Genomic DNA, 115,343 nt, shown 5'->3' on the forward strand with positions numbered 1-115,343 from the left:
GATCTGACGGCCGCCGCCCTGCTGGAGCCGGCCGCCTGTATCGCCGCCGCGGCGATCAAGGCGAACGCCCGTCCCGGCGAGCGGGTCGCGGTGGTCGGCACCGGGACGCTCGGCATGTTCGCCGTGCAGTTCCTGCGGGCCGGATCGCCGGGCGAGCTGCTGGTGGTGGGCACCCGGCGGGACCGGGAGGCGCTGTCGAGGGACTTCGGGGCCACCGACTTCCGTACGAAGAACGCCGAAAGTCCAGCGCTCCCGGACGACTTCGACGTCGTCATCGAGACCGCCGGGTCCGCGTCCGCCGCACGCACCGCCGCCTCGCTGCTCAGGCGCGGCGGACGCCTGGTCCTGACGGGCATCCCGGCGCCGGGCGCCGAGGGCCTGGACCCGACGGACCTGGTCGTACGGCAGCTGGAGGTGCACACCGTCTTCGGGGCACCGCCGGACGCCTGGGCGCACACGGTCCGGGTGTTCGCGGCCGGGTTGCTCGATCCGCTGCCGCTCGTCACGCACGAGCTGCCGCTCGACGCGTTCCCGCAGGCGATCGAGCTCGTCGGCTCCGGTGATCCGAAGGTCGGCAAGGTCCTCCTTCGCCCCTAGACGTACGCCGGTACGGGAGCAACCTGACGGCTCCCGTACCGGCGTACACCCAAAGCCTTTTCCCACCCAGAGCCGCGAACTTCGTCCGAAATACCGAACAAGAAGGACAGCTTGTGACCGACGCTTCCGCCACGGCAGCCCGTCGACCCGGTGAGCAGGCGCTCGCCGCCCTCGGCCTGGGCGCGCCCGACCTCTCCCCCGCCGACGCCTCGCCCCACGCCTTCCCGGGCGGCGGCCGCTGGCGCACCGAGATCCCCTCGTGCGAGGGTCCCGAAGCGCTGGCGGTTGTCCTGAAGGAAGCCTCGCGGCTGGACGTTCCCATCCACCGGATCAGCCAGGGCAGCGGCGTGTGGATGCTCACCGACGCCGAGATCACCGAGATGGTCGAGGCGACCGGTGAGCGCGACATCGAGCTCTGCCTGTTCACGGGCCCGCGCGGCACCTGGGACATCGGCGGCTCCACCCGCACCGACTCCCGGGGCGCCGGACTGCGCGCCCGGGGCCACGACGCCGTCGCCGGATGCGTCGAAGACGCCGTCCGGGCAACGGAGTTGGGCGTCAAGTGCCTCCTCGTCGCCGACGAGGGCGTGCTGTGGACGCTGCACCGGGCACGGGCCGCCGGGATCCTCCCGGCCGACACGACGCTCAAGGTGAGCGCGCTGATCGGCCCGGTCAACCCGGCCGCCTACGCCGTCTACGAGCGGCTCGGCGCCGACTCGATCAACGTGCCCAGCGATCTGACACTGGACCACCTCACCGAGATCCGGCGGATCTCCGCCACCCCCATGGACATGTACATCGAAGCCCCCGACGACCTCGGCGGTTACGTCCGGATGTACGAGGTCGCCGAGCTGATCCGGCGCGGCGCACCGCTCTATCTGAAGTTCGGCCTGTCCAAGGCCCCCGCGATCTACCCGTACGGCCACCACCTGCGGGAGGTCACCCTGGCCACCGCCAAGGAGCGCGTGCGGCGCGGCCGGCTGGCTCTGGACCTGCTCGCCCGGCACGGGGTCGACGGGGACATGGCTCCGCTCGGCTCGCGGCTTCCCGGCGATCTCCGACGTTTCGAAACATATTCATAAAGGTTTCGGCGCCCTCTTCACACAAGGCGACGTAGTCAAACAGAATCCCACACACCCAGCCGTGCTGAGACATCAAGGAAGATGACCATGCGCAACCGCAGAGCCGCTCTCGCCGCGATAGCCACCGCCGCCTCCCTCGCCCTGACCCTGACCGCCTGCGGTCAGGACAGTGAGGGCGGCAGCGAGGAGGGCAAGGGAAGCACCGAAGGCGCCACCATCGGCATCGCGATGCCGACCAAGTCCTCCGAGCGCTGGATCGCCGACGGCAACAACGTCGAGAAGCACCTCAAGGACATGGGCTACAAGACCAAGCTGGTCTACGGCGAGGACGACCCCGACCAGCAGGTCGGGCAGATCGAGAACCTGATCACGCAGGGCGTCAAGGCGCTGATCGTCGCGGCCATCGACAACAAGTCGATGAACAACGTGCTCCAGCAAGCCAAGGAAGCCGACATCCCGGTCATCTCCTACGACCGCCTGATCCTCGGCACCGAGAACGTCGACTACTACGCGTCGTTCGACAACGAGAAGGTCGGCGAGCTCCAGGCCACCTACATCGTCGAGAAGCTCGGACTGAAGGACGGCGCTGGTTCGTCGTCGAAGGGCCCCTTCAACATCGAGCTGTTCGCCGGCTCCAACGACGACAACAACACCCGCTACTTCTTCCAGGGCGCGATGAACGTCCTGCAGCCCTACATCGACAAGAAGCAGCTCGTCGTCCGCTCCGGCCAGACCGAGCTGACCCAGGTCACCACCCTGCGCTGGGACGGCGGCACCGCCCAGAAGCGCATGGACGACATCCTCACCTCGGCCTACAAGTCCGAGCGGGTCGACGCGGTGCTCTCGCCGTACGACGGCATCTCCATCGGCATCCTCTCGGCGCTGAAGTCCGACGACTACGGCTCCAAGTCCAAGCCGCTGCCGATCGTCACCGGCCAGGACGCCGAGGTCGCCTCGGTGAAGTCGATCATCGCGGACGAGCAGTCGATGACCGTGTACAAGGACACCCGCGAGCTCGCCAAGGTGGCCTCGAACATGGTCGACGCGGTGCTCAACGACAAGAAGCCCGAGGTCAACGACGAGAAGACCTACGACAACGGCTCGAAGGTCGTCCCGGCCTACCTGCTGGAGCCGGTCAGCGTCGACAAGGCCAACTACCAGAAGGTCGTCGTCGACTCCGGCTACATCAAGGAAAGCGACCTCAAGTAACCGCCGACACCCACTGATTGGAAGGCACGACCATGGCGGGACCCGTCCTGGAAATGCGCTCGATCGTCAAGACCTTTCCCGGCGTCAAGGCGCTGTCGGACGTCACTCTGACCGTCCGGCAGGGCGAGGTCCACGCCATCTGCGGGGAGAACGGCGCCGGCAAGTCGACCCTGATGAAGGTCCTCTCCGGCGTCCACCCGCACGGCACGTACGAGGGCGAGATCCTCTTCGAGGGAGAGGTCTGCGAGTTCAAGGACATCAGGGCCAGTGAGCATCACGGCATCGTGATCATCCACCAGGAACTGGCGCTGATCCCCTACCTCTCCATCGCCGAGAACATCTTCCTCGGCAACGAGCACGCCACCCGCGGGATCATCAGCTGGACCGAGACGCTGCGGCACGCCACCGAGCTGCTGCGCCGGGTCGGTCTGAGCGACCACCCCGACACCCGCGTCGCCGACATCGGCGTGGGCAAGCAGCAGCTCGTGGAGATCGCGAAGGCGCTCTCGAAGAAGGTGAAGCTGCTCATCCTCGATGAGCCGACCGCGGCCCTGAACGACGAGGACAGCGGCAAACTCCTGGATCTGATCCTGGAGTTGAAGAAGCAGGGCATCACCTCGATCATCATCAGCCACAAGCTCAACGAGATCCGCAAGGTCGCGGACTCGGTGACGATCCTGCGCGACGGCCGGACCATCGAGACCCTCGATGTGAAGGCCGAGGAGACCACCGAGGACCGGATCATCAGCGGGATGGTCGGCCGGGACCTGGAGCACCGCTTCCCCGACCGCACTCCGCACCAGCCGGAGGAGGGCGCGGCCCCGGCCCTGGAGATCCGCAACTGGACCGTGCACCATCCGATCGACCAGCAGCGCAAGGTCGTCGACGATGTGTCGATCCAGGTGCGGCGCGGGGAGATCGTCGGCATCGCGGGTCTGATGGGCGCGGGCCGCACCGAACTCGCGATGAGCGTCTTCGGCCGCGCCTACGGCCGGTACGCGGGCGGCACGGTCCTCAAGGACGGCAAGGAGATCCGTACGAAGACCGTCCCCGAGGCGGTCAGGAACGGTATCGCCTACGTCACCGAGGACCGTAAGCACTACGGCCTCAACCTCATCGACACCATCAACCGCAATATCTCGCTCAGCGCTCTGGGCAAGGTCGCCAAGCGGGGCGTGGTGGACGAGCACGAGGAGCGGCAAGTCGCCGAAGAGTTCCGCAAGTCCATGAACATCAAGGCGCCCACCGTCTTCGAACCGGTGGGCAAGCTGTCCGGCGGCAACCAGCAGAAGGTCGTCCTCAGCAAGTGGATCTTCGCGGGTCCCGATGTGCTGATCCTGGACGAGCCGACGCGCGGAATCGACGTCGGCGCCAAGTACGAGATCTACACCGTCATCGACCAGTTGGCCGCCCAGGGCAAGGCGGTCGTCTTCATCTCCTCCGAGCTGCCGGAGCTGCTCGGCATGTGTGACCGCATCTACACGATGGCCGCGGGGCGGCTGACCGGTGAGTTCTCGCGGGCCGAGGCCTCGCAGGAATCACTGATGCGTCAGATGACCAAGGACAAAGAGGTATCCCGATGAGCACGGATGTGACCGCCAAGACGCCGGCCCCGGCGCCGCCCGGCAAGGGCGGTTCGGCCACCGGCGACAGACTGCTCCACCTGGTGGTGGACGGCATGCGCCGCAATATGCGGCAGTACGGCATGCTGATCGCCCTCGGTCTGATCGTGGTGCTGTTCGCCGTGTGGACCGACGGCGACCTGCTGCTGCCGCGCAACGTCTCCAACCTGGTGCTGCAGAACAGCTACATCCTGATCCTCGCGATCGGCATGATGCTGGTCATCATCGCGGGCCATATCGACCTGTCGGTCGGATCACTGACGGCGTTCATCGGCTCGATGGCCGCGGTGTTCATGGTGAAGAACGACCTGCCATGGCCGGTGGCCGTGGTGCTGTGTCTGGCCATGGGCGCCGTCGCGGGCGCGGCACAAGGGTTCTTCATCGCCTACGGCGGCATACCATCCTTCATCGTCACCCTCGCGGGCATGCTGATCTTCCGCGGTCTGACCGAGATCTTCCTGGAGGGCCAGACCCTCGGCCCGTTCCCGGAGGGCCTGCAGAAGGTCTCCAACGGCTTCATGCCCGAGATCGGCCCGGACACCAACTACCACAACCTCACCCTGCTGCTCGGTCTCGGACTGATCGCGTTCGTGATCTTCCAGGAGTTCCGTGACCGGCGCCGCCAGCAGGAGTTCTCGCTGGACGTCCCGCCGCTCAACCTCTTCCTGCTGAAGCTGGTCGCGATCGGCGCGGCGATCCTCACGCTGACGATGCTGCTCGCCAGCTACAAGGGCGCCCCGTACGTCCTGCTGGTCCTCGGTGTGCTGCTGGTCGGCTTCGGCTACGTCATGCGCAACGTGGTCATCGGCCGCCACATCTACGCCATCGGCGGCAACCTGCCCGCGGCCAAGCTGTCGGGTGTGAAGGACAAGAAGGTCACCTTCCTGGTCTTCCTGAACATGGGCATGCTCGCGGCCCTGGCGGGTCTGGTCTTCGCCGCCCGCTTCAACGCGGCCTCGCCCAAGGCCGGCCTCAACTTCGAGCTGGAGGCCATCGCCGCCTCGTTCATCGGCGGCGCGTCGATGAGCGGCGGTGTCGGCACGGTGCTCGGCGCGATCATCGGCGGTCTGGTCCTGGGCGTGCTGAACAACGGTATGAACCTCGTCGGCATCGGCACGGACTGGCAGCAGGTCATCAAGGGACTTGTGCTGCTGGCGGCGGTCGGATTCGACGTGTGGAACAAGCGCAAGGTCGGTTCGTAAGTCAGCTCGGGCCCCGCCTCAAGGCGGGGCCCGCTTCCTTTGCAGGAGCCGCAACATGGAACTGAGCAGACGTACCGTCATCGCCGGGGCGGCAGCCGCCGGTGTCACCGCCGCGATGAGCGGCACGGCACATGCCACAGGGGGACACAAGCCGGTGAAGTCGCTCTTCGGCAAGCTCGCCGACGGCACGAAGATCTACAGCTGGTCCCTGGAGAACGGAGGGACCCGGCTGAAGGTCCTCTCCTACGGTGGCATAGTCCAGTCCCTGGAGATCCCCGACCGGCACGGCCGCTGCACCAATGTCTCGCTGGGCTTCGACAACATCGAGGACTACGTCTCCTCCAGCCCCTACTTCGGCGCCCTGATCGGCCGGTACGGCAACCGCATCGGCAAGGGCAGGTTCACCCTGGACGGCAAGGCCTACCAGCTGTCCGTCAACGACGGCGAGAACAGCCTGCACGGCGGGTCCAAGGGCTTCGACAAGGTCGTCTGGGACATCGAGCCGTTCACCAAGGGCTCCGACGTCGGCCTGTACCTCCACTACACCTCCGTCGACGGCGAGATGGGCTACCCCGGCACGCTGAAGACCAAGGTGACGTACACCCTGACCCGCTCCGGCGACTGGCGCATCGACTACGAGGCCACCACCGACAAGGCCACCGTCGTCAACCTCACCAGCCACGTCTACTGGAACCTGGCCGGCGAGTCGAGCGGCACCATCTACGACCACGAGCTGTCCATCGCCGCCTCCCGCTACACGCCGGTCGACTCGGGGCTGATCCCCACGGGGGAGTTGGCGAAGGTGGCCGGCACTCCCTTCGATTTCCGCCGCACCAAGACCGTCGGCGAGGACATCCGGGTCGCGCACCAGCAGTTGCTGTACGGCAAGGGCATCGACCACAACTGGGTGCTGGACAAGGGCAGCACGGCGAAGCCCGAGTGGGTGGCGACCCTGCGGGACCCCTCCTCCGGCCGCACCCTGAAGATCGCCACGACCGAGCCGGGCCTGCAGTTCTACTCGGGCAACTTCCTCGACGGCACCCTCGTCGGCCCCGGCGGTTCCATCTACCGTCAGGGCGACGCGCTGTGCCTGGAGACGCAGCACTTCCCGGACTCGCCGAACCAGCCGTCGTTCCCGTCCACAACGCTGCGACCTGGGCAGACGTACCGGACGACCACGGTGCACTCGTTCAGCGCGTGACCCTGTGTCATAGCGCGTTCACAACTACCCGACAATTTCACAGGGGTTGAACAGCGCCTCACAGGCATCCGTACCTAAGGGTGGCCCGTGCTCCCCCGCACGGGCCACCCACAGACGGAGGTTGCCTTGGCTGAGAACGTCACCTCGCTGTTCCGCAGCACGGCGGCGCACAGCCCCTCGATGGCCGCGCTGGCCCGTGAAGGCGGTGACGGGGGCGGTCCGATCGATTTCTGCATCCCGTGCAACCCGTACTTCCCCACGCCCGCCATGTTCGACGACATGGCGGGCCGGTTGCGCGACATCATCACGTACTACCCCAGCAGCGCCGACACGATCACGGCCGAGCTGTGCAACCTCCTCCAACTCCCCCCGCAGGCCGTCGCGATGGGCAACGGCTCGACCGAGCTGATCACCTGGATCGACCACCTGCTGGTCCGTGAATCCCTCGCCATCCCCGTCCCCACCTTCGGCCGCTGGACCGACCAGCCCATGGAGACCGGCAAGCGGGTCGACATGTTCCCGCTCCAGGAGTCCAGCGGCTTCGCCCTCGACCTCGCGCAGTACGCCGAGTTCATCCGGGCCCGCGGCACGCGTGTCGCCGTGATCTGCAACCCCAACAACCCCGACGGCGGCTTTCTGCACCGGCACGCGATCGTGCAGTTCATGGACGCCATGGCCGACCTCGACCTCGTCGTCATCGACGAGTCGTTCCTGGAGTTCGCCGACGCGGAGGCCGAGCCGTCGGTCGTGCAAGAGGCGATGCTGCGGCCCAACGTCATCGTGCTGCGCAGTCTCGGCAAGAACTTCGGCCTGCACGGCATACGGTTCGGGTATCTGGTCGCCAACCCGGCGCTCGCGGGGCGGGTCCGCTCCATGCTCCCCAAGTGGAACCTCAACGCCTTCGCCGAGCACGTGGTGTTCATGCTGAAGAACCATGGTCCGGAGTACGCGGAGAGCCTGCACCAGGTGCGCCGGGACCGTCTGGACATGGCGAGCCAACTGGCTGCCCTCCCCGGCCTCACCGTCTACCCCTCCCAGGGCAACTTCCTCTTCGTGCGGCTTCCCGTCGGGGCCGAAGGCACCGTCGTCCGGGACCGGTTGCTCACCGAGCACCGGATCCTGGTCCGTGAGTGCGGCAACAAGATCGGTTCGTCCAGTCGCTTCCTGAGACTCGTAGTGCGCCCCCAGGTGGACGTGCGTCGCCTGGTGTCCGGCCTGGAACAGGTGCTCTACGGGACCAGGAGGGGAGCGGCCGCCGTGCCCGAGCTGGCTACAGGGACCAGCTACAGCTCGGGTACGGCGGCCGTGGACAGGTTGGTCGGCTCGTCGAACGGTGCCGGTATTCCGATGCCCGCGCCGATGCCTCCGGCGGCTGTATCGGTTCCGGCGCCCGTGCCTGCGGCGCCCGTACCGACGCCTGTGCCTGCGCCCGCGCCCATGCCCGCGGCGGCGGCTGTTGGGCCTACGCCGCCTGGTGTTCCGGCCCGCGGTGGGCTTACGGCGGCGCAGGTCCGTGGGACCACCGGGCCGGGGCTTGCACCTGCCCCGGCTACCGGGTGGCCCAATGCCGGGTGGCCGAACGCGGCCGGCATGGGATGACCGACCTCAGGTCGGATTCAAGCGCCACTGCTGGCAGTTGTTGTTCAGCCACGTCCACTGGCGGACATCCGTTCCGTCCGCTGTGCCGCAGTTCGCCACGTCTGCGACCTTGCCCGTGGCCTGGTTGACGATGCGGACGTAGCCGTCTGTCGTTGTCACGAAGCGGAAGCGCTGGCACGTGTTGTTCAGCCAGGACCACTGGCGTAGGTCCGTGCCGTCTGCCGAGGAGCAGTCGGCCGTGTCCAGGACCTTGCCCGTGGCCACGCTGACCAGGCGGTGGGTGTCGTCGCCCAGGTCCTCCAGGCGCCAGCGCTGGTTGGTGGCGCCGCTGCACGTCCACTGTTGGACATTCGCGCCGTCCGCCGTCGAACCACCCGCCACGTCAAGGCACTTGCCGCTGTTGCGGTTCGTGAGGGTGTACGTCGTGGACGCCGAGGACGGCTCACCGGACGGGCCCGCGAGACTGCTGCCCAGCGCCACCGGCGTGCCGAGGTTCGGGGAGCCGTCGGAGTTCCATGTGAACTTCTGCGCCCTGGTCGTACGGCCGTTGTCGCAGCCCTCCGACGCCGAGTCGTTGGCGTGGTAGACGATCCAGCTCTCCGTGCCGTCCGGGGAGGTGAAGAAGCCGTTGTGGCCGGGGCCGTACACGCCCGCCGAGTCGTTGCGCTGGAAGACCGGCGTGGACTTCTTCGTCCAGGAGGAGGCGGACAGGGGATCGGAGCCGGTCAGTCTCAGCTGGCCCAGCTTGTAGTCGGGCGTCCAGCAGCCGCTCGCCGAGTAGATCAGGTACGTCTGGCCGCCCCGCTGGAGAAGCTCCGGGCCCTCGTTGACCGTGCCGCCCGACCGTTCCCAGTCGTACGTCGGCGTCGAGATCGTGGAGAAGCCGGTGGCCAGGGTGTACGGGTTCGACATCCGGGCCGCGACCAGGTTCTGCGTGCCTCCGCCGGCGCTGCCGAACAGATACAGCTGACCGTTGATCGTGCCGACGGTCGGGTCCAGCATCCAGGCCGAGTTGAGCTGGTTCCGGTATGTGTAGGGGCCCATGGGGTCGGAGCCCGCGCTCTCCAGCACATGCGTGCGCTGCGTCGGGATGTAGTCGGAGACGTTCTGCCCGGCGACGTAGTACAGATACCAGCGGCCGTTGAGGTAGTGCAGTTCCGGCGCCCAGATGTTGCAGCAGCGCGATGCCGCGTCGCCCTGCCACACCTGCACGCTGGGTGCGGTGGCCAGGCCGGCCAGCGTCGTGGACTTGCGGATGGTGATCCGGTCGGTCCAACTCGTCGTCACCAGGTAGTAGTTGCCGTTGTGGTACGAGATCCACGGGTCGGCGCCCTTGACCGACTTCACGGGGTTGCTGAACGAGGCGGCACTGGCGGGCGTCTGGCCCAGGGCGAGCACGAAGACCAGCACGGCCAGCAGGGTCAGTATGCGACGGGCCATCCGCTGCTCCAGTTCAGGAGGTTGATGCCGAGCTTGGGCGTGCCGTTGTCCTGGCCGTCGTAGTAGTGGTAGACGATCAGGTCGCCGTCGACGTCGTTCATGATCGACTGTCCGCCGGGGCCGATGTACCGGCCGTGCGACTCCAGCACGGGCGTCCCGCCGTTGTTCATCATCGCCACGCCGTTCTTGTCGTAGTACGGCCCGGTGACGCTGGTGGCGCGGCCGACCTTGACCTTGTACGTCGAGCTGGCGCCCGCGCAGCAGGTGTCGTACGAGGCGAAGAGGTAGTAGTAGCCGTTGCGCTTGACGATGTACGGCGCCTCCACCGCCTTGGTGCCGGTCGGGCGGGAGGCGAGCGAGTAGCGGGTGGTGTTGGTGGAGAGCTGCTTGCCCGTGGACGGGTTGATCTGGATCATCTTGATCCCGGTCCACCAACTGCCGAAGGACAGCCACCACTTGCCGTCGCCGTCGACGAAGAGGTTCGGGTCGATGGCGTTGTAGTCGCTGGAGGAGCTGGACGTGTAGACGGTGCCGTAGTCCGTCCAGCTGCCCGGCAGGCCGGTGCTGGAGCCCGCGAGCCCGATGGCCGAGGTGTTCGAGCCGAACTTCGAGACGGAGTAGTACATCAGGTACTTGCCGCCGTGGTACGAGATGTCCGGCGCCCAGGCCTCCGGCACGGAGGAGTACGTCGACCACCAGCTCGGGCGGGAGGAGAAGGCGTCGGCACCGGCGCTGAAGGCGATGCGGTTGCTGGACGTCTTGCTCGCCATGCCGCCGCCGGTGGCGTAGAGCAGGTACTGGCCGGACGAGGTGCGGATCATCGTCGGGTCGTGGACGACCGTGGAGCCGGTGACCGTGCCGGGGTTGGGGTAGGCCGACGCGCTGGAGGGGATCAGGGCCAGCAGGGCGGCTGCGGGAAGGGCGAGGAGTGCGGTTCTGCGAGAGGTGCGGCTCACGCGGATCCTCCTTGCGGTGGGGGGAGTTCGGGCGCCCGATATTTCGAACGCTGATCGCAACTTCGGACGGACCGTAGAATCGAACCCCTTGCGCGTCAATGGTCCGCGCAGCAACTTCCGTAAAACGCCTCTGCCCTCAACGGCGCCACAGAGTAAGCCACCTTGCTTGCCGGGCAGGGTGCCCGGTCCTTCAGGGCCGAGGTGAATGCCCGCTCCCACGTAGCGGGGCAGGGGAAGCCGAGTCGCCGCCGGGGCGATTCGGCGGCTCGGGAGATACGGCGGTGAGGCCGGCCTTGAGCTGTTCGTGGTGCCAGCGGGTTGAGGCCCTGTGGTCGGGGTTGCTCTGGGAGGCACAAGCGTGTCGGTCACTCTCGCGGGTGATGTTGATCGAAGGCGTACGCGGGAGGGGAACGGGGTGGCTAGGTTCGTGGCATGTCGCGTTTCCGGATGTATCCGACGCCCGCGCAGGCCGAGCAGATGCTCACGCACTGCGCGCACGCCCGGTACGTCTGGAACCTGGCCGTCGAGCAGCACTCGCGCTGGCGCCGGTGGCGTAAGAGCGCGCCCGGTTTCGCGGAGCAGTGCCGCCAGCTCACCGAGGCCCGGCGGGTGAACGAGTGGCTGGGTGCCGGGAACGCGGACGTGCAGCAGCAGGCACTGAAGGATTTCGCCAAGGCCAAGAACGCCCGCTTCACCTCCGGGTTCGGTGAGCCGACCTGGCGCAAGAAGTTCCGTCACGAGGGCTTCCGGGTCATCGGCACCGACCGCGTGCCCGAGTACAACGAGGACGGCTCGCCGAAGCTGAACGCCAAGACCGGCAAGCAGGTCCTGGGGCGGTCGGTGGTCGTGCAGAAGCTCAACCGCAGGTGGGCTCAGGTCAAGGTGCCCGGCTGTGGCTGGGTCCGGTTCCGCCTCAGCGCCAAGGGCAAGGGTGCGAAGCTGCCCCACGCGAAGACGTTCCGGGTCACCTTCCGCAACGGGCAGTGGCACATTGCCTTCGCCGTCATCCCGGGCCTGACTCCTGCGCCCGGCACGGGAGAGGTCATCGGCATCGACCGGGGCGTCACGATCACCGCTGCCCTGTCGGACGGCCGGAAACTGAACTGCCCGCAGCTCACCGTCAAGGAACGCGCCCAGATCCGTAAGCACGAGCGGCGCGCAGCACGGGCGAAGAAGAACAGCCCGCAGAAGACGGCCGAGTACGCGAAGGCCGCCAAGCTCAGGGCGCGGGAGGCGAACCGGCGCAAGGACTGGTGCGAGAAGACCAGCACCATGCTCGCCCGCTCCTATGACGTGATCCGGTTCGAGAAGCTGAACATCAAGAACATGACCCGCTCGGCGAAGGGAACTATCGAGCAGCCCGGCAAGCACGTGGCGCAGAAGTCCGGCCTGAACCGGTCGATCCTCGCCCAGGGTTGGGGTCTGCTGCGTCAGCGCACCGAGCACAAGACCCCGGCCGGGTCGAGGACGTTCCCGCCTCCTACACCAGCCTGCGGTGCAGTGCCTGCGGTTGGATCGAGAAGAAGTCGCGCAAGAGCCAAGCCGACTTCGTGTGCGTGTCCTGCGGGTTCACCTGCAACGCGGATGAGAACGCAGCAGTCAATGTCGCGGCAGGACAGGGCGGGATTCCCCGCCCCCGGCACTCAGCCGGTGCCGGAGGGGTGACAACGGCCGCTAGCCGTTCGAGCGCCCGTGAACCTCAACCCACCTGGGTTGGAATCCCCCTCTTTAAGAGGGGGAGGATGTCAATTCGGTACGTCGACCTCCGCGCGGACGGTCTTGCCGGGAGGCTCCCGCTCCAGCACCTCCCAGCGGGCGGCGAACGCCTCGACGAGGACGAGTCCACGGCCGTACTCGTCGAGAGGGCATGGAGGTCTTACGTCCGCGGGGGCGGGCGGACGCCGTTCGGCGCAGGTGTCGCTGACCTCGACACGGACACTCCCGGTGACGAGCGACAGCCGTAGCTCGAAGTCCCGCCCGGGAACGCGGGCGTGGGTCACGGCATTGGTGGCCAGCTCGGCGACGATCGCGGCGACGGCGTCCGACACGTCGGTGCCGTGCGGGATGCCCCAGACGTGCAGCTGGCTCTGGGCGAGGTGGCGGGCGAGGCGGGCGCCGCGCGGGGTGGCGGTGAGGCGCTGGGCGAACACACTTACGGTAACCGGCGGTTGGGGGGTGCGCGGTGCAGGCATGCGCTCAATCTGGCGGCCGCGCGGGGCGCTTCACCAGGTCGGCGGCGCGTACGGTGCGGGAGCGTACGCGGTGACGGGGTGGACAGTACGCATGACTGACCGTAACCATGACCGGGGGAGGTGATCGGCAGTGGTCGATGGCGCGGGTGGCGAACCGGAGGCGTCGGACAGTCTGCGGACGTTCGGGGCGGTGGTGCAGGCGTTGCGGGAGCATGCCGGGCTGAGCCGGGAGGAGTTCGGGGAGCGGGTGGGGCTCTCGAAACACATGGTGGCGTCGATCGAGCAGGGGCGGCGGATGCCGGATCCGAGGTTCGGCGAGCGGGCGGAGGGGGTGCTGGGGAACACGGGTGCTCTGAGGAAGGCGGAACGGCATCTGGCTCGGCAGCCGGGGTTGGCGGCCTGGTTTCGACGGTGGGCGCGGCTGGAGGCCGCGGCGATCACGCTGTGTACCTACGAGTGCCGGTTGATCCCTGGGCTGTTGCAGACGGAGGCGTACGCTCGCCAACTGTTCAACGATGAGTTGCCGCCGCTGACCGACGAGCAGATCGAGGCCCAGTGGGAAGCACGGGCCGAACGGCAGCGGCTGCTGCGGGAACGGCCGAGCACCGAGTTCAGCTTCATCCTCGAAGAGCACCTGTTCCTGCGGCACACGGGCGGCGCCGACGTCACACGGGAGCTCATCGACCACGTGCTGGAGACCAGCACCCTGCGGAACGTCGAGATCCAGATCATGCCGGTGATGCGGGAATCGCATGCCGGACTGCATGGCCCCATGCAGTTGCTGGAGACCCCCGAGAACAAGTGGTTCGCGTACATCGAGGGTCCGGAATGCGGTCAGTTCATCTCCGACCCAAAGGTGGTGGGTGTGCTCCAGAGGAGGTATGCCAGGATGCGTGCGCAGGCTCTCTCACCCGAAGACTCCGTGAGCCTGTTGCAGCAGTTGCGAGGAGACGTATGAGCACCAGCGAACTGACGTGGTTCAAGTCGAGCTACAGCAGCAGCGGCTCCGGCGACTGCGTCGAGGTCGCCGTCACCGCCGCCACCGTGCACGTCCGCGACTCAAAGGACCGGCGGGGACCGCAGCTCACCCTCTCCCCCACCGCCTGGGCGGACTTCCTCGCCGGTCAGGCGGAGGGGCACTCCTTCCACGCGATGTGATACACGGTGCTGATGTCACCGTCGGTCGAGTCCATGGTCATGAAGCTGACCTTGTCCGGCGAGGAGGAGCCGGCGCTGACCCGGAGCTCGGTGTTGATGTTGAAGTTGCGCTGGACTCCGCAGGGCGCCCAGACGAGTTGGGCCCAGTCCGTGCTGTCCGTGGCCTGCCAGTTGTCGTTGAGGGGGCCGCTGAAGGGGTGGTTGCGGTACGCCGTCTGCGGCGAGCCCTGGAAGTAGTACGAGGCTCTCTGCATGGCGCTCGCGCCGGACTGGAGTGAGGCGAAGCCTCGGTAGTCGGCGCTGGCGATGGCGTAGGTGAAGCCCTGCGGGACGTGCACGACCAGGTTGAGCTGACAGTTCTTGCGGAAGGCGGTCGGGTCGGAGTTGCCGCCGACCTGGGCGAGGTAGTCGCTGTAGGTCACGGTGAAGGCGGTGTTGTCCTCGGAGACGGCGACGGCGGTCGTGCCCTGGGGGCAGCCGGAGCCGTTCACCGTGGCGACCTTGATGATGATCTTGTCGGGGGGCGGGTCGTCGAACGGGTCCGCCGCCTCCGCGGGCAGTGCGGTGGCGACCAGAGCGGCGAGCGCGGCGCCGCTCAGCAGAAGTCCACGTGCCATGGCTTCTCCTTGGGGTGGGGGGTGGCTACGCCTCCGACCCTTGGTTCACCTTTGAAGAATCAGTGATGTTTCTGTGAAGGCGGGAGGCGTTCGCATCGTAGGGAGCTGCCTTTGGCATGGACAGGTCGAACTCCAGCCATTCACAGGACCCCCAAGGGAACCCGCCGTGCGCCGAACGACCGTATGCTGGTTCTGAGGTCAATCTCCCGTGGCAGCCGGGACGTTGGCCCCTCCCACGATCCAGTGCGGCCCGACCGGCAGGGGGCGAAGGAAGGGCATGGACGTCCAGCTCAGACTGCTCGACGATCCCGACGGCGACGAACTCAAGCAGCTCTACGACTGGTTGCTCGCACAACGCGAACTGGACCTCGACGCGGAGATCAGCCTCCGCGGCGAACTCCCGCCCGCCGGGGACCCCGAGTCCACCATGGGCGACGCCTTCGACATCATCCAGCTGGTCCTGGAGTCGGTGTTCCAGCTGACCTCCCTGGGCTTCATCATCATCGAGTTCCGCAGGGCCCGGCGGCCCCGTTCGCATGTGATCGTCGAGCGTGACGGGCGCCGCGCCACCCTGCGGCCCGACGCGAACCCCGAAGAGGTCGAAACCTTCCTGCGCGACCTCGAAGCCATGAACGAACCGCCGGACGGCACCACGTGACCGAGGCGCTGCCCGACCCCGGCGCCTCCGCCGCCGTACTCATCGGTGTCGCCTCGTACAAGACGATGCAGAAGCTGCCCACGGTGGCGCGCAACCTCACCCGGCTCAAGGAGGCGCTGACCGACCGGGCGGTCTGGGGGCTGCCCCCGGACAAGTGCGTCGTCGTGCTCGACCCGAAGTCCTCCGACGATCTGATCGACCCGGTCGTGCAGGCGGCCAGGGCCGCCCGGGACACGCTGATCGTCTACTACGCCGGCCACGGCTTCGTCGATCCGCTCGGCGCCCTGCGCCTCACCATGATCGGCTCGGCGGAGGAACTGCCGCACAAGGCCGTGCTGTACAGCGAGGTCCGCGAGGCGCTGCGCCAGCACAACCGGGCTCGCCGCCGGGTCATCATCCTGGACTGCTGCTACAGCGGACGCGCCCTCGGCGACATGGACGCCCAGACGCGCACTCCGCTGCGGACGGTCGCGGACGTCAAGGGCATGAAGGGCAGCTATCTGCTGACCTCCGCCGCCGCCAACGTACGGGCGCTGGCGCCACGCGGCGAGGAGTGCACGGCTTTCACGGGCGAGTTCGTACGGGTCCTGCGCGAGGGCGTACCCGGCCGGGACGGGCAGCCGACGCGGCCCTTCCTCACTCTGGACGCGATCTACCGGGAGGTCCGCGGCTCCCTGGACCACCGCGGGAGACCCACCCCGCGCCAGCAGGACAACAACCAGGTCGGCCAGCTCCCCTTCGTCCGCAACCTCGCCCACCCGCTCCCGCCCGCCCGCTTCCTGCCCCCTCCCCCACGCGCCCGCTGGAAGCGCCGCACGGCCTTCGCCCTCGCCGCCCTCGCCCCCGTCGCCACACTCGCCGCCGACACCGGCAACATCCCCTCCGACGTCTGCTCGCCGCACGCCTCCCTGATCGGCTTCTCCGACAGCCTGGACAAGGTCACCTTCCAGGGCCGGCGCGTCTCCGGTCTGTCCTCGCTCGCCGTCTCCCACAGCACCGCGCTCTCGCTCGCCGACAACTCCTCGCCGGTGCTCTTCCGGATGACGCTGGGCGAACCGGGCAAGCCTCCCGAGCCCCGCATCACAGGCATGACGAGACTGCTGCGCCACGACGGCAGCCCCTACGGCGAGCGGGGCTTCGACGGAGAGGCGTTCGCCGTGGAGGACAGCGGCCGGACGGTCCTCGTGGCCTCCGAGCACACCCCCTCGATCGGCCGCTACAGCCTCGCCACCGGCGAGTTGCTGTACGAGCTGCCGGTCCCGGAGTCCTTCCGGGCCGACATCCCCGCCGGCGACGCCCAGCGCGGCGCGATCTTCGAGTCCCTCGCCCTCTCCCCCGACAGCCGACGGCTCTACGTCGGCCTGGAGGACCCCCTCGGCCGCGACGGCACCTATCGCGGCGGCAACCGCATCCGCATCCTGCGCTACATCGGCGAGCCGGGCGGCGCCTACCGCGTGGACGGCCAACTCGCCTACGAGACCGACTCCGGAATGCGCCTCGCCGAACTCGCCCCGATCGGCGACGGCCGCTTCCTCGCCCTGGAGCGCGGCTACACCGAGGGCCAGGGCAACAGCATCCGCGTCTACGAGGTGTCGCTGACCGGGCTGAGGGACGTCACCGAGGTGCCGTCGCTGGAGAGGACGCCCGCCTCGGCCTTCGTCGTCAAGCGGGAACTGGTCGACCTCGGTGACTGTCCCTCCTTCGGCGCCCGCGCGAAGCAGCCCCAGGTCAATCCGCTGCTGGACAACGCCGAGGGGATGGCGCTGGGCGGGACGCTGACCGAGGGTCCGCATCAGGGCCGGCGGGCGCTGTACCTGGTCACCGACGACAACGAGAACCCCGTACAGATCACCCGCTTCTACACACTCGCGGTCGACGTCTCCTGAGCCACGGGCTCCCGTTCGGCGCGGTAGGCGCGGATCGAGTACGTCAGGGCCGCGGCCCCAAGGGCGCACAGAACGACGTAGACGGGCGTGGTGGGGAGGGTCGTCCAATGTCGATCGAGCCGATCACCTTACGGGGTTCCATCCGGCCGCCGGCCAGCAGCGCGGGCGTGCCGACCGGACCCCAGCCGCCTCCGCCGGTCGCGTCCAGGAACCCGGCGACCAGGGGCGACCTCGGTCGACAGCCTGGACAGGACCGTGGCGCCCAGGAAGGCGCCCACCGCCCCCGGTACGCCGATCTTCGCGACGACCTTCCAGTCCACGTTCCCGAACCGCCAGTGCGCGGCGCCCGACATCAGGGTGGTGCCGATCTCGGCGAGGTGGACGGTGGCCGAGGCGGCGGCCGGGTTGGTGCCCATGGCCAGCAGCAGCGTGGTCGAGGTGACGCCGTAGGCCATGCCGAGGCTGCCGTCCACGAGCTGAGTGCGAGCTGAGAAAAGGCTCTAAGGGTTTTCCCAGGCGGCCGGTTCCGCGGCCAGCAGTTGTACGGACTCGGGCAGCGCGCCGCCCGCGATGTCCGCGATGGTGACGCCCTCCAGGATCCGGCGGACATTGGCGCGCAGCGCGATCCACAGCGGCAGCAGCGGCTCGGCCGAACCGGCGTAGGACAGCCCGGTCGGGCGGACCCCGCGCACGGAGACGATGGGGCCGTCGACGGCCCGGATCACATCGGCGACCGTGATCGCCGACGCGTCCCGGGCCAGCCGGTAGCCGCCGTTGCCGCCGCGCCGGCTGCCGACCAGACCGGCGCGGCGGAGGTCGCCGAGGATGCCCTCAAGGAACTTGTGCGGAATGTCCTGCACCGTGGCGATGGCCTCCGCCTTCACCGGGCCGTCGTCGTGGCGCACGGCGAGCTCCAATACCGCTCGTACCGCGTAGTCCGCCCGTGCCGAGATCCTCATACGACCATTGTCACCGCTGTCACACGTGCCCGATGTCAGCCCAGCCGGATCACGTTCCAGGACAGCGGTTCCAGTACGGCGGTCAGACGGCCGTCCGTGAGCGCCGCGCCCTCGACCGGGTGCGGGGTGACCCGCTCGGGCTCGTCGAGGGTGTTGCGGGCGTCCGGGTCGGCGTCGGCGAGCGCGCTGTGCTCGACGACCCGCGTCAGGTCGAGCCCGTTCAGGGCGACTTCGAGCGGCAGCGACTCGGTGCGGCTGCGGTTCACCGCGAACACGGTGACCGTGCCGTCCTCGGCGCGCACGGCGGTGGCGTGCAGCAGATCGGCCTCGCCGTACTTCTTCGTCTCGTACGTCGGCGAGTCCACCCGTACGTCGAGGACCTGGCCGCGGCCGTACTGGGCGGCCTGCGCGAACGGGAAGAACGTCGTCTGCCGCCACGCCGGGCCGCCGGGCTCGGTCATGATCGGGGCGATGACGTTCACGAGCTGCGCGAGACAGGCGACCGTGACGCGGTCCGCGTGGCGGAGCAGGGCGATCAGGAGCGAGCCGAAGACGACGGCGTCGGTGACGCTGTAGTTGTCCTCCAGCAGGCGGGGCGCCTCGGGCCAGTCGTCCTGCTCGAACGTCGTCGCCTGCTCCTGCCAGCGGGACAGGTACCAGACGTTCCACTCGTCGAAGGAGAGGTTGATCTTCTTCTTCGACTTCAGCCGCGCGCCGACGTGGTCGCAGGTGGCGACCACGTTCTCGATGAAGGACTCCATGTCGACGGCGGAGGCGAGGAAGGAGTCGACGTCATCGTCGACCGGCTCGTAGTAGGCGTGCAGGGAGATGTAGTCGACGAGGTCGTACGTCTCCTTGAGGACCGTCGCCTCCCACTCGGCGAAGGTCTCCATCGACTGGCCGGAGCTGCCGCAGGCGACGAGTTCGACGCAGGGGTCGAGCTGGCGCATGGCACGGGCCGTCTCGGCGGCGATACGGCCGTACTCCTCGGCCGTCTTGTGGCCGGTCTGCCAGGGGCCGTCCATCTCGTTGCCCAGGCACCAGAGCCGGATGCCGAAGGGGTCCTTGTCGCCGTGGCCGCGGCGGAGGTCGGAGAGTGCGGTGCCCGAGGGGTGGTTGGCGTACTCCTGGAGCTCCAGGGCCTCGGCGACGCCGCGTGTACCCAGGTTCACGGCCATCATCGGTTCGGCCTGGGGGCCGATCTTCTTCAGGAAGGCGATGTATTCGGAGAGGCCGAAGCGGTTGGACTCCGTCGAGTGCCAGGCGAGGTCCAAGCGGCGGGGGCGGTCTTCGGCGGGGCCTACGGAGTCTTCCCACTTGTAGCCGGAGACGAAGTTGCCTCCGGGGTAGCGGATGGCTGTTACGCCGAGTTCTTTGACGAGGTCCAGGACGTCCTGGCGGATTCCGGCTTCGTCCGCGGTGGGGTGGGTCGGTTCGAAGATGCCTGTGTATACGCAGCGGCCGAGGTGTTCTACGAAGGATCCGAAGAGACGGGGGTTGACCTCGCCGACGGTGAACGCCGGGTCGAGGGTGAAGCGGGCAATGCTCTTGCTCATGAGGTCCTCTCGGATACAGGAGTTACTTGACCGTGGGCCAACCATCGCGGGACCAGCTCAGCCTGTTCAGCCCTAGCTTTGGCGTGCCCTCGTCCTCCGCGTCGTAGTAGTGGTACGCCAGCCAGTCCTCTTCCCTGTCCTGGAAGACCGACTGGCCGCCCGTGCCGATGAAGCGGCCGTGGCCCTCCAGGACCAGGTCGCCGCCGCCCTCCAGCATGGGCTTGCCGGTGCTGTCGACGTAGGGGCCCTTGATGTCCGTCGAACGGCCCACCTTGATCTTGTAGGTGGAGTTCACGCCCGAGCAGCAGGCGTCGTAGGAGGCGAAGAGGTAGTAGTGGCGACCGTGTTTGACGATGTAGGGGCCCTCGACGGCGTACGGGAGGTCGGGGCGGGTGGCCAGGTGGTGGACGGTCGTGTCAGGGACGGCCTTTCCGGTGACCGGGTCGAGTTGGACCATCCGGATGCCCGTCCAGTACGAGCCGAAGGACATCCACAGCTTGCCGTCCGCCTTGATCAGGGCGGGGTCGATGGCGTTCCAGTGGTCGGTCTTCTCCGAGGTGAAGACCTTGCCGTGGTCCGTCCAGGTGCCGGGGAGGCCGGAGGGGGAGGTGGCCACGCCTATCGCGGAGTGGTTGGTGCCCCAGCTCGACACCGCGTAGTACAGCCAGTACCTGCCCGCTCGGTAGGAGATGTCCGGGGCCCAGGGGTCGCCGGTGTCGTTGTACTCGTACCACCAACTCGGCGGCCGGGCGAAGGCGTTGCCCGCGTCGTCCCACTGCTTGCCGTCCTTCGAGAGGCGGGCACCGATGATGCCGCCCGTCGAATACGCCGCGTAGTCACCGGACTTGAGGCGGATGACGGTGGGGTCGTGGATGATCTGCTGGCCGGTGATGGGGCGGGGGTCGGGGTAGGACTCCGCCGCCTGTGCCGCGTGGGGCAGCAGGGCCAGCACGGCCGCCGTCGTCACGGCGGTGAGGGTTCTGCGCAGGGTCACTGTCCCGCCAATCCCGTGTGGGCGACGCCCGCCACGATCTGCCGCTGGAAGAAGACGAACACGACGATCAGGGGCAGGCCGGCCATCAGGCCGCCGGCCATGAGCTGGGCCCACTGGATGCCGTAGGAGTTCATGACGGTCGCGATGCCGTTCGGCATGGTCATCAGGTCGGGGTTGTTGGTCACCATGTACGGCCACAGGAAGTTGTTCCACGAGGCGATGAAGGTGAAGATGCCGACCGCCGCGAGGGAGGGGCGGGCGAGCGGGACGACGATGGTGAAGAAGACCCGCCAGCGGCCCGCGCCGTCGATGAACGCGGCCTCCTCCAGCTCACGCGGGATGCCCTGGAAGAACTTGTAGAGGATGTAGACCATCGCGGCGGGCGCGCACTGCGGCAGGATCATGCCCCAGTAGGTGTCGACCATCCCCATCTGCTGGACCGTGGTGAACAGGGGTACGCCGAGGACCGCCGGGGAGATCATCAGGCCCGACATCACGATGCCCATGAGGACGTTCTTGCCGCGGAACTCGGTGCGGGCGAAGCCGTATCCGGCGAGGGCGCTGACGACGAGGACGACGGTCGTGACGCACACCGAGACGACCAGGGAGTTCACGAACCAGTTGGTGACGTTGCCGGTCTCCCACAGCGACTTCCACGCCTGGGTCGTCCAGACCTCCGGCAGCCAGTGCGGCGGGATCTCGGCGGCCTCGGCCTCGGACTTGAGCGAGGTGAGCAGGGCCGCGGCGATCGGCGCCACGAAGACGGCGGAGACGGCGACGCCGATCAGGGTGAGGACGATCTGGCTGGGCGTCCAGGGCTTGCGGGACCTGACCCGTATCTGGGTGGCGCTCATCGGGTGCCCTCCTCACGGTTGCGCAGCAGCGCCATCCGCGCGAGGGCGACGGCTGCGATGAGCACGAAGAAGATGATGGACATCGCGGAGGCGTAGCCCACGCGGTAGCTGGTGAAGCCCTGTTCGAGGGTGTACTGCACGAAGGAGCGGGTGCTGAGCTCAGGACCCGGTCCGAAGTCCATCATCACGACGGCCTGGTCGAAGAGCTGGAGCGAGGCGAGGATCTGGAGCGCGATCACCAGGCCTGTGATGTTGCGCAGCATCGGCAGCGTGATGTGGACGATGCGGTGCCAGGCGTTGGCGCCGTCCAGCTTGGCGGCCTCGTAGAGGTGGTCGGGGATGCCCTGGAGGGCGGCGAGGTAGAGCAGGAAGGAGAAGCCGACCGTCCACCACAGGGTCTGGATGACGATGGCGAGCATGGCGTACGACTTGTCGGTCAGCCAGGGTGTGGTGAGCCCGAAGGTCTCGTTGACCAGGCCGATGCCCTGGGTGAACAGCCACTGCCACATGTTGGCCGCGACGGTGGACGGCAGCAGGAACGGGGCGAAGAAGCACAGCCGCCACAGCCATTTGCCGCGCTCGATGTGGTGCGCGAGCATCGCGAGCAGGAAGGCGAGCACGGTGATGCAGGGGACGACGAGCAGCGTGAAGTAGGCGCTGTGGCCGAGCGCGTCCCACATCGCGGAGTCGTTCAGGGCCTCGCGGTAGTTGTCGAGGCCGACGAAGCTCGCGCCCTCGCCGGAGATGTTGGCGTCCGTGAAGCTGAGGTAGACACCGCGCAGCAGCGGCCAGATCACGAACAGGGCGAACAGGGCCAGGAAGGGGGCGACGAACCAACCCCCGTGCTGAAAGCCCTGCTTGCGGCGGACGGTGGCACTCGCGGCGGCGGTCCTCGCCCGCGCCGGTGCGACGACGGTCTGAGCGCTGGTCGCCATCATGCGGCCGCACCTCCCTGCGCGGCGGTCGTGCCGTCCATCGGGTTCTTCGAGGCGAGGAGCGTGGTGAGCCGGGACTTCATCCGTGCCGCGACGGCGGCCGGCTTGGCGGAGCCCATCGTCGAGGAGACGACGACCGGGCCGAGGTCCTGGGCGAGCACGCCGGTGGAGCCCGCGAACCACACCTTCGGCTCGGTGGCCTGGTGGTCCATGGCACTCACATACTCGTTCTGCGGGGTGAGCTTCCGGTACGCGTCCGTGGAGAGCGTCGGCGTGTACGCCGGGATGTGGCCGCCGGCCGCCCACTGCTGGGCGTGGGTGACGACGTACGCGGCCAGTCGGTGCGCGGCCTCGTCGGTGGCGCCCCCGCGGCCCGACTGGTGCGGCAGCACGAAGGCGTGCGACTCGGCGTGGGTGGCCTGCTTGCCGAAGACGGGCGGCAGCGGGGTGGCGCCGTAGTCGAGTTCGGCACCGGAGAAGACCGGTACGGACCAGTTGCCCTCCCAGGTGAAGGGGGCGCCGTTGATGAACTGCTCGCCGGTGGGGGCGCCGGGGATGACATAGCCGTCGGTGACGTGCTGCCGCAGGAACTCCAGGACCTGGGTGGCCTTGTCGGCGTCGAAGAGGACCTCGGTGCGGGCGTCGTTGAACCACTCGCCGCCGAGCTGGGTGTAGAAGGCGACGAAGAACCACCACTGGAAGTTCTGGTCGTTGGTCCACAGGCCGATCGTCTGAAGGCCCTTCTTCTGGACCGCCTTGGCCTTCTTCAGGACGTCGAACCACTCGTCGGTGGAGCCGACCGGGATCATCCGGCCGTCGTCGCCGAGCAGATCCGCCTGCTTCAGCACGTCCTTGCGGTAGAAGCAGAGCTGGACGTGGATGTCGAGCGGCAGCGCGTAGAGCTTGCCGTCGATGACGCCTCGGCTCCACAGCGCGGGGTTGAAGTCCTGTTGTCGTACGCCGTACTTGGCGAGCAGGTCGACGTCCCACGGATCGAGGAGCCGGCCCGGTGAGAAGCCGGCCACCCGGCCCATGTGCATGACGCCGAGCTCGGGGGCGCGGTTGCCCGCGGCGGCCATGGCGAGCTTGGTGTAGAAGGGGTTGCCCCACTGGAGCGTGGAGTCCTTGACGGCGATGTCGGATTGCTCCTTACGGAAGGCGTCCAGCATCGCGATCATGTTGGATCCGTCGCCGCCGCTGAAGAGGTTCCAGTAGCGCACCCGGGTGTCGGCGCCGGAGGCGAGTGCGTCGGCCCCGGTCCCGAGCGCCGCGAAGCCGAAGCTTCCGGCGACCGTCAACCCGCCGATACCGGCGAGGAGTTGCCTGCGACTCAGGCCAGGTCGTCCCATGCCCTGCCCTTACTGTTCGAGGTACACGTATGTCCGAGATTTCGAATACTGCCCGTAACTTCGAACGGGACCGTAAAGTTGATGCGCCGGCACGTCAATGGGTTGCGCAGGATTTCAAGCCGCTTTCAGACCCCGGACCTTCGCGAACGGTCGTTCCCGTTTGAACAACGGTCGCCCGACCGCATGACGCGGACAGCACCGTCCGCGTACTCTCGAACGGCCTGCCCTACAGCACCGGGACGGCGGCTGGACAAAGGGGGATGGATGGACATCGCGGGCGCGCGCAGAGGGGCGGCCCGGGTCGCGGCAGCGCTGCGGCGGCGCCCACGCGGCGGCCCCGCGATGCGCGGTCTCGCGGCCGAACTCGCCACCGCGATGCGGGCGAACGGCCGCCGCCCGGCCGATGTACGCGAGCTGTGCGCGGCCCTGTGCGAGGAGATGAGCGCCCGCCGCGGCGGCCGACCCGTCGAACTGCGCTTCGAGCGCTTCCCCGACGAGATCGAAGTCACCGGGCTGTGGGTGGAGTTCCAGGACTTCGACCTGGTCATCGTCGAGGAGCGGGCCGAGGCGATGCAGCAACTGGTCATTCTGGGACATGAGTTGTGGCATCTGCATGCGGGGCATCGGCACCCCCACATCGCCGGTGCAGCGGCCGTGGACGCCCTGGCCGAGCGGCCCGACTGGCAGGACGTCGCGCTCACCGTCGCCGCCCGCAACGGCTCCCGCGAGCGCGACGAGGCCGACGCCGACGACTTCGGGCACCGGCTGGCGGCGATCTTCCGGCCGTACCTGACGGCCCCCGAGACCCGGCCAACGCTCGACCCGCTCCAGCGTTCCCTCGGCTACCGCGGACGAGGAGGCCCGACAGGATGACGACGACGTACGCCCTGGACCCTTCCGCCCTGCTCAGTGACTTCTACATCTCCTTCTGGATCCCCACCGCGGTCCTCGCCGCCGCCCTGGCGATCAAGCTGCCCTCCATCATCCGGCTCTGGCGCGACCCGCTACTGCGCGCGGTCGGCGGACTGCTGCTGCTCGCCTGCGGGGTGTTCGTCTTCTGCTCGCCCTCGACCATCGCCCAGGTCAACCGGCTGGTCGGCGTGCCCAACATCTCGGCGCCCTGGTGCTATTCGTTGCTGACGGCGTTCTGCGGCTCCTGTCTGCTGCTGATCATCGCCTGGCGCAACGGCCTGTCCGACCGCAACGCCGCCACCCGCCGCGCCATGCGCTGGCTCGTCTCCGTCTACTCGGGCGTGATCGTCGCCCTGTGGGTGCTGTTCGCCCTCGCGGACGCCCCCGTGGAGCGGCTGCGGGATCTGGACACGTACTACGCCAACACCCCGTTCATGCGCGAGGAGATCGTCCTCTACCTCCTCGCGCACACCGTGGCCGTACTGATCACGTCCCGGCTGATCTGGAACTGGGTGCGCACCGACGGCCTTGACGCCTGGCTGCGCTGGGGACTGAAGCTGCTGGGGGCCGGCTATGTGGTGAACCTCGTCTTCGACGGCGCCAAGATCACCGCGGTGGTGGCCCGCTGGACCGGCAACGACCTGGACTGGCTCAGCACCGACCTGGCCCCGCCGGTGGCCGCGGTCTCCGCCATCCTCATCGCGGTCGGCTTCATCCTCCCGCACGCCGGCCAGTACCTCCACGACCGCTGGCGGGTCCGGCTCGCCCACCGCGAACTGCGGCCCCTGTACCTGCTGATGCGCACGGTCAGCGGCAACCGCCTCCCCTTCGTGCTGCGCGCCACCCCCGAACTGCGCCTGATCCGCCGGGAGACGTTCATCCGCGACGTCCTGCTCCCCCTCGCCCGCCACATCGACGAGGGCCTGCGCCGACGCGCCTACGACCGCGGAATCGCCCTCGGCTTCAACCCCGCCCGCTCCCGGGCGCTGGCCGCCGCGGTGGCGATCCAGGACGCGGTCGAGGCCAAGCGGCGGGCCCCGGACAGCGAGGGAACGGGCGACCCCGACACCACCGAGCTGCTCCGGGAGATCGGCGCTGTGTCACGGGCGCTGCGCCGCCCGGACCTGCTGGAAGCGGTTCGAGACGGTACGGCGGAGTCGCAATCCATGGCGTCCACGTCCCGTTAGTCACCGATGCCGCTGAAGTCCTCGATACCGATGGGTGTCCCATGCCGTGTTCGCGTGCTGTAGTGCGAGCTGTATTCGCGCCGTTCTGGCGAAGAACAAGTCGTCCATGAGTGACCGTTCAGGAGCAAGCCGTCCATGAGTGATCGCAGTGCCACCGCCGTCGTGCTCGGCGGCTCCGTCGCCGGGATGCTCACCGCCCGCGCGCTGGCGTCCGTCGGCGTCCGTGTCACGGTCGTCGAGCGCGACGCCCTCCCGGCGGGCCCCGAACCACGCAAGGGCCTCCCCCAGGCCCGCCATGTCCACCAGCTGTGGTCCGGAGGCGCACACGCCATGGAGGAACTCCTCCCGGGCGTCACGGCGCGGCTCCGGGAGGCGGGCGCAAGGCGACTTCCGGTCACCACGGACATGGTCGGCCTCTCGCCGCGCGGCTGGTACCGGCGCTGGGCCGAGTCCCACTTCATGCTGCTGTGCAGCCGGGACCTGCTGGACGCGACGGTACGCGCCCAGGTCCTCGCCGACGAGCGGATCGAGCTGGTGGAGCGAGCGGAGGTGCTGGACCTGGAGGGCACGGCCGCCGCCGTGACCGGCGTACTCCTGCGCGCCCACGACGACATCCGGCGCACCCTGCGGGCCGACCTGGTCGTCGACGCGACGGGACGCGGATCTCGTACGCCCCACTGGCTGACGGCGCTCGGGCTGCCGCAGGCGGAGGTGCGGGAGGTGAACTCCGGTGTGGCATACGCAAGCCGCCTGTTCCAGGCGCCGGAGGCGGCCGAGGACGACTTCCCGGTGGTCAACATCCAGCCGGAGCCGCGCAGCGGTGGCCCCGGGCGGGGCGGTGTACTGTTACCGATCGAGCACGGACGCTGGCTGGTCACCCTGTTCGGCACACGGGGCGGTGAACCGACGTCCACGACGGCCGACTTCGACGTCTACGCCCGCAAGGAGCAGCGGCATCCGATCCTGGCGGACCTGATCGCGCAGGCGGAACCCTTGTCCGACGTGTCCTTCACCCGTGCGACGGCGAATCGCCGCCACTTCTACGAGCGGATGGCCGGGTGGCCGGAGAACTTCGTGGTCGTCGGCGACGCGCTGGCCGCGTTCAACCCCATCTACGGGCACGGCATGTCTGTGGCCGCACAGGCGGCGGTGGCCCTGCGTACCACTGTGCAGGACTTCGGCTGGGGAACGCCCGGTCTGTCACGGCGCCTGCAGAAGGCGGTGGCCCGACCGGCGCGGGCGGCCTGGGACTTGGCCATCGGGCAGGACGTGTTCTATCCCGGGGTGACGGAGTCGGGGCCCACGCGGGCGGAAAGGCTGGTGTCCGCGTACGTCGACCGTCTGACGTACACGGCGACGGGGAACGGCCGCGTGGCGCGGGCGGTGACGGATGTGATGTCGCTGGAGAAGGGGGCCGGGGTGCTGCTGACGCCGAGTGTGCTGCTGGCGGCGGTGGTCGGCCCGCTCAAGCCTGCGCTGAGCGGACCGCCTTTGACCGGGGATGAGTTGAAGCGGGCGGGGTTGCAGTAATCAGCCCATCAGCCCGCGAAGGGCGGCTGGGTGAGCCCCTTCCCCGCCCCCGGCACCACCAGCAGCGAGCCGGCCACCGGATGCGGGGCGTCCAGCCCCACCCGGGCCGTGGTGATGTACAGGTCGGTCAGGTCCGCGCCGCCGAAGGCGCAGGCCGTGATCCGGGGGGTGGGGAGGGTGATCTCCCGGTCCAGCTCCCCGGTGGGGGTGTACCGGCGCACCGCCCCTCCGTCCCACAGGGCCACCCACACACAGCCGTCCGCGTCGACGGTGAGACCGTCGGGGAATCCGGCGCCGTCCTCGATCTCGGCGAGGGGGCGGCGGTTGGTGACGGTCCCGTCCTCGGCGTAGTCGAAGACGTCGACGCGGCGGGTGGGCGAGTCGATGTAGTAAAGGAGACGGCCGTCGGGGCTCCAGCCGGTGCCGTTGCTGACGGCGACGTCGTCGAGGACGACGGTGGCGGAGCCTTCAGGTTCAGGGGCGTACCGGGACAGCGTGCCGCCGCCCGGCGCCTCGTCGTAGCGCATCGTGCCGGCCCAGAGGGAGCCGTCGGGGGCGACGGCGGCGTCGTTGGCGCGGCGGCCCGGGACCGGTTCGCGATGGAGCCAGCGGAAGGAGCCGTCGGGGTCGAGGAGGGCGACGCCGTCGCGGAGGTTGAGGACGAGACCGCCGTTCGCGCGCGGCTTCACGGCTCCGACGTGCTGGTCGGTGGTACGGGTGGTGCGACGGCCGGAGGAAGGCTCGTAGGTGTGGATACGCGATCCGAGGATGTCGATCCAGATCAGCCGCCCGGTCGCCGGATCCCAGGTGGGCCCCTCCCCGAGGGTCGCCTCCGCCCGTACCGCTACCTCATACGTCATGCGACGCTCCGGTGGCCGAGCCGCTCGGAGAGCTCGGCGGCGCCCTTGGCGGCGAGCTGCTCCAGTTCCGCCTTGCGCTCCTCGCTCCAGCGGATCATGGGCACGGAGATGGACAGCGCGGCGACGACCCGGCCGGTGCGGTCCCGTACCGGGGCGGCGACGCAGGAGACGTCCGGGTTGGACTCGCGGCTCTCCACGGCGATCCCGCGCCGGTGAATCTCGGCGAGGGCCTCGCGCAGAACGGCCGGGTCGGTGATGCTGTTGGGGGTCATCGCGACCAGCTCGGCATCGTCCGGGATGCGCGAGGTGAGCTCCTGCTCCGGCAGGGACGCCAGCAGCATCTTGCCGACGGAGGTGCAGTGGGCGGGCAGGCGACGGCCGGCCGCCGACACCATGCGCACGGCGTGCGTGGAGTCGACCTTGGCGATGTAGATGACGTCGGTGCCTTCGAGGATCGCCACGTGTACGGTCTCGTCGCAGGTCTCGGCGACCGACCGGGCCACCTGCTGGCCCTCGGCGGCGAGGTCGAGCTGCTCGGCGTAGCGGCTGCCGAGCTGGTACGGCCGTACGCCCAGCCGATAGCGGCCCGGCTGCCCCGGCACCGGGACGATGTAGGACCGGGCGGCGAGCGTGGTGACGAGTTCGTGCACGGTGGTGCGCGGGAGCTGGAGCTTGCGCACGATGTCGGGGGCGGAGAGTGTGCCGTCCCCGTCGAGGAAGAGCTCAAGGATGTCGAGAGCCCGGGTCACAGCAGGTACGAGGCGTCCCACGTCCGGCCCCCTCCCTTTGATGTCTGCGAAGTTGATGCCCGGCGGTGTTCGAAATTTCAACAGCCGATCGGAATGACGAACATAGGCTACTCGTGGCGGGTTTGCCTGGGCAATGGGCCTGCGGCCACCCGAATCCCGGGGGCCGCGCTCTCATGACTCCCGGAGGTACGCGAACGCGGCGGCCAGCAGTTCGTGCGCCACGGCGGGCGTGCGTTCCTCCTCGGGCAGACCGGCGTACGCGAACAGCGCGGAGCGCATCGCGCCGACGGCGGCGCGGGCCAGTACGGCCGCGCGCAGCGGCGTGGCCGTGCCGGGATCACGCTCGGCCAGCCGCTCCCGCAGGGCGTCGGTCAGTCCGTCCTCGAACTTGCTCAGCACCGGCAGGAGCTGGCGTACCGGCCCGCCGGGAAAGCGCTGCGGCGGCCCACTGAACATCAGGCCGGGGGTGCCGTCGGCGATGAGGTCGAGACAGACACCCAGGACGGCGGTGTAGGGGTCCTCGCCGGCGGGGCGGGCCAGGACCTGGGCCCGCATGACCGGGATGAGGTCCAGGACCTCGTCGAGGACCAGGTCCTCCTTGGAGGGGAAGTAGCGGAAGAAGGTCCGCTCGGTGACTCCGGCGGCCGCCGCGATGTCCCGCACGGTCGTCTGCGCATAGCCACGCTCCTCGAACATGCGGTGGGCGGCCTCCTGGAGGGCCTTGCGGGTCGCCGCCTTGTGCGCCTCGCGACGCCCGTGCGGCTCCGCGGGGGGAGTGTCGAGGGTTGCCATGTGCGGAGTATCGCAGGCGGAAAACCGACGGTACAGAATCTGTCAGTCATGACAGATTCTGTATGCTGTCAGTCATGACACTTTTTCGGAGGGGGCGTGTGCTCCGCGGGCGGCTCTCCCGCAGGGCCCGCCTGATCACCCTGGGCGTGGTCGGCGCGGTGCTGGTCACCGGGGGTGCCGTCGAGGCGGTGGCACGTCATCGGGCGGCCGACCGGCTCGCGGACCGTATGGAGGAGCGCCTGCACACCGGCCTTGACGTGGGCTTCGGGCCGACACCGGTGATGCTGCAACTGGCCCGTGGGTCCTTCCCCCGCGTGGAGGTCTCCGGCGAGGGCGCGACGTTCCGCCGGTTCTCCGGGGTGGACCTGCACGCCGAACTCGCCGATGTGGTCCGCACCGGCGACGGACTGTCGGTGGCCGGCACCCAGGTCAGCGCCGAACTGACGGGCACCGACCTGGCCGGCGCCGTCGCCACGATGACCGAGGGCGCGCTGAACATCTCGGCGGTCACCACCGATCAGGAAACGGGCGAACTGGTCGTGCACGCCGGTCCCGCCGGACGGATCTCCGTCGGTTTCCGGCCTGTCCTCGAACAGGAGGGCATCCGGTTCGAGCGCACCGCCGTGCGCATCGGCGAACGCGTCGTCCCCGAGGCCCTCGCCGGCCAGCTGCTGGGGGACGCCCCGCAGGAGGTCGACCTGTCGGGGCTGCCCCTCGACCTGGAGCCGGAGCGGCTCGACGTCACCGCCGACGGGCTGCGCATGGAGCTGGCGGGAGGCAGTACGACCGTGAAGGCCTGACCTGCCCCGTCCGACGCCCACTTGTCCGACGCCCCCCCAACTCCCCCCACCGCACTTGCCACTACTGCACGAGGAGCATCTCCGTGGCGACTTGGCTCTATCGGATCGGTCTCGGCGCCTACCGCCGTCGGCGGCTCGTCCTGGCGGCCTGGCTCGCCGTGCTGACCGGCGCCGTCTGCGCGCTGCTCGTCGTGGGCGGCAAGCTCGACAACGAGTTCACGATTCCCGGCTCCGAATCCCAGACGGCGCAGGACACGATGGCCGAGGACTTCCCGGCCGCCGCGGGCACCAGCGCTCAGATCGTGTTCACCGCGCCCGAGGACGCCAAGGTCACCGATCCACGGGCCGCGCAGGGCATCCAGCGGACCCTGGCCGCCGCGCAGGACGCCCCGCAGGTCGCCGTGGTGATCCCGCCCGACAAGGCCGGAACCGTGACCCCCGACGGGCGCACCGCACTCGCCCAGGTCAACTACGACGTCAGCCGCTCCGCCCTGGACGAGGACACGCTCGAATCACTGGAGGAGACCACCAAGGCCGCCGAGGAGGCGGGACTTGAGGTCTCCGTCGGCGGTCAGGCGTACGGCAACGGCGTGCTCACCCCCAGCATCCTCGAACTGCTCGGTGTCGTGGTCGCGTTGGGGGTGCTCGCCCTCACCTTCGGCTCGCTGCTCGCCGCCGGAATGCCACTGCTGACCGCCTTCGTCGGCATCGGTACCGGGCTCGCCGGGCTGCTGGCGCTGTCCTCGGGGGTGACGGTGTCGTCGACCGCGCTGAGCCTCGCGCTCATGCTCGGGCTCGCCGTCGGCATCGACTACGCGCTGTTCGTGCTCTCCCGGCACCGGACACAGCTCGCTCAGGGGATGGAGCCACACGAGTCGGCGGGACGCGCGGTCGGCACGGCGGGCAGCGCGGTGGTCTTCGCCGGGACGACGGTCGTCATCGCGCTGGTGGGTCTTGTCGTGGTGCGTATCCCGTTCCTGACGGTCATGGGTCTGAGCGCGGCGGCGACGGTGCTGATCGCCGTACTGGTGGCGGTTACGCTGCTGCCGGCGCTGTTCGGCCTCGCGGGGGCACGGCTCGCACCACGTCCGGGGTCACGGGCGGCGCGGCGGGCGGCCGTCGGCGCGGAGGGCGTCGCCGGGAGTCCCACAGCAAAGGCGTCCGTCATGGGCCGGCGCTGGGCCCGGCTCGTCACCCGGCGCCCGCTGCTCGTCGTCATCGGCACCGTCGCCGCCCTGGTGACCCTCGCGCTGCCCGCCGCCGACCTGCGGCTCGCGCTGCCCGACAACGGCACGGCGGCGCACGGGACGTCGCAGCGCGAGACGTACGACACCGTCGCAGATGCCTTCGGACCCGGCTTCAACGGGCCGCTGCTCGTGCTCACCGAGGCGGACACCAAGGGGGAGGCCGGGCAGCGGCAGGCGGCTGCGGTCGCGGGACGGCTGCAGGAGCTGCCGGGCGTGGTGAAGATCGGTCAGCCGCAGTACGCGCCCGAGTCCGGGCGGGCGGTGATCCAGGTCGTGCCCGAGGGCGGACCGCAGGACGAGTCCACGCAGGACCTCGTGGACGTCATCCGCGACAACGCGTCCGCCATCGAGCGGGAGACCGGCGCCGCCGTGTCCGTCACCGGCACCACGGCGATCGGGATCGACGTCTCCGACCGGCTGAGCGCGTCACTGCTGCCGTTCGCGGCCGTGGTCGTCGGGCTCTGCCTCATCCTGCTGCTGCTGGTGTTCCGTTCGCTGGTCGTGCCCGTCAAGGCGACCATCGGCTTTCTGCTGTCGGTCGGGGCGTCCTTCGGCGCGGTCGTGGCCGTGTTCCAGTGGGGATGGCTCGCCGACGCGCTGGACGTGGCCAGGACCGGACCCGTCGTCAGCTTCCTGCCGATCGTGCTGATGGCGGTGCTCTTCGGCCTCGCCATGGACTACGAGGTCTTCCTGGTGTCCAGCATGCGCGAGGAGTGGGTGCGCACCGGCCGGGCCCGGGACGCGGTGATCGACGGGGCCGAACGGGCCTCGCGGGTGGTGACGGCGGCGGCGCTCATCATGTTCTTCGTCTTCGCCAGCTTCGTGGCGACGGAGGACGCCATCGTCAAACCCATCGCGTTCTCACTGGCGTTCGGCGTGCTGGTGGATGCCTTCGTCGTACGGATGACTCTGGTGCCGGCGGTCCTGGCGATGGTGGGACGCGGTGCCTGGTGGCTGCCACGCGGCCTGGACCGGCTGCTGCCCGACCTGGACATCGAGGGCGCACGGCTGCACGAGCCGACCCACACCGAACCCGCGCGGTCCCTGACCGAAATCAATGCCGGTCCTGGCTGAATTATCCAGGACTTCATTCCGGACAACAGAACCGAACGAAATATCACAACGTCGGTCCGCCTCCTGATTTCACCTGGAGGCGGACCGGCGTTTTTGCGCCGCCACATGTTACCGCCGAGGAAATTTACTCTGGAATATTTGATTCCACTAGATCTCCTGTGTTTGACTGAGATCACCGGATCGACATCCGGATCGAACGGGGGAGAGCCAGACCACTCTTCTTTCCATCTTCCGTGCGCCCGTTTTGGCGCACGTTCACTTGGACGGTCTGACCTGCGCAAAGATGCCCGGGTCGGATGTCATTAGCAGGCACGATTCCCTCTCCCGCCGTAGGCCCCAAGCGGCCAATTTCCGCTGCCCGAAAGCCAAGGGAACACGCATGCATCTCGAAGAGAAAATTGCCCCTGCCCGCCATGGGCTGCGCGCCGCCGCGCGCCCCGTCATCACCGGGTCCTCGCATTCATTTCCGGATACCCGGACCAGCCAGGACGACCTGTGGAAGGAATTCTTCCTGGAGCACTACGACGGTTTCCCGCTGGCGCGCCGGATATTTGAGAATTCCGGAATCAGCTCCCGCTCCACGGCCGTGGACCCGCGTGCCGAGCGGGAAGTGTCCGGCTGGAGCACCGGACAGCGCATGGAGCGCTACATCGAGGAGGCCGTGCCGCTGGGCAAGCGCACCGTCTCCGCGGCCCTGGAGTCCGCGGGGCTGGCCCCGTCGGACGTGGGCATGCTGGCCGTGGCCTCCTGTACCGGCTACACCACGCCGGGCCTCGACTTACGGCTCGCGGACGAGCTGGGCATGAGCAGCAAGGTCCAGCGGCTGTTCATCGGCCATATGGGCTGCTACGCCGCCGTCCCCTCGCTCGGCGCCGTCTCCGACTTCGTCGCCTCGCGCGGCCGTCCGGCGGTGCTGCTCTGCCTGGAGCTGACCTCGCTGCACGTCCAGCCGCCCACCCAGGACATCGAACAGATCGTGGCGCACGCGCTGTTCGCCGACGCCGCCGCGGCCGTCGTCCTGGAGCCCGACGCCGGCTCCGGCTACGAGGTCATCGACGTCGTCGCGGTCACCGACCACAGCACCGCCGACCTGATGAGCTGGCAGATCACCGACCTCGGCTTCAAGATGGGCCTCTCCCCGAGGGTCCCCGACGTGCTCGCGCAGCACGTCGGCGAGGTGGTCCGCGACCAGTTGCTCGCCCCGCACGGGCTCACGCCCGAGGAGGTCACCGGCTGGGCCGTGCACCCGGGCGGCAAGCGCATCCTCGAAGTCGTCGGCGAGCGGCTCGAACTGCCCGCCGGCGCACTCGACGCCTCCTACGGCGTCCTGGACGAGTGCGGCAACTGCTCCTCGCCCACCGTCCTGATGGTCCTTGAGCGCCTGCCCCGCACCGACGGCCCGGTGGTCGCCATGGCCTTCGGCCCCGGCCTCACGCTGTACGCGGCCCTGCTGCGCCGGTCCTGACACCGGCCGGGGCAGCCGACGGACCGCACTCCGTCGGCTCGCCCGAAGCGCCTTCCCGCACGACCCACGGACACCGCCCCAAGGACGCACGGAAGGAACAGCTGCGCCATGCCCACTCCGACCTCACCGGGCCAGGTCATCGTCACCGGCACCGGACGCTGCGGCTCGACCCTGGTCTCCGAGCTGTTACGCGAGCACCCGCAGGCCCTCAGCCTGTCCGAGCTCTTCAACCACCTCACGGACATGTACCGGATCACTGCCCGGGTCTTCCCCGAAGGCCCCCTCACGGCCGGGGAGTTCTGGGACGTCCTGTCCTCCCGCAACGCCGTCAACCGACTGCTGGGCGCCAACGGGCTTGCCCCCAGGGAAGTCCTCTACCGCCCCTCGGCGACCACCCGTTTCCAGGCCGACACCGGTATCCCGGCCGTCCTGATGACCACGCTTCCCCACCTCTCCGACACCCCCGACGAGCTGTACGACGAACTCCGGGCGGCCGTCGCCGAGTTCCCGGACGCCCGGGCCGGCGAGCACTACCAGCGCATGTTCGCCTGGCTGTGCACCCGCTTCGGCAAGACCCTGTGGGCCGAGCGCAGCGGCGGCTCGCTGATCCTCGCCGGACAGTTCCGCGAGCACTTCCCCGACGCCCGCTATCTGCACATCGTGCGCGACGGCCGGGACACCGCGCTGTCGATGAGCCGTCACACCGGCTTCCGGATGGCGGCGGTGGTGATGGCACTGCATCTCACCCTCGGCCACGACCCGTACACCGAGACTCCCGCGCCGGACGTCGAACGGAACCTGGGCTTCGTACCGGAGGAGCTGCTGCCGTTCCTGCCGGATCGTTTCGACGCAGACGCCGTGCGCGACTACCGGCTGCCGGTCTCGCTGTTCGGCACCTACTGGGCCGACGAAATGCAGCGCGGCATGGAGGCGATGTCCGTGCTGCCGCAGGAGAACGTGCTGCACCTCTGGTACGAGGACCTGCTCGCCGCGCCCGAGGAGTCCCTGCACCGCATCGGCGAGTTCCTCGGCCCGGACTTCGTGGACACCGACTGGGAGCGCCGGAGCGCCGCCCGGGTGGGCGCGCCCTCGTCGTCCTGGCGGGACCTGCCCGATGCCGAGCGCGAGGAGCTGGAGCAGGCGTGCGCCGCCGGGTTCGCCGTACTCGCCGCGCACGGTGTCGTCCCCATGGCCGGCACGACGGCAAGGAGCAGCGCATGAGGACCCCGCCGACCCAGGGCGCCACGGTGTGGCTGACCGGGCTGCCCAGCTCCGGAAAGACGACGCTGGCGCAGGCACTGGCAAGCCGCCTCACTCGGGAAGGACGGCGGGTCGAAGTGCTCGACGGCGACGAGATACGCACCTTCCTCAGCGCCGGCCTCGGCTTCACCCGCGAGGACCGGGACACCAACGTGCAGCGCATCGGCCTGGTCGCCGAGGTGCTGGCACGCAACGGCATCCTGGTGCTGGTCCCGGTCATCGCGCCGTACGCCGACAGCCGGGAGGCGGTCCGCAAACGGCACGATGCGAGCGCCACTCCGTATCTGGAGGTGCATGTCGCAACGCCGCTCCAGGTGTGTGCCGTACGCGATGTGAAGGGCCTGTACGCGCAGGCCCGTGCCGGACGGCTGTCCGGTCTCACAGGTATCGACGACCCCTACGAGCCGCCGCAGACACCGGACGCGAAGGTGGAGACCCAACTCCAGTCCGTGGACGAGTCGGTGAACGCCGTGCACGCGTTGATGACCCAACGGGGGTTGTTATGACGACGGTTGCCGCCCGGCTCGGGCACACCGACGTACTGGAGGCGGAGGCGGCGTACATCTTCCGGGAGGTGGCCGGCGAGTTCGAGAAGCCCGTGCTGTTGTTCTCCGGCGGCAAGGACTCCGTGGTGATGCTGCATCTGGCGCTGAAGGCGTTCGCACCGGCGTCGCTGCCGTTCGCGCTGCTGCATGTGGACACCGGGCACAACTTCCCGGAGGTGCTCGCCTACCGGGACCGCGTGGTGGCCGCACATGGGCTCACTCTCCATGTGGCGTCCGTACAGGACTACATCGACCGGGGTGTGCTGCGCGAACGTCCCGACGGCACCCGCAATCCGCTCCAGACGCTGCCGCTGCTGGAGGCGATCAGCGGCGGCGGGTTCGACGCGGTGTTCGGCGGCGGGCGGCGCGACGAGGAGAAGGCGCGGGCCAAGGAGCGGGTCTTCTCACTGCGGGACGAGTTCGGTACGTGGGACCCGCGCCGCCAGCGGCCGGAGCTGTGGCAGCTGTACAACGGCCGTCACCTGCCCGGCGAGCATGTGCGCATCTTTCCGCTGTCCAACTGGACCGAGCTGGACGTGTGGCAGTACATCGCCCGCGAGGGCATCGAGCTGCCGTCCATCTACTTCGCGCACGAGCGGGAGGTGTTTCTGCGGTCCGGGATGTGGCTGGCGCCGGGCGACTGGGGCGGCCCGCGGGACGGCGAGCCGGTGGAGAAGCGCCGGGTGCGCTACCGCACCGTCGGCGACATGTCCTGCACCGGCGCCGTGCTGTCCGAGGCGTCCGAGGTCGACGAGGTGATCGTCGAGATCACCGCCTCCCGGCTCACGGAGCGCGGCGCAACCCGCGCCGACGACCGGCTGTCGGAGGCCGCGATGGAGGACCGCAAACGCGAGGGGTACTTCTGACGTGACCGCCGATCTGACGGCAGCCCCCGGCCATCCCCCGCATCCCCCTGCCCATTCCAACGCCGTGCTCGACACCACCGCCGCGCTGTTGGTGCGCGGCATCTTCCAGGAAGCCAGGTCCCGGCTGACCGCCGGGTCCGGCACGCAGAAAGGACGCGTGAACGCCATGGCCACCGCCAAGCCCTCCGAGGCGACCGCGGCCGAGGCGGACCTGCTCCGCTGGGCCACCGCCGGCTCGGTGGACGACGGCAAGTCCACCCTCGTGGGACGGCTGCTGCACGATTCGAAGTCCGTCCTCGCCGACCAGTTGGAGGCCGTCGCCCGCGCGTCCTCCGGCGAGGGCCCGGACCTGGCCCTGCTCACCGACGGGCTGCGCGCCGAGCGCGAGCAGGGCATCACCATCGACGTCGCCTACCGGTACTTCGCCACGCCCCGGCGCCGGTTCATCCTGGCCGACACCCCGGGCCATGTGCAGTACACCCGCAACATGGTCACCGGCGCCTCCACGGCCACGCTGACCGTGATCCTTGTCGACGCCCGCAAGGGCGTGGTCGAGCAGACCCGGCGGCACGCGGCCGTCGCGGCGCTGCTGCGGGTGCCGCACGTGGTCCTCGCCGTCAACAAGATGGACCTCGTCGGCTACGAGCAGTCCGTGTTCCGGGGCATCGTCGAGGAGTTCGACCGGATCGTCGCAGAGCTCGGCATTCCCGAGGTCACCGCGATCCCGATCTCCGCGCTCGCCGGTGACAACGTCGTCGAGAAGTCCACGCGCATGGACTGGTACGAAGGCCCGACCGTCCTCGCGCACCTGGAGAACGTCCCCGTCGCGGACGAGGTGACCGACGGACCCGCCCGGTTCCCGGTCCAGTACGTCATCCGCTCCGGCGACATCCGTCTCTACGCCGGTCAGCTCGCCGTCGGTGCACTGCGGGTCGGCGACCGGGTCACCGTGCTGCCGTCCGGGCGCACCACCACCGTCACCGGCATCGACGTGCTGGGCGCCCCGGCCGAGCTGGTCCGCTCGCCGCAATCCGGCGCGCTGCGGCTCGCCGACGACCTCGACGTCTCCCGAGGCGACCTGATCGTCCCGGCGGCGGCGCTGCCCGCGGTGTCCCGGGACGTCGAGGCGGCCGTGTGCCATCTGCACGAACGGCCGCTCAGGCCCGGCGACCACGTGCTGCTGAAGCACACCACGCGCACCGTGCGCGCGGTGGTCCGCCGGATCCCCGGACCCGGACGGCTCGACCTGAACGAGATCGGCCAGGTCGCCCTGCGCACCGCCGAACATCTGGCGTTCGACCGGTACGAGGACAGCCGGCGCACCGGCTCCTTCGTACTGATCGACCCGGCCGACGGCGCCACGCTGACCGCGGGCATGGTCGGCGCGACCGCTCCGGGACCCCCCGATGCGGCTGCCTGAGCTCAGCCCGGCGTTCCCCCGCTCCCGGCGTCCGCTCCGCGCGGCCCTCGCGCTGCTCCTGCTGCTGTTTCTGGCGGCGGGCTGCGGCTACGGGTCCCGGGCGCCGGGGGCGGCGGCGCCGGCCGTGGGCACCGGACCACCGCTGTCGGCGGACGAGGTCTCCGTCGGCTACTTCGCCAACGTCACCCACGCCACCGCGCTGGCCGGTGTCCAGAAGGGCTACTTCACCCGTGAGCTGGGCGGCACCCGGCTGCGCACGCAGGTCTTCAACGGCGGCCCGTCGGCGCTGGAGGCGCTCAACGCGGGCGCCGTGGACATCGCGTGGATGGGACCGTCGCCCGCGGTCAACGGCTACCTGCGCTCCGAGGGGCGCGGTCTGCGGATCGTCTCGGGTGCGGCCTCGGGAGGGGTCGCGCTGGTCGTCGACGGCGACGCGAAGGTCCGCGGCACCGACATCCGGGGGCTCAGGATCGCGACGCCGGAGGCGGGCAACACCCAGGACGTCGCGCTGCTGCACTGGATCCGCGAGCAGGGCTGGGAGGTGGACCCGCGCACCGGGCGCGGTGACGTCACGGTGGTACGGCAGTCGTCCAAGGAGATCCCGACCAGCTTCCGGCGGGGCACGATCGACGGGGCATGGGTGCCGGAGCCGGTGGCCGCGCAGCTCGTCGCCGCCGGCGGACGGGTGCTCCTCGACGAGTCGGACCTGTGGGACGACGGCGCGTTCGTCACCGCTCTGGTGGTGGTGTCCCCGTCGTTCCTGGCCGACCATCCGGACGTCGTCGAGGCCGTGCTGCGCGGTTCGGTACGCACCAACGCCTGGCTGAAGAGCCGTCCCGCCGAAGGGAAGGCGGCCGTCAACGACGCCATCGAGACCGTGACCGGCCGGCCACTGGAACGCGGCGTCCTCGACACGGCCTGGCGACATGTGAGCCTCTCCAACGATCCGCTCGCCGCGACGCTCGCCGAGGAGGCGGCGCGGGCGGACCGGCTCGGTCTGCTCGGCGGGAGCCCTGCGGCCCTGGACGGAATCTTCGATCTGCGCCCCCTCAACCGAGTCCTCGCCCAGCGGGGCGAACCGGCCGTGGACGACGCCGAACTCGGTGTCGTGGCCGCTCCGACCACCTGAACCCGAAGGATTTGATCTCATGTCAGAAACGGTGCTGCGAGCCGGCGCACCGGCCCGCACCGTCCTCGTGGCCGAGGCGGAGGATCCCGCCGTACGCCTCACCCATGTCTCCAAGTGGTTCGACACCGCAGGGGGGCGCCAGACGGTCCTGGACGACATCGGTCTGACCGTCGGCCGCGGGGAGTTCGTCTGTGTGCTCGGCGCCTCGGGCTGCGGCAAGTCCACCCTGCTCAACCTGGTCGCGGGCCTGGACCGACCGTCCACCGGCACCATCGACGTGCCCGGTGAGCGGCGGCCCGCTCTGATGTTCCAGGACCATGCCCTGTTCCCCTGGCTCACCGCCGGACGGAACGTCGAACTCGCCCTGCGGCTGCGCGGGGTGCCCCGCCGCGACCGCCCCGAGGAGGCGCGGCGGCTGCTCGAACTGGTCCGGCTGAAGGACGCGTACGGCAAGCGCGTGCACGAGTTGTCCGGCGGGATGCGCCAGCGCGTCGCCCTGGCCCGCGCGCTCGCCCAGGAGGGCGATGTGCTGCTGATGGACGAGCCGTTCGCCGCACTCGATGCCATCACCCGCGATGTGCTGCACGAGGAACTCACCCGCATCTGGACCGAGAACAACCTCACCGTCCTGTTCGTCACCCACAACGTCCGCGAGGCGGTGCGGCTCGGGCAGCGGGTCGTGCTGCTGTCCTCCCGGCCGGGCCGGATCGCCCGCGAGTGGGCCGCCGCCGACACCCCCGAAGCCGCCCTGACGTCCCTGGTCACCGACGCGTTACGGGAAGAGATACGCCGCCATGGCCGCCGGTGAGACGGTCGCGCCCCGCAAGGTGAACGAGACCGCGGCCGTCGAGGCCGGTCTCGACGCGCTGGACAGCGCACCCGCCGGCCCCGCCCGGACACCCGTGCGGCAGATCCTGCGGGAACGGGTGCTGCCGCCCGTGGCCGCCGCCGTTCTCGTCCTGCTCGCCTGGCAGGTCGCCTACGAGGCCGAGGTCAAGCCGCACTATCTGCTGCCGTCACCGGCCGACGTGTGGCGGGCGCTGTCGGACCAGTGGTACGAGGGCACGCTGTTCTCCACGGTGTGGACGAGCATGCAGCGCGGCGCCCTCGGGTTCGCGGCGTCCGTCGTCATCGGCACGGCGCTGGGACTCCTGCTCGGCGCGGTGCGGTGGCTGCGGACCGGGATCGGTCCCGTGCTGTCGGGGCTCCAGTCGCTGCCGTCGGTGGCGTGGGTACCGGCGGCGGTCGTGTGGTTCGGGCTCACCGACGCCACCATCTACGCGGTGGTCCTGCTGGGCGCCGTACCGTCCATCACGAACGGGCTGCTGGCGGGCGTCGACCAGGTGCCGCCGCTGTATCTGCGGGCGGGACGGGTGCTGGGAGCCACCGGGCCCGCCCGGGTCCGGCACGTCCTGCTGCCCGCCGCGCTCCCCGGCTATCTGGCAGGGCTCAAACAGGGCTGGGCGTTCTCCTGGCGGTCCCTGATGGCGGCCGAACTCATCGCCAGCTCCCCGGAGTTGGGCCTCGGCCTCGGACAGCTGCTGGAAAACGCCCGCACATACCAGGACATGGCCCTGGTCCTCGCCACCATCGGGGAGATCCTGGTGGTCGGCATCGCCGTGGACCTGCTGCTGTTCGCGCCACTTGAGCGGCGGGTGCTGCGGTCGCGGGGGCTGGCGGGGACACGGTCGTGACGAGGGGGACGCCGGTCCGTGCGCGGTCTGCTGTACTGACCCGGTGAGCGTGACCGCCGGTTCGGGATCCTCGTGGCTGCTACGGCTGGCGCCGTCCGCGGTGCCGCCGGAACCGGCGTGTCCACCGGAGACACTGGCCGTGGCCGAACGGCCGCTGGGTCCAGGACCGGTCGGCTGGGCCGTCGAGGTGGCCCGGGACATGGCGGCGCACATCGTGCGGCAGGTGCCCGAGCACGGCACCCCCGGCGCGTACCCGCCGTTCCAGCGGGCGGTGGAGGCCACCGTCCTGACGGCCCTGCGGGGACTCGTCACCGAACCGGAGCCGACCGCCGCGCTGGTAGCACCGGAGGCGGTGGCCGGAAACGCCGAACTGGCCCGCCGCAACATCCCGTTGGACCGGGTGCTGCGCGGCGTGCGGCTCGGCCACGCCTATCTGCACGCACGGCTGATGGAGGCGCTCGACAAGGAACCCGAGAACATCCGCGCCCAAGAAACCCACCGGATCAGCGAGCTGCTCTTCGTCTACGCCGACGTCCAGGCCAGCACGCTCGCCGAGGAGTACGTCGCCGAACGGGACCGGTGGCGGCGCAGCACGGAGGCCGCCCGCCGCCGTACCGTCGACGACCTGCTGGCCGGACGGCTGATCGGCGGGGCGGTCGCCGCACGCACCCTGGGATACGAACTGGCCCGGCACCACGCGGCGTTCATCGTCACCTCCCGCTCCCAGGACACCTCGGCCGACGAACTGCGGCAACTGGCCTCCGAGTTGTGCCGCGCGGTCGGCGGGGAGAGTCTGCTGGCCGTGACAGCGGGCTCCACCGAGCTGTGGGCGTGGGTCTGCTGGCCGGCCGAACCGGCCCGCGACACACTGTCCGCGCTGCCCGCGCTGGTCCCCGAGCGCAGACCGCTGCGGGTGGCGCTGGGCCCGGTGGGATACGGCGCCGACGGCTTCCGGCGCAGCCACCGTGGCGCCCGGGAGGCCGAGCGGGTGGCCCACCTCGGCCGTACGGGCTGGCTGTGCGACTACGCCGACGTCAGCACGGCGGCACTGCTCACGGCCGACGCGGAGCATGCGCGGTGGTTCGCGGCGCGGGTGCTGGGAGCGCTCGGGACCGATGATCCGCGGGTGCGGGAGCTGCGGGAGACGCTGCGGGTGTATCTCGCCGAGGGGCGCAGTCCGCAGGGCGCGGCCGAGCGGCTGTTCGTGGCGCGCAACACGGTGACGTACCGGGTGCGGCGGGCCATGGAGCTGTTGGGGCGGCCGTTGGAGCAGGACGCGCTGGAGCTGCGGATGGCGCTGGAGATCGCCCGGCTGCTGGGAGCAGCGTAGGCAGTGGGCCCCGCATCCCAAACAGCGGCCGGAGTTTGGGCTGTCGGCCCAAAGCCCGGAAGGCGTCGCCGCCGTTCACTGCAACGGAAGACCAACAGCACCTGACACGCGCCCCCATCGCGTACCCGCAGCCGTAACCCCCTCACCACCCCGGGATCCGCCATGCCCTCATCCCCCGCCGCCCCGACCCGCCGCACCCTTCTGCGTACCGCCGCAGCCGCCTCCACCCTCACCACGGCAGCCGTCGCCCTCCCCCTGCACCCCGCGCATGCCGCGCCCCAGCCGAACCGTGGCACCGAGCTGATCCTGCTCGGCACCAGCGGCGGCCCCGTCCCCATGCACGGCCGCGCCGGTATCGCGTCCGCGCTGGTCGTCGACGGCCGGGCCTACCTCGTGGACTGCGGCCCCGGCACGTTCGGCCGGTACGCGCAGGCCTGGCTGACGGCCGGGCAGCTCGCGGCGATCTTCGTCACGCATCTGCACTCCGACCATCTGTCGGACCTGTACGCCCTGTTGTGGCTGCGGTTCGGCGGGTTCCAGCCGCTGGACGAGCCGGTACATGTCTACGGGCCGGGTTCCGCCGGGAACCTTCCCGCCGTCTGGCCGAAGGGCCGATCGGTCGGCACCGTCAGCCCGTCGGAACCCGCGCCCGGCACGGAAGACCTGCTCGCCGGGCACATCGCGGCCACCGCGTACGACATCAACGTACGGATGCGCAGCGAGGGCTGGCCCGACATCCGCACCCTGATCCGGCCGCACGACGTGCGCTTCCCGCTGCCGAAGGGCGCGGGACCGCGCAAGCTGATGGCGCCGCCGATGGAGCCGTTCGAGGTGATGCGGGACGACCGGGTCCGGGTGACCGCGGTGCTCGTCGAACATCCGCCGGTGTTCCCCTCCTTCGCCTTCCGCTTCGACACCGCCGACGGCTCGGTGGTGTTCAGCGGCGACACCGCGCCGTGCGCGAACGTGGCGCGGCTGGCCAGGGGCGCGGACCTGCTGGTGCACGAGGTGATGGACCTGGACACACTGGCCCTGGGCGGGCTGAGGCCGGCGCAGCTGCGGCACATGGAGATCAGCCACACGGACGCGACCCAGGTGGGCCCGCTCGCCGAACGCGCCGGCGTGGGCACGCTGGTGCTGAGCCATCTGGTCCCCGGCGCCACGAACGTCGTCTCCGACTCGACCTGGCACACCAAGGCGAGCAAGGGCTACTCGGGCCGCGTGATCGTGGGCAACGACCTCGCCCGGCTGCCCGTTGGGTCCAGGCGGACCTGACCGCCGCGCGACTCCGGCTTCGAACAGGCTCGCCTGTCGCCGCCGTGAGTGCGGACATCCTGGTGTGGGACTGAGACCGAGTCACCACCTGGCGTGCGCATGGCGTCGGTAGTGTGTGCGCTCGTCAGTCGAAAAACGGCCCCAGGGACTTCAGTTGAGCGCACCTAACGGCACCGTGCCCCCGCCTCCGTCGGCTCCGCCCGGCTCGGGAGGCGGACAGCCCGCGTGGGCGTGGTGGGTGATCGGTATCGTCATTCCAGTTGTCGGCATCGCGGTGACCCTCAGCGTCGCCAACAAGGATTCCGGCGACTCGGACACGGACACCCCCGCGGCGGCGACCGGCACGCAGAACGAGGACCCCGGCCAGGCCTCCGGCACACCGGCCGGCAACAAGGAAGACGCCAAGGGCGACGCCGAGGAGGCCAGTCCCAGCCCCGTCGCTCCCGAGTACGGGCCCGCCGACTGGTCCGTGCAGGCGGCCTACGGCGATCACGGGTACCTGGAGTTCGACAGCGGTGCGCCGCAGGAGTTCGGCCAGCGCACCGACGGCACCGACCTCTACCTCGACGCCACCGCTGGCGAACCCGTGGACGCCGACGGCCAGATCGGGCCGCTGCCCGCCGGCACCGCCGATGCCACCGAGGCCGAGTGCCGTACGCAGATCGAGAAGAACGGTCTGTCGGAGGTCGAACTCGCGCCCGGCATCCGCTTCTGTGTGCAGACCGGCGAGGGCCGTACCGCCTACCTGCGGGTGCTGAGCGCGCCGGTGGAGGACGAGGGAGCCGTCCGCTTCAAGGTGACCGTCTGGCCCCTGCCGCAGTGAGCCGGAGCCGGTACGGCTACTGATCGCGTCGAGAATCTCCGAGACGGCCTCTCAACCGCTGTGCCCTGAGCACCAGTTCCAGCTCGAAGCGGCGGTCGGGGTCGTGTATCTCGTCGCCCCACAGCTCGCGGATCTGACGCAGGCGGTAGCGGACCGTCTGGGGGTGCACCCCGAGGCGTGCCGCCACCTCCGGTGCCCCGCCCCTCGTCTCCAGCCACGCCAGCAGGGTCTCGGCGAGGCGGCGGCCGTGGGTGGGGCCGCAGTGGGCCAGGGGGGCCAGGCAGCGCAGGGCCAGGTCGTCGATCAGCTCCTCCGGCTGCAACAACACCAGCGCCTCCGTGTGCTCCGTGCAGTACAGCACCTCGCCCGCCGGTAACAGGCCCCGTTCCATCAGCCGTACCGCCGCCTCCGCCCAGCGCAGCGACTTCGCCGCGTCCGGCAGGGGGACCGGGGGGCCTATCGCGCCCGACCAGCCCGTCAGGGCTCGGTGCAGCAATTCCGAGCGGCCTGCCGCGTCCGGCTCCGGTACGACCATCCTCGGTTGCTCGTACTCCATGTCCAGGAGTACGCCCTGTCCCACCGCCGGCGCCACCGCCTCCCGCGCCGGGCGCAGCAGGACGCCCACCGCGACTTTCCCGGGGAGCGGCCAGCCGATCCGGGCGGCCCGTTCGGTGAGCGCCTCGGCCGGGTCACCCCGGTGGTGTTCGACCAGCAGCAGTTCCATCAGCCGGCGTTGGAGGCGCAGGCGTTCGCCCGCCTGCCTCGCCGCCGCCTCCGCGTAGCCGCGTACCGACTGGTCCACCAGGCCGTCGAGGTACTCGTAGCCCGCGTCGACCAGTTCGTACATCGCCGGTGGCGGGATCTCCACGCGTTGGCCTATGTCGGCGAAACGGCGCCAGGCCAGCCGTACCCCCATGCGGTAGATCGCCTGGAGGGAGTCCAGGCTGCGGCCGTTGAGGCCCTCGCCCCTGCCGAACTCCTGGAAGACGCCGGGCGGGACCGTGGGGCGGCCCTCCGCCGTCTGCAGGTGCTGGACGAAGACCTCGATCGCCCGGCGGATGCCGATCAGGGCCATCGGCTCGCCCGACTCGTCGACGACAAGCGGCAGATGGGGGTACTCGCGGCGGATCTCGGTCATGATCTCTTCGGCCAGCGCCGGTGCCTCCGCCATGGCGATGGCCGCGAACCGGCGCACCTGGAGGCGGGGGACGTCGTGCCAGGCCGAGCGGGTGGAGACGGCGTCGGTGCGGGCGGCGGGCGGCACGGGTCAACTCCCCTGGCCGGCTTGTTCGTAGGTGATCAGGGGGTTGTTCGGCTGGTCGGGGGTGGCCTCCAGCAGGGCGACCACGCCGAGCGCGGCGCCCACCGCCAGGGCGGCGGCGAGCACGACGGTGAGTGTGGCGGCGAGCAGTCTGGACATCGCAGGGTGAGCCTCTCTGTACGGCCGCAACTGTCAGCGGCTCGTCACGGCCGCATCTGTGTCAGCGGCGCGTCACGGCCCTGTTCGGTCGTCCCCACCCGGGCTTCCCGTCCCTGCCTGTCGGCCCCCAGTGTCAACAGGACATTGACACTCAGTCAAGGGGCGCCTACGGTTCCCGGCCCATAGAGCGGCCCGAACTCCGCCAACACACCTCCCTGGAGTGCCCGGATGCGCCGTACAGCCTCGCCTTTGTCGCTGATCCTGCTGGGTCTCGGCACGTTCCTGCTGGTCCTGGCACCCATGCTCGCCTGGTACGTCGAGCCACGGGCCGCCGTGAACCCGATCGACATCGACACCACCGCCGTCTACAAGGGCACCGGCAGCGTCTTCGACACCGAGAAGATCGAGACCGTGCCGGACCGGACCATCACCGTCACGCAGCGGGTACGGGGAAATGTCGCGGAGAGTGAGAAGAGCGGCAATGCGGTGTGGGATGTGATCACCACCGTCGACACCGACAAGTCGCTGCCCGCCGCCGATCCGCACGACGCGCTGGACTATGTGCCGCACCGCTGGGTGATGGACCGGAAGACGACCCGACCAGTGCATTGCTGCGGGGAGCAGCCGTACATCGAGGGCGAGGCCTATCTGAAGTTCCCCTTCGACGTCCAGAAGCGGGACTACCGGCATTGGGACAACACCCTCCGCGGGACGATCACGATGAGTTACCGGGACACCAAGAAGATTCAGGGGTACACCGGTTACCGGTTCACCGCGACGGTGCCGCCGACCAAGACCGGGACGCGGCTGGTGCCGGGACGGCTCGTCGGCCTGGACACACCGCAGGTGCTGGCCGAGGAGTGGTACGCCAACCACGGCCTTGAGCTGGTCGTCGACCAGGCCACCGGCCGGGTGCTGTACGCCCAGACCGGTCCGCGCCGCACCCTGCGCGCACCCGGCGGCGAGAAGGACGAGGCGGTACTGCTGGACAGCCCGAAGATCGCCTTCACAACCGAGACGCAGAAGGAGGCGGTGTCGCAGGCGGAGGACGACAGCAGGCAACTGGAGCTGGTGGGGCGGACGTTGCCGATCGGTGCGGGTGTGGTGGGGTTCGTCCTGGCCGTGGCCGGGATCGTTTTGGTGGTACGAGGGAGGCGGCGTCCCGGTTCTTCCGAATTGCCTCAGCCTCCGCTCACGATGTGACATTACGTCAGCTCTAATAAAGCCCGAAATTGTCACCTCGGTGAGTAGCCGTGGCGAACGGCTGGGCGAAAACTGTCCACCCCACCCGAGCACAACCCGTCCACGGCCCGTACCCAGGAAGCTCCCGGTTCCCCCACAGGAACGCCCATCCCGCCACAGCCGTAACCAACCGGCGCACTCTTCCCCCACGCTGAGTTCCGCACCCCGAGACATGTTGGAGCACCCATGCCCCAGCACGTGCCGTCCTCGCTGCGTGCCCCGTTCCCCACGGTGCCGCAGCACCCTCCGGCGCTTCCCCCACAGCCGCGCCGAATCGTTTTCCTCGCCCATCGAGACCTCGGCAACCGGTCCGCCGGCGGCTCCGAACTGCTCGTCGACCGCCTCGCCGAGGGACTGACCCGCCTCGGCCACCAGGTCACCCTGCTCTGCGGCGGCCCCGCTGCCTACCGCGACTACCGGGTCGTCTCCGCGGGCGGCACCCACAGCCACTATCTGCGAGCCCGCTCCGCCTTCGCCCGTCAGGTCGGCGAGACCGATCTGCTGGTCGAGGTCTGCAACGGGGTGCCGTATCTGGCCCCCCTGTGGCACCGCGGTCCCACGCTGTGCCTGGTCAACCATGTCCACACCGACCTGTGGCGGATGCGCTTCGGGGGCCCTTTGGCCCCGGCCGCCCGTATCGGGCGAAGACTGGAGCACTGGGCGCTGACCGGTGCCCAGCAGCGGAGTCTGCTGGTCGCGGTGTCCCCGTCCACCGCCCATGCGCTGCGGGCGATCGGTGTCCAGCGGGAGCGGATACGGGTCGTCCACAACGGTGTGGAGGAGCCGGGTCCGCGCGCGGACCGCTCCTCCGAGCCGCTGTTCGTGGCGGTGGGGCGGCTCGTCGAGTACAAGCGGATCGATCTGCTCCTGCGGTTGTGGGAGCGGGTGCGGCCGGTCACCGGCGGCCGGCTGCTCATCGTGGGGGACGGCCCCGAGCGGGCACGGCTGGAACAACTCGCCGGTGCCGGTGTGGAGTTCACCGGGCATGTGACCGAGGCCGAGAAGCACCGGCTGCTGTGTGCGGCCTGGCTGCTGCTGCATCCCTCCGCGGTGGAGGGGTGGGGTCTTGTGGTGACCGAGGCCGCGGCTCGCGAGACCCCGACCATCGCCTTCGATGTAGCCGGACTTCGGGACTCCGTGATCGACGGGGAGACCGGACTGCTCGCCTCCGGTGAGTCCTCGTTCGCCGCGGCTTGGTGCACTTTGGCGTTGTCCGGGCATCGGCGGGAGCTGATGGGCAAGGCCGCGCGGGATCATGCGGCCGGGTATCGGTGGGACCGTACGGTGAAGCAGTTCCGGGTGGTCGCGGCGGAGGCCGTGCGGGGTTGGGTGTCATGACTCCGGTGAAGGACCCCTCCTTCCGTCGGTCCCTGGGGCTCTTCCGGGCGTTCATGCGCGAGCAGGAGGACCCCGAGGCCTGCTATTCCCTCCTCGCCCGGGACGCCGTGGACCAGGTCGAGGCCTACGACGGACCCGTCGCCGGACGCACGGTCGTCGATGTCGGCGGGGGCAGCGGGTACTTCACCGAGGAGTTCCGGCGGCGCGGCGCGCACGCGTACCTCTTCGAACCGGACCTGGCCGAGCTCGGCGAGAAACCGCCCGACGGAAGCGTCATCGCCGACGGCTATCTGCTCCCCCTGTACGACCGGGTCGCCGATGTCACCTTCTCCTCCAATGTGCTGGAGCATGTGGCCGACCCGCAGACCTTCCTCAGCGAGCTGATCCGGGTGACCCGGCCCGGCGGGCTGATCTATGTGTCGTTCACCAACTGGCTTTCGCCGTGGGGCGGGCACGAATGGGCCCCCTGGCACTACCTGGGTGCCGAGCGGGCCCGCGCCCGCTACCGGCGCCGTACCGGCAGGCCCGCCAAGCACACCCTCGGCGAGAACCTGTTCGCCGTGCACATCGGGCCCACCCTGCGGCAGGTCCGCGCCCGCGACGACGTCACGGTCGTCTCGGCGCGCTCCCGCTACTGGCCCTTTCTCGCGGAGACCGTCGTCAAGGCGCCCGGCATCCGTGAGATAGCCACCTGGAACCTCCTCCTCATCCTCCGGCGGTGTCCCCCATGACGATCACGGTCCAGGCTCCTCCTCCGGCTGCCGTCCCCACCACCGCGATCATGGCGGGCCCCCCGGAGGGTCCGCGGTCGCGGCGCTGGCTGCTGGGGTTCTGGGCCGTGGTGTTCGTGCTCCTGCTCGCGGTGCACCCGGGGCGGCAGACCTTCGATACCAAGCTCGGGGTGACCGTCGACCCCGGCCGGTTCCTGTCCGACCTGGGCCAGCTCTGGCAGGACCAGGGCGGTTTCGGCGGCATCTCCGACCAGTACGCCGGCTATCTGTGGCCGATGCTGCCGTTCTACTGGCTGGCCGATCTGATACGGCTGCCGGTGTGGCTGGCGGAACGGCTGTGGCTGTCGCTCATCGTGTCCGTCGCCTTCTGGGGCGCCCTGCGGCTGGCCGAGCGGCTGCACGTGGGCAGCGGCGCCTCCCGGCTGCTCGCCGCCGTGACGTACGCGCTGTGGCCGGTGTTCACGATCGTCGTCGGCTCCACCTCGGCGGCCGCGCTGCCCGGCGCGTTCCTGCCGTGGGTGCTGCTGCCGCTGACCGACGAGCGCTGCAGCGCCCGGGTCGCCGCCGTGCGCTCGGCGCTGATCATCCCGTTCATGGGCGGCGTCAACGCGGCCTCGACACTGGCCTCGCTGCTCCCGGTCGGGCTGTATCTGCTGTCCCGCCCGCCGGGCCCGCGGCGGCGCAAGCTGATCGCCTGGTGGGTGCCGGGGCTGATCCTGGCGACCGCCTGGTGGTGGATCCCGCTGCTGCTGCTCGGCTTCTACGGCGAGAACTTCCTTCCGTACGTGGAGAGTTCGGTGACCACGACCGAGACCATGGCGGCGACGGAGGCGCTGCGCGGGGCCGGGAACTGGGTGGCGTATCTGCACTTCGGGGACGCCTGGCTGCCGGCCGGCTGGGCGGTCGCCTCCTCGGTGGTGGTGATCGTCTGCTCGGCGCTCGCGGCCGGGCTCGGCCTCGCGGGCCTGGCCAGACGGGACATGCCCGAGCGGCGCTGGCTGGTGCTGACCGTGCTCACGACGGCGCTGGTCCTGCTCGCCGGGTACGGCGGAGCGTTCGGCGCCCCCTTCCACGGGGTGGTCCAGGACTGGCTGGACGGCGGCCTCGTCCCCTTCCGCAACATCTACAAGTTCCAGACAGGACTCGCCCTCGCCCTCGTCCTGGGCCTGGCGCATCTGGTCGGCGTGGCGGCCCAGGCGCGCGGCGCCCGTCCGGTGCCGGGCCGGCGGTTCGTCCCGCTGATCGCGGCCGTACTCGTGCTTCCGGGTCTGATGTGGCCGTATCTCAACGGCTCGATCCTGAACCCGGGTTCGTTCAGGGAGATTCCCGACTACTGGTCGGCGACGGCGGACTGGATGGCGGAGTTCTCCCCGGACGCGCGGGTCCTGGTCGTCCCGGCGACCGCGCACGGCATCTACACCTGGGGCTCCCCCATCGACCAGCCCCTCGACGTGGTCGCCGACTCCCGCTGGGCGCAACGCGACTACGTCCCCTTCGGCACCCCCGGCAACCGGCGCGCCATGGACGCCGTACAGCAGGCGCTGACCAGCGGCGCCGAAGTCCCGGGCCTTGGCGACTACTTGAGCCGGGCGGGCATCTATTACGTCGTCGTCCGCAACGACCTCGACCCGGATCAGGTCGGCAACGTACCGACGACGATCGTCAAGCGCACCCTCGAACAGTCCGGCTATCAGCGGGTGAAGGGCTACGGGCCCGTCATGACCGGCGGGGTGATCGCCCCCGGCACCCCGCTCCAGGTGGAGGGCCTGTACCCGAGGCAGCGGGCCGTGGAGATCTACCAGCCGCCCCAGGACGTGCCGAGGCCCAGGCAGGCGGGGCTGAGTCCGGTCGCCGACACCGCCGTGGTCTCCGGCGGGCCCGAGTCGCTGCTGCCGGTCGCCGGTGAGCTGCGCGGCCGGGCGAGCGTGCTGACCGGGGACAACCACCCCGGGCTCGGCTCCCCGCCGGTGCAGGTGGTCGGCGACGGGCTGCGCCGCGCGGACACCCGGTTCGGGCTGGTCAACGCCAACACGTCGTACACGTACACCCGCGACGAACGCAACGCGCCCGACGCCGCCCAGGACGCGGGCGACCGACCCCACCAGATCCTGCCCGCCAAGGGCCTGGACCATCAGACGGTCGCCGAACTGCGCGGTGCCCGCGCGGTGTCTGCCTCCTCCTACGGCAGCTGGCTGTTCCATCTGCCGCAGTACGACCCGGTGAACGCCTTCGACGGCAACCCGGACACCGCCTGGACCGAAGGGTCCCTGGGTTCGCCGGACGGGGAGTGGCTGCGGATCGGGTTCTCCGAGGAGTACGACATGCCGGCCGCGTTCAAGGTGACGCCGCTGCCGCAGGAGGGCGTGCGGTCGGCGCCGACGCGGGTGCGGGTGGAGACCGAGAAGGGCACCAGGACCAGCTATCTGGAGCCCAACGGCATGCGGCAGAGCATCAAGGCGCCGGCCGGGGCGACGGACTGGATGCAGCTGACGATCGTCGACTCGGTGGAGCGCCGCACGGGCCTGACCGGCGCGGGCTTCTCCGAGATCAGCCTGCCGGACGTCCAGGTGACACGTCTGCTCCGGCTGCCCACGGACGCCGAGGACTCCTCCGCCACCGCCGAGATCATCTCCCTGTCCCGCCCGGCCGACCCCACGGGACTCTCCGCGACCGGCACCGAGGCCGGGCTGCACCGCCGCTTCTCGACGGGGACGGCGGGGACGTACGAGATCAGCGCGAGCGCGGTGCCGGTGCCGGGTGAGGCGCTGGACCGGCTGCTGTACGAGGTGGCGCCGGAGCAGCGGGACCGGATCGTGGCGACGGCGGACTCGACGGCACGGCTCGGCGCGGGCCTGTCCGCCCGCAACCTGACCGACGGCGACCTGACCACGGCCTGGATCGCGGGCGACCGGCCCACCATCCATCTGAGCTGGGAGGGCAAGCAGCCCGTGGGGGAGATCGTCCTGCCCCCGGCCGGCGGCCTGTCCAGCCGCCCCTCCGAGGTCCACATCAGCTCCCCGGACGGCGCGGTCATCGCGGGCGTCGACGAGAACGGCAACGTCCGCTTCCCGTCGATCACCACGGACCGACTCGACATCACGATCACCGAGACGGCACCGCTGACCCTGTACAACCCGTTCGCCGACGAGGACGTGCAGCTCCCGGTGGGCCTCACGGAGGCCTACATCCCGGCCCTCGACCGCTACCGCACCCCGAAGCCGGAGAGCAGCCGGACCTTCTCCCTGCCGTGCGGGGAGGGCCCGGTGCTGGCGGTGGACGGGGAGCTGTACGAGACGAGCGTGCGGGGGACCGTGCGGGACCTCATGGAACGCCGTCCCGTGGACGTGACCCCGTGCCCGGAGGCCGGACTTGAGCTGCCGTCCGGATCGCACCGGGTCGAGGCCGGGGACGCCGGGCCGCTCACCGTGACCGCGGTGACGCTGACCCGCGGGTCGGTCCCCGACTCCCCCGCCGCGGGGCGGGAGTTGGGCGTACGGGACTGGCTGGGCGACCGCCGCGAGCTGACCGTCGGCTCCGGCGCGGCGGCCTACCTGACGATGTACGAGAACTTCAACGACGGCTGGCGCGCCGAGCTCGACGGCAAGGAGCTGACCCCGGTCCGCCTGGACGGCTGGCAGCAGGGCTGGCGGATCCCGGCCGGGGAGGGCGGCACGGTGGAGCTGGCGTACGAACCGTCGGTGACGTACGAGGCCGGGCTGATCGGCAGTGGGGTGGGACTCGCGGCCCTGGTGGGCCTCGCACTGTGGCGGCGCCGCGAGCCGAACCCCGATGACCCGCAGCCGCTGCCGCCGCCGCCCGGTCTGTGGCTCGGCACGGTGGCGCTGACGCTGGTCGCGGCCGTGATCGCGGGCTGGTTCGCGCTGCTGGTACCGGCGCTGGCGCTACTGGCCCGACGGCGGCATGAACTCCTGGTCCCCGTCGCGCTGTTGGCGCTGGCGGTGGCCGGGGTCGTGGCCGCGATCGGGGCCGGGGAGCCGGTCCGGGAGTCGACGGGGGCGTTTGGTCATACGGCTCAACTGCTGGCGCTGATCGGGTTGTTCGCGGCGCTGGTGAGTGTGCGGGAGCGGGAGGAGGAGGCGGAGGAGGCCGGTGGTGCGACGGCGGTACCGGGCGGGCCCGGTTCGACTGCCGTACTGCCGCCCTCGCAGTCGCCGCCGCACGCCACCGGACCGGAGGCGGATCCGCCGACCCGGCGTGTCGCGTTCCGCAAGCCACAGGAGCCCGCCGACGCCACGGGGAGGGGCGAGCCGACATGACGGCGGTGGACCATCGGGCCGATCGGAGGCCTGAGCGCATCCCGTTCCCGGTGGTGGACGAGGTCGCCCGGCACTGCCTTCAGGAGGAGGAGCCGGAGACGGTGCACATCGAGGTGCATCTGCCGGGGCGCCTGGACCCTTCTCGCCTGCGCACGGCTTTCGTCGAGGCGCTGCGGCGCCATCCGCGGATCCTGATGCGGGAGGCGCCGGGGCGGTGGTACCGGCGGCGCTACGAGTGGGAGCTGACCGGGGAACCGGAGGTGGAGGTCGTCAGCTTCCCCGCCCCGGGGCGGGACTCCCTCCGGGACGCCCGGACCCGAGCGCTGACGGCGGTACCGCCACTGTCCGCGTCGCCGCCGATTCGGCTGGAGGTGGTGGAGGGGGCGGGGCCGGTTGAAGGGAGCGAGGCTACGGACGCCGTATCCGCCGTATCCACCGCGAGCCGCTCCGCAGGCCCCGCCGCAGCGGGCAGTCGTGCCGCTGGGGCGGCGCCCGCTGCGGCACCCCGCCGGCCCGGTCAAGCACCCCCGCCCCCCGACAGCACCCCCCAGCACACAGTCCTGTTCCTCACCATCAACCACACCGCCCTCGACGGCCCTGCCTGCCTCCGCGTACTCGCCACCGCCGCGGAGCTCTACGGCGGACGCGACAACTCCCCCGCCGCACCCCCCACCCGCCGACCCGAAGCCCCCCAACCGCCCACCGACACCCCCTCCAACTGGTCCCGCCCAGCCCGCGTGGCCCCCGGCACCCCCGAACCCTCCCCCGGCAACGGCATGCTCGTCACCGAGCTCCCCCTCCCCCACCGCCCCAAGGGATCCCCCTACACGGTCAACGACCAGCTCATGGTCACCACCGCCCTGACCATCGCCCACTGGAACCGCGAGCACGGCGCCCCACCCCGCCCCCTGCGCATCACGATGCCCGTGGACGACCGCCCCCGGGACACGACCATGCCCATCGGCAACGGCACCCGGCTCGTCGAAGTCCCCTTCAGCCCCGATGAGTTGAGCCTCACCGACATGCCCGGCCTGCTGAGCCGCACCGCGACGAGAACCCGCGCCCTGAAGTCCCTCCCCCGCCCCCAACTGGGCCGGGGCGCGGCCCTGCTCACCGCCCCGGTCACCCCCGTGGCCTGGCGCGCCGCCCTCACCCGGGGTCTGCGCAGAGCAGCCGCCCCCTGGACGTCGACGATCCTGCTCAGCAACATCGGCCGCATCCCGTACGCCCTGGACTTCGGCGAGGAGGCCGGCCGCGCGCACGCCGTATGGTTCTCGGCCCCCGCCAGGATGCCCCGCGGCCTCACCGTCACCACCGCCTCCACCGCGGGCCGTCTGCATCTGGCCCTCCGCTGGTCCCGCGCCCTGCTCAGCCACGGCGACGGCGCCCACCTGCGGGACCTGTTCGAGCACTATCTGCACACCACGGAGGTCCCTCAGTGACCACCACCGCACCCCCCAAGCACCTACGGGACTTCTACGAGGACCCCGCCGTCCCCGTCTCCTCCGGCACCCCCCGCAGCCTCCGCCAGGCCCGCATGCTCGCGGCAGCCCTCGGCACCGCGCCCCCCGGCACCATCCTGGACATCGGCTGCGGCGACGGCACCGCGGCCGCCGTGGCCGCCCCCCTCCTCCCCGGCCACCGCATCATCGGCGTCGACTGGTCCCAGGACGCCCTGCGTCGAGCCCGCACCCGCCTCGCCTGCGGCCCCGTCCGGGGCGAACTCACCGACGGCGGCCTGCCGTTCAGGTCGGAGTCCGCCGACGCGGTCCTGTTCAGCGAGGTGCTCGAGCACCTGGTGGACCCGGACGCCGCGCTCGACGAGATCCGCCGCGTCCTGCGCCCGGGCGGCCATCTGATGCTGTCCACCCCGAACCTGGCCGCCTGGTACAACCGCGCGCTGCTCCTCGCGGGCATCCAGCCCGTCTTCTCCGAGGTCAGCCTGCGCGCGATCCACGGCCGTCCCGGCAAGGAGGTCGTGGGCCATCTCCGCCTCTACACCGCCCGCGCCCTGCGGGAGTTCGTCGCCGCCTCCGGCTTCGAGGTCGTACGCCTTGCGGGCGCCCCCTTCCACGGCGTACCGCGACCGCTGCGCCCGCTCGACCGCCTCGCCTGCTCCAGACCACCGCTCTCCTCGATCCTCCTGCTGCACGCCCAGAAGACACCCGCGCGCAAGACCTAGGAAGGGGACGCAGACCATGTGGTGGGGAGTGGCCGCGGCCCTGTTGGCGAACGTCCTGTACAGCACCGGATTCGTCCTGGAGAAGCGCGCGCTGGCCGCCCTGCCCGAGGTGACGATCCGTCAACCCGCCCGACTGCTGCGGCTGGTGCTGGGCAGCCCGCTGTGGATCGGCGGTTCCCTCGCGCTCGCCGCCGGGTTCGCCGCGCAGCTCGCCGTCTACCGCACCCTGCCGATCGCCGCCGCCCAGGGCCTGTTCGTCTCCGGTCTGGTCCTGCTCGTCCTGCTCTCCGCCCGCCTGCTCGGCGAGGAGACCAGCGGCCGGGAGCGGTACGCGCTCGCCGCGATCCTCGCCGCCCTGCTGATGGTCGTGCTGTCGCTGCGCGAAGGCCCCGATGGAGGGGAGACGGTCGGCCAGGAGGCGCCGTATCCGCTGATCCTGCTGGTGTGCGTGCCGTCGCTGGCCGGTGGCGTGTGGCTGTACAACTCCGCCGAGCGGCGCGCCCGGCACCGGCACCGGCTGCCGACCACCGGCGTGGAGTACGGCGTGGCGGTGGGCCTGCTGTACGGGGTCAGCTCGCTGGCCATCAAGGGGGTGTCGAGCCATCTGACGGACGACGGGCTCGGCGGCGCGCTGCTCGGTCTGCTGCGCTCGCCGTATCCGTATCTGCTGCTGTTCACCGGCGCGTTCGGCCTGGTGATGTCGCAGGCCGCGCTCCAGCGCTGCCGGGCCTCGCTGATCGTTCCGGTGTGCACGACCGTGACCTGCCTCTACACGGCGGTGCTCGGCACGCTCTCGTTCGGCGAGGCGCTGCCGGAGGACCCACTGCGGCTCGCGCTGCGCCTCGCGGGCATCGCGCTCGCCGTCGCCGTACTGCTGTCCATGCCCCGGCACGACCAGCCGGTGCGCACTCAACCCCCCATGGCCGCCAAGGAGTTGACCCCACCATGAACCCCGACGACCCGCTGCTGCAGATCCTGGCCTGTCCGCTCGACAAGGGCCCGCTGCATCTGCTCCCGCCGGACGGCCCCGCCGATCCGGGCGAGGCGCTCTACAACCCGAGACTGCGCCGCCGCTACCCGATCATCGACGGCATCCCGCAACTGCTGCCGTCCTCAGGGGAGCAGGTCGGCGACGACGAGCACGAGGCGCTCCTCAAACGGATGGTGCCATGACCACGACCCTCGCGGCCCGTCTGGCCCCCTTCCTGCCGGTCCGGCTCGTCGCCGCGACCGCCCGGGCGGTCTACCCCCGTTTCGAACCCGAGCTGGCCCGGCTCGCCGAGCTCTGCCCGCCGTCCTGCGGCACGGCAGTGGACGTCGGCGGCTGGTACGGCCCGTGGACACGGCGGCTGTCCAGGCGAGCCCGCCAGGTGGTGACCGTCGAGCCGGTCCCCCGCCTCGCCCGGCTCCTCGCCTCCGGCGCGCCGCCGAACGTCCGGGTGATCCAGGCCGCCGCCTCCGACCGCCCCGGCACCGCCCGCCTGTGGCTGCCGTCCGGCGACGCGGGCGACCGGGGGGTGTCCTCCCTGGTCCGCCGGGACATCCACGGCCAGGCCCTGGACGTCGGCTGCGTCACGATCGACGAACTCGGGCTGCGGGACGTCGGCTTCATCAAGATCGACGTGGACGGCAGCGAACTGGCGGTCCTGCGCGGTGCGACCGGCATCCTGGCCCGTGACCGGCCGGCCCTGTTCGTGGAACTGGAGTGCCGTATCCAGCCGATCGCCCCGGTCGTCACCTACCTCTCCCTCCTGCGCTACGCCGGCTGGGTGCTGCCCGGCGACAGCTGGGTCCCGCTGGCCGGCTTCCCGCTCCAGGCCCACCAGGCGCAGGCCGAGCATGTCGTCTCCCGGGGCCTGCTGCGCCGTGTGCTGCCCGGCGGCGGCCCGCGGTACGTCAACTCGGTCCTGTTCCTCCCGGACGGCCGCCGCCCCGGCGGACCCGTGCGCGACCATGGATCCCATGCCGTCCACTAGCCCTTTCGGCCCGCTCCACTTCCAGCTCGTCCTGCTGCGCCGTATGGCCGACCACAACCCGGACCTGGTGGAGGACGCCCGCCATGAACTGGGCGTCTCGATCACCGACATGCGGGAGGCGAACAAGAAGTGGCAGGCGATGGTCCGCTCCCCCCGCTCCCGCGCGGCCGCCTCCCGGTACCGCTCGGTCCTCGGCAAGCCCGAGTCGGTGGTGCCGCGAAAGGTGGGCGACCTGGAGTGCGAGGCCTGGCTGTGGCCGGTCCCGCTCTGGCCCACCCTGCGCTTCGAGGTCCTGCTGGCCCCGAACGGCGCCGTCTGGAACGAATGGCTGGTCCGGGCCCCCGGCGCCGAGCCCCCGCCCCTGCGCACCCTGGACGACCTGACCCCCTGGTCCTGCACGGTCGACGAGGCAGCCCGAGCCTTCGCCCCCGCCCGCCCACTGGAGGGCTCGGCACCCACACGCTGGGGCCTGGCGTTCACGGCCCCGGACGCCGGCGGCGTACGGCACGCGTGCGTGGCGGAGTTCACCTGGGGGCTGCTGCAACGGGTGGCGGTGGACCCGGCGGTCGATCACCACATGGATACGAACACAACTGATCGCCCCTGACGTCACCCCGTCCGTGACCCACCCCCCAACCGAACATCGTCGATCATCCGGGAGGCTCGTCGTCCGCCCGTGCCTACTGTCGCGGCATGGAGCTTCCCGAGCGGACCGTGCCCGTCGAGCGGCTGCGACTGGGCGACCACGCCTGTATGGAGGCGAGTGGGACCGAGTCCTACTGGGCGGTGTTCACGGCCTACACCCGCACCAGCCTCGCCCGCCGGGAGAAGGTCCTGCTGGTCATGGACCCGGACGATCTCCAGGACGACGAGGTGATCGCCCTCCTGGACCGCGCCGGCGCCGCAGCCACACAGGCCCGGGCGGACGGCCAGTTGTCCCTGAAACGCACCCCGCAGATGTACCTCCCGAACGGCCGCTTCCAGAAGGAGCGCACGATCGAGGCGTGCCGGGCCGAGGTCGAACGCGCCCGCGAGGAGGGCTGGGCCGGGCTGCGGGTGGCGGCGGACATGAGCTGGGCCCCGAAGGCGGGCGTCGAGGACGAACGCCTGCGGGACTACGAGGCCTCGGTGGCCCCCCTCTTCGCGGACCCGCTGTTCACCGCGATCTGCTGGTACGACCGCCGGCGCTTCGGCAGAACCCTGCTGGACGACATGGCCCGGATCCACCCCCTCCATGTGACGGCCCCCCGCACGGACTTCGTCGAAACCCTCCGCGAGGCCCTGTCCCGCCAGAACACCGAAGACCCCACCCACATCACCCTCGACCTGCGCGACCTGTGCTTCATGGAGGCCCACTGCGCCTGGCAACTCCTCACCCTCGCCGGGTCACTCCCACCCGGCAGCGAGGTCACCGTCCGCTGCGGGGAACTCCTGGCGCTGGTCCTGCGGCAGCTCGGGGCGGACGAGGTGCGGCAGTTGGTGCTGGAGGTGACGGAGGAGGAGTGAGGGGGCGCCCCCTCGTTCAGGCCCCGCCCGCCCGAGCCGTGAACCACGCTGCCAGCTGGCTGCGCCTGCTGAACCCCAGCTTCACCAGGATCCGCTCGACATGCCCCTCCGCCGTCCGCTGCGAGATGACCAGCGCCTCGCCGATCTGCCGGTTGGTCAGGCCCTGGGCGACCAGCGCCGCCACCTCGGCCTCCCGTCGGGTGAGCGGGCGGGTGTCCGGCGCGGCGGCCGAGGCGGTCGTCGGCCGCCGTAGCTCCCCCAGCGCGTAGGCGACGACGTCGTTGCGGGACAGCGCGCCGCCGCGCCGGTGGGCCCGTTCGTAGCCCTGGTCCCCGAGCGCCCGCCGCGCATGGCGCTCGGCCGCGTACAGCCGTCCCGCCCCTTTCGCCTGCGTCGGATCGCCGCCGATGTCGTGCCAGATCCGGTCCACGGCCCCCCGCAGCACCGCGGCCCGCTCGGCGTGCCCGGCGAAGGCCTCCGCCGCGGCGAGCAGGTCGAGGGTGCGGGCGAGGCTCTGGCGCCGGTGTCCGGTGTACGGCAGTCGCAGGCACGCGCGCGCGTGCTCGGCGGCCCGGTCGTACTCGCCCAGCGACCAGTGCGCGAGGCCCAGTGTGCGCAGCGCCCAGGCGCGCGCCCACTGTTCGCCGTGCGCCTCGCAGACGGCGACGGCCTCGGCGCACAGGGCTGTCGCCTCGTGGGCCCGGCCCCGGCTGACCAGGGTGCAGGCGAGTTCGACGCGGGTGAGGACGACGAAGCCGAGGGCGGTGGTGGCCGCCCGGCCGGTGCCGAAGGCGTCGGCCGGTAACAGGGGCGGGGCCGGTACGGGGAGTTCCGCGTCGGCGGCCGGGGCGCTGTGCGGCGGGTCGGCGCCGGTGAGGACGGCGGCGGAGCGGGTGTGCACGAGCGACATCAGGGCGCCCGCCCACATGGCCCGGGTCAGGGTCGCGTCGGGGCGTGCCCCGGCCCGCAGCGCGCGGTCCAGCCAGTGCCGGCCCTCGCCCCAGGCGCCGCCCGCCACCCAGTGGAACCACAGCGTCGCGGCCATCCGCAGCCCGTGCTGGGCCTCGCCCGGGGTGGTGAGACAGAAGTCCAGCGCGGCCCGGAGGTCGTCCTGGTCCAGCCGCAGCCGGTCGGTGACGGCGACCTGGTCAGGACCGAACCAGTCCCGCTCGTACGCGGCGGCCAGCCGGGCGAAGTAGTCGCGGTGCCGGCGCCTGGTGACGGTCACCTCGCCGATGTCCTCCAGCTTTTCCAGGCCGTAGTGGCGCAGGGAGACCAGCAGCCGGTACCGCACCTGGCCGCCGCGCTCCTCGCGCAGGAGCACCGACTTGTCGACGAGCCCGGCGACCGCGTCCAGCACATCCGTGGCGCCCAGCCCCTCCCCTCCGCACACGGCTTCCGCGGCGGCCAGGTCGAAGCGGCCGACGAACACCGATAACCACGCCCACACCAACTGCTCCTGGGGCGTGCACAGTTCATGGCTCCAGTCGACGGCCGAGCGCAGCGTGCGATGCCGGGGCGCCGCGGCCGGGCTGCCGCCGGTGAGCAACTGATAGCGGTCGTCGAGCCGTTCGACGAGCTGGTCCACGCCCAGCGCGCGCACCCGCACCGCCGCCAGCTCGATGGCCAGCGGCAGCCCGTCGAGCCGACGGCACAGCCGGGCCACCGCGTGCTGGTTGCCCTCGTCGACCGTGAACCCGGGCACCACGGCCGCCGCCCGGTCCGCGAACAGCCGTAGCGCGGGGGAGTGTTCGGCGGCCGAGGCGCCCAGCTCCTCCGGCCCGGGTGCGGGCAGCGGCGGCACCGGGTAGAGCCGCTCACCGACGAGCCCGAGCCGGTGCCGGCTGGTCGCCAGGACCCGTACGCCCTCGGTGGCGGCGAGCAGGGTCTGGGCGAGGATGGCACAACTGCGCAGCACATGCTCGCAGTTGTCGAGAACGAGCAGCAGACTGCGGCCCTGAAGATGTTCCACGAGGACGTCCAGCGGCGGCCGCCCGGCCTCGTTGCCCACCTCCAGCGCGTCGGCCACGGCATGCGGGACGAACGCCTCGTCACCCAGCGCGGCCAGCGGCACCAGCCACACCCCGTCAGGGAAGGTACGCGCGATCTGCTTCGCCACATGCGACGCCAGCCGGGTCTTCCCGACCCCGCCGGGCCCGGTCAGCGTCACCAGCCGACCCTCGGTCAACAGCCGTCTGACGTCCGCCGACTCGTCCCGTCGCCCCACGAAGCTGGTCAGCTCCACGGGGAAGCCGGAGGTGCGCCACGTATGGGATCCGCCCACGATCCGGTCACGCCCTCTGCCATGGTCACGCACGTCTGCTCTTTCCCGCAGAGTAGGCAGAAGATCGGGACGCCCATGGCGGGTTCCCGGATTTCCCGCCCCTAGGGGTGACCGGCCCTTGCCAGCGCCAACACCGCCTCCACCACCCGCCCCGTCGACCCCGGATGCAGATACAGGAACAGATTCGGCTCGACCAGCTCCAGCTCCATCACCCGCGGCTCCCCGTCCTCCCCGTCGACGAGATCCACGCGCGCGTACAGCAGCCCGTCCGCATCCGGTACGGCGGCCAGCGCGCGCTCGGCGACAGCGAGTTCGCCCGCCGTCGGCGTCCACGGCTCCAGACCCGGGTGCGCGACCTTGTCCGCGTCGAAGGCCGTACCGGGCGCCAGAACGGCCTGCTTGCGGCTGGCGTGCAGCAACCGCCCGCCGAAGAACTGCAGCGCCCGCTCACCCCGGGCATCGATACTGCGCACATAGGGCTGCACCATCGCCGTGAACCCCTCCTCGTGCATCCGCGCAAGGTGTCGTACGGCCGTCTCGTGCTGGTCGGGCGTGTAGCGGGCGGCGTAGCGCGCGCCGGCGCCGGAGGTGGGCTTGACCACGTACTCGTGATCGTCGGGGAGGTCCGCGGCGGCCCCCGGCGCGATGTACCGCGTCGGCACGACGGGCACGTCCGCCTCGGCGAGGTCCCCGAGATACCGCTTGTCGGTGTTCCACCGCACGACGGCGGGCGGATTCGCGAGCCGCGTCACCTTGCCGCAGCGCTCGACCCACGCCAGGAACTCGGCGGTGCGCCAGCTGTAGTCCCAGGTCGACCGGATCAGCGCGAGATCGTACGCGCCCCAGTCGACACCGTCGTCGTCCCAGTACACGACGTCCGCCCCGGCCCCGGCACCGGCCAGCGCCTCCCGCAGCACGGGCAGGTCACGGTCGTGGCTGGGCTCGGGCCGGGGGTCGTAGGTGACCAGGGCTATTCGGGACACGGCGGGCTCCAGAGTCGTAGGGCGGACCGCTCGCAGGCTAACCGCACGTCCCGCGACCGCGACAACCGAATTGACCCTCCCCCACGGTGAGGCCCCAGCATCGACGCCATGGAGGACATGCTGACGATCGGCGCCTTCGCACGGGCGTGCCGTCTGTCGCCCAAGGCCCTGCGCCTGTACGACGAACTCGATCTGCTGCGCCCCGCGCGCGTGGACCCGGAGACGGGCTACCGCCACTACGCGCTCGCCCAACTGGAGCGGGCCCGCCTGGTGGCCTGGCTGCGCCGCATCGGCCTGCCGCTGGCCCGCATCCGGGAGGTGTGCGCGCTGGCCCCCGAGGAGGCGGCGCGGGAGATCCGGGCGTACTGGGCGGGTGTGGAGGCGGAGACGGCCGTACGGCGTGACCTGGCGGAATTCCTGATCGACCAGCTGACGACGACATCACGGAAGGACACCACGATGCTGGAACTGCGACACTCGGCCCACTCGGACCGCGGCCTGGTCCGCCCGGCCAACCAGGACACGGCGTACGCGGGCACTCGGCTGCTCGCGGTGGCCGACGGCTACGGCCCCGAGGGCGGCCCGGCGAGCAATGCGGCGGTGGCTGCACTGCGCCGTCTGGAGACGACGGACCTCTCCGCCGGGAACGTGCTGAACCTCCTGGAGGAGGCGCTCCAGGAGGCCGCGCACGGGATGACTCAGGACGCCGGTACGACCCTGACGGCCCTGCTGTGGACGGGCTCCCGGCTGGCCCTGGTCCACATCGGCGACTCGCGGGCGTATCTGCTGCGCGACGGCGGCCTGTTCCGCATCACCCACGACCACACGGTGGTCCAGTCCCTGATGGACGAGGGCCGTCTGACACCCGAGGAGGCCCTGACCCACCCGCAGCGCGCGCTGCTGCTGAAGGCCCTGTCCCCGACGGCGACGGAGCCCCCGGATCTCCGCCTCCAGGACGCCGTGCCGGGCGACCGCTACCTGCTCTGCTCCGACGGCCTGTCCACGGTGGTCCCCGACGCCCGCATCCGCGACATCCTCACCACGCCCCCCGACCCGGACACCGCGGTCCGGTCCCTGATCACCGCGGCGAACGAGGCGGGCGGCCCGGACAACGTCAGCTGTGTGGTGGCGGATGTGGTGGAGAGGGGGGACTGATATCCGCGGACCGAACATCGGGAAACGTCGGTGAGAAGCGGCACAACAACGACCGACGGGCCGGAATCTGCCGCCCTCAGCAGGGCGAGGGGGGCATCGTGGTGGACGACGGAGGCGACAGCTAAGGAGATACGACGCGTGTCCACTCTCTTCCCGGCCCTGGCCGACGGCCCGCCCGACCGGATCGCGCTGCGGTTCGGCGAGCGGTCTCTGACGTATGCCGAGCTCGCCGCCGCGACCGGTGCCCTGGTGGATCGGGTCGCGGGGCGCGGCCGGGTCGCGGTGTGGGCGACCCCGGCGCTGGAGACCGCCGTGGCGGTGGTCGCGGCGCTGGAGGCGGGGATCGCCGCCGTGCCGCTCAACCCGAAGTCGGGGGAGAAGGAGCTCGGGCACATCCTGTCCGACAGCGCGCCGAGCCTCGTGCTCGCCGCACCCGGCGATGAACTCCCTGCGGCGCTCGACGACTTGGAGCGCGTCGACGTCGACGTACGAGCGACCGGCACCCATCTCGCCCGGCAGGCCGCCGACGAGGATCCCGCCCTCGTCGTCTACACCTCCGGCACCACCGGACCGCCCAAGGGCGCCGTCCTCCCCCGCCGGGCCCTCGCCCACACGCTGGACGCCCTCGCCGACGCCTGGCAGTGGACCGGCGACGACGTCCTCGTGCACGGCCTGCCGCTGTTCCATGTGCACGGGCTGGTCCTCGGCATCCTCGGCCCGCTGCGGCGCGGTGGCTCCGTGCGTCACCTCGGCCGGTTCAGCCCGGAGGGCGTCGCGCGCGAGCTGGACGGCGGCGCGACCATGCTCTTCGGCGTGCCGACGATGTACCACCGCATCGCCCAGGCGCTCCCCGAGGACCCGTCTCTCGCACAGGCCTTGGGCAAGGCGCGGCTGCTGGTGTCGGGTTCGGCCGCGCTGCCCGTGCACGACCACGAGCGGATCGCGGCGGCGACCGGGCGGCGGGTGATCGAGCGGTACGGCATGACCGAGACGCTGATGAACACCAGCATCCGCGCGGACGGCGAGGCCCGCCCGGGGACGGTCGGTGTGCCGCTGCCGGGCGTGGAGCTGCGACTGGTGGAGGAGGACGGGGAGCCGATCACGGCGTACGACGGTGAGACGGTGGGCGAGATCCAGGTGCGCGGGCCGAATCTGTTCACCGAGTATCTGAACCGGCCCGATGCCACGGCGGAGGCGTTCACGGCGGACGGCTGGTTCCGTACCGGGGACATGGCGGTGCGCGATCCCGACGGGTACGTCCGGATCGTGGGCCGCAAGGCCACCGACCTGATCAAGAGCGGGGGTTACAAGATCGGGGCGGGTGAGATCGAGAACGCGCTGCTGGAGCATCCGGCCGTGCGGGAGGCGGCGGTGACCGGGGAGCCGGATGCCGATCTGGGTGAGCGGATCGTGGCGTGGGTGGTTCCGGCCGACCCGGCGGCGCCGCCCACCGTCGAGGAGTTGGCCGATCATGTGGCCCGCCGGCTCGCCCCGCACAAGCGGCCCCGGGTCGTGCACCATCTGGACGCCCTGCCCCGCAACGACATGGGGAAGATCATGAAGCGGGCGCTGAGCCGTGGCTGACCGGCTCATCGCGCGGGAGTTCCTCGCTCTCGTCACCGACGACTTCGTCGAACTTCCTTACCCGGAACGGGACTCCGCGCCCGACGGCCCGCTCCGCTGGCGGGGTTACGACGCCTCCCGGCTGCGAGCCGCCGAACGCACCGGCGAGGAGGAGTCCGTGGTCTGTGGCACCGGGCTCGTCGAGGGCACCCGGGCGGTGCTGATCGCGTTCGAGTTCGGCTTCCTCGGCGGCTCGCTCGGCGAACGCACCGGGGACCGGCTGGAGGCGGCCTATGGGCATGCCCGTAGGTACCGGCTCCCGGTCGTGCCGTTGATCGCCACGGGCGGCAGCCGGATGCAGGAGGGCATGCTTGCGCTGACCCAACTCCAGCGTGTGGCCCGGCAGTCGGTGCTGACGCGGGAGGCGGGGCTTGCGCAGATCGCGGTCCTGCGGGACCCGACGACCGGCGGCGGCTGGGCCACGCTGGGCGCGGGCGCCGATGTGGTGCTGGCGCTGCCCGGCGTACAGGTCGGCTTCGCGGGGTCACGGGTGCGGCCCGTGGACGCGGACCCGGCGGCCTATACGGCGGAGGCGCAGGTGGCGGTGGGGGCGGCCGACGCACTCGTGGCACCGGAGGAGCTGCGCTCGACGCTGGGCCGGTGGCTGCGGCTGCTGACCGCGACCTCGCAGGCCCCGGCGCCGGTGCCCACCGCGCTCGGCTCCCCGGAGCTGCCGGCGACGGGCTGGGACGCGGTACGGCGGGCCCGCTCGGCCGAACGTCCGCGCGCCATGGCCTACTTGGACGCCTACTTCACCCATCGCCTCGCCATCGGCGGCGACCGCGCGGGTGGCACCGACCCGGACGGCATGCTGTGCGGCTTCGGTGAGCACGAGGGCCGTACGGTCGCCTACGCGGCGCAGACGGGGACGGCGACCCGGCCCGCCGGGTACCGCACGGCCGCCCGGCTGATACGGCTCGCGGACCGGCTCGGCATTCCGGCGCTGACGCTGGTGGACACCCCGGGCGCCGCCAATGACGCGGAGGCCGAGCGGCAGGGCGCGGGGGCGGCCATCGCGGATCTGTTCTCGGCGGTGGCCGCGGCTCGGACGCCGGTGACGACGTTGGTGATCGGCGAGGGCGGTTCCGGCGGGGCGCTGGCGCTGGCCGCGCCGGGCAACACCTGGGCCACACCGGACAGTTACTTCTCGGTGATCGCCCCGGAGCTCGCGGCGGCCATCCTGAAGCGGCCGGCCGAGGAGGTGGAGGCGACGGCGGACCAACTCCGCATCCGGCCGCAGGATTTGGTGGAGCTGGGGGTGATCCGGGGCATCGCGCCGACCTGAGCAGGGCCTCTTCGCACGGAAACGGCGACATTCCGAGCACCGTCCGTAACAATGGAGTTCATCGACGGCAGGGAAAACGGGGGAGCGAGCGGCGCCATGGACGGGCTGATGGAGTTCAAGACCGAGGACGGCGCCGTGGTGGTCGTGGAGGGCGTCGAGGACGAGTCCGGCGCCCGGCTGGTCACGCGCGAGGACGGTCCGGCCCGGGCGACACGCACCTTCGAGGGGGCGCTGGAGGGAGTGCGGGCGGCGGCCGAGTCCGCGCTGCGGGTCTTCCGGGACGGCTCGCTGCGGCCCGACTCGGTGGAGCTGGAATTCGGGGTGAAGCTCTCCGCGGAGTCCGGGGCGGTCATCGCCAAGGGGGCCGTGGAGGGCCATCTGCTGGTCAAGCTGAGCTGGTCACCGGGGCAGTCCGGGCCCGCCCCGGAGGCAGCCGAGCGGTCATGAGCGGGACTGCCTGGCACGCCCGCGTCGAGTGCGGCTCCGAGGTCGGCGCGGGCTTCCTGGTCTCCGGCCGCCATGTGCTCACCTGCGCCCATGTGGTGCGGCGGCGCGAGGTGGCGCCGGTCGTGGTGAGCTTCCCGGGCCGCCGTGAGCTGTCCGGGATACCGGCCACCGTGGCCGTGCACGGCGGCTGGCAGGGCGGGCCCACCGACCCGGGCGACCTCGCCGTACTCGAACTCGACCGCGAAGTGCCCCTGGTCCCGGCCGAGTTCGCGTCACCCGGCCTTGAGCAGGACCACTCCGAGCTGATCGCCTACGGCTTCCCCAAGGGGTACGACGAGGGCATGCTCGCCTCCTATCGGGCACTGCCCGGGCCGCTGATCTCGGACGAGTGGGCGCAGTTGGAGGCGCTCACCGCGCACGGGCAGCCGCTGGCACCGGGGTTCAGCGGGGCGGCGGCAACGCTCGCGGACGGCCGGGTGGTGGGGATGGTGTCGACCGTCGCGGGTGGGCGGGACGTGCGGGTCGGCCGGATGCTGCCGACGCAGGTGCTGGTCCGCTACTGGCCCGAGCTGTGCGAGCTGATCCCCGCCTCCGACCACCGCCCGGAGGCGGTACGGCGGCTGTACGCGCTGGTGCGAAGGGCGGTCGCCGAGGGCCTCGACTGTGCCCCCGACCGGCTGTACGTCGACGCCGTGGGGCCGTTCGGGCCGCCGCTGCCGGAGGGCGGCTTCGCCTCGCTGGGCGCGGCGGCCGGGTATGTGCAGTGGGAGGTGCCGGGCACGGAGGCGGTGACGCGGTTCGCCGACCGGCTGCGCGAGCTGCTCGACACCCCGCCCGCCCCTGCGGCCGCCGCGCCTGTCTGGTCGCCGATCCTCGTCGAGATCGAGCACAGTGGCGTCGGCGCCGACCAGGTCACCGTGGAGGTGTCCGCCTACCGGGACGGGCACCGCCGGCGCGTGGACTCCACGCGGCTGCCGCGCACCGACGTACGGGAGTACGTCCAGCGGCGGGTCGACGAGGCCTTCGACCAGCTCGCGCCGGGCGCCGAGGAGCTGGTGACGTTCGTGCTGCCGCGCGAGTGGCTGAACGAACCGGTGGCGCACTGGGAGTGCGGGCCCGAGGACTCCACCCCGCTGGGCTGCGCGCATCCGCTGGTCGTGGTGGACCGCTCCCGGTACCGCAGCGGACGCCTGAGGCACCAACTGGCCAAGAAATGGCAGAAGTTGGATGCCTGTACGGCGGCCCGGCTGCACCGCGTCGACTGCGGTGGCCGGGAGCGCCCGCCGAGCCTGCGCAAGCGGCTGCGCGACGACGACGCGGACCTGGCCGGCTTCTCCTACCCGCCCACCGTCGCCCGGCCGCATTTCGAGGCGGGCCTGAACACCCCGGTCCCGGTGCTGCTGTGGCCGCGCACCGGCTGCGCCGACCCCGTCCACGAAGGACCCTGCTCCGGCACCGCCTTCCTCGACGAGCTCACCGCCACGGTCACCGGCGTACCGCCCGCCGAACTGCCCCGCCGTGTCATGGAGTTACGGGAGACCGCCGAGGCGGACGACGACCCCGACCGGCACTGGGCCAAGGACGTACAACTGCTGTGGGACGACCCGCGCTGCTTCCCCCAGCCCGCCGCCAGCCTGCACTCCCCCGTCCGCTGATGCGCCTCCCAGGAGAGAAGAGCCATGCCCCTGTGGCCCGTCTACACCGGCACCAACGAGCCGCACGACGGCATCACCGAGCTGCCGCCGCCCCCGCCCTGGCGGGCCTTCGACGGCAGCCCGCTGCTCGGCCCGCCGGACGAGGGAGCCGACGTCGCCGCGGTCTCCCCGGACCGCACCCACCGCGCCGCCACCTACCAGGCCACCGAGGAGACGGTCCAACTCGTCAACGCCGCCCTCTACTTGCGCCGCCCCCTGCTCGTCACGGGTCCGCCCGGCACCGGCAAGTCCTCGCTCGTCTACGCCGTCGCCCGTGAGCTGCGCCTCGGCCCGGTCCTGCGGTGGAACATCACCAGCCGCAGCACCCTGCACGACGGCCTCTACCAGTACGACCCGCTCTCCCGCCTCTACGCGGCCCGGCACACCACCGCCCCCACCGGCTCCGGCATCGAGGACCACCTGCGCCTCGGCCCCCTCGGCACCGCCCTCCTCCCCTACGCCCGCCCCCGCGCCCTGCTCATCGACGAGATCGACAAGAGCGACCTCGACCTGCCCAACGATCTGCTGAACGTGCTGGAGGAGGGCCAGTACGGGATCCCCGAGCTGATCCGCGGCGCCCGTGACACCCCCGTCGCCGAGGTGATGATCGACGGCACCGACCAGCGGGTCGCCGTGGAGCGCGGCCGGGTGCGCTGCCATGCCTTCCCGTTCGTCGTCCTCACCAGCAACGGCGAGCGCGAGTTCCCGCCCGCCTTCCTGCGCCGCTGCGTCACCCTGCGGCTGCGCCAGCCCGACGACGCCCGGCTCGCCGACATCGTCCGCGCCCACTTCGACGAGGAGCCCGACGCCTACGCCCAGACCCTGATCAGCCGCTTCCTCGCCCGGGTCGGCGGCGGCGATCTGGCCACCGACCAGCTCCTGAACGCCATCTACCTGGCCCGCTCCTCCGACCTCGCCGCCGACTCCCTCGACGAACTCGCCGAGCGGCTGATGCCCTACCTCGGGGAGGCCCAGAGCAGCGATGCCTTCTGAGCGCCGCCGATCGCCCCTGGTCCGCCTGGCCGACGTAGTGGCCGAGGCGGGCGGCGGCGTGCGCCCGACGGCGCTCGAACTGGCGGAACTGCTGTGGCTGGCACGGCACATGTCGCCGGAGGAGCCGACGCCCGAAGCACCGGCCGAGGCAGAGGACGTACGACCGCCCGAGCCGCCTCATGTGGAGCAGCGGCACGAGGAGCCCCCGGCCTCCGCCCCTCCTCCGCCGCCGCCGGAATCCCCCCGAGCCCCCCTCCACCTCCCGGCCCCGGCACCCGCCCCACAGCCCTCCCCCGAACCCCACGCCGAGCTCCTGGCCCCCGCGCCCCCGATGCTGCGCCACCCCCTGGCCCTGCAACGCTCCCTGCGCCCGCTGAAGCGCCGCGCGGCCGCCCCCCACCGTGTGGAACTCGACGAACGCGCGACGGCCGACCGCATCGCCCGCCTCGGCGCCGCCCCCGAGTTCTGGCTGCCGGTCCTGCGCCCCGCCCAGGAGCGCTGGCTCCGGCTGAACCTCCTCTACGACACCGGCCCCACGATGCCGGTCTGGCGCCCGCTGATCCGCGAACTGCACACCACGCTCGCCCAGTCGGGGATCTTCCGCACGGTGACCGCGCACCGCGCCGAACCCGACGGCACCGTCCGCCATCCCGACGCCCACGCCCCCGCCGACGGCCGCACGGTCACCCTCCTGATCAGCGACTGCATGGGCCCGCAGTGGCGACAGGGCCCGGCCGGCACCCGGTGGTACGGCACGCTGCGCCGCTGGGCACGCCGGATGCCGCTGGCGGTCGTACAGCCGCTGCCTGAGCACTTGTGGCGGGACACCGCGTTGCCCACGGTGCCCGGCCGGTTGAGCGCGCCGCATCCGGCGGCGCCGAACTCCGCGATCTCTTTCCGGCCGTACGACGACGTCGTGGAGGAGAGCTTTGTGCCCCTGCCGGTCCTCGAACCGGGGCCCCGATGGCTGGCGAACTGGGCGGCGCTGGTGGCGGCGCCTGGGGGGCAGGAGTTCCCGGGAGCGGCAGCTTGGTTGCGCGGGCCGGGTGATGCGGTGGGGCGGGCGGACTTCGGGGAGCTGTCGGCGGAGGAACTGGTGCTGCGGTTCCGGGCGTCGGCTTCTCCGGAGGCGTTTCGGCTGGCGGGGCATCTCGCCTTGGGGCGGCCCGACCTGCCGGTGATGCGGCTGGTGCAGGCCGCGTTGGAGCGGGAGCCGCGTCCGCAGCATCTCGCGGAGGTGATCCTCAGCGGCATGCTCACGGGGGTGGCGGGGCCGACGGGGAGCTATGCGTTCCGGTCCGGGGTGCGCGAGTTGCTGCTGCGGAGTCTGCCGCGTACGGCTAGGCGCAGGACAACGGATCTGCTGTCCCGGCTCGGGGCGCTGATCGACGAGCGGGCGGGGGTGGCGGCGGGGGAGATCCGGGCGACGACGCCGTCGGCGTCCGGGAAGGTGACGGCCACGGGCGGTGAGCCGATCGCGACGGTGGCGCGGGAGACTCGGGATCGGCTGGTGGGGCGGCGGGGGGCGCTGCGGGAGCGGTACCGGCTCCTGCAGCCGGTCGGTCAGGGCGGTTCGCTGTGGCTGGGCGAGGACACCGAGACCGGGGAGCGGGTCGTGGTGTCGCGGGTCCCCGCGCCGCGGGATCCGAAGCGCGCCCGGGACTTCCTGCGGGCCGGGCAGGCGCTGAAGGCGCTGCGGCATCCGAATGTGGTGACCGTTCACGACTACGGTCTTGAGCTCGGCCACCAATACGTCGTCATGGAGTACATCGATGGGATCACGCTGAAGTCCCTCCCCGCACCGGGGGGTTACCGGCTGCCCGCGCCGCTCCTGGTGCTGACCGCGAGCCAGCTGGGCAAGGCGGTCACCGCGCTGCACGAAGCCGGTGTCCCGCACGGCCGACTCGGCATGAACCGGGTCATGCTGCTGCCCGACGGCAGGGTCAAGCTCACGCTCCTCACGCTCGCGTCCGCCACCGGACCGGAGCCGTACGCCTGGGATCTGCGCGAACTCGGCGGGATGATCCTCCGTCTGTCGTCGGGCGGGGCCCCCGTGACGGGTACGACCGTCGCCCCCGCTCAGTTGGGCCTGCTGCCGTCGTCCCTGCGGCCCTCCTTCGCGCGGGCCATCGGGTTGCTGCTGATGTCGGAGGATCTCACGGAGCAGCAGGAGGGTCTGCGGGCGCTTCGGCGCGACGCGTTCGTCCGCCAGGCGTGGAAGGCCCATGACCACATCGACTACTCCCTCCTCGGCCGCGTCACCGCCCGCCGGGGATCCGGACAGCCCATCGCCACCGGCTCCCCGCAGGAGCAGGCCATGCTGGCCATGCTGCTCCTCCACCACGGCCGCAGGGTGACGCACTCACAGCTCACCGAGGGCATCTGGGGGGCACGGGCGCCGGAAGGGGACGCCGAGGCCCTCCTGCGGACGTACGCCTCCCGGCTGCGCAACGCCCTCGGACCCGGGATTTTCGCCGCCCTGCCCGACGGTTACGCCCTGCACACCAGCGCCGACTTCGTGGATGTCGTCACCTGCCAGAAACTGGTGGAACAGGCGGAGCAGCAGCGCGCGACGGGCGAACTGGCCTCCGCCCGCACCACGGTGGACGAGGCACTGAGCCTCTGGCGCGGCGAGGCACTCGACGGCGTCCCGGGCCCGGCCGCCGCCGAGGCCCGCACCCGCTTCCACCAACTGCGCCTCTCCCTCTACGCCACCCGCGCCGAACTCGACCTGGAACTCGGCGAGTTCGAGCGAGCCGCCACCGAACTCGCCGACCTCCTCCACGCCCACCCCTCCCGCGAGGACTTCCGCCGTCTCTACCTGATCGCCCTCCAGCGCCAGGGCCGTACGGAAGAGGCCCTCGACGTGTTCGAGGAGTACAAGATCTCCGGCGGCGACAACCCCGAACTGCTCGCCCTCGGACACGAATTGCGCGAGGCGTTCGCCGAGGTGCCGGAGGCCCACCCCGAGGAACCCGTGTATGAGGATCCCCCGCTGCTGGAGGAGGACGAGCCGGACCGGCTGCTGGTCGCGGCGGAGGACGACGACGCGGATGACGAAGTCGAGGCCGATCAGCACGACTTCGTGCGCTTTGAGTTCGTGGACGGACGGCACGGCAATGAGGCCATGGCGGCCCTGCGCCGCCTGGTGGAGGAGCTTGTAGCGGCCAGTGGGCTTGCCCGGGACGAATACCAACTGGTGCAGTCCGCCTGGGGTGTCACCGCGCGGATGGAACCGTACGTGGACGGGGCCCCGCTGTTCCGGGCGACGATGGAGGGGCTGGCCGGGCAATTGCGGCGCCTGGGCAGCCGGCGGCTGGGCGCCACCTTCTGGCAGGCGCACCTCCGGCCGGATGGCACCGAGGTCCACAGCGACCGGCCGGACTTCGGCGCGGCCAAGGCCGTACTGAACGAGTCGGGCGCGCAGGCGATCGTCGCACTGTCGGAGTTCTGGCACTTCATGGAGGACGTCGACTCCGAGACCGTCGACCCTCTGATGTTCCGCCAGTTCGGCAACGGCGGCGGTTGGTATCGCGTGTTCGACCAGGGCGACGACATGAGCCCTCCGGCGGAGGAGCGGCCGGTGCGCGGCCCCTTCCCCATGCCGTACGACGGGCGGATCCCCCAGCCCAGGGACCCGGACCTGGTCATCGTCCTGTCCACGACGGACGGCCTGCTCGCCGTCCCGGACTCGCCGTCCGTCCAGCAGCCCTCTCACGTCCGCGCGGGGTGGCACTACTTCGAGGTCGATCTGCGGGAGCGCCATCTCTCCGTCACCGGCGTGCCCGGCGTGTCCGTGACCTGGCGCGTCGACGACCCGCTCAAGGCCGCGGCCAGCCCCGGACTCGATCTGCCCGGGATGCTGACCGACGTACTGGCCGGCGCGCGCCGCCGGGGCAGGGACGGGCTCGACGCGGCCCTGGCGCAGTGGAGCGTGCCCGGGTACGCCCTGCACTGGACCGTGCCGCCCGAACTCCGGAGTCCCGCCGCCCTCCCCGCAGGCGCCCGCCGCTCGGTGGGGGAGCTGATCCGGACCGCGCGGTACGTGCTGCTCGGGTTCGACGAGGTGCTGGCGCGGATGTACACGCAGGACGCCGAGCGGGAGGTGCTCCGGGACGTGGCCCGGCTGCTCGTGGAGGAGCGGGACCCCGAGGACGCGTTGTCCGGGCGGCCGCTGCTGGCCACGGGCGGCCCTGTCTCCTCGGTCGAGGGCTACGCCAACTCCCTCGATCTGCTGCGGGCGTTCGCGGGACACAGGATGGAGCGCGAGGTGCGCGCGCTGGTGGACTCGCACGACAACCGGGCGGCCCGTACCGCTCGGCCGACCCCGCTCGCCGCCGATCTGCTCAAGGCGCTGGACGGGATCAGGGCCCGGCCGATCGTGGTGACCGACCGGACGGCGGGCGCGGTCGCGCGGTATCTGCGGCAGCACCGGCTGATCGACCATGTGCTGGGCGGGGTGTACGGCCGCCCCCTCGACCTCTCCCGGCTGATGCCGCATCCGCATGTACTGCTGGAGGCGCTCGACCATGTGCGGGCTCCGGCCTCCGCCTGTGTCCTGGTCGCCTCCACCGTCGCGGAACTGTCCGCCGCCCGCACCCTCGGTCTGCCGTTCATCGGCTACGCCCCGAACGACGCGGCCCGGCGCCGACTGCGCGCGGCGGACGAGGAGGTGCTGCTCGTCCCCAGCCTCTCCCCGCTCCTCGAAGCCGCCCGCGCCCGATGAACCGGATGGGACATCCACAGGGGACACAAGCGACAAAACCCCCCATTCAGCGGCGCCCCGCTCGGCCCACCACAACACGCGCCCCCTCCCCCGCCCCCGCACGATGCCAGTGAGGGCCGCCACCCGGCGGCCCCACGGTCTGTGCTCTCGGGAGGACCTGCCATGACCGCCAGTCTGGAGCAGCTGCGCCGCTGCCACTTCGCCGTCGACCTCGGGGCGGCGAGGACGCGGGTGTACGTGAAGGGGGCCGGGCTCGTCGTCGACCAGCCCTCCGCCGCCGCCGTGAACACCCGTACGGGCGCGCTGATCGCGGTCGGCGAGTTCGCGGAGAAGATGACCGGCCGTACCCCCGACTACATCCGTGTCGTCCGGCCCGTCTCCGGCGGCACGGTCGTCGACATCGAGATGGCCCAGCGCATGCTGCGGCATCTGCTCGGCGACAAGGTCCGCCGTACCCTGCGCCGCAAGCCGCGCCTGCGCGCCGCCGCCTGCACTCCGCACGACGCCGATCCGCTGGCGCAGCGCGCGGCGATCGAGACGCTGGTCGGACTCGGGGCGCGCCGGGTGGAGCTGGTGGACACGCTCATCGCGGCGGCCGTGGGCTGCGGGCTGCCGGTGGAGCGGCCCGAGGCCACCATGATCATGGTGTGCGGGGCGGCGGCGACCCAGGTCGCCGTACTCTCGCTCGGGTCGATCGTGACGGCCGAGCGGATCGCGGTGGGCGGCGAGGCCGTGGACCACGCGATCGTGCAGCATCTGCGCCACGAGCACGAGTTGGTGCTGCCGAGCCAGTCCGTACGGCCGTTGCAGCTCGCCCTGTCCGGCAACGGGCTCACCCCGCACGGGCCGGCCTCCACCGAGATCCACGGCCGGGACGTCGCCACCGGCCTCGCCCGCTCCGTCCAGGTCGACACCGCGGCCGTACGGGACGCCATCCAGACCCCGCTGACCGCCGTACTCGACGGGATCGGCAAGGTGCTGCGGGACTGCCCGCCCGATCTGGTCGCCGACCTCGCGGACCGGGGGATCATGATGGTCGGCGGCAGCGCGCTGCTGCCGGGGTTCGACCAGATGCTGCGGGAGGCCACCGGGATGCCGGTGCATATCGCCGAGCGGCCGGACGTGTGCGCCGTACAGGGCCTCGGCACCATGCTGGAGGGCAAGATCGAACCGCTGGAGCTGGACCCGCTGGCCACGTGACCCGAACCCCGGCGCCGGGAAGCGGCATCGCGTTGCCGCGGTCACCGCTCCGGCGTCAGCTGTGCGATGTCAGCCGACAGTTCCGATGCCAACCGGCCCGCGGCATCCGTGTCCTCCCGGTCCGCCGCCTCCCTGGCCTCCCTCAGATCCGCAGCAACCTTCTCCGCCTCACCCGAGTCGTCCCGCAGCCGCTCCCACACCAGCTCCAGGCTCGTCACGTCACCCGCGACCGCCCCGGCCTCCCCCGCCGCCGCGTCGATCCCCAACTGCCGCGCCCACATGCCGAACCGCTCCAGATCGACCGACCGCACAGTCTCGTACCGCAGACTCAGGTCACCGGCGTTCTGCGCCACCCTCAACGCCGCCTCGACCGCATCCTCCCCCTCCAGCGCCTTCACATCCCGCGTCATCTGCCGCTCCAACAACTCCGGCACCGAATCCGCCGCAATGTACGCCTCCCAGGCCCCCCGAACCTCCCGCACATCCCCCTCGCTCACCTCACCGTCCTGCGCCCCCAGAACCGCCTCATCCAGCGCGGCCAGTTCAGAAGGCGCGGCACCCGGCGCCGCATCCGTCGGCACCGCCAGCGACACCGCCTCCAGGTCGCCCTCCGTACCGGTGGAGAACTCCCCGTAACCCGGCGCGAACACCTTCTCCTCCGTGGAGCCGTCCATGTGCACCTCGGTCACGGTGATCGCACCGTCGACCTTCCCGTAAGGCCCGTCCACCGTCTGATCGACGGACTTCACCGTGACCTCCTCGAACACCACCCCGGGCAGATTCTCCGGCCGGTACACATCCCCCACCTCCGGAGACGCGGGCATGATCATCGCCGGTGGAGCCTCGTCCCGCCCCGCCTGCCAGGTCCCCTCGGTATCGGCCACGACCCCGTCCTCGTAGTTGAAGACGTCCTCCCCGAGGTACCAGACCGAACCGTCGTCGGCCTGGGCGTACCAGTCGAGGGCGACCTCCTGGATCCGGCCGTCGGCGTAGGCGACGTACTGCGAGGTCAGGGCCGAGACGGACGTGCCGTCCCACTTGATCGTCTTGCTGCCGGGCAGCACGCTGACCTCGGTCCGGAAGACCTCCCCGTCCGCCTGGCCGCCCATCACGACCTGGTCCACCTCGCTCGTGGGGTGCAGGGGGTTCGTGATCCGCGTCGGATGGGAGAAGACCGGCTCTTCGAGATCCACGCGGTCGCTCCGAGGCGCCAGCGGCAGACACTCCTTGCCCGTCTCCCCCGTCTCCTCGTCGACGACCCGCACACATTCGTCGGCTCCCGCGTCCCCGGAACAGGCCCCGGCCATCAACACCACGGCCCCCACGACGGCCCCGGGCCACAACAACCTTCGCCGAGCGTTCATGACGGCCTCCTCAGGCACACCGATCCGCTACAGCCGATCCTCCCTCCCACCCGCTGAACGTCCCCTGAACGCCCCTGAACGCGCTGTCAGAAACCGAGCAACCGCCGTACGGGGGAGAAAAAAGCGTGTCCCAGGGCCGAACCACCTACCAGGTGCGATACAGCGCACCCCCCGGCCCTGCTCAGCGGCTCACTCGCCCGCCGACGGCAGCGTCACCACGAACCGAGCGCCCCCCAGATCGCCCTCCCCCACCTCCGCCCTCCCCCGATGCGCGGCCGCCACCTCCGCCACGATCGCCAGGCCAAGACCGGCCCCGCCCGCTCCCCGCGCACGGGACTCGTCCAGCCGTACGAAGCGGTCGAAGACGCGCTTCCGGTCGGCGGGCGGGACGCCCGGACCGTCGTCCTCCACCGTCAGCCGCACCTGCCCGTCCCCCGTGTCCGTCAGCGCGAACGCGACCCGCGCGCGGGCATGGCGGGCCGCGTTCTCGCCGAGGTTGCGCACCAGGCGCCGTAGCGCCTCTGAGTCGCCGATCACCCGGGCCGCGCCCACACCCGTGCTGTCGATGGCCAGGTCCGTGCCCGACCGCAGGCTGCGCGCCTCCTCCAGGACCAGGTCGTCGACGTCCACCGGCCGGCGGGTCGCCGCGAGCGCGCTCTCGTCCGCGCGGGCGAGCAGCAGCAGGTCGTCGACCAGGCGTTGCATCCGTACGGCCTCCTCCCGCACCGTCCCGGCCAGGGCGTCGGGGTCCGCCCGTTCGGGGTGGGCGAGGGCCACCTCGGCATGCTGGCGGACCGCGGCGACCGGGGAGCGCAGTTCGTGGGAGGCGTCGGAGACGAACCGGCGCTGCGCGGCCTCGGCGCGGGCGACCCTCCGTAGCGTCCTGCCGACGGCCGCCCAGGTCGCGGCGGCCGCGAGCACCAGCAGTACGGGGACGCCGATCAGCAGCAGCCGGGTGACCGTCCAGGTCGCCTCCGCCACCCCGGAAGGCGCTCGGCCGTCCAGGACCGTCAGGTCCCGGTCGCCGTCCTTCGCGCCCACCGCGACCACCAGGAACTTGTCCTCGTCGAGGTCGGTCTCGACCGTCGTGCTCCCGCCGGGCGCGAGCCGGGCCAGCGCCGGGCGGCCCTCGACGTTGTCGCTCGCCGCGACGACCGTGCCGTCCTCCGCCACGACCTGGAGGAACTCCTCGTCGTCCGCGGACACGGCCAGCGTCGACACCCCGCGCCCCGCCTCGATGACCCGGGCCACCTCGCCGGCCCGGTCCCGGGCGGCGTCCCGTACGTCATTGCTCAGCTCGGTCCGCAGCCCGAACACCAGGGCCACGCCCCCGGCGACCAGCGCGAGCGCCACCGCGAGCACGGCGATGACCGTGGCCCGCACCCGCACGGCCCGAAGCTCCCGCCTCGCCCGCTCACCGGTCCCCGGGGTCATCCCGCACCAGCCGATACCCGTACCCCCGCACCGTCAGCAGCGATCGCCGCCCGAAAGGCCGGTCGACCTTGTTGCGCAGCCGCCGGACGTACACCTCGACGATGTTCGGGTCGCCCTCGAAGTCGTCGCCCCAGACATGGTCGAGGATGGTCCGTTTGGACACCGCCTCGCCCGCCCGCCGCAGCAGGAACTCCAGTACCGCCAGCTCCCGAGCAGTGACGTCGATGTCCCGTCCGGCCCGGGTGACCGTCCGGGTCGCGGGGTCGAGCCGCAGGTCTCCGGCGGTCAGGGCGGCGGGCCGCTGGTGCGCGTCACGCCGCAGCAGGGCGCGCAGCCGGGCGAGGAGTACGGCGTAGGAGACCGGCTTGGTCAGATAGTCGTCGGCGCCGGTGTCCAGGCCCTCGATCTCGTCCCACTCGCCCTCCTTGGCGGTGAGCATGAGGATCGGCGTCCAGTCCCCGGCGCCGCGCAGCTCCCGACAGACCCGGTAGCCGTTGAGGCGGGGCAGCATGATGTCGAGGACGATGGCGTCGTAGGCGTTCTCGCGGGCCATCCACAGCCCGTCGACGCCGTCCAGCGCGACATCGACGGCGAAGCCCTCGGCCTCCAGCCCGTCCTTGAGCCCGGCCGCGAACCGCTCCTCGTCCTCGACGACCAGCACGCGCACACTCTCACGCTACGGCAGCTCCTCAAGCAGCGCGGTGAAACTCCGGGCCCATCCCTCGACGGTCGACGCGGTGAAGAGGTCCGTGGAGTACTCGAAGGTGACCTTGATCTCCGTCGACCCCGGCTCCAGTACGACGTACAGCTCGTTGCGCGCCACCCCCGGCATGGCCAGGCCCTCCACCCGGGTCCGCAGTGGCGCGAGGTCCAGGGTGGGCGGTGGGGTCGTGACCACGGTGAACAGGACCGTCGGGAACAGGCCGTCCCCGGGGTCCACCAGGTCCACCACCTCCGTCAGCGGCAGCTCCTGGTGGTCCAGCGCCGCGAACAGGCTCTCGGCCAGCTGCGTCGCCAGTTCCCCGAAGCCCGCGGCCTCCGACAGCCTGGCCCGTACCAGCACCGCGTCCCCGATCAGCCCGACCGTCCCCGCCCGGTCCCGCCGGGTGCGGTTCGCGCTGGACGCGGCCAGTACGACGTCCGCCGGATCGCCGCACAGTCGGCCCGCCCAGAGCGCGAAGGCGGAGGCCAGCACGGCGTAGGGCGTGACGCCCAGGCGGGCGGCTGTCGCCGTGATCCGGGCGGGGGTGTCTCCGGCGATGGTCCAGGTGTGCAGGGCGCCCCGGCCCGACAGCTGTGTGGGGCGGGGGTGGTCGTACGGCAGCGGCAACCGCAGGGGTACGTCCGTCAGTTCGGCCCGCCAGTAGCGCTCCAGCTCCGCCCGCCGTGTCGTCGGCAGCTCGTGCTCGGCGCGGGCCACGTCCGTGAATTGAACTGTGACCGGCGGGAGTTGACGTCCCTGGTAGAGCCGGCTCAGCTCCTCCCGGATCGCCCCCAGCGACCAGCCGTCGCAGACCGCGTGGTGGAACACCGTCAGCAGGATCCAGTGGTCCGCCGCGAGTCGGCCCAGACGGAAGCGGAACAGCGGGGCACGGTCCAGGGCGAAGGGGACCCGGGCGTGCTCCTCGCACCAGTGGTCGGCGTCGGTCATGTCCTCGACCGGTAGCTCCACCGGTACCTCGTCCAGGATCTCCATCGTCCGCTCGGTGCATCTGCCGCGCAGTGCGTCGTGTCGCCGCACCAGATCCACCAGCGCGCCCTTCAGGCGCTCCACGTCCAACTCACCATGCAGGTCGATGCGATGGGCGATGTTGTAGACGGACGGGTCCGGGCGTTCGTGATGGCGTTGCCACAGTCGACGCAGGGTCGAGGTCAGCGGTACGGTCGCCGTCACCCGCCGGTCGGCGGCCCGGGACGCGATGCCCCTGATCGTCGGCGTTCGGAAGAAGTCGGCCATCGACACCTCGACGTCCAGTTCCTCCGCCATCCGGTGCAACAGCCGGATCGCGCCGAGCGAATGGCCGCCCAGTTCGAAGAAGGGCCGGGTCACCGACACCCTGGGCACGCCCAACTCCTCGCACCACAGCTCGTGGAGGGACTTCTCCAGCGGGGTGACCGGTTCCGCGTCCGGCCGTACGGCGGGACCGGTGGGTTCGGGCAGCCTGGCCCGGTCCAGCTTCCCGGACGCGTTCACCGGCAGCCGGTCCAGGGCCACCCAGCGCCCCGGCACCAGATGCTCGGGCAGTTCGGCGGCGAGCGCGTGCCGCAGCGGAGCCGGATCGTCCGTCACGACGTAGGCGACCAGCTCATTCTCTCCGTGCCGGTCCCGACGCGGTACGACCGCCGCGTCCCGCACCCCGGGCAGCCCGGCCAACACCGTCTGCACCTCGGCCGGTTCGACCCGGTGACCGCGAATCTTGACCTGGTCGTCGACGCGTCCGCAGTACTGCAGCGTGCCGTCGGTCCGCCAGCGCGCCAGATCGCCGGTGCGGTACAGCGTGCCGCCGTCGACGAAGGCCGCCTCCGTCTCCTCGGGCCGGTCGAGATAGCCGTGCGCCACGGGGACGCCCCCCACGTACATCTCGCCGACGGCCCCCACCGGCACCGCCCGCCCGGCCGCGTCCCGCAGCAGGATGCGTACGCCCGGGACCGGTGTGCCGATGGGGGGCAGTGTCTCGCCCTCGGGGTCGACGCGATGGGAGGTGACGATGATCGAGGTCTCGGTCGGGCCGTACTGGTTGTACAGCGCGCACTCGGGGTGCCCGGCGAGGAACCGTCGGAAGGCTTCGGTGAGGTGGAGCGCCTCGCCCGCCGAGAACAGCTCCCGCAGGGACGGAAGTCGGGGGCCCGTCTCCATCAGGTACCGGAGCGGAGTGCACGGCATGAACATCCGCTGCACCTCGTGCCGCCGCACCGCCTCCGCGACGGCCGCCGGGTCGTATCGCGACTCGTCGTCGATCAGCACCAGTTCGGCCCCGGAGGCCAGCGTGGTGAAGATCTCCTGCACGCTGACGTCGAAGGAGGGCGAGGTCCACTGGAGGGTGCGCAGGGGCGGGTGTTCGGCGAGGTGGGCGCGGATCAGGTTCACGGGGCCCCGGTGGGGGACGACGACTCCCTTGGGGCGGCCGGTGGAGCCCGAGGTGTAGATGCAGTACGCCGGGTCCTCGGGGCGTACGTCGACGCCCGGCGGGTCGGTGGGCAGACCGTCGTCCGTGTCCTCCATCAGGTGCGTCTCGGTGTCGAGGCCGGGGTGCCGGGCGAGCGGTTCGCCCGAGGTCAGCAGCAACACCGGGCCGGCGTCGGCCAGCAGCGCGGCCAGCCGTGGGGTGGGCGCGGACGGGTCGAGCGGCAGATAGGCGGCACCGCTCTTCAGGACCCCCAGCAGGGCCGTGATCAGCTCCGGTCCGCGAGGCAGCAGCACGGCCACCCGCTCCCCGCGCCCGGCGCCCCGGCCGCGCAGGAGGTGGGCGAGGCGGTTGGCGGCGGAGTCCAACGCGCCGTAGGTGAGCCGTCGTTCGTCCATGACGAGGGCCACGGCGTCCGGCGCCTGTCGCTCGACCAGGCCGTGCAGGGTGTCCTCGACGGCGGGGGTGGGTTCGTCCAGGCTTCCCAGCCGGGCGAGGTCGGTCCGGTCGGGCTCCGTGAGGTCGGGGAGCGGGGCCGTGGGACTGTCCAGGGCCCGGCGCAGCACCTGCTCCACATGGTCCACCAGGCGCCGCACGGTCGGCTCGTCGAACAGGGCCGTGTCGTACTCGACCATGAACCGCAGGCCGTCCTTGTGGTGGGTCAGATAGACGCTGAGGTCGAAGGGGGCGCGTTCGCTGGGCACGTCGAGCAGGGTGGCGGTCAGCCGGGGCGGGTCGAAGTCGACGCCGCCTTCGTTCTCGTACTCGACCATCACCTGGAAGAGCGGATTGCGGCTCGGGTCGCGGGGCGGGTTGAGGGCGCCGACCAGTTCGTCGAAGGGGACGCCGCGGTGCTCGTACGCCGTCATGCTGCCGTCGCGCACCCGGTGCAGCAGGGCAGGGAAGTCCGGGTCGCCGCCGAGGTCCACGCGCAGCGGGACGGTGTCGAGGAAGAGGCCCACCTGGTCCTCGGCGCCGACGGGGCGGGCGGCGACGGCGGTGCCGAGCACCACCTCCCGCTGCCCGCTGAACCGGCCGAGCACGGCGCCGATGGCGCCGGTCAGCGCCATGAAGAGGGTGGCCCGGTGTCCGGCAGCGAACGTCCGTAGCCTGCTGATCAGTTCGGCGTCCAGGTCATGCGTCAGGCTCGCGCCCTCGCCCGTTCTGACCGGTGGGCGGGGTCGGTCGGTGGGGAGGGTCAGTTCGGGCGCGTCGGCCAGCTCGCGGCGCCAGAAGTCCAGGGAGGCCGCGAGTTCGGCGGGCGCGGGACGGGCGGGCGTCGGCGGCTCGGGGAGCGCCGACGGCTCCTCGTGGCGGTAGTAGGCGGCGAGGTCGCGGGCGAGGACGGCCGTGGAGGAGGAGTCGAAGACGATGTGGTGGGCCAGCAGGAAGAGCAGGTGCCGCTCGTCCGAGAGCCGCAGCAGCCGGGCGGTGACGAGCGGGCCCTCGCCGAGATCCATGCCGCCGTGCGCATGGGCGGCGAGAACGGCCCGCAGCGCCTCCCGCTCGGTCGCGCCGCTGTGGTCGTCGACCGGGCAGCCCAGGGGCACATGGTCGCGTATCTCCTGGTACGGCACCCCGTCGGCCTCCCCGAACACCGTGCGCAGTGCGGGATGCCGGTCGGCGACCCGCTGCAGCGCCCCGCGCAGGGCCGGGACGTCGAGTGGCCCGTCGAGGCGGATCGCCTTCGGCTCGCAGTACATGGTGGTGCCCGGGTGCAACCGCTCAAGGAACCAGATGCGGCGCTGAGCGGGGGACAGCGGCATACGGCGGCGGTGTGGCAGGCCCCCCGTCGCCGGATACTTCCGCCGGCGTACCCGGTCCAGCACCGGCAGCCCTGCCAGCACCTTCTCCCTCGGTACGCCGAAGTCCACGAAGCAGGCGATCTCATCGGCGCCCGCCGCGACCAGCCGCCCCACCGACTCGACGGCGGTGCGCTCGTCGCCGATGAGCGCACGGGAGGCGCAGTAGCGCTCGTAGGCCCGCCCGAGCAGGAACTCGACGTCCTCCTCGGGCGTGTTCGCCAGGTCCACGTCGAAGCCCAGGCTGTTGGTGACCTGGTCGAAGAGGGCGAGCGAGGAGCGCAGATACGACACGAACGGCCGGTACGCCTCGGCGCGGGCCCGCTCCGCGTCCGCGTCGAGGTAGGTGTGCGCCAGGACGACGACTCGGCCCGCCGCGGGATCGAGGCCGTGCTCGGCACGGGTACGCCGGTACAGCGCGATGTTCTCCGCGAGCTGCTCGACGGTCTGCGTCATCAGGTTGGTGACCACACCGAGACCCTCGGCGGCGGCCCGACGGTAACTTTCGGGGTTGCCCACCACGGCCGCGTACAGGGGCAGTTCGGACTGGATGGGGCGGGGATGCAGTCGTACGTCGATCTGGGCGCCGTCGCCCGCGGTGACCGTGACCGGCTGTCCCGACCACAACTGCCGTACCGTTGCAAGCCGTTCGTACATCACCTCGCGGTGGCGGCCGAAGTTCTCCGGCGCGAGCGCGAAGTCGGTGGCGTGCCAGCCGCTCGCGATGCACAGGCCCGCCCGGCCGCCGGAGATGTTGTCGACGACCGACCACTCCTCGGCGACCCGCACGGGATGGTGCAGCGGGAGCACGACCGAACCGGCGTTCAGCCGGATCCCGCTGGTCCGGGCCGCGAGGGCGGCGGCCAGCACGGAGGGGTTGGGGAACAGGGCGCCGAAGGAGTTGAAGTGCCGCTCGGGGAACCACAGGCCGTGGAAGCCCTGGCGGTCGGCGAACTCGGCCGCGTCCATGATGAGGCCGTATTTGTCGTGGGCGGTGTGTTCGGGGTAGTCGCCGAAGAAGTAGAGGCTGAAGTCGACGTCGGTGGTGGAGGTGGGCTCCAGGGCCGGTGTGGGGGCGGGTGCGGGCTCGGGTGCCGGTGTCGGTGCCGGTGCGGGCGGGGCGGTGAGCAGGTCGAGCTGGCGGTTGATCACTCCGGTGACCTGGTCGGTCAGTTGCTGGGCCAGCTTCAGCTGCTGGCCGAACAGCGCCTGTAGGTCGGACGGCGGCTCCGAAGTCACCGGCATCGGCTCCGGCTCCGGCGCCTCAGGCTCCGGCTCGGGTTCCGTCGGCTTCCCGCCACCCAACCGCTCCGCCAGCTTCCGGGGCGTGTCCGCCGAGTCGAACAGCTCCCGCACCGGGACGCGCACGCCGTACCGCTGCTCCAGTTGCGTCGTCATCCCCATCAGCGCGAGGGAGTCCGCCCCGAGCTCGAAGAAGGAGCGGTCCGGCACGATGTCGGCGACCTCGGTGCCGAGCGCCCCGGCGGCCAACTCCCGGATTCCGTCGAGCACTTCATCAGGCACCGTGACAGCCGGGGCCGACGTCACTCCCACCCGACGCGACCTCAGCGGATGCCCCGGCAACGAGATCCGCCCACCGCCGGTCGTGATCGCCCGCCAGTCCAAGTCCGCCCCTCGCTCGTACGCCGACCCCAGCCCCGCCAGCACCCCGCTCGCCTGCTCCACAGCCCGGGCTCCTCCGCCCTGCCCGCTCAGCCAGCGGCTGCTCGGCGCACAGTGCCGCCCCAGACCGGTGAGCGTGTCGCCCGCGCCGATCTCGACGAAGTCGCCGTGTCCACGATCGACGGCGGCAGCCATGGCGAGGTCGAAACGGACCGGCCGCCGGGCCTGCCGCAGCAGATAGTCGTCGTCGACGGTCCAGCCCTCGGGGCGGAGCTCACCGTCGGCCGTGGTGATCAGCGGGGTGCGCAGCGGACGGAAGGCCAGCTGCTCGGCGTGCGACCGGAATTTCCGCAGCGCCTCCTCGACGGCGGCCGAGTGAAAGGCCCGGTCCACCGGCAACGCCCGCCATCGCAGCCCCTCCCCGTCCAACAGACGTGCCGCTTCCTCCAGGGCCTCGGGCGGTCCCGAAATCACTTGGGAGCTCGGCCCGTTGACGGCGGCGAGTTCCGCTCCGGCCGCCCGCGCGACACGCTCCACGTCCGCCCGCCCGGCCCTGACGGCGAGCATGCCGCCGGGCGGACAGAGGGCGTGCATCAACTGCCCGCGCAGAGCGGTGAGCCGCAGCCCGTCCTTCACCGTCATCGCCCCGGCCACGCACAGCGCCGCGTACTCGCCGACGCTGTGCCCGAACAGCAGCGCGGGCCGGACCCCGGCCGCCTGCCACACCTCGGCGAGCGCCACCTGGTGGGCGAAGAGGGCGGCCTGGGCGGTCTCGGTGGGCCAGACCTGGTCGTCCGCCGACTCGTCCAGCAGAAGGGGCAGCAGGCCGTCCGGGCATTGGTCCAGGATCCGCCGAGCGGCTGGGTACGCGGCGTACAGCCCGCCCGCCATGCCGCGACGGGCGCTGCCCTGCCCGGAGAAGGCGAAGGCGAAGGCGACCGGACCCAACGCCGTTCGATCCGGGTTCCGTTCGGCCAGTGACCGGGCCAGCTCCTGCGCCGTACGACCGACCGCCGTGACACGACAGGCGCGATGCGGGCGGCCGAAGGCGAGGGTGGCCGCCACATCGGTGGCGGCGAGGTCCGGGTCCCGGCGCAGCCGGTCGGCGAGCGTATCGGCGAACTCGGCCAGGGCCTCTTCGTCGGTGGCCGACACCGGTACGAGGACCGGGAGTTCGCTCGCGGAAGCCGTCCGCACCGGCGCCTCCTCCAACACCACATGCGCGTTGGTGCCGCCGACCCCGAGGGCGCTGACGCCCGCCCGGCGAGGTACGCCGTCCTCGACCGGCCACGGACGCAGCTCGGTCGCCAACGTCAGGGAGCCAAGCCTCAGTTCAGGATTGGGCCGACTCAGATGGAGCGTGGGCACCAGCATGCGATGCCGCAGCATCAGCACCGTCTTGATGAGCCCCGCCATGCCCGCGCAACTGTCGAGATGCCCGATGTTCGGCTTCACCGACCCGACGGCGCAGAACCCGGTACGAGCAGCCCCGTCGCCCAGCGCCCGCCCGAGCGCCTCGAACTCCACCGGGTCGCCGAGCCGGGTCCCGGTCCCGTGGGCCTCGACGTACGAGATCGTCTCCGCCGGGACATCGGCCCGGCGCAGCGCCTGCCGTACCACCTCCACCTGCCCGGTGACCCCGGGGGCCGTGAAGCCGACCTTGCCCGCGCCGTCGTTGTTGACGGCCGAGCCGAGGATGACCGCGTGCACGGTGTCGCCGTCGGCGAGCGCCCGGTCGAGCCGTTTGAGCAGTACGGCGGCGACGCCGTTGCCGCCGACCGTGCCGTCGGCGTCCGCGTCGAAGGCACGGCAGCGTCCGGTGGGCGACAGGATGGAACCGGGGTGGGCGCGGTAGCCGCTCTCCTGGGGCAGATGAACGGCCGCGGCACCGGCCAGCGCCAGGTCCGTCTCCCCGCTCAGCAGGGCCTGAACCGCCAGGTGGACGGCGACCAGCGAGGTGGAGCAGGCGGTCTGCACGCCGATCGCCGGGCCGGTGAGCCCGAGCCGGTAGGCGACACGGGTGGCGAGGAAGTCGGGCTGCCGTCCGATCGCGCTCTGCATCCCCGCAGTCGTCGCAGTGGCCTGCTGATGGTCGTAGAGGTTCATGCCCGAACCGGCGAACACCCCGATCCTGGTGCCGGGTTCGGCCGCCGCGTAACCGCCGTCCTCCAGCGCCCGGTGGCAGCATTCCAGGAACAGCCGGTGCGCGGGATGAGTGAGTCCGGTCTCCTTGGGGCTCATCCCGAAGAACTCGGCGTCGAAGTCCTCGACCCCGTCCAGCACTCCGGCGACCGGCACCCGCTCGGGCGTGATCTCGCCGAAGACCCCGACGCTGTCGACCCCGTCACGCAGGTTGGCCCAGAACCGGTCGACCGTGTCGGCGCCGGGGAAGCGCAGGGCCATCCCGACCACGGCGATACGGCGGTCGGCGGCCCCGCGATCCGGTTCCGGCGCCGACGGCATGTCCACGGGAGCGTCCGCGAGATGGGCGGCCAGCGCGGCGGCCGTCGGATGCTCGAAGAAGGCCGTCTGCGGGATCTCCGCCCCGAGCCGCTTCTCAAGGCGGGCGCGCAGCCGTACGACGAGGACGGAGGTCAGGCCGAGTTCGTAGAACGGGGTGTGCGCGTCGGCCGGGCGGCCGAGGAGGGCGGCGAGTTCCTCCCTTACGGCCTGCGCGACCGCGTCGGCGTCGGGCCGCGATGCCTCCCCCTGCGCGATGAACCGTTCCCTCAGCTCGGCCCGCCGCACCTTCCCCGCAGGCGTCCTCGGGAAGTCCGCCGCCGGGACGGGCACGACGTGCGCGGCGGTGAGCCGGAGCCGGGAGTACAGGGCCGCCTTCACCTCACGCGCGATCCGTACGTCCTCCTCGGGCCCCCGGCTGACGAAGAACAGGGCCAGTTCCTCGGTCCCGCGCTCCTGGACCGGAACCCCGCACGCGCCCACCTCCCCTTGCCGTATGCCGGGAACGGCGCTGATGGCCTCCTCCACCTCATGGGCGTAGACGTTGTGCCCGTTGAGGATGATCAGGTCCTTGCGGCGGCCGGTGATGACGACCTGTCCGGCGTCGAGGAAGGCCAGATCGCCGGTGTCCAGCCAGTCCCGTCCGGCGGGGTAAGCCGCCGCGTCGGCCTCGGGGTTGTCGACGTAGCCGGGGGTCAGCCGGGCGGGCGAGTGGACCTGGAGGCGGCCGATACGGCCGTCGGGGGCGAGGTCGCCCCGGTCGTCGACGATGCGCAGGGTGACCCCGTGCGCGGGCGCGCCGGCCGCGACGAAGGTGACGGTCTCGTCCTCGGGCGTCGAGACGTCGGCGCGCACCACCTCACCGCCGAGGCTCCGCTTGAGCAGCCGGTGCACGGTACCGGGCCGGTCGAGGCGGCCGTACGTGACCGCCGTGACCGTCTCCGCCATGCCCCAGGCGGGGACGATGTGCCCCTCGCGGACGCCGAGGCCATGCGTCGAGTCGAGGAAGTCGCGCATGACGGGCAGCGTGATCTGCTCGCCGCCGCAGACGAGGGACTTCAGGCAGCTCAAGTCCCATAAGCGGTTGGGGTGTTCGGCATTCAGCGCATCGGCGACCAGCCGGTACGCGAAGGTCGGCGCCCACGCGTGCCGGGCCCGGTGTTCGTGCATCAGGTCGAGCCAGCGCAGTGGATCGGCGAGGACCCGTTCGGTCGGCGCGTGGACGTTGGTGCAGCCGACGAAGACGGCGAGCAGGTGGTAGAGCAGGAACGCCCCGCTGTGGTCGACCGGGAGCCAGTTGACCATGGTGTCCTCGGGCCGCACGTCCAGGATCCGCCGGCTGCTCGCGGCGAAGTCCGCGAGACCCGCGTGGGTCAGCCGGGCGGCCTTCGGGGCGCCGGTGCTGCCGGAGGAGAGCATCAGCAGGGCGATGTCGGAACCGGCGGGTGCGACGTACTCGTGCGCGGGCGCCGCGTCCAGACAGTCGTGTACGTCCGTCACGCGCGGCCCTTCGACGCCGGACCCGTCGGTGAGGACGAGCGGGTTGTCCAGCAACGCGCAGGCGTGCAGCAGCCGTTCACGCGCGGGCGAGCCGGGGATGGGCGGCTCGGCGATGGCGACGGGCTGGATACCGCCGAGCACACAGGCCCAGAAGGCGGGGAAGAAGTCGGCGAGCGGCAGCCCGCAGAGCACGACGACGTCCCCGCGCCCCACCCCGCGCTCCCGCAGAGCACCGAGCAACCGGCGGGCACGCAGCAGGAGTTCGGGGTGGGTGAGGCGGGTGGTGGATCCGTCGGGGCCGACGGCGACGGTCTCCGCGTCCGCCGCCGACTCCGCCGCCCGCAGCAGCGCCTGCACCGCGTTCCGTGGATCCGAGGCGTCCCGTTCCGGCTCAGGACCCCGGCAGACGGCCGTCCCCCGTACGCGTTCCATGCGTGCCCTCTCCCTCTGTGAGTGCCGTGTACGTCGGTTCGTCACTCGTGTAGCGGATGTCGGTGGTTTTCCGGTCGACGCCTCCTGAGACGCGGGAGGCGAGCAGCAGGACCAGCGCCCCGCATACGGCCACCCCGTGGAACAGCGCCACGACCGTCAGCGGGGACAGCGACTCAAGGGCGGCCGCCGCGACGACTGTGCCCAGCGCGAAACCGAACTGTTCCGCCGTGGCCGAAAGGCCGAAGAGGCGCCCGCGCTCGCGGTCCCCGGCGGCCTGGAGGCGGGAGGTGTAGACGATCTCGGTCCAGCCGTCGGCGAACCCGGCCGCCGCTGCCGCCGGCACCAGGGCGAGGGCGGGCAGCCCGGTGAAGGTGAGGACGAAGGAGCAGGACATCGCGCAGGTGCCGAGCGCGAACGCCCGCTCGCCCCACGCGGCCCCCCGCTCCGTCCCGGTCCGCTTGAGGACCTGGTGGGCGAGGACCGTGCCGACCGCCCAGGCCGCCCAGAAGCGGCTCATGTACAGCGCGGGGTCGACCGGTTCGGCGAGTTCGGCGACGACCGGCAGGGCGACATTGTGCGAGGAGGAGGCCAGCGCGTCCGTACCGCGCAGCGCGATCAGCCCGAGCAGCAGCGCGGGTACGCCGGCCCAGGCGCGCCACCAGGGCGGACCGGGTGCTGCTTCGGCCGGCTCGCTCGGGGAGGCCTCCTCCGTGCGCGGCCGCAGCACCAGCAGCGCCACCCCGGACACCACGAAGCTCGCGGCGTTGACGGCGAAGGCGGTGCCGTAGCCGCCGTAGGAGATGACCGGGGCGGCGGAGGCGAAGCCGAGGACCGTGGCGAGGGAACGGGCGGTGACCAGTTGGCCGTTGGCGCGGGCGCGGGCCTCCTGGCCGACCATGACGGGGACCGCGCTGCGCAGGGCGACGGTGAAGAAGGTGTTCCCGGCGCCGAGCACCACGACGACGAGCCCGAGCAGCCACAGCGGCGTCCGGGAGCCGCACAGGGCGAGTACGGTCATCGCAGTGGCCTGTGCGGTGTCGGCGCCGATCATCACGGTACGGCGGCCGAGGCGCGCGGTGACGGTCCCGGCGGCGGGCCCCGCGACCACGCCCGCGAGCAGCCGCAGCGCCATCACGGCGCCGATGCCGAAGGCGGTGCCGGTGACCTCGTAGGAGAAAAGGCTGAGTGCGATGAGATTGAGGTAATTGCCGTAGGCGGACACCGCGTACGATGTCACGAGCAGGCGAAACCTGAACGCGCTCACTGGACCCCCGTCCCCTGTCTGCGGCGGCCACCATATTGCATCGGGCGAGCATCTCGGCCAATTCGGAGGGCCGCTCCCAGCCGTCACGGATTCCCAAGTTCCGCTGTTGACGGACCCTTGGGGCGGCGCCCGCCGCCAAAGAGGCGACACCCCGCAAGCGCGGGCGAGCGCACCCACCCCACCAGCCCCGCGCTCGGCACACCGCCGTCGCCCCGGCTCACCCCGCCGGGGCGACGCCCCATGTCCCCGTGGCGGTGAAGCGCTCCATGTCGGAGAGCGGCCCGGACAGTTGCCACCCCTTGGCCTCGGTCCAGGAGTCGTCGTAGTAGGTGTCCCGGTAGGTCTCCCCTCCGTCCCCCACAACCATCACGACCGCCCCCCGCTCCCCCTCCCGCCGCATCCGGTCCAGAACATGGAACGCCCCCCACAGACAGCTCCCGGAGGAGGGCCCCGCCATCAGCCCGGTGATCGCGTGCAGATGCCGCATCGCCGCCACGCTCGCCACGTCCGGCACCGGGATCACCAGATCGACCACGGCCGGATCGAAGGCGGGCTCCATGCGCGGCCGTCCGATCCCCTCGATACGGGAGGGCATGCCGGTGGTGTATTCGGGGAAGTCCGCGGCCCAGCCGGGAAAGTACGCCGAGTTCTCCGGATCGACCACGGCGAGCCTGGTCCCCACCCCCCGCATCCGCAGATACCGCCCGACCGCGGCCGAGGTGGCCCCGCTGCCGACGCCCACGACGATCCAGACCGGCGCCGGCGCCCCCGCCGTCTCCAAGTCGCCCAGGATCTGCGCACCGAGACTCTCAGGACCGCGCCAGTCGACCGCGTCCCCCACCCGCACCAGATGGTCCAGACAGTGACCGCCGGACTCCTCGGCGAGGGAGCGCGCCTTCTCGTAGACGGCGAGCGGCGGGTCGAAGGGATGGCACCGCCCGCCCTGCGCCTCGATCCGCCGCCGCTTGGCCGCCCCGGTCTTCCCCGGTACGACGGCGGTGTACGGCAGTCCGAGGCGCCGGGCGAAGTAGGCCTGCGCGACGGCCATGTTGCCGCTGGTGGCCTCGAAGAGCGGGGTGCCGGGACCGATCTCACCGGCGCGCAGGGCGTCGAGCAGCAGATCACGGGCGGGCCCGTGCTTCAGACTCCCCGTCGGCCGCGCCGACTCGTCCTTCAGGTACAGCGCCGTCCCCGGCGGCCCGGCGAGCGGGAACGCCCGCAGGGGTGTGGGCGGTTCGGCGGCCCGGTCGGCCAGCAACAGCTCGATCGCCCGGCTCACCCAGGCGCGGTCCCTCTCGTCCCCGATTCCCCGTGCCACGCGATGCGTCTCCGTTCTCGTAGCCAGGCCGTCACGGATGACCTTCCCAGGTTGGCCGGAATCCGCACCCAGCGCCCTCTCGTCCACCGTACGACTCAATCGTATGGTGTACGAGACCGGCCCGGAAGGAGCACAGTCATGGCGACATCCGAACGTGACCGCAAGTGGTGGATCCTGGGGGTCCTCTGCCTGACCCTGCTGACGACGGTGCTCGACAACACCGTCCTGAACGTCGCCGTCCCCACCCTCATGGAGGACCTCGACGCCAGTACGGCCGATGTGCAGTGGGTGATCAACGCCTACTCACTGGCCCTGGCCGGCTTCCTCATCGCCTCCGGCGGTATGGCCGACCACTTCGGCCGCAAGCGGGCCCTGTTCGCGGGGCTCACCCTGTTCGGCGCGGGCTCCCTGGCCGGCGCCCTGGCCGGCTCGGTGGGCACACTGGTCGCGGCCCGCGTGACCATGGGCCTGGGCGCCTCCCTGCTGATGCCGGCCACACTCGCGGTCCTGATGCATGTCTTCGGCGACGAGGAACGCATGAAGGCCATCGGCATCTGGATGGCCGTCTCGGCCGCAGGCATGGCGGGCGGTCCCGTCATCGGCGGGTTCCTGCTGGCCCACTTCTGGTGGGGCTCGGTCTTCCTGATCAACGTGCCGATCGCCATCGTCGGTCTGGTCGCCATCGCCTGGCTGGTCCCCGAGTCCCGCAACCCGCACAGCGAACGGCCCGACTTCTTCGGCCTGCCGCTGTCCGTGCTGGGCATGGTGTCCCTGGTCTGGGCGGTCATCGCCGTCCCCGAGCACGGCTGGACGGACACGCTGGTACTCGGCCCGCTCGCCCTCGCCGCGGCGGCCATGGCCGTGTTCGCGGTGTGGGAGCGCCGGGCCCCCATCCGATGCTGGACATGGGCATGTTCACCGAACGGCGGTTCACGGGAGCCGCGCTCGGCGGCCTGCTGGCGGCCTTCGGGATGGGCGGCTCGCTGTTCCTGCTCACCCAGCAGCTGCAGTTCGTCCTCGGCTACTCCCCGCTCGAAACCGGCCTGCGGATCGTGCCGTTCGCCGTGGCCCTGCTCATCGGCAGCGGCGCCGCCAGCGCACCCCTGGGCAAGAAGATCGGCCTCGCCCGCACCGTCGCGCTGAGCATGGTGGTGGCCGCGCTCGGCCTGTGCGCCATCGCCGCGACCAGCGACAGCGGCTACGGCTGGACCCTGCCGGGACTGATCGTGGTCGGGTTCGCCATGGGCACCGCGGGCCCCGCCGCCGGCGCCGCCCTGATGAGCGCGATCCCGCCGGCCCGGGCCGGCACCGCCTCGGGCGTCAACGGCACGCTCCAGGAGCTGGGCACCGGTCTGGGTGTGGCCGCGCTGGGCGCGGCGCTGGTGGCCCGGTTCGACGCGGGGCTGCCGGCCGCCCTGCCGGACGGCGCGGAGGAGTCGCTGCCCACCGCGCTCGCCGAGGCGGGCGGCCGGGCGGCCGAGGTCCGCGACGCCTTCGTCTCCGCCCTGGAGACCAGCCAATTCCTCGGCGCCCTCGCCGTGGCGGTCGGCGGTGTCGCGGCCGGCGCGCTGCTCGGCTGGGCCGGACGGGAACCCACTGCCCCGCCGGCCCCGGTCGGCGCGGTGGTCTCCGGCGACCCGGAGGACCCCGGCCGGACCGGCTCGGCGTGATCCGGGCCGTGCGGCGCGCGGTCGTACGATGACAGGCCTGCGAAGAGGTTCCGGACGGGCCGGACCGATGCCGAGGAGGGGCCGGGCGTGGCGGAGCGCAAGCGGGGTGCGGCGAAGACCGCGAGCGTATGGCTGACACCCCCGGTACGGCAGCCAGGTCCGCCGGGCCTGAGCCGGGACCGCATCGTGCGCACCGCGGTCGAACTCCTCGACGCCGAGGGCCTGCAGGCCCTGTCGATGCGCCGGGTGGCCGCACGGCTCGGCGCCGGGCACATGTCCCTGTACTGGCATGTGACCACCAAGGGCGCCCTGTTGGAGCTGGCTCTGGACGAGGTGTTCGGGGAGGTCGTGGCGCCCCCGGAGGACCTCCCCTGGGACGAGCAGCTGCGCGCCCTCGCGGGCAGCCTGCGCGCGATGTTCGGCCGCCATCGGTGGGCCGCCCGGCTGATCGGCGAGTACCTCAACATCGGCCCCAACGCCCTGCGCATGACCGACACCGCGCTGCGTGTGATGAACGGTTCGGGCCTGGCACCCGATCAGACCGACAGCGCCGCCGCCCTGGTCCTGGAGTACGTCTGCGGTTTCGCCACCGCGGAGACCCGCATGATCGAGAACGCGGCGACCACGGAACGCGACGGCGAGAGCGCGCCGGACGAGGGCTTCGCGGAGGTCTCGGACGCGGTCCGCTCGGGCCTCACGGAGTTCGCTTCCCTACGGGAGCTCGCGGGCCGCGACATCGGCACGGCCACCCAGATCCGGGACCGCAACTTCGCCTTCGGCCTTCAGTGCATCATCGCGGGCCTGAGATCCCTCGCGACCCCTGACCAGACCTCGACCTGAGATGCGCACCACGGGTCAGATCGTTTCTGCACGGTGGGCGCGCGGTGGGGCGGGGTCGGCACATCACGTCCGAAGGGGCAGCGCCGCCGACATCCGCCCGGTCAGCCTCGGCGGCGTAGCGAGCGGATGAGTTTCGGCATGGCGCTGCCGACGATGAGGGCCGCGAGTGGCAGGACGACATCGCGCCAGGGGTCTCGGATGGGCCTGTAGGTGGCGGCGCCGTCGCGGATTTCGATGTAGCCCAACGGCCTGGCACCGGCTCCCCCTCCGCCTCCTCCCCCTTCGCCGGTCTTGGTGGCACCGACCTCTCGTCCGGCGCCGCCGCCGAAGCCGAAGCCGACCTCGGCGACCGGGATGACGGTGACGCCATCGGCGGTGATGGGCTCGCCGTAGACGGCGGTCACCGAGGCACGGCCGCCGAGTTTTTCGGCGAGGCGTTCCAGCAAGTTGACGGAGGCATGGGCGGCCGACAGGTTGGTGTCCGGCAGGGGCGCGGGCATGGTCTCGTGCTCGGGGGCGGTCATGATGTGCCTTCCGGTTGAGGGCGCTGGGCGGTTCCGGGCATGTGGGTGGCGGCCGGGGACGGCAGGCGCGTGCCGGGGAAGGAGAACTTCTCCACCGAGGTGAAGGTGAACCCGGCGGCGGTGATGGCGGTTCGGGTGTCGCGGCCGGTGTGGCAGCCGCCCATCAGAAGGGGCCAGATGGTGGCGCCCTTGGCGCGTTGGACTCGGCACATGCCGGGTGAGTCGGCGCGTACGTGCTCGGAGAAGCGGAGCTGTCCGCCAGGGCACAGGGCGCGGTGGAGTTCGGCGAGTGCGGCGTGGGGGTCGGTCACGGAGCGCAGGGTCAGGCAGACCACGGCCGCGTCGAACGAGGCGTCCGGGACGGGCAGTTGCTCGGCGATCCCGTCGACCACCTCCACGGGCACCGGGGCTGCGTCGGCGGCGCGCTCGGCGAGGGCGCGCAGGTTCGGCTCCGGTTCGACGGCCGGCGCCCGCTTCACACCCGGCGGGTGGTGGGCGGAGTTCAATCCGCTGTCGGCGCCGATCTCGATGACGTCGCCGGTCAGGCAGGACAGCGGGTTCGTGCGGTGTTCGGCGATGCCGGCCTTGCTCAGGGCGGGACCGGCGACCTTGGCGTAGAAGCGGGCGAAGAGCGGCTGATGCCTGGTCGGCGGGGTGGTCTGTGCGGTCATGGCGGGTCACCGTCCTCCTCGACAGCGGCGCCTTGAGGGCTACGATGTTTTACGGAGGTGCTACATAGTGAAGTCACTTCACGATATGCCCGAAGGGGCCGCTTCCGCCAGCGTCTCACTGGACCGGCTCTTCGAGCTGGCCGAGGTGCTCGGCACGCTGATGGAGCACGGGGTCGCCGAGCGCGGTTTGACTCGGGCGCGTGCAGGGCTTCTGTGGGCGCTGTTCCACGACGGGGCGATGACCCAGCGGGCGCTGGCCGGGCAGCTGGGGGTCACCCCGCGCAACGTCACGGGCCTGCTGGACGCTCTGGAGGCCGACGGTCTCGTTGTCCGCGAGGCCCACCCGACTGACCGGCGCGCCATGCTGGTGTCCCTCACCGAGTCCGGCCGCACCCTGACCGACGGGCTGCGCAGGGGGCGCGACGCGCTGGCCCTGGAGCTCTTCGGAGAGATGCCCGCCAGCCAGTTGGCCGCGATCCAGGACGGCCTGGAGACGGTGCTCGCACGGCTGCGCGCCATTGACCGTGTGGATGGCTGACGCCGCACCAGCACTTCGAGCGCGGCAGGTCAGTGACAGGGTTGACACTGCGGGCTGCGGGACGCGCCGCTTGGCTGGGTGGCTCTTCCGGACATCGTTGCCGCCGCCGAGGCGAGGAGCGTTCCTGCGCCGACTGGTGCGCACCATTCGTGCTCATGAACGTTCCACCGGGACATACAGAAAGGCCAGTCCCGCCAACACCCGCCGGTGGCCGTCGGGGGAGTCGAGCAGCCCGAGCTTGCCGAAGATGCTGCGGACGTGGCCCTCCAGTGTCTTCTGGCTCATGTGGAGCCGAGTGCCGATGCCCCGGTTGGAGCGACCCTCCGCCATCAGCCGGAGCTCCTCGCCCTCCCGGTCGGTGAGTTTCGGCAGGGATGAGCGCGGGCGGGCACGGCCGAGCAGACGGGTGACGATCGCCGGGTCGACCACGCACTCCCCGTCGGCGATCCGGCGCAGGGCGTCCACCAGGACGAGGACGTCGAGGACACGGTCCTTGAGGAGGTAGCCGGCCCCGCCCGGGTGATGCTTCAGCAGGCGCACCGCATACGTGGATTCGCCTTCCGCAGAACGGACTGCTGGTCCTTGTCCAGCCGCTGGAAGGCCTTGGTCGAGGCGACGATCGCCACGGGCCTCGGCCACAGCACAACGTTGCCCGCCCCGATCCAGCGCGCCACCGGTGATCGCGACGACCAGCTCGTACGTCCGCAACAGGACTAAGGTCGTCCACCGAACCCGACCGGCGCGCCACGACCCCAGCCACCACGGCAGCGGACAACGACACGAGCGGCCGGAGTCGCGAGGCCGCACGCCGAGCCGAGGAAGCCGCCAACCTCCACAACCCGTGGCACCCAAGCACAAACCCGACGGCCCGGACCTGCAGACCTGCCCCGTCTACGGCTACGAAGCCTTCAGCGCCGACCACGACGATGAGCACGGCATGGGCGAATGGCGTCGGACAGTGACTGGTCTGTCACTACGAACGCAGCCCCGAGAAGGCCGCTCAGGCGGCCCAGGCCCAGATCTTCGCCACCTGCTGGGCCGACTGACCAGCGTCCGCGGGTACAACGACGCCCCCGGCGGTGACGTTCGGAAGCGGACGGCGTCTCAGGACAACGGGGAGGAGGGACTGATAGCCGAGGGCAAGGTCACCGACCTCGGGGTGGTGGAACGTCTTGCTGCGCCGACTACCGGCCTTGACGTCGTATCGCTCCCACATCCGTGCGAAGTCGGGGCTCTTCAGAGGGTGCGGGCGGCGGAATGCAGGAAGAGGTAGCGCGCGAGGTTGCGTTGCTTGTCGGGCCATTCCTCGATCCCTGCCAGCAGCCGCAGGCCCGCGGGGCTGGCGGCGTTCCGGGCATGGAGCCCGTTGATCAGTACCAGGCTCAGCCCGCCACCTCGTCCGCCGGCACTTACGGCGACCGACCCCACCAGCTGCCTACAGGCCGGCGCGTCCATGCTCCTGCACGACCCCATAGCTATATACATTGGATCAGGTATACTGATATAGGTCGTCGTATACATGAGGAGTCGCCGTGAGTCGCACTGTAATCGACCTGGACGACGAGGCACTGGAAGCAGCCGCCAAGGAACTTGGCACCACCACCAAGCGCGACACGATCAACACCGCTCTGCGCGAGGTCACAGCCCGCTACCGGCGGCTGCGCGCCCTCGAGGACGCCCGGAAGTTGGCGGCTGACGGAGCCCTGGACATGGACCTCCTCTTGGACAAGAGCCGGTACCGGCCGTGACCGTCGCCGACTACCTGATCGACACCTCCGCCCTCACCCGTGTCCTTCTCGGTCAGAACACGGCCGAGTGGGACGACAGGATCGGCGCCGGACTCGTCGCGATCTGCGACATCACGGAACTCGAAGTCCTCTACTCGGCCCGCTCGGCCGCGGACCGCGCACGTTTGAAGGCGGCACTCGAGGCCCACTACGTGTGGTGCCCCATGCCGGACGGCATCTTTCGCCGCTCTCGCGTGGTCCAGGAGCAGCTCACCGCGAAAGGCGAGCACCGCAGTGCCGGCCCAGTCGATCTCCTCGTGGCCGCAGCCGCTGAAGAGGCCGGACTCACCCTGCTCCACTATGACCCCGACTTCGAAACGATCGCCCGGACGACGGGGCAGCCGGTGCGCACCATCGATCTAAAGCAGTAGAGCACCCGCGGCGCTGGTTATCGCTCAGCGGCGACCTACCTATAATTTCCGCAGGTCACTACGGCACCAGTCACAGCGGCCCGTTAACCCGGAGGGTGCCTACCAGAAGCCTCCTGTGCAGGGAGTTGAGGAACGTGCCCAGAACTTGACGGCGGACCAAGAGCGGCTGAACCAAGTGCGGGCTGACTGCGGGTCACGGTGTCAGGTCCGCACGTCGCATTGCTGGACCTCCTTGAGGACACCGGCGACCGCTGCGAAGTCGTTGTCCACATGGAGCACGGTGTGCCCGTGGTGCACCGCGGTCGCGCACACCAGTAAATCGATCGCTCCAGCCGCCCGATGCTGACCTTGTTGCGTGAGCTTGTACTGGGCGGTCTCGACCCAGCGCCAGGCGTTCTTCGGAACCGGCGAGAGCAGGCAGAGAGCGTCCAGCTCCTCAGCAAGCTCGTCCCGGTGAGCGGGACTGGTCGCCGAGTAGAGAAACTCCGTTCGCGTTGGCTCGCAGATGTGGAACACCCCGGCAGCGATGTGCCCCTCCCAGGGCTGCAATGCACCCGGGATGCGGAACAGATGCCACAGGGCAGAGGTGTCCAGCAGGTACGTGATCATTCGAAGGCCGCTCGCCGCCCGCGCTTCTGCGCGTCATGCGCCGCCGACGCCTGATCGAACTCACCCCGCGCGCCCCGCGCAGCCAGCTTCTCCGCGGCCTCAAGCCGCTTGATTCGTGCCACGTAGTCCCGCAGAGCCGCGTTGACGGTCTCCTTCTTCGTCGTGGCACCCATGAGCCGCATGGCTTCCGCAAGCGCCTCGTCATCGAGATCAATCTGGGTCACCGACATCGGACACCTCCAGCATCCGCGATGTACATGCCTACGATGCATCACCAACATAGAGGGGGTGATCGCTGCTGACTCACGCAGGAATGCGGCTGCTTCCGGGCGCGCCATCCGCGGGCACCTTCGCCGCCGCAGCATCCGGGCGGTGGTCCCCCTCCTCGCGTATCAGCAAGGCCAACGGGGGTGGCTGCGGGCACCGGAGTGCGGGGATTCCCATGCCTGCGGCAGCAGTTGCTCCAGGCGAGCGGGCTTCGCGATCAGCACCCAGGGCCGGCGTGGCGAGCACCGGGGACAACACGACGATCGTGCATGTACCTCCGGGGGAGCTGCGCCCGCCTTCGGAGGTGAACGCCCCGCCGGGACCGGCTCAAGCCACCCGCTCGGCATTCCACGTTTAGGGGCGGGGTCGGGAGCTGCCGCTGCTGGACACCGCGCTGGGATGCGGTCGCCCAGCCCATGCCGGAGCGGGCCAGCGCCCCTCCCCCGCTGGGAGCCTTCCGCACCTTCCAGGTACCAGTGGCCGACATTGCCGAGATCACGAAGCTCGACCTGGGGTCACTACCCGACGCCGACCTGCTACTGAGAGGACTCAGCGCACCCCCCCATGCGCAAGTCCCGCTCCGTTCCAGTGAACTTGGGGACGGGCCTCTGCGGCCACCGTCATGGCCAAAATGCTCTCCCACCAAGTGGTGTAGCCGCGATCACGACGAAGATGCAGGTCGCACACGTCATCGGTCGGCTCGGCTCTCGCGGCCCCTGACTCACCATCAGATGGGAGTTGCAGCGACTGCTCACGGGCGTCTCCGGACGTCATCCTGCCCGTCTGGTCGAAGAGTCGGCACAGCCGTGACCGGTAGTTGTGGAGGGGCTCCGTCACTCTGCTCAGGAGACGTGGGGATGTGGGCCGCCGTGGCCGTCGGAAGCCGTCTTCGGAATCAACACGTCCGCGTCGACCGGCTGCTGGCCATACGGCCCGCCAACGCCCCCGTCACCGCTGTCGCCTGTTCACTTCCGTCCCGCGTACAACTCCCGAGTCGCCGTCGTGAGCCGGGCAAGGGCGTCCGGCAGGGGGTCGACACCGATGCCCGGGGCGGTTGGTACGGGCAGGTGGCCGTCCTGGAGGACGAACGGTTCCGTGATGTCCTCGGCGAAGTACCGGCTGGAGGCGGAGGTGTCGCCGGGGAGGGTGAAGCCCGGGAGGGCGGCGAGTGCCAGGTTGGGGGCGCGGCCGATGCCTGTCTCCAGCATTCCGCCGCACCACACCGGCACGCCATGGGCGGCGGACACGTCGTGGATGCGGCGGGCTTCGGGATAGCCGCCGACGCGGGCCGGTTTGACGTTGACGACCCGGCAGGCGTCCATCGCGATCGCGGACGCCGCGTCGCGCGCGGAGTGGATCGATTCGTCCAGGCAGACCGGGGTGGCCAGACGCTTCTGGAGCTGGGCATGGGCGTGGAGGTTGTTCTCCTCCAGCGGCTCCTCGATCAGCAGCAGCCCGAAGTCGTCGAGCCTGCGCAGGTGCTCGGCATCGGCGAGCGTGTAGGCGGTGTTGGCGTCGACCTGGAGCGGGAGTTCGTCGCCGAAGCGGTCGCGTACGGCGCGCACCGGCTCGATGTCCCAGCCCGGCTCGATCTTCAGCTTGATGCGCATGTAGCCCTCCGCGAGGTACTGCTCGACGTCGTCGAGCAGTACGGGCACGGAGTTCTTGATGCCGACGGAGACCCCAGCGGGCACCCGTTCGTGGACCGAGCCGAGAAAGGTCGCGAGTGACATCCCGTAGGCGCGCAGTTCGGCGTCCAGGAGGGCGGTCTCAAGGGCGGCCTTGGCGAGTTCGTGGCCCTTCACGGAAGCCATGGCGGGGGCGACGGCCGCGGTCGTCGGCTCGGGCAGGGCAGCGACGCGCGGCAACAGGAAGTCCCGGATGACGATCTCGGCGCCGGCGACGAACTCCGAGCAGTACAGCGGTTGCGGGTCGGCAGCGAACTCGGACCAGCCCTCGGCCTCGTCGGTCACGACATGCAGCAGGAAGGTGTCCTTGCTGGTCATCGTCCCGAACGAGGTACGGAACGGGGTGACGAGCGGGATGGTGACGTGGAGCAGTTCGACGCGTTCGAGCTTCATTCCTGCTCCTCGGCAGCGGATTCGGAAAGGGCGGAGGTGACTTCGGAAACGGCATCGGAAAATGTCTTCTCGGCAACGGCCTTCTCGGACAAGGTCTCGACGACGGCTGCGGCGCCGGGCTCCGCCGTTGGGAGGTCGTGGGACGAGCGGCGGGTCAGCAGGTACCAGCCGTCGCGGGACATGGCCGTCGCGCGCAGGCCCTCGGCGTACGCCTCGGTGAAGACCTCGCGCACAGCGTGCCGCCAGTCGAGCGCGAGCGCCGGGTCAGCGGCGCGCAGCGCGACGATGTCCTCGGGCACGCGGCACCACAGCCTGTCGGGGTCGCGCAGGGCGAGCGGGCCGCCGTCCGGTGCCCGGCGAAGGACGTAGGCGGCCGAGCGGTCCCCGGCGGGGTCGTCGTTCCGCGTGGTTCCGCTCACCAGGTCCCACACGATGGTCAGCCGGTCGCTCTCGTCGCCGTTGTTCACGCCGTCGCTCATCGGCCCGTAGAAGTCGACCAGGTACTCGCTGCCGACGGCGCCGAGTTTGACCAGGTTGAATCGGGCGTTGCGGCTGACCAGCGGGTCGAAGGTCCAGCGCATGGTGGTGGCGCCACGCTCCAGCGCCCACAGCCGCTGCGCCTGCTTGACCGCGAAGCCGACGCCGCGGCCGGACGCGCTCGCCGCGGCCACGAACGAGTACACGTCCCGCTCGGCGGGCGGCCCGAACACCGCCACCGCCGCCCCGGCCAGCCGTTCGCCCGACGGCCCGGCGGAGTACGCCGCGTGCACCGCGCCACCGGCGTGCACCAGGCTGTGCAGGACCTCCGCGGGGTAGGGCGGGGTGGCGCGCGGCGTCTGCCACACATCGGCGAAGAAGTCGGCCACTGCACGGATACCGGCCACGTCGTCCACGCTACGAACGGTGACGCCGGCGGTACGGGCCGCGGCGTCAGCGACGGCCTCCCAGGCGATGCGGGCTGCTTCGCCGGCCATGTGGGCTCCTTCCCCGCCCGGCGAGGCGCCCACGTTCGGCGTGCCGTCCGCCGCACCGGACCCGTCGGCGGAGCTCGTCACAGGTGTCATGCCTTGAGTGTCCAAGGCCACGACCTGTCGGCCATTGTCGTCAGGCACAATGAGGTCCCGTGCCTCTGTTGCGATCGGCCAAGGACCTCAGCGGTCACCATCCGATAAAAACGCCAATCGTCCCCATGTGACCGTCCCCCGGAGAACCCCCCGCCCATGGACGCCTGCACCTTCGAGGAACTTCTCGACACCCTCGGCGAGCCCATGTTCCGCGTGCTCGCCGCTCCGACCGACCTCACCGCACCCGTCTCGGAGGTCCTTCTGTACGACGCCGGGGCCCCGTTTCCGCGGAGCGCGCCCGGCGCCCTGCTGCTGGCGGTCGGAACGCGAGCAGCTGAGGTCGGGCCGCTGGCACGCGATGCCGCGGCGGCCGGGATGGCCGGACTCGTCGTACGGGACGGGGACGCGCGGCCCGACACGACAGCGGCGGCAAAGGCCCACGGCCTGGCGCTGCTCGCCGTCGACGGGGACGCCGCCTGGCACCACGTCCATCTGCTGCTTGCGTCCGCGATCGGTTCCCGGCCCGGCCCGGCGGGCGGCGGGGCCGCCTTCGGGGACCTGTTCGCGCTGGCCAACGCGGTGGCCGCGGCCGTGGGCGGCGCGACCGTCGTCGAGGACGCCCGCCAGCGGATCCTGGCCTACTCCACCGTCCCCGGGCAGTCCGTCGACGAGGCCCGGCGGCAGGGCATCCTGGGCCGCCAGGTGCCGAGCAGCCCCGAGAACACCGAGCAGTACCGCGTCCTGTTCGCCGCCCCCGGATCCGTGCGCCTCGCCGCGCTCGACGGCGACGAGTTGCCGCGGCTCGCCGTCGCGATCCGCGCGGGCGGCGAGACGCTGGGGTCGGTGTGGGTCGTCGACGACGGGCAACTCGGCCCCGATGCCGAGGAGGCGCTCGCCCAAGGCGCGTCCACGGCCGCCCTGCTCCTGCTGAGGGCACGGGCGAGCGAGGAACTGTCCCGGCATCTGACGAGCGACCTGCTGCGCCGTCTCCTCGACGGCACCGCCGATCCCGCAGGCGCCGCTCACCGCCTCGGCCTCGCCGCGGACGCCCCGGTCCGTGTCGCGGCCTTCGCCCTCGACGGCGCGGTGTCCGCGCCCGACGGGGAACAGACCGCGCTGCGGCTGCTGGACCTCGTACGGCTCCAGTGCGAGGCGCGGTACGGGCGGCACGCGTGCGTGCTGGTGGACGGCAGGGTGTACGCGCTCCTGCCGGTGGCCGGTGTGGGGGTACCCCCTGCTCGAGCGAAGTCGAGAGCTTGGGGGAGCGGCGGGGAGCGGCACAAGCGGCTCGTCGAGGACATCGTGCGGCGCGCGGGCCAGGCACTGCGGGTGCCGGTACGGGCGGGGCTGGGCGACGTGGTCGCGGACCTGGCGGCCGTGCGCGGCTCACGGGACGACGCCGACGTCGTCCTGCGGGTGCTCGGGCCTGGCGAGGACGTCGCTGCCGTGACCGAGGTACGCGCCCGCGTCACCCTGCTCCGGCTGCGTGAACTCATCGGTGATCAGCGGGAGTTGACGGCGGGCGCGTGGCGTGAGGTGCTGGCGTACGACGCCGAGCACGGCACCGACTACGCCAGGACCCTGGTGTGCTGGCTGGACGCCGGATGCGACATGGCGCGGGCGGCGAAGCTGCTCGACGTGCACCCCAACACCTGCCGGTACCGCCTCAGGCAGGCACAGCAGCACCTCGGCCTCGATCTGGACGACCCGGACGAGAGGTTGGTGCTGTGGCTGCAGCTGCGGACGCTCGGGGGCCTGCGAGGCCCCGACCGGTGAACCCCACCCGCGGCAGGCCGTGGGTCGGATTCAGCCGCTCAGCCAGGCCGCGAGCCGGGCCTCGCACTCCCGCAACTGCCCCACGGGTACGTACTCCCCGGCGGTGTGCGCGAGGGTCGGGTCGCCGGGGCCGTAGTTGAGCGCGGGCGTGCCTAGCGCCGCGAAGCGGGCGACGTCGGTCCAGCCCAGCTTGGGGCGGGGAGTCGCACCCAGGACCTCGACGAGCGAGGCGACCGGGTCCTGTCCGAGCCCGGGCAGGGCGCCCGGCACGACCTCGGTGACCTCGACCTCGTACTCGGGGAAGAGCCCGCGCAGATACGCCTCGGCCTGCCCGGCCGAACGGCTCGGCGCGAAGCGCAGGTTGACCGTGATCACACAGATGTCGGGGACGACGTTCTCGGCGATGCCCGCGCGGACGGCGACCGCGTTCAGCCCTTCGCGGTACTCCAGGCCGTCGATGACGATCCGCTCGGCGGTGTGGTCGTCGAGGCGCTGGAGCACGGCGGCGGCTCGGTGCGCGGCGTTGACGCCCCTCCAGGAGCGGGCGGTGTGCGCGCGCTCGCCGCGCACCGTGATGTCCGCGTTCAGGACACCCTGGCAGCCGGCCTCGACGCCCGCGTCGGACGGCTCCATGAGGATGGCGAGGTCCGCCTTGAGCAGGTCGGGGCGTTCGGCGGCGATACGGTTCAGGCCGTTGCGGTCGCCGGAGACCTCCTCGCACTCGTAGAAGACGTAGGTGACGTCGCGTACCGGTGCGGTGAGGGTGGCCGCGAGGCGCAGGGCGACGGCGACGCCGCCCTTCATGTCGCACGCCCCGAGCCCGTGGAGCAGCTCTCCGTCCAGCCGGGACGGCAGGTTCCCGGCGGCCGGGACGGTGTCCAGATGGCCGGCGATGACCACCCGCTCGGCGCGGCCCGAGTCGGTGCGGGCCACGACGGAGTTGCCGATGCGTTCGACCGTCAGATGCGCGCAGGTGCGCAGGGCGGACTCCACGGCGTCGGCGAGGTCGGCCTCGTCGCCGCTCTCGGACGGCGCGTCCACCAGGGCCCGGGTGAGGTCCACCAGGTCGCCGGTCGGGTTCAGCGAGGTCATACGGCGGTCTCCTCCTGCGGGGCGGGCCGGTTCAGCCGGGAGTGCTTGATGCCGTAGAGCGCGTAGATCGCGAAGCCGACCGCCATCCACAGGCCGAACGCGAGCCAGGTGTCGGTGCCGAGCCCCCACATCACATAGCCGCAGCACAGCGTGCCCAGCGCGCAGGTCACCGGCGCGAGCGGTACCCGGAAGCTGCGCGGTGCCTCCGGGCTGCGCCGGCGCAGGATCAGCACGGCACAGTTGACCAGCGCGAACGCGAACAGGGTGCCGATGCTGGTGGCGTCGGCGAGCGCGCCCAGTGGCACCAGTGCGGCGAGCACCATGATGAACGCGGACACGATGACGGTGTTGGCGCGGGGCACCCCGGTCTTCGGGTGGATCTTGGCGAACAGGGGCGGCACGAGCCCGTCGCGCGCCATCGAGAACAGGATGCGGGTCTGCCCGTACTGCACGGCGAGGACGACGCTCGTGGTGGCGACGACCGCGCCGACGGACAGCAGGATCGGCCACAGGTTGCCGCCGCCCACCGAGCGGACCAGCACCTCGCTGAGAGTGGCCTCGGTACCCGCGAACCTCTGCCACGGCATCGCGCCGACCGCCGCGATCGCCACCGCGCAGTACAGCGCGGTGATGAGCCCGAGAGAGAGGAGGATGGCGCGCGGCAGGTCACGCTGCGGGTTCTTCGCCTCCTCACCGGCCGTCGACGCGGCGTCGAAGCCGATGTACGAGAAGAACAGCGAGGCGGCGCCCGCGCTCACGCCCGCCATGCCGAGCGGGAACAGCGGCTGGAAGTTCCCGGCGCGGAACGCGGTGAAGGCGACGGCGCAGAACAGCACCAGGGCGGCCACCTTCACCGCCACCATGATCGTGTTGACGACTGCGCTCTCGCGCGCCCCGCGCAGCAGCACCACCATGGCGAGGACGACGATCGCGGCGGCGGGAACGTTCAAAACGCCGCCCGCGCCAGGCGGGGCGGCCAGCGACTCGGGCAGCGTCCAGCCGACGGTGAGCTCCAGCAGCTCGTTCACGTACTGGCCCCAGCCGACCGCGACGGCGGCGACCGAGACGCCGTATTCCAGCACCAGACACCAGCCGCAGACCCACGCGACCAGCTCGCCGAGCGTGGCGTAGGCATAGCTGTACGAGGATCCGGCGCCCGGAATCATGCCCGCCAGCTCGGCGTAGGACAGAGCGGAGAACAGTGCGGTGATCCCGGCGAGCACGAAGGAGACCACGACGGCAGGGCCCGCCTCGGGCACCGCCTGGCCGAGGACGACGAAGATCCCGGTGCCGAGGGTGGCGCCCACGCTGAGCAGCGTGAGCTGTGTGAGCCCCATCGTCCGCCGCAGCTCACCACCACGGGCCTCGGCAACCAGATCGGCGACGTCCCGCCGCCGCGTCAACCTGCTCGCAGTCCCGACCTCGCCCGCGGTTCTCGGCGGGCTCGTCCGCACAGTGTCCACGCGTCCACTCCTCTCACAGCTCCCGTTCCGGCCCTTGATGATGCGAAATGGCGAGGCGGGGAGGGATGTGCGTGTTGGCCAAGACAGTGAGAGGTGCTTTGGCTTTCCGGCCAATGCCGGAGGTGGATGTGTTCGGCATCCCGAAGGCTGCGGCCGTCCGCATCACCCTTGATCTCACCCGTGACCGCCTCGGGATCCTCGGCGCAACGCAACCGCTGGCGCCCCGGCTTCGGGATGACTTTGTTTCATTGGGCCGGTCCGACTGCACCGGTGCCTTGTACGGCAGCCATTACTTCACTGGGTGGTGGCGGGTCGAGGCAGCAGCAGGGCCACTACGACACCTACCGCCGCGAATACGGCGCCCAGTACGAACACGGCTGTGAAGGCGCGCCCGCCCGGCAGTGTCGAGCCGGCGAGCGAGTGGGCGCTGAGGATCGCGATGGCGACCTGGGTCCCGATGACACCGCCGATTGTGCGGACGACGGTGTTGAGGCCGTTGGCGGTGGCTATCGCGTGTCTTGGAGCGAAGCGGGCCACGAGCGAGGGCATCGTCGCAAAACAGAGAGCGGCGCCGGTTCCGAGCAGTACGGAATCGGCGAGCACCTGCACCGGCGTGGCATGCCAGTGTGCCAGTGCCAGGCTCCCGGCGAGGAGCAGTAGCAGCCCTGCGAGCAAGGGGGCACGGTGGCCGAACCTCCGCTCCAGCGCCGGTACGAGCGGAGCCACCAGGACCTGCAGCAGCGCCGATGGAAGCATGAGCAGGCCGGCCGCGGTGACCGTGAAGCCGAATCCCGACGTGGCGCCTTCGGGCCGGTGTGCCGGCAGTTGGGCCAGCATCGGCACGATGAGGAAGAAGATCAGGGCCGCGGCATAGAAGAGGGCTGCGGCGCAGTGGGTCAGCAGCATCGGCCGGTCGAGGAAGACGCGCGGTTCGAGCAGTGGATGCGGTGTGCGCTTCTCGGCCACTGCCAGGGCGGCCAGGAGTATTGCTGCGGCGATGAAGAGGCCGAGCACGGGGGCAGAGAGCCATCCGGCGTGCGAGCCCTGGGTGATCGCCAGCAGCAAGGCCACCAGGCCGAGCGAGAGCAGGATGGTGCCCGCCACGTCCTGGGGTTCGTCCCGGCGGGTGGTGTCGTTGGGGATCCACCGGGCCACCAGCAGGAAGGCGACCGCGATGACGCCGGTGAGCACGGCGAACATCCATCTCCATGACGCGTGGTCGACCAGGAGGCCGCCGATGACGAAGCCCAGCCCGGTGCCCGCGCCGATCATCGCAGAGACGATCCCCAGACCATGGCCGATCCGCTGTGGGGGAAGCAGGACACTGATGAGACCGAAGGACAGGGGAAGTGCGGCCGCTCCAGCCCCCTGCGCCGCGCGCGCCAGCAGCAGGATGGGGAAGTTCCATGCGACGGCGGCAAGCAGGGTGCCGGCGCCGAAGACGGCAAGGGAGACGAGCAGGACGCGGCGCTTGCCGCGCCCGTCGCCGAGGCGTGCGAGCACGGGAGTGAGTACGGCTCCGGACAGCAGGTAGAGGGTGAATACCCACGCGGCCCAGTCGCCGCTCACCTCGAAGTGCCGCTGGAAGGTGGGCAGGGCCGGAGCGACCAGGGTCTGCAGCAGCCCGTAGGCCAGCACCGCCACCGAGAGTGCGGCGACCACGCGGCCGGCGGGCGGGCTGGTGTCCGGGGGGCCGCCCGCGGCTGGGACGAGGGAAACGGCGGTGGTTCGGTCTTCCTGGGACATGACGACCTCTGGTGTGGGACGGGCGACCGACAGGACCGTCACCGCGCCGAGGAGAACTCGGCGCGGTGACGGTTGCCCACTCCGCGAGCGGGGGGAGCAGCGACTGGCGAAACGGTCCGGTTGGGCGGAGTTACTGGCTGCTGGGGGCGAGTTCGTCGAGCGTCTGTGTGCGCTGGACGATCTCCCACTTGCCGTTCACCTTGCGGAGCTTGTCGGTGTAGGTTCCGGTGGCGTAGAGGGCGTGCTCCGTCTCGGTCTCCGCGACCCAGTACCAGGAACGGGCGGTGGCGGTCGTGCCGTTGACCTCGATCATGGCGGGTCCGGTCATGTGCCGCTTGCCCTTGGTGAAGCCCTTCTCGGCCAGGTCGATGAACATGGCCTTGATCTCGCTGCGGCCGTCGGCGGAGCCGAAGGGGCTCCGGTAGTGGCCGTCCTTGGCGTACAGGTTGGCGTAGCTGTCGGCGTCCCTCAGATCGATGTACATCTGGTGACGGTCTATCACCTCGCTGATGGCGAACCGCTCTTCGGTGCTGTCGCTCTCCGTGGCGGTGGCGTTCCCGCTCAGGAACACGCCGGCGGCCGCGGCACCGGCCAGGACACCGATGATGGGCGCGGCCGCCCTCCGGATGGTCTTCACGTCGACTCCTCCACAAGGGAAATTGGTCAGATTATTGATAGTCACAATTGATGACTACATTGATCGTATTCCCATGCGCAGTACGGCGTCCAGCGCCAGAGGAGGAAGGAGCCGGTCAGCGCGAAGCCGCCGGACGAACGCCCCGCTCGCGGGCGACTCGCTCCCGGACGGCGGGCACCACCTCTTCGGCGAACCGCGGCAACTGACGGTCGACGGGACCTCTGGGGAAGAAGACGAAGGTGTCCATGCCCCCCTCGACGACGAGGCCGGTCAACTCATCCACCCACTGTTCGACCGGCCCGACGAGAAAGCCCTGCCCCGGACCGTCAGTGATCAGGCCATTGACGTTGTACAAGCGGCGGATGACCTCGGGACGCCGACCGGCCGACCGGGCGGCGTCGTCGATACGGGAATGAGCCTCGGGCAGCCGGGGCGGCGGCAGAAAAGGCGACGAGGGCACCCAGCCGTCCGCCAGTCGTCCGGTCAGTTCAAGGGAGCGCGGCCCGAGGGCACCGAGCCAGATACCCATGTCATGGACAGGGAGCGGACCTGGGTGTGCACCACTCAGTGAATAGAACCGGCCGCCATAGCGCACCGATCGCTGCTCGCTCCAGAGCAGCCGGATGACCGCGATCGCCTCCTCGAGCGCCACGACCGCCTCGCCGGCGGTACGCCGCCCGCCGCCGTACGCCTCCACCGCCTCCCATGCGCCACCTGCCCCCAACCCGAGCTCGAACCGACCGCCGCTGATGACGTCCAGAGTGGCGGCCGACTTGGCGATCAGTGAGGGATGCCGCAGGGGCAGGTTGGACACGTCAGGGAAGAAGCGGATCCGCTCGGTCCGGGCGACCAAGCCGCCCAGCAGCATCCATGTGTCCAGGAACCTGCCCTGATACGGATGATCCTGGATGCCTACGAGGTCGAGTCCCAGCCGCTCAGCCACTAGCACCGAGTGCAGCACCTCGTCGTATCGCCCGGGCTCGGTGGAGTACCCGAACTCCACTGGCCTGCCGTAATCCGCCATGACGCCTCCGTCTCCGGTACCGGGCCGCCCGGTACGTCGGTCTGCATTCCGCCGGCCCGGACGACGCCGAGGAGGGGCGGTACGTGAGTCCCTTCACCTCGGCGAGGAGGAAGGGCGGAAATCAGAGGGATGTCGGCGGATCCACGCCGGGCGCGCCACGACAGCCCTGACCAGCCCTCCGTGCCCATTAATATACAGATGGTGACAGTCAATAACGTGACGAGGAGGGTGCCGTAGTGCGGCGCAGCGAACGCAAGCTCAAGGATCCGGATCTCGGGATTCTGTCGACGCGGCTGCTCTTCTCGATCCAGAAGGAGCTGTTCGAGACGCTGGCCGAGCAGGGTCATCCCGAGCTACGGCCACAGCACGGCGCCGTGCTGGGCTTTCTCGACGAGGAGGGCACCCGTGCGACGGAACTGTCCCGGCAGTCGGGCACTCATAAGCAGGTCATCGGCAACCTGATCGACGAGCTGGAGGCCCTGGAGTACGTCGAGCGCCGGCCCGATCCGCGGGACCGGCGGGCCAAGCTGATCGTCCCCACCCGTCGGGGCCGGGACCAGATGGAGAAGTCGGACGCGATCATGGCCGCCATCGAGCAGCGGCATGCGGAGGCGATCGGCGAGCGGAAGTACGCGGCGTTCAAGGGCGCCTTCCGGGAGATCACCACCCAGCAGCTGGCGCAGTTCGACGAGGCCGCGGCCAGCAGGCGGGAGCCACGGAAGGGCACCGGGCGCTGATCCCCTCTCACAGCGGGACCACTTCGAAGGCGACCGCCAGCGGCACCCCCGCGCGGCGTCCGGCGTCAGCGGCCTGACGGCGCAGGAACTGCTCAGGATCGAAGCCGCCCGCAAGGTTGCCGAGGTACATCTCGTGCGCTGCCAACGACTCCACGCCCCGGTCCAAGTGCGCCGTGATGTCGACGAAGTGCTCAGCCTCCGGTGACGAGCTGAACATGGCACAGCGGACTCCGGACCACGGCTGGAGTCCTTCGTCGAGCAGTTCGGGGAACACCCAGCGGTTCGCCGCGTCGCGGGCCGCGTCGATCAACGCCGCGCCCACGGCGCGGTGGTCGGCGTGGTTGAGCGCACCGTTGTTGAAGCACTCCCGGAAGTTGAGCGAGATGATCACGTCGGGGCGGTGCCGACGGATGGCGCGGGCGACGTCGCGGCGCAACGCGATGCCGTATTCGACCGTGCCGTCGGGGTGGGCCAGGAACTCGACCTCGTCCACCCCGACGATCCCGGCGGCGGCGACCTGCTCGGCCGAGCGCACCGCCGCGGTGCGCTCGGGAGGCATGGACTCGATCCCGGCCTCACCACGGGTGACCAGCAAATCGACCACGGTCTTGCCCTGAGCGGTCCACCGGGCGATCGCCGATGAGGCCCCGAACTCCAGGTCGTCCGGGTGGGCCACCACCGCGAGCCCGCGGCGCCAGTCCTCAGGCACGTGATGCCGCAGCACCCGACCATTGGTCATATCAGTGACAGTCACGATTATTACTATACCCTATTCGTTCAAGCCGCCGGTCCGGGTCCTCAGAGGCCGGGAACGACCACGATGCGCCCTCCGGCGCTACCGGTCTCGACGGCTTCATGAGCGGCGGCGATGTCCTCCAGCGGGTACCGGCGAGCGATGGGATGGACCAGGTCCGCCGCGGCGGCCGCTGCGCTCAGTTCCTCGGTCGCTGCCCGCTTGGCCGCGGCGGGGAAGTCATCGCTTCCCAGGAAGTGCGCGGTGACGTTGGAGTAGCCCAGCTGCCAGAAGGGGATGGCGGGGCGTGCCTCGTCGGTGGCGTAGGCGGCGATCACCCCGCCCACGGCGAGTATCTCCAGATCGATGTCCGCATTGGCCCCGAACGCCACCTCGAGCACTCGGTCGACTCCGCGCCCCCCGGTCAACTCCTTCACCCGGCCGGGCAGCGTGCCGTCCGCCAGGAGCACATGGTCCGCGCCGGGCACCGGGCCCGGCCGCCGGACGGTGGCGATCACCCGCGCCCCGCCGCGCCGGGCGAGGGCAACCGCCGAGCGGCCGACCGCACCGGTGGCACCGGTGACGAGCACCCAGGCGTCCCGCAGCGGACCGTCCATGAACAGGGCGCGGTGCGCGGTGAGGCCGGAGATTCCGAGACAGGCCCCCTGCTCGAAGGAGACGCTGTCCGGGAGGTGCACCGCCTTCTCGGCAGGCACGGTCACATAGCCGGCGGCCGTACCGAAAGGCCGGTACGACTGTGCGTCGTAGCACCACACGCGTTCCCCCACCAGGGCAGCGGGAACGCCCTCGCCCACGGCATCGATGACGCCGGCGCCGTCCGAGTGCGGGATCACCCGGGGCCAGGCCATGCCGTAGCCGGTCCAGTCCTGTCTCTTGATCACGTCCCCGTGGTTGATGCCCGAGGCGTGCACACGGATCCGCACCTCCCCGGGGCCTGGCTGCGGATCCTCCATCTCGCCGACCCGCAGCACCGCGGACGCCGGACCCGTCGACTCGTACCACGCTGCGCGCACGACGGTCAGCCCCCAGCGGTCTTGAGCAGGTCCGGCAGCCGCCGCACCACTGCCTGCCAGGACGGGTGATCCGGATCGATGACGTCGAAGTGGTCCGCACCCGGGACCTCGACGTACTCCACCTGGTCGCCGCGCTCCAGGGCGGCGGTGAGGTACGTCCGGCTCTGGTCGGGGGGAACCCCCGTGTCGGCGTCCCCGTGGACGACGAGCTGAGGCACACCGAGCGGCAGGCGTTCGAGGGGCGAGGCCAGCGCGTACCGGTCCGGCAAGTCGTCCGCACGGCCGTCGAGCAGTGCGGCCGTCGCTCCGTGGGCCGTCAGACTCGCGAGGGTCGGCGCGAGTTCCGGCCTGGCCGGTGCGGGAGCCCTCGCCGGAGGCGGTACGGACGGGTCGCCGAACCGGGCCCCCAGCTCGTCGGCGTCCGCGGCCCGCAGATCCAGCACCCCGGCCAGCGCCACCGCGGCGGCGAGCGGTACGCCCCGGCCACCGCTGCCCGGCGCTGCGGCAGGCAGTCCGGGCCGGGAGGCAAGCCACAGGGCGAGCTGGCCTCCCGCGGAGTGCCCGATCGTCACGACGCGGTCCAGGTCCAGCCTGCCCCGGGCGGAATCGGCCGCGGTCTGCCCACCGGGCAGGTCCCCCGCCGCGAGACCGGCCAGCACGTCGACGGCAGCGGCGGCGTCCTCCAGCGTTCCGGGCCAACCGCCGCCGTCCTCTCCCAGACCGCGGTAGTCGATGTTCCAGACGGCGTAACCGCGGGCCACCAAGTCCTGTGCCAGCGGTATCAGTTGGCTGCGGTCGAGCATCGCCGTCCAGAACCCGCCATGGATGAGCACCGCGACAGCGTGCACCCCTTCGCCGGGCGGAAGATACAGATCGCCCGTCTGGGACGGCGCGGACCCGTACCGCACGGTCACGACGGACCCGTTCCGGGCGGTCACCACGGCTGGGCCGTCGCGTCGAGGAGCGCGCCGCGCTCGGAGCTGAGCAGCTCGCTGATCGGCGCGAAGAACGCCTGGACGGCGGGGAGGTTACCGCCCTTGGCCTGGGACGCGTCCAGGTCGTCGGCCACGGCCCACCACACGATGTCCAGCCATTCCTCGTCGTCGATGCGGACCAACTGGGCGCCGAGGAATCCGTGCCGGTCCGTGCGGAACGCCCCGATCATCCCCGGCCGCGCGTCGAGAAGTTCCTGGGCGCGGTCGGGCGGGACCCGGAAGCGGGTGAGTTCTACAGTGGTCATGTTCATCCTCAGTAGTCGTGCTGCCGCCCGGCGCCGTTGGCCGGCGGGTCAGAGAAGGAGAACGGGCTCGACGACCTCTCCCGAGCCGTGGCCCGGGCGGCCTCGTTGATCCGTTCGAACGGAAACGTGGTGACCAGGCGCTCGACGGGAAAACGACCGGCTGCGTGCAGTCCGGCCAGAGTCGGGATGACCACGTGGGGCATACCCCTCCTTCGACGATTCCCACGATCCGCTTGCTCCCGTTGACGATGTCCGCGGCGTAGACGGCCTGCCGGAACACCAGCACATTGCCGCTGCTCTCCAGCACATGACCGGCCCCGCCGCCGGTGAGCTCCCGAACGACCGCCACCGGATCGGTGGAGCGGGCGTCAATGGTGTCGGTGGCGCCCGTTCTGCGGCCGGCGCCAGGCGGCCGGGATGAACGTCGACGGCGATGACCTGCGTGGCCTGGGCGAGCCGCGCCGCCATGACGACCGCGAGCCCCACCGCACCGGCTCCGAACGCCGCGACCGAACCGCCGGGCGCCGGCCGCAGTACGTTCAGCACCGCGCCCGCGCCGGTCTGGATGCCGCGGCCTAGGAGCGCGAGCGTGGCCAGTGGCGCGTCATCGGGGAGATTCACGGCGTTCCGCTCGGTGACGAGCGCATGGGTGGCGAAGGACGACTGCCCGAAGAAGTGCCCGTGCAGCGGTGTGTCACCGTGCCACAGCGCCGGGCCCCCGTCCAGACGCGCGCCGGCGGTGAAGTTGAGCAACAGGAAGTCCGCGCACCGGCTGGGCAGACCGGAGCGGCAGCTCGCACATGCACCGCAGGAGGAGAAGGTGAGCACCACCCGACCGCGGCGACGCGCACCTCACCGGCGCGGTGGTCGTCGAGCAGCACGTCCATGGCCTCGAAATCGGCCCCTGGCTCCTGTACGACGGCGGCTGTCACCGGCTTCGGCATGACGGCTCCTTCGGTGCTCCCATGGCGGCCAACCCACCCTATTAGTCAATAATATTGACCGTCAAGATTATGACCATAGACTGGGTG

The 115,343-nt window shown here is 71.1% G+C and carries 96 protein-coding genes and 3 pseudogenes (1 of these 99 only partly in view); 56 read left to right on the plus strand and 43 right to left on the minus strand.

Annotation, left to right across the window (positions count from 1 at the left end; all coding sequences use genetic code 11):
* From H4N64_RS07720 to H4N64_RS07750, 7 genes are all read left to right on the plus strand, one after another.
* On the plus strand, nt 1-597 hold the 3' portion of the coding sequence (locus H4N64_RS07720; protein WP_186281360.1) for an alcohol dehydrogenase catalytic domain-containing protein. 417 nt of this gene lie to the left of the window's left edge; 597 of the gene's 1,014 nt are visible here — the last part of the coding sequence; its start codon lies beyond the left edge, outside the window; it ends in the stop codon at nt 595-597.
* A 113-nt stretch (nt 598-710) separates the two neighbouring features.
* Nucleotides 711-1,679 (plus strand): glycosyltransferase family protein, encoded by a 969-nt coding sequence (locus tag H4N64_RS07725; protein WP_186281361.1) that lies wholly within the window; start codon nt 711-713, stop codon nt 1,677-1,679.
* Nucleotides 1,680-1,766: 87 nt separating this feature from the next.
* Nucleotides 1,767-2,888 carry a multiple monosaccharide ABC transporter substrate-binding protein gene (gene chvE / locus H4N64_RS07730; protein ID WP_186281362.1) on the plus strand — a complete coding sequence of 374 codons (1,122 nt, stop codon included), beginning with the start codon at nt 1,767-1,769 and terminating at the stop codon, nt 2,886-2,888.
* A 32-nt stretch (nt 2,889-2,920) separates the two neighbouring features.
* The gene (mmsA, locus tag H4N64_RS07735; RefSeq protein ID WP_186281363.1) at nt 2,921-4,471 is read left to right on the plus strand and encodes a multiple monosaccharide ABC transporter ATP-binding protein; all 1,551 of its coding nucleotides are present in this window, start codon (nt 2,921-2,923) and stop codon (nt 4,469-4,471) included.
* Entirely contained in the window at nt 4,468-5,712 is a 1,245-nt protein-coding gene (mmsB, locus tag H4N64_RS07740) for a multiple monosaccharide ABC transporter permease (RefSeq protein ID WP_186281364.1), read from the plus strand. The genes mmsA and mmsB overlap by 4 nt, the downstream gene beginning before the upstream one ends.
* 55 nt (nt 5,713-5,767) lie before the next feature.
* Nucleotides 5,768-6,913 carry an aldose epimerase family protein gene (locus H4N64_RS07745; RefSeq protein ID WP_186281365.1) on the plus strand — a complete coding sequence of 382 codons (1,146 nt, stop codon included), beginning with the start codon at nt 5,768-5,770 and terminating at the stop codon, nt 6,911-6,913.
* A 126-nt stretch (nt 6,914-7,039) separates the two neighbouring features.
* Nucleotides 7,040-8,512, plus strand: coding sequence for a pyridoxal phosphate-dependent aminotransferase (locus H4N64_RS07750; RefSeq protein WP_186281366.1), 1,473 nt, complete (start codon nt 7,040-7,042; stop codon nt 8,510-8,512).
* A 6-nt stretch (nt 8,513-8,518) separates the two neighbouring features.
* On the opposite strand, the gene H4N64_RS07755 is transcribed toward H4N64_RS07750, so the two are convergent.
* Together H4N64_RS07755 and H4N64_RS07760 are read right to left on the minus strand one after the other, a co-directional pair.
* Nucleotides 8,519-9,952 carry a family 43 glycosylhydrolase gene (locus H4N64_RS07755; protein ID WP_186281367.1) on the minus strand — a complete coding sequence of 478 codons (1,434 nt, stop codon included), beginning with the start codon at nt 9,950-9,952 and terminating at the stop codon, nt 8,519-8,521.
* A complete protein-coding gene (locus H4N64_RS07760; RefSeq protein ID WP_186281368.1) occupies nt 9,934-10,908 on the minus strand; it encodes a family 43 glycosylhydrolase in 975 nt (324 codons plus the stop codon). The genes H4N64_RS07755 and H4N64_RS07760 overlap by 19 nt, the downstream gene beginning before the upstream one ends.
* 477 nt (nt 10,909-11,385) lie before the next feature.
* Here H4N64_RS07760 and H4N64_RS07765 point away from each other — a divergent pair.
* Nucleotides 11,386-12,297, plus strand: a pseudogene (locus H4N64_RS07765) (RNA-guided endonuclease InsQ/TnpB family protein); the annotation flags it as partial.
* Nucleotides 12,298-12,323: 26 nt separating this feature from the next.
* Nucleotides 12,324-12,455 (plus strand): annotated as a pseudogene (locus H4N64_RS44870) (hypothetical protein); the annotation flags it as partial.
* 198 nt (nt 12,456-12,653) lie between these two features.
* On the opposite strand, the gene H4N64_RS07770 reads toward H4N64_RS44870, so the two are convergent.
* Nucleotides 12,654-13,100: an ATP-binding protein gene (locus H4N64_RS07770; protein ID WP_186281369.1), complete on the minus strand. Its 447-nt coding sequence runs from the start codon at nt 13,098-13,100 to the stop codon at nt 12,654-12,656.
* 130 nt (nt 13,101-13,230) lie between these two features.
* Between H4N64_RS07770 and H4N64_RS07775 the strand changes: the two genes are divergently transcribed.
* Both H4N64_RS07775 and H4N64_RS07780 read left to right on the plus strand, forming a co-directional pair.
* Nucleotides 13,231-14,058, plus strand: a complete 828-nt coding sequence (locus H4N64_RS07775; RefSeq protein ID WP_186281370.1) for a Scr1 family TA system antitoxin-like transcriptional regulator — start codon at nt 13,231-13,233, stop codon at nt 14,056-14,058.
* Entirely contained in the window at nt 14,055-14,258 is a 204-nt protein-coding gene (locus tag H4N64_RS07780) for a DUF397 domain-containing protein (protein WP_186281371.1), read from the plus strand. The genes H4N64_RS07775 and H4N64_RS07780 overlap by 4 nt, the downstream gene beginning before the upstream one ends.
* Here the strand turns inward: H4N64_RS07780 and H4N64_RS07785 are convergent.
* Nucleotides 14,225-14,875 carry a DUF4360 domain-containing protein gene (locus tag H4N64_RS07785; protein WP_186281372.1) on the minus strand — a complete coding sequence of 217 codons (651 nt, stop codon included), beginning with the start codon at nt 14,873-14,875 and terminating at the stop codon, nt 14,225-14,227. The two genes, H4N64_RS07780 and H4N64_RS07785, sit on opposite strands and share 34 nt — an antisense overlap.
* A 277-nt stretch (nt 14,876-15,152) precedes the next feature.
* Here H4N64_RS07785 and H4N64_RS07790 point away from each other — a divergent pair, with 277 nt between their 5' ends.
* Entirely contained in the window at nt 15,153-15,533 is a 381-nt protein-coding gene (locus tag H4N64_RS07790; protein ID WP_186281373.1) for an effector-associated constant component EACC1, read from the plus strand.
* Nucleotides 15,530-17,419 (plus strand): caspase, EACC1-associated type, encoded by a 1,890-nt coding sequence (locus H4N64_RS46195; protein ID WP_186281374.1) that lies wholly within the window; start codon nt 15,530-15,532, stop codon nt 17,417-17,419. The genes H4N64_RS07790 and H4N64_RS46195 overlap by 4 nt, the downstream gene beginning before the upstream one ends.
* A gap of 128 nt (nt 17,420-17,547) precedes the next feature.
* On the opposite strand, the gene H4N64_RS07800 is transcribed toward H4N64_RS46195, so the two are convergent.
* The 7 genes from H4N64_RS07800 to H4N64_RS07830 are packed head-to-tail and all read right to left on the minus strand — an operon-like array spanning nt 17,548 to nt 24,066.
* Nucleotides 17,548-17,892 (minus strand): sulfite exporter TauE/SafE family protein, encoded by a 345-nt coding sequence (locus tag H4N64_RS07800; RefSeq protein WP_336246656.1) that lies wholly within the window; start codon nt 17,890-17,892, stop codon nt 17,548-17,550.
* A 27-nt stretch (nt 17,893-17,919) separates the two neighbouring features.
* Nucleotides 17,920-18,378, minus strand: a complete 459-nt coding sequence (locus H4N64_RS07805) for an RrF2 family transcriptional regulator (RefSeq protein ID WP_186281375.1) — start codon at nt 18,376-18,378, stop codon at nt 17,920-17,922.
* 35 nt (nt 18,379-18,413) lie between these two features.
* Nucleotides 18,414-19,934 carry an arabinosylfuranosidase ArfA gene (gene arfA, locus H4N64_RS07810; RefSeq protein ID WP_186281376.1) on the minus strand — a complete coding sequence of 507 codons (1,521 nt, stop codon included), beginning with the start codon at nt 19,932-19,934 and terminating at the stop codon, nt 18,414-18,416.
* A 22-nt stretch (nt 19,935-19,956) separates the two neighbouring features.
* The gene (locus H4N64_RS07815) at nt 19,957-20,928 is read right to left on the minus strand and encodes a family 43 glycosylhydrolase (protein WP_186281377.1); all 972 of its coding nucleotides are present in this window, start codon (nt 20,926-20,928) and stop codon (nt 19,957-19,959) included.
* Complete coding sequence (locus tag H4N64_RS07820) at nt 20,925-21,782, minus strand: carbohydrate ABC transporter permease (RefSeq protein WP_186281378.1); 858 nt, start codon at nt 21,780-21,782, stop codon at nt 20,925-20,927. Before H4N64_RS07820 ends, H4N64_RS07815 begins: the two co-directional genes overlap by 4 nt.
* On the minus strand, nt 21,779-22,720 hold the full coding sequence (locus H4N64_RS07825; RefSeq protein ID WP_186281379.1) for a carbohydrate ABC transporter permease: 942 nt from the start codon (nt 22,718-22,720) through the stop codon (nt 21,779-21,781). Before H4N64_RS07825 ends, H4N64_RS07820 begins: the two co-directional genes overlap by 4 nt.
* The gene (locus H4N64_RS07830; protein ID WP_186281380.1) at nt 22,717-24,066 is read right to left on the minus strand and encodes an extracellular solute-binding protein; all 1,350 of its coding nucleotides are present in this window, start codon (nt 24,064-24,066) and stop codon (nt 22,717-22,719) included. Before H4N64_RS07830 ends, H4N64_RS07825 begins: the two co-directional genes overlap by 4 nt.
* A gap of 264 nt (nt 24,067-24,330) precedes the next feature.
* Between H4N64_RS07830 and H4N64_RS07835 the strand changes: the two genes are divergently transcribed.
* The 3 genes from H4N64_RS07835 to H4N64_RS07845 all read left to right on the plus strand — a co-directional run bounded on the left by H4N64_RS07835 (nt 24,331) and on the right by H4N64_RS07845 (nt 27,695).
* A complete protein-coding gene (locus tag H4N64_RS07835) occupies nt 24,331-24,939 on the plus strand; it encodes a toxin-antitoxin system, toxin component family protein (protein ID WP_186281381.1) in 609 nt (202 codons plus the stop codon).
* Nucleotides 24,936-26,165 carry an MAB_1171c family putative transporter gene (locus tag H4N64_RS07840; RefSeq protein ID WP_186281382.1) on the plus strand — a complete coding sequence of 410 codons (1,230 nt, stop codon included), beginning with the start codon at nt 24,936-24,938 and terminating at the stop codon, nt 26,163-26,165. Before H4N64_RS07835 ends, H4N64_RS07840 begins: the two co-directional genes overlap by 4 nt.
* Before the next feature lie 135 nt (nt 26,166-26,300).
* The gene (locus tag H4N64_RS07845) at nt 26,301-27,695 is read left to right on the plus strand and encodes an FAD-dependent oxidoreductase (RefSeq protein ID WP_186281383.1); all 1,395 of its coding nucleotides are present in this window, start codon (nt 26,301-26,303) and stop codon (nt 27,693-27,695) included.
* Between the two features lie 8 nt (nt 27,696-27,703).
* On the opposite strand, the gene H4N64_RS07850 is transcribed toward H4N64_RS07845, so the two are convergent.
* From H4N64_RS07850 to H4N64_RS07860, 3 genes are all read right to left on the minus strand, one after another.
* Nucleotides 27,704-28,555 carry an SMP-30/gluconolactonase/LRE family protein gene (locus H4N64_RS07850; protein ID WP_186281384.1) on the minus strand — a complete coding sequence of 284 codons (852 nt, stop codon included), beginning with the start codon at nt 28,553-28,555 and terminating at the stop codon, nt 27,704-27,706.
* Entirely contained in the window at nt 28,552-29,325 is a 774-nt protein-coding gene (locus tag H4N64_RS07855; RefSeq protein ID WP_186281385.1) for an IclR family transcriptional regulator domain-containing protein, read from the minus strand. The genes H4N64_RS07850 and H4N64_RS07855 overlap by 4 nt, the downstream gene beginning before the upstream one ends.
* 150 nt (nt 29,326-29,475) lie before the next feature.
* Nucleotides 29,476-30,096 (minus strand): TetR/AcrR family transcriptional regulator, encoded by a 621-nt coding sequence (locus H4N64_RS07860; protein WP_186281386.1) that lies wholly within the window; start codon nt 30,094-30,096, stop codon nt 29,476-29,478.
* Between the two features lie 74 nt (nt 30,097-30,170).
* Here H4N64_RS07860 and H4N64_RS07865 point away from each other — a divergent pair, with 74 nt between their 5' ends.
* From H4N64_RS07865 to H4N64_RS07925, 13 genes are all read left to right on the plus strand, one after another.
* The gene (locus H4N64_RS07865) at nt 30,171-30,896 is read left to right on the plus strand and encodes an LmeA family phospholipid-binding protein (RefSeq protein ID WP_186281387.1); all 726 of its coding nucleotides are present in this window, start codon (nt 30,171-30,173) and stop codon (nt 30,894-30,896) included.
* An 83-nt stretch (nt 30,897-30,979) separates the two neighbouring features.
* Entirely contained in the window at nt 30,980-33,217 is a 2,238-nt protein-coding gene (locus H4N64_RS07870; protein WP_186281388.1) for an MMPL family transporter, read from the plus strand.
* Nucleotides 33,218-33,596: 379 nt separating this feature from the next.
* On the plus strand, nt 33,597-34,682 hold the full coding sequence (locus H4N64_RS07875; protein WP_186281389.1) for a type III polyketide synthase: 1,086 nt from the start codon (nt 33,597-33,599) through the stop codon (nt 34,680-34,682).
* Between the two features lie 108 nt (nt 34,683-34,790).
* Entirely contained in the window at nt 34,791-35,903 is a 1,113-nt protein-coding gene (locus H4N64_RS07880; protein WP_186281390.1) for a sulfotransferase, read from the plus strand.
* Nucleotides 35,900-36,448, plus strand: coding sequence for an adenylyl-sulfate kinase (gene cysC, locus H4N64_RS07885; protein WP_186281391.1), 549 nt, complete (start codon nt 35,900-35,902; stop codon nt 36,446-36,448). The genes H4N64_RS07880 and cysC overlap by 4 nt, the downstream gene beginning before the upstream one ends.
* Complete coding sequence (gene cysD, locus H4N64_RS07890; RefSeq protein WP_186281392.1) at nt 36,445-37,353, plus strand: sulfate adenylyltransferase subunit CysD; 909 nt, start codon at nt 36,445-36,447, stop codon at nt 37,351-37,353. Before cysC ends, cysD begins: the two co-directional genes overlap by 4 nt.
* A 166-nt stretch (nt 37,354-37,519) precedes the next feature.
* Entirely contained in the window at nt 37,520-38,773 is a 1,254-nt protein-coding gene (locus tag H4N64_RS07895) for a sulfate adenylyltransferase subunit 1 (RefSeq protein WP_186281514.1), read from the plus strand.
* Nucleotides 38,760-39,902, plus strand: a complete 1,143-nt coding sequence (locus tag H4N64_RS07900; protein WP_186281393.1) for an ABC transporter substrate-binding protein — start codon at nt 38,760-38,762, stop codon at nt 39,900-39,902. The genes H4N64_RS07895 and H4N64_RS07900 overlap by 14 nt, the downstream gene beginning before the upstream one ends.
* Nucleotides 39,903-39,921: 19 nt before the next feature.
* On the plus strand, nt 39,922-40,710 hold the full coding sequence (locus H4N64_RS07905) for an ABC transporter ATP-binding protein (protein ID WP_186281394.1): 789 nt from the start codon (nt 39,922-39,924) through the stop codon (nt 40,708-40,710).
* Complete coding sequence (locus tag H4N64_RS07910) at nt 40,697-41,596, plus strand: ABC transporter permease (protein ID WP_186281395.1); 900 nt, start codon at nt 40,697-40,699, stop codon at nt 41,594-41,596. Before H4N64_RS07905 ends, H4N64_RS07910 begins: the two co-directional genes overlap by 14 nt.
* Before the next feature lie 43 nt (nt 41,597-41,639).
* Entirely contained in the window at nt 41,640-42,926 is a 1,287-nt protein-coding gene (locus tag H4N64_RS07915; RefSeq protein ID WP_186281396.1) for a helix-turn-helix domain-containing protein, read from the plus strand.
* Nucleotides 42,927-43,088: 162 nt separating this feature from the next.
* The gene (locus tag H4N64_RS07920; RefSeq protein WP_186281397.1) at nt 43,089-44,201 is read left to right on the plus strand and encodes an MBL fold metallo-hydrolase; all 1,113 of its coding nucleotides are present in this window, start codon (nt 43,089-43,091) and stop codon (nt 44,199-44,201) included.
* 154 nt (nt 44,202-44,355) lie between these two features.
* Nucleotides 44,356-45,024, plus strand: a complete 669-nt coding sequence (locus H4N64_RS07925; RefSeq protein ID WP_186281398.1) for a hypothetical protein — start codon at nt 44,356-44,358, stop codon at nt 45,022-45,024.
* Between the two features lie 16 nt (nt 45,025-45,040).
* Here the strand turns inward: H4N64_RS07925 and H4N64_RS07930 are convergent, their stop codons facing one another.
* Nucleotides 45,041-46,288, minus strand: a complete 1,248-nt coding sequence (locus H4N64_RS07930; RefSeq protein WP_186281399.1) for a PucR-like N-terminal domain-containing protein — start codon at nt 46,286-46,288, stop codon at nt 45,041-45,043.
* Nucleotides 46,289-46,291: 3 nt separating this feature from the next.
* Nucleotides 46,292-46,444 carry a hypothetical protein gene (locus H4N64_RS07935; RefSeq protein WP_176711603.1) on the minus strand — a complete coding sequence of 51 codons (153 nt, stop codon included), beginning with the start codon at nt 46,442-46,444 and terminating at the stop codon, nt 46,292-46,294.
* Nucleotides 46,445-46,672: 228 nt separating this feature from the next.
* Between H4N64_RS07935 and pgfA the strand changes: the two genes are divergently transcribed.
* The 11 genes from pgfA to H4N64_RS07990 all read left to right on the plus strand — a co-directional run bounded on the left by pgfA (nt 46,673) and on the right by H4N64_RS07990 (nt 59,696).
* Nucleotides 46,673-47,647 carry a cell envelope lipid trafficking protein PgfA gene (pgfA, locus tag H4N64_RS07940; protein ID WP_186281400.1) on the plus strand — a complete coding sequence of 325 codons (975 nt, stop codon included), beginning with the start codon at nt 46,673-46,675 and terminating at the stop codon, nt 47,645-47,647.
* A gap of 225 nt (nt 47,648-47,872) precedes the next feature.
* Entirely contained in the window at nt 47,873-49,024 is a 1,152-nt protein-coding gene (locus H4N64_RS07945; RefSeq protein WP_186281401.1) for a glycosyltransferase family 4 protein, read from the plus strand.
* Nucleotides 49,021-49,755 carry a class I SAM-dependent methyltransferase gene (locus H4N64_RS07950; RefSeq protein WP_186281402.1) on the plus strand — a complete coding sequence of 245 codons (735 nt, stop codon included), beginning with the start codon at nt 49,021-49,023 and terminating at the stop codon, nt 49,753-49,755. The genes H4N64_RS07945 and H4N64_RS07950 overlap by 4 nt, the downstream gene beginning before the upstream one ends.
* Nucleotides 49,752-54,032 carry an alpha-(1->3)-arabinofuranosyltransferase domain-containing protein gene (locus tag H4N64_RS07955; RefSeq protein WP_186281403.1) on the plus strand — a complete coding sequence of 1,427 codons (4,281 nt, stop codon included), beginning with the start codon at nt 49,752-49,754 and terminating at the stop codon, nt 54,030-54,032. Before H4N64_RS07950 ends, H4N64_RS07955 begins: the two co-directional genes overlap by 4 nt.
* A complete protein-coding gene (locus H4N64_RS07960; RefSeq protein WP_186281404.1) occupies nt 54,029-55,474 on the plus strand; it encodes a condensation protein in 1,446 nt (481 codons plus the stop codon). The genes H4N64_RS07955 and H4N64_RS07960 overlap by 4 nt, the downstream gene beginning before the upstream one ends.
* The gene (locus H4N64_RS07965; protein ID WP_186281405.1) at nt 55,471-56,214 is read left to right on the plus strand and encodes a methyltransferase domain-containing protein; all 744 of its coding nucleotides are present in this window, start codon (nt 55,471-55,473) and stop codon (nt 56,212-56,214) included. Before H4N64_RS07960 ends, H4N64_RS07965 begins: the two co-directional genes overlap by 4 nt.
* 28 nt (nt 56,215-56,242) lie before the next feature.
* The gene (locus H4N64_RS07970) at nt 56,243-57,163 is read left to right on the plus strand and encodes a hypothetical protein (protein ID WP_186281515.1); all 921 of its coding nucleotides are present in this window, start codon (nt 56,243-56,245) and stop codon (nt 57,161-57,163) included.
* Complete coding sequence (locus tag H4N64_RS07975) at nt 57,160-57,387, plus strand: Trm112 family protein (RefSeq protein ID WP_186281406.1); 228 nt, start codon at nt 57,160-57,162, stop codon at nt 57,385-57,387. The genes H4N64_RS07970 and H4N64_RS07975 overlap by 4 nt, the downstream gene beginning before the upstream one ends.
* Nucleotides 57,384-58,190 carry an FkbM family methyltransferase gene (locus H4N64_RS07980; protein WP_186281407.1) on the plus strand — a complete coding sequence of 269 codons (807 nt, stop codon included), beginning with the start codon at nt 57,384-57,386 and terminating at the stop codon, nt 58,188-58,190. Before H4N64_RS07975 ends, H4N64_RS07980 begins: the two co-directional genes overlap by 4 nt.
* Nucleotides 58,177-58,797, plus strand: a complete 621-nt coding sequence (locus tag H4N64_RS07985; protein ID WP_336246658.1) for a hypothetical protein — start codon at nt 58,177-58,179, stop codon at nt 58,795-58,797. The genes H4N64_RS07980 and H4N64_RS07985 overlap by 14 nt, the downstream gene beginning before the upstream one ends.
* 86 nt (nt 58,798-58,883) lie before the next feature.
* Nucleotides 58,884-59,696: an MEDS domain-containing protein gene (locus H4N64_RS07990; RefSeq protein WP_186281409.1), complete on the plus strand. Its 813-nt coding sequence runs from the start codon at nt 58,884-58,886 to the stop codon at nt 59,694-59,696.
* Between the two features lie 16 nt (nt 59,697-59,712).
* On the opposite strand, the gene H4N64_RS07995 is transcribed toward H4N64_RS07990, so the two are convergent.
* Nucleotides 59,713-62,013 carry an ATP-binding protein gene (locus tag H4N64_RS07995; RefSeq protein WP_336246659.1) on the minus strand — a complete coding sequence of 767 codons (2,301 nt, stop codon included), beginning with the start codon at nt 62,011-62,013 and terminating at the stop codon, nt 59,713-59,715.
* Nucleotides 62,014-62,081: 68 nt separating this feature from the next.
* On the minus strand, nt 62,082-62,963 hold the full coding sequence (locus H4N64_RS08000) for an ATP-grasp domain-containing protein (protein ID WP_186281410.1): 882 nt from the start codon (nt 62,961-62,963) through the stop codon (nt 62,082-62,084).
* A 108-nt stretch (nt 62,964-63,071) separates the two neighbouring features.
* Between H4N64_RS08000 and H4N64_RS08005 the strand changes: the two genes are divergently transcribed.
* The 8 genes from H4N64_RS08005 to H4N64_RS08040 all read left to right on the plus strand — a co-directional run bounded on the left by H4N64_RS08005 (nt 63,072) and on the right by H4N64_RS08040 (nt 76,086).
* On the plus strand, nt 63,072-64,118 hold the full coding sequence (locus tag H4N64_RS08005; RefSeq protein ID WP_186281411.1) for a MerR family transcriptional regulator: 1,047 nt from the start codon (nt 63,072-63,074) through the stop codon (nt 64,116-64,118).
* Between the two features lie 138 nt (nt 64,119-64,256).
* Nucleotides 64,257-65,702 carry an AMP-binding protein gene (locus H4N64_RS08010; protein WP_186281412.1) on the plus strand — a complete coding sequence of 482 codons (1,446 nt, stop codon included), beginning with the start codon at nt 64,257-64,259 and terminating at the stop codon, nt 65,700-65,702.
* Nucleotides 65,695-67,026: a carboxyl transferase domain-containing protein gene (locus H4N64_RS08015; RefSeq protein WP_186281413.1), complete on the plus strand. Its 1,332-nt coding sequence runs from the start codon at nt 65,695-65,697 to the stop codon at nt 67,024-67,026. Before H4N64_RS08010 ends, H4N64_RS08015 begins: the two co-directional genes overlap by 8 nt.
* Before the next feature lie 96 nt (nt 67,027-67,122).
* Entirely contained in the window at nt 67,123-67,473 is a 351-nt protein-coding gene (locus H4N64_RS08020; RefSeq protein WP_186281517.1) for a CU044_2847 family protein, read from the plus strand.
* On the plus strand, nt 67,470-69,128 hold the full coding sequence (locus H4N64_RS08025) for a VMAP-C domain-containing protein (protein WP_186281414.1): 1,659 nt from the start codon (nt 67,470-67,472) through the stop codon (nt 69,126-69,128). The genes H4N64_RS08020 and H4N64_RS08025 overlap by 4 nt, the downstream gene beginning before the upstream one ends.
* Before the next feature lie 24 nt (nt 69,129-69,152).
* Nucleotides 69,153-70,160, plus strand: a complete 1,008-nt coding sequence (locus tag H4N64_RS08030; RefSeq protein WP_186281415.1) for an AAA family ATPase — start codon at nt 69,153-69,155, stop codon at nt 70,158-70,160.
* On the plus strand, nt 70,150-74,886 hold the full coding sequence (locus tag H4N64_RS08035) for an SAV_2336 N-terminal domain-related protein (protein WP_186281416.1): 4,737 nt from the start codon (nt 70,150-70,152) through the stop codon (nt 74,884-74,886). Before H4N64_RS08030 ends, H4N64_RS08035 begins: the two co-directional genes overlap by 11 nt.
* A 162-nt stretch (nt 74,887-75,048) precedes the next feature.
* A complete protein-coding gene (locus tag H4N64_RS08040) occupies nt 75,049-76,086 on the plus strand; it encodes a rod shape-determining protein (RefSeq protein WP_186281417.1) in 1,038 nt (345 codons plus the stop codon).
* A gap of 41 nt (nt 76,087-76,127) precedes the next feature.
* On the opposite strand, the gene H4N64_RS08045 is transcribed toward H4N64_RS08040, so the two are convergent.
* From H4N64_RS08045 to H4N64_RS08070, 6 genes are all read right to left on the minus strand, one after another.
* Entirely contained in the window at nt 76,128-77,450 is a 1,323-nt protein-coding gene (locus H4N64_RS08045) for a hypothetical protein (protein WP_186281418.1), read from the minus strand.
* Nucleotides 77,451-77,639: 189 nt separating this feature from the next.
* Nucleotides 77,640-78,884, minus strand: coding sequence for a sensor histidine kinase (locus tag H4N64_RS08050; RefSeq protein ID WP_186281419.1), 1,245 nt, complete (start codon nt 78,882-78,884; stop codon nt 77,640-77,642).
* Nucleotides 78,865-79,551, minus strand: a complete 687-nt coding sequence (locus H4N64_RS08055; RefSeq protein WP_186281420.1) for a response regulator — start codon at nt 79,549-79,551, stop codon at nt 78,865-78,867. Before H4N64_RS08055 ends, H4N64_RS08050 begins: the two co-directional genes overlap by 20 nt.
* A 9-nt stretch (nt 79,552-79,560) precedes the next feature.
* The gene (locus tag H4N64_RS08060) at nt 79,561-89,826 is read right to left on the minus strand and encodes a non-ribosomal peptide synthetase/type I polyketide synthase (RefSeq protein ID WP_186281421.1); all 10,266 of its coding nucleotides are present in this window, start codon (nt 89,824-89,826) and stop codon (nt 79,561-79,563) included.
* Nucleotides 89,786-91,063 (minus strand): MFS transporter, encoded by a 1,278-nt coding sequence (locus H4N64_RS08065; protein WP_336246660.1) that lies wholly within the window; start codon nt 91,061-91,063, stop codon nt 89,786-89,788. Before H4N64_RS08065 ends, H4N64_RS08060 begins: the two co-directional genes overlap by 41 nt.
* A gap of 244 nt (nt 91,064-91,307) precedes the next feature.
* Entirely contained in the window at nt 91,308-92,408 is a 1,101-nt protein-coding gene (locus H4N64_RS08070) for a pyridoxal-phosphate dependent enzyme (protein ID WP_186281422.1), read from the minus strand.
* Between the two features lie 138 nt (nt 92,409-92,546).
* On the opposite strand from H4N64_RS08070, the pseudogene H4N64_RS46700 reads away from it, so the two are divergent.
* A pseudogene (locus tag H4N64_RS46700) lies at nt 92,547-94,078 on the plus strand (DHA2 family efflux MFS transporter permease subunit).
* An 87-nt stretch (nt 94,079-94,165) separates the two neighbouring features.
* The gene (locus tag H4N64_RS08080; RefSeq protein WP_186281423.1) at nt 94,166-94,918 is read left to right on the plus strand and encodes a TetR/AcrR family transcriptional regulator C-terminal domain-containing protein; all 753 of its coding nucleotides are present in this window, start codon (nt 94,166-94,168) and stop codon (nt 94,916-94,918) included.
* A 101-nt stretch (nt 94,919-95,019) separates the two neighbouring features.
* On the opposite strand, the gene H4N64_RS08085 is transcribed toward H4N64_RS08080, so the two are convergent.
* Both H4N64_RS08085 and H4N64_RS08090 read right to left on the minus strand, forming a co-directional pair.
* Nucleotides 95,020-95,442: a spore germination protein GerW family protein gene (locus tag H4N64_RS08085; RefSeq protein WP_186281424.1), complete on the minus strand. Its 423-nt coding sequence runs from the start codon at nt 95,440-95,442 to the stop codon at nt 95,020-95,022.
* Nucleotides 95,439-96,113, minus strand: a complete 675-nt coding sequence (locus H4N64_RS08090) for a class I SAM-dependent methyltransferase (protein ID WP_186281425.1) — start codon at nt 96,111-96,113, stop codon at nt 95,439-95,441. The genes H4N64_RS08085 and H4N64_RS08090 overlap by 4 nt, the downstream gene beginning before the upstream one ends.
* Nucleotides 96,114-96,180: 67 nt before the next feature.
* On the opposite strand from H4N64_RS08090, the gene H4N64_RS08095 reads away from it, so the two are divergent.
* The gene (locus H4N64_RS08095) at nt 96,181-96,651 is read left to right on the plus strand and encodes a MarR family transcriptional regulator (RefSeq protein ID WP_186281426.1); all 471 of its coding nucleotides are present in this window, start codon (nt 96,181-96,183) and stop codon (nt 96,649-96,651) included.
* A 153-nt stretch (nt 96,652-96,804) separates the two neighbouring features.
* On the opposite strand, the gene H4N64_RS44370 is transcribed toward H4N64_RS08095, so the two are convergent.
* The 3 genes from H4N64_RS44370 to H4N64_RS46710 form a co-directional block, all read right to left on the minus strand.
* Nucleotides 96,805-97,191, minus strand: a complete 387-nt coding sequence (locus H4N64_RS44370) for a response regulator transcription factor (RefSeq protein ID WP_222108673.1) — start codon at nt 97,189-97,191, stop codon at nt 96,805-96,807.
* Between the two features lie 460 nt (nt 97,192-97,651).
* Nucleotides 97,652-97,867 carry an MmyB family transcriptional regulator gene (locus H4N64_RS46705; RefSeq protein ID WP_418896251.1) on the minus strand — a complete coding sequence of 72 codons (216 nt, stop codon included), beginning with the start codon at nt 97,865-97,867 and terminating at the stop codon, nt 97,652-97,654.
* A gap of 20 nt (nt 97,868-97,887) precedes the next feature.
* Nucleotides 97,888-98,106: a hypothetical protein gene (locus H4N64_RS46710; RefSeq protein ID WP_418896252.1), complete on the minus strand. Its 219-nt coding sequence runs from the start codon at nt 98,104-98,106 to the stop codon at nt 97,888-97,890.
* Between the two features lie 77 nt (nt 98,107-98,183).
* Here H4N64_RS46710 and H4N64_RS08110 point away from each other — a divergent pair, with 77 nt between their 5' ends.
* Nucleotides 98,184-98,399, plus strand: coding sequence for a type II toxin-antitoxin system VapB family antitoxin (locus tag H4N64_RS08110; protein ID WP_186281428.1), 216 nt, complete (start codon nt 98,184-98,186; stop codon nt 98,397-98,399).
* On the plus strand, nt 98,396-98,809 hold the full coding sequence (locus H4N64_RS08115) for a PIN domain-containing protein (protein ID WP_186281429.1): 414 nt from the start codon (nt 98,396-98,398) through the stop codon (nt 98,807-98,809). Before H4N64_RS08110 ends, H4N64_RS08115 begins: the two co-directional genes overlap by 4 nt.
* A gap of 201 nt (nt 98,810-99,010) precedes the next feature.
* Here H4N64_RS08115 and H4N64_RS08120 read toward each other — a convergent pair whose 3' ends face one another.
* The 4 genes from H4N64_RS08120 to H4N64_RS08135 form a co-directional block, all read right to left on the minus strand.
* Nucleotides 99,011-99,418 (minus strand): PIN domain nuclease, encoded by a 408-nt coding sequence (locus H4N64_RS08120; protein ID WP_186281430.1) that lies wholly within the window; start codon nt 99,416-99,418, stop codon nt 99,011-99,013.
* Nucleotides 99,415-99,648: a type II toxin-antitoxin system VapB family antitoxin gene (locus tag H4N64_RS08125; RefSeq protein ID WP_186281431.1), complete on the minus strand. Its 234-nt coding sequence runs from the start codon at nt 99,646-99,648 to the stop codon at nt 99,415-99,417. The genes H4N64_RS08120 and H4N64_RS08125 overlap by 4 nt, the downstream gene beginning before the upstream one ends.
* Before the next feature lie 1,002 nt (nt 99,649-100,650).
* Nucleotides 100,651-101,766 (minus strand): o-succinylbenzoate synthase, encoded by a 1,116-nt coding sequence (gene menC, locus H4N64_RS08130; protein ID WP_186281432.1) that lies wholly within the window; start codon nt 101,764-101,766, stop codon nt 100,651-100,653.
* Nucleotides 101,763-102,830, minus strand: a complete 1,068-nt coding sequence (locus tag H4N64_RS08135; RefSeq protein WP_260859593.1) for a chorismate synthase — start codon at nt 102,828-102,830, stop codon at nt 101,763-101,765. The genes menC and H4N64_RS08135 overlap by 4 nt, the downstream gene beginning before the upstream one ends.
* 156 nt (nt 102,831-102,986) lie before the next feature.
* Here H4N64_RS08135 and H4N64_RS08140 point away from each other — a divergent pair, with 156 nt between their 5' ends.
* Nucleotides 102,987-104,606: a PucR family transcriptional regulator gene (locus tag H4N64_RS08140; protein WP_186281433.1), complete on the plus strand. Its 1,620-nt coding sequence runs from the start codon at nt 102,987-102,989 to the stop codon at nt 104,604-104,606.
* Nucleotides 104,607-104,636: 30 nt separating this feature from the next.
* Here H4N64_RS08140 and dapE read toward each other — a convergent pair whose 3' ends face one another.
* The 5 genes from dapE to H4N64_RS08165 form a co-directional block, all read right to left on the minus strand.
* The gene (gene dapE / locus H4N64_RS08145; protein WP_186281434.1) at nt 104,637-105,698 is read right to left on the minus strand and encodes a succinyl-diaminopimelate desuccinylase; all 1,062 of its coding nucleotides are present in this window, start codon (nt 105,696-105,698) and stop codon (nt 104,637-104,639) included.
* On the minus strand, nt 105,695-107,161 hold the full coding sequence (locus H4N64_RS08150; protein WP_186281435.1) for an amino acid permease: 1,467 nt from the start codon (nt 107,159-107,161) through the stop codon (nt 105,695-105,697). The genes dapE and H4N64_RS08150 overlap by 4 nt, the downstream gene beginning before the upstream one ends.
* Nucleotides 107,162-107,455: 294 nt before the next feature.
* Nucleotides 107,456-108,907: an MFS transporter gene (locus tag H4N64_RS08155; protein ID WP_186281436.1), complete on the minus strand. Its 1,452-nt coding sequence runs from the start codon at nt 108,905-108,907 to the stop codon at nt 107,456-107,458.
* A 130-nt stretch (nt 108,908-109,037) separates the two neighbouring features.
* The gene (locus H4N64_RS08160) at nt 109,038-109,544 is read right to left on the minus strand and encodes a nuclear transport factor 2 family protein (RefSeq protein WP_186281437.1); all 507 of its coding nucleotides are present in this window, start codon (nt 109,542-109,544) and stop codon (nt 109,038-109,040) included.
* Nucleotides 109,545-109,659: 115 nt separating this feature from the next.
* Nucleotides 109,660-110,568 carry an LLM class flavin-dependent oxidoreductase gene (locus H4N64_RS08165; protein ID WP_186281438.1) on the minus strand — a complete coding sequence of 303 codons (909 nt, stop codon included), beginning with the start codon at nt 110,566-110,568 and terminating at the stop codon, nt 109,660-109,662.
* A 236-nt stretch (nt 110,569-110,804) separates the two neighbouring features.
* Here H4N64_RS08165 and H4N64_RS08170 point away from each other — a divergent pair, with 236 nt between their 5' ends.
* The gene (locus H4N64_RS08170; RefSeq protein WP_186281439.1) at nt 110,805-111,305 is read left to right on the plus strand and encodes a MarR family transcriptional regulator; all 501 of its coding nucleotides are present in this window, start codon (nt 110,805-110,807) and stop codon (nt 111,303-111,305) included.
* 7 nt (nt 111,306-111,312) lie between these two features.
* On the opposite strand, the gene H4N64_RS08175 is transcribed toward H4N64_RS08170, so the two are convergent.
* Genes H4N64_RS08175 through H4N64_RS08195 form a run of 5 tightly spaced genes read right to left on the minus strand, consistent with a single transcriptional unit; the run spans nt 111,313 to nt 114,515 of the window.
* The gene (locus H4N64_RS08175; protein ID WP_336246662.1) at nt 111,313-112,059 is read right to left on the minus strand and encodes a PIG-L deacetylase family protein; all 747 of its coding nucleotides are present in this window, start codon (nt 112,057-112,059) and stop codon (nt 111,313-111,315) included.
* A gap of 44 nt (nt 112,060-112,103) precedes the next feature.
* Nucleotides 112,104-113,072, minus strand: coding sequence for a zinc-binding dehydrogenase (locus H4N64_RS08180; RefSeq protein ID WP_186281440.1), 969 nt, complete (start codon nt 113,070-113,072; stop codon nt 112,104-112,106).
* A gap of 5 nt (nt 113,073-113,077) precedes the next feature.
* On the minus strand, nt 113,078-114,013 hold the full coding sequence (locus tag H4N64_RS08185) for an alpha/beta hydrolase family protein (protein ID WP_336246663.1): 936 nt from the start codon (nt 114,011-114,013) through the stop codon (nt 113,078-113,080).
* A complete protein-coding gene (locus H4N64_RS08190) occupies nt 114,007-114,312 on the minus strand; it encodes an antibiotic biosynthesis monooxygenase (protein ID WP_186281441.1) in 306 nt (101 codons plus the stop codon). The genes H4N64_RS08185 and H4N64_RS08190 overlap by 7 nt, the downstream gene beginning before the upstream one ends.
* Nucleotides 114,313-114,320: 8 nt before the next feature.
* Nucleotides 114,321-114,515, minus strand: coding sequence for a hypothetical protein (locus H4N64_RS08195; RefSeq protein WP_186281442.1), 195 nt, complete (start codon nt 114,513-114,515; stop codon nt 114,321-114,323).
* Nucleotides 114,516-114,729: 214 nt separating this feature from the next.
* Between H4N64_RS08195 and H4N64_RS08200 the strand changes: the two genes are divergently transcribed.
* Complete coding sequence (locus H4N64_RS08200; RefSeq protein WP_186281443.1) at nt 114,730-114,891, plus strand: hypothetical protein; 162 nt, start codon at nt 114,730-114,732, stop codon at nt 114,889-114,891.
* Nucleotides 114,892-115,343 lie beyond the last annotated feature (452 nt).

The organism is Streptomyces cupreus (assembly GCF_014257025.1).
Taxonomy (GTDB): domain Bacteria; phylum Actinomycetota; class Actinomycetes; order Streptomycetales; family Streptomycetaceae; genus Streptomyces; species Streptomyces cupreus.

What these genes read in the sequence shown, in the direction of transcription:
- chvE (WP_186281362.1), top strand. Translation starts at nt 1,767, where the DNA reads ATGCGCAACCGCAGAGCCGCTCTCGCCGCGATAGCCACCGCCGCCTCC.
- mmsA (WP_186281363.1), top strand. Translation starts at nt 2,921, where the DNA reads ATGGCGGGACCCGTCCTGGAAATGCGCTCGATCGTCAAGACCTTTCCC.
- mmsB (WP_186281364.1), top strand. Translation starts at nt 4,468, where the DNA reads ATGAGCACGGATGTGACCGCCAAGACGCCGGCCCCGGCGCCGCCCGGC.
- H4N64_RS07745 (WP_186281365.1), top strand. Translation starts at nt 5,768, where the DNA reads ATGGAACTGAGCAGACGTACCGTCATCGCCGGGGCGGCAGCCGCCGGT.
- H4N64_RS07755 (WP_186281367.1), bottom strand. Translation starts at nt 9,952, where the DNA reads ATGGCCCGTCGCATACTGACCCTGCTGGCCGTGCTGGTCTTCGTGCTC.
- H4N64_RS07770 (WP_186281369.1), bottom strand. Translation starts at nt 13,100, where the DNA reads ATGCCTGCACCGCGCACCCCCCAACCGCCGGTTACCGTAAGTGTGTTC.
- H4N64_RS07780 (WP_186281371.1), top strand. Translation starts at nt 14,055, where the DNA reads ATGAGCACCAGCGAACTGACGTGGTTCAAGTCGAGCTACAGCAGCAGC.
- H4N64_RS07785 (WP_186281372.1), bottom strand. Translation starts at nt 14,875, where the DNA reads ATGGCACGTGGACTTCTGCTGAGCGGCGCCGCGCTCGCCGCTCTGGTC.
- H4N64_RS07790 (WP_186281373.1), top strand. Translation starts at nt 15,153, where the DNA reads ATGGACGTCCAGCTCAGACTGCTCGACGATCCCGACGGCGACGAACTC.
- H4N64_RS07805 (WP_186281375.1), bottom strand. Translation starts at nt 18,378, where the DNA reads ATGAGGATCTCGGCACGGGCGGACTACGCGGTACGAGCGGTATTGGAG.
- arfA (WP_186281376.1), bottom strand. Translation starts at nt 19,934, where the DNA reads ATGAGCAAGAGCATTGCCCGCTTCACCCTCGACCCGGCGTTCACCGTC.
- H4N64_RS07820 (WP_186281378.1), bottom strand. Translation starts at nt 21,782, where the DNA reads ATGAGCGCCACCCAGATACGGGTCAGGTCCCGCAAGCCCTGGACGCCC.
- H4N64_RS07825 (WP_186281379.1), bottom strand. Translation starts at nt 22,720, where the DNA reads ATGATGGCGACCAGCGCTCAGACCGTCGTCGCACCGGCGCGGGCGAGG.
- H4N64_RS07830 (WP_186281380.1), bottom strand. Translation starts at nt 24,066, where the DNA reads ATGGGACGACCTGGCCTGAGTCGCAGGCAACTCCTCGCCGGTATCGGC.
- H4N64_RS07835 (WP_186281381.1), top strand. Translation starts at nt 24,331, where the DNA reads ATGGACATCGCGGGCGCGCGCAGAGGGGCGGCCCGGGTCGCGGCAGCG.
- H4N64_RS07840 (WP_186281382.1), top strand. Translation starts at nt 24,936, where the DNA reads ATGACGACGACGTACGCCCTGGACCCTTCCGCCCTGCTCAGTGACTTC.
- H4N64_RS07845 (WP_186281383.1), top strand. Translation starts at nt 26,301, where the DNA reads ATGAGTGATCGCAGTGCCACCGCCGTCGTGCTCGGCGGCTCCGTCGCC.
- H4N64_RS07850 (WP_186281384.1), bottom strand. Translation starts at nt 28,555, where the DNA reads ATGACGTATGAGGTAGCGGTACGGGCGGAGGCGACCCTCGGGGAGGGG.
- H4N64_RS07860 (WP_186281386.1), bottom strand. Translation starts at nt 30,096, where the DNA reads ATGGCAACCCTCGACACTCCCCCCGCGGAGCCGCACGGGCGTCGCGAG.
- H4N64_RS07865 (WP_186281387.1), top strand. Translation starts at nt 30,171, where the DNA reads ATGACACTTTTTCGGAGGGGGCGTGTGCTCCGCGGGCGGCTCTCCCGC.
- H4N64_RS07875 (WP_186281389.1), top strand. Translation starts at nt 33,597, where the DNA reads ATGCATCTCGAAGAGAAAATTGCCCCTGCCCGCCATGGGCTGCGCGCC.
- H4N64_RS07880 (WP_186281390.1), top strand. Translation starts at nt 34,791, where the DNA reads ATGCCCACTCCGACCTCACCGGGCCAGGTCATCGTCACCGGCACCGGA.
- cysC (WP_186281391.1), top strand. Translation starts at nt 35,900, where the DNA reads ATGAGGACCCCGCCGACCCAGGGCGCCACGGTGTGGCTGACCGGGCTG.
- cysD (WP_186281392.1), top strand. Translation starts at nt 36,445, where the DNA reads ATGACGACGGTTGCCGCCCGGCTCGGGCACACCGACGTACTGGAGGCG.
- H4N64_RS07895 (WP_186281514.1), top strand. Translation starts at nt 37,520, where the DNA reads ATGGCCACCGCCAAGCCCTCCGAGGCGACCGCGGCCGAGGCGGACCTG.
- H4N64_RS07900 (WP_186281393.1), top strand. Translation starts at nt 38,760, where the DNA reads ATGCGGCTGCCTGAGCTCAGCCCGGCGTTCCCCCGCTCCCGGCGTCCG.
- H4N64_RS07905 (WP_186281394.1), top strand. Translation starts at nt 39,922, where the DNA reads ATGTCAGAAACGGTGCTGCGAGCCGGCGCACCGGCCCGCACCGTCCTC.
- H4N64_RS07910 (WP_186281395.1), top strand. Translation starts at nt 40,697, where the DNA reads ATGGCCGCCGGTGAGACGGTCGCGCCCCGCAAGGTGAACGAGACCGCG.
- H4N64_RS07920 (WP_186281397.1), top strand. Translation starts at nt 43,089, where the DNA reads ATGCCCTCATCCCCCGCCGCCCCGACCCGCCGCACCCTTCTGCGTACC.
- H4N64_RS07935 (WP_176711603.1), bottom strand. Translation starts at nt 46,444, where the DNA reads ATGTCCAGACTGCTCGCCGCCACACTCACCGTCGTGCTCGCCGCCGCC.
- pgfA (WP_186281400.1), top strand. Translation starts at nt 46,673, where the DNA reads ATGCGCCGTACAGCCTCGCCTTTGTCGCTGATCCTGCTGGGTCTCGGC.
- H4N64_RS07945 (WP_186281401.1), top strand. Translation starts at nt 47,873, where the DNA reads ATGCCCCAGCACGTGCCGTCCTCGCTGCGTGCCCCGTTCCCCACGGTG.
- H4N64_RS07950 (WP_186281402.1), top strand. Translation starts at nt 49,021, where the DNA reads ATGACTCCGGTGAAGGACCCCTCCTTCCGTCGGTCCCTGGGGCTCTTC.
- H4N64_RS07955 (WP_186281403.1), top strand. Translation starts at nt 49,752, where the DNA reads ATGACGATCACGGTCCAGGCTCCTCCTCCGGCTGCCGTCCCCACCACC.
- H4N64_RS07960 (WP_186281404.1), top strand. Translation starts at nt 54,029, where the DNA reads ATGACGGCGGTGGACCATCGGGCCGATCGGAGGCCTGAGCGCATCCCG.
- H4N64_RS07975 (WP_186281406.1), top strand. Translation starts at nt 57,160, where the DNA reads ATGAACCCCGACGACCCGCTGCTGCAGATCCTGGCCTGTCCGCTCGAC.
- H4N64_RS07980 (WP_186281407.1), top strand. Translation starts at nt 57,384, where the DNA reads ATGACCACGACCCTCGCGGCCCGTCTGGCCCCCTTCCTGCCGGTCCGG.
- H4N64_RS07985 (WP_336246658.1), top strand. Translation starts at nt 58,177, where the DNA reads ATGCCGTCCACTAGCCCTTTCGGCCCGCTCCACTTCCAGCTCGTCCTG.
- H4N64_RS07990 (WP_186281409.1), top strand. Translation starts at nt 58,884, where the DNA reads ATGGAGCTTCCCGAGCGGACCGTGCCCGTCGAGCGGCTGCGACTGGGC.
- H4N64_RS08005 (WP_186281411.1), top strand. Translation starts at nt 63,072, where the DNA reads ATGGAGGACATGCTGACGATCGGCGCCTTCGCACGGGCGTGCCGTCTG.
- H4N64_RS08020 (WP_186281517.1), top strand. Translation starts at nt 67,123, where the DNA reads ATGGACGGGCTGATGGAGTTCAAGACCGAGGACGGCGCCGTGGTGGTC.
- H4N64_RS08025 (WP_186281414.1), top strand. Translation starts at nt 67,470, where the DNA reads ATGAGCGGGACTGCCTGGCACGCCCGCGTCGAGTGCGGCTCCGAGGTC.
- H4N64_RS08030 (WP_186281415.1), top strand. Translation starts at nt 69,153, where the DNA reads ATGCCCCTGTGGCCCGTCTACACCGGCACCAACGAGCCGCACGACGGC.
- H4N64_RS08035 (WP_186281416.1), top strand. Translation starts at nt 70,150, where the DNA reads ATGCCTTCTGAGCGCCGCCGATCGCCCCTGGTCCGCCTGGCCGACGTA.
- H4N64_RS08040 (WP_186281417.1), top strand. Translation starts at nt 75,049, where the DNA reads ATGACCGCCAGTCTGGAGCAGCTGCGCCGCTGCCACTTCGCCGTCGAC.
- H4N64_RS08045 (WP_186281418.1), bottom strand. Translation starts at nt 77,450, where the DNA reads ATGAACGCTCGGCGAAGGTTGTTGTGGCCCGGGGCCGTCGTGGGGGCC.
- H4N64_RS08050 (WP_186281419.1), bottom strand. Translation starts at nt 78,884, where the DNA reads ATGACCCCGGGGACCGGTGAGCGGGCGAGGCGGGAGCTTCGGGCCGTG.
- H4N64_RS08060 (WP_186281421.1), bottom strand. Translation starts at nt 89,826, where the DNA reads ATGGAACGCGTACGGGGGACGGCCGTCTGCCGGGGTCCTGAGCCGGAA.
- H4N64_RS08085 (WP_186281424.1), bottom strand. Translation starts at nt 95,442, where the DNA reads ATGACCGCCCCCGAGCACGAGACCATGCCCGCGCCCCTGCCGGACACC.
- H4N64_RS08090 (WP_186281425.1), bottom strand. Translation starts at nt 96,113, where the DNA reads ATGACCGCACAGACCACCCCGCCGACCAGGCATCAGCCGCTCTTCGCC.
- H4N64_RS46705 (WP_418896251.1), bottom strand. Translation starts at nt 97,867, where the DNA reads ATGTGGGAGCGATACGACGTCAAGGCCGGTAGTCGGCGCAGCAAGACG.
- H4N64_RS46710 (WP_418896252.1), bottom strand. Translation starts at nt 98,106, where the DNA reads ATGGACGCGCCGGCCTGTAGGCAGCTGGTGGGGTCGGTCGCCGTAAGT.
- H4N64_RS08120 (WP_186281430.1), bottom strand. Translation starts at nt 99,418, where the DNA reads ATGATCACGTACCTGCTGGACACCTCTGCCCTGTGGCATCTGTTCCGC.
- H4N64_RS08125 (WP_186281431.1), bottom strand. Translation starts at nt 99,648, where the DNA reads ATGTCGGTGACCCAGATTGATCTCGATGACGAGGCGCTTGCGGAAGCC.
- menC (WP_186281432.1), bottom strand. Translation starts at nt 101,766, where the DNA reads ATGAAGCTCGAACGCGTCGAACTGCTCCACGTCACCATCCCGCTCGTC.
- H4N64_RS08135 (WP_260859593.1), bottom strand. Translation starts at nt 102,830, where the DNA reads ATGACACCTGTGACGAGCTCCGCCGACGGGTCCGGTGCGGCGGACGGC.
- H4N64_RS08140 (WP_186281433.1), top strand. Translation starts at nt 102,987, where the DNA reads ATGGACGCCTGCACCTTCGAGGAACTTCTCGACACCCTCGGCGAGCCC.
- dapE (WP_186281434.1), bottom strand. Translation starts at nt 105,698, where the DNA reads ATGACCTCGCTGAACCCGACCGGCGACCTGGTGGACCTCACCCGGGCC.
- H4N64_RS08155 (WP_186281436.1), bottom strand. Translation starts at nt 108,907, where the DNA reads ATGTCCCAGGAAGACCGAACCACCGCCGTTTCCCTCGTCCCAGCCGCG.
- H4N64_RS08165 (WP_186281438.1), bottom strand. Translation starts at nt 110,568, where the DNA reads ATGGCGGATTACGGCAGGCCAGTGGAGTTCGGGTACTCCACCGAGCCC.
- H4N64_RS08190 (WP_186281441.1), bottom strand. Translation starts at nt 114,312, where the DNA reads ATGACCACTGTAGAACTCACCCGCTTCCGGGTCCCGCCCGACCGCGCC.
- H4N64_RS08195 (WP_186281442.1), bottom strand. Translation starts at nt 114,515, where the DNA reads ATGCCCCACGTGGTCATCCCGACTCTGGCCGGACTGCACGCAGCCGGT.
- H4N64_RS08200 (WP_186281443.1), top strand. Translation starts at nt 114,730, where the DNA reads ATGAACGTCGACGGCGATGACCTGCGTGGCCTGGGCGAGCCGCGCCGC.